The organism is uncultured Cocleimonas sp., assembly GCF_947495625.1.
Taxonomy (GTDB): domain Bacteria; phylum Pseudomonadota; class Gammaproteobacteria; order Thiotrichales; family Thiotrichaceae; genus Cocleimonas.
The window spans coordinates 1-115,343 of record NZ_CANLZW010000005.1 but is presented as its reverse complement, the minus strand read 5'-3'; the positions used below and the strand labels follow the sequence as shown (position 1 = coordinate 115,343).

The 115,343-nt window shown below is 39.2% G+C and carries 110 protein-coding genes and 1 pseudogene (1 of these 111 running past the window's edge); 45 read left to right on the top strand and 66 right to left on the bottom strand.

The window, feature by feature from the left end:
• Positions 1-500, bottom strand: the 5' portion of a protein-coding gene (locus Q1A31_RS04480) for a transposase (protein WP_299872956.1). 34 nt of this gene lie to the left of the window's left edge; the window shows 500 of its 534 coding nt (coding positions 1-500); it begins with the start codon at positions 498-500; the stop codon falls past the left edge of the window.
• Positions 501-792: 292 nt separating this feature from the next.
• Here Q1A31_RS04480 and Q1A31_RS04475 point away from each other — a divergent pair, with 292 nt between their 5' ends.
• The 3 genes from Q1A31_RS04475 to Q1A31_RS04465 all read left to right on the top strand — a co-directional run bounded on the left by Q1A31_RS04475 (position 793) and on the right by Q1A31_RS04465 (position 3,277).
• Complete coding sequence (locus Q1A31_RS04475; protein WP_299872953.1) at positions 793-1,515, top strand: adenylate/guanylate cyclase domain-containing protein; 723 nt, start codon at positions 793-795, stop codon at positions 1,513-1,515.
• 413 nt (positions 1,516-1,928) lie between these two features.
• Complete coding sequence (locus tag Q1A31_RS04470; protein ID WP_299872950.1) at positions 1,929-2,495, top strand: hypothetical protein; 567 nt, start codon at positions 1,929-1,931, stop codon at positions 2,493-2,495.
• Positions 2,438-3,277 (top strand): hypothetical protein, encoded by an 840-nt coding sequence (locus Q1A31_RS04465; protein ID WP_299872948.1) that lies wholly within the window; start codon positions 2,438-2,440, stop codon positions 3,275-3,277. The genes Q1A31_RS04470 and Q1A31_RS04465 overlap by 58 nt, the downstream gene beginning before the upstream one ends.
• Positions 3,278-3,334: 57 nt before the next feature.
• On the opposite strand, the gene Q1A31_RS04460 is transcribed toward Q1A31_RS04465, so the two are convergent.
• Positions 3,335-4,669, bottom strand: coding sequence for an MBL fold metallo-hydrolase (locus tag Q1A31_RS04460; protein ID WP_299872945.1), 1,335 nt, complete (start codon positions 4,667-4,669; stop codon positions 3,335-3,337).
• Positions 4,670-4,973: 304 nt separating this feature from the next.
• On the opposite strand from Q1A31_RS04460, the gene Q1A31_RS04455 reads away from it, so the two are divergent.
• Entirely contained in the window at positions 4,974-5,789 is an 816-nt protein-coding gene (locus Q1A31_RS04455) for an enoyl-CoA hydratase-related protein (RefSeq protein ID WP_299872943.1), read from the top strand.
• On the opposite strand, the gene Q1A31_RS04450 is transcribed toward Q1A31_RS04455, so the two are convergent.
• From Q1A31_RS04450 to Q1A31_RS04430, 5 genes are all read right to left on the bottom strand, one after another.
• A complete protein-coding gene (locus tag Q1A31_RS04450; protein WP_299872941.1) occupies positions 5,786-6,256 on the bottom strand; it encodes a thioesterase family protein in 471 nt (156 codons plus the stop codon). The two genes, Q1A31_RS04455 and Q1A31_RS04450, sit on opposite strands and share 4 nt — an antisense overlap.
• 142 nt (positions 6,257-6,398) lie before the next feature.
• Complete coding sequence (locus Q1A31_RS04445) at positions 6,399-6,986, bottom strand: cob(I)yrinic acid a,c-diamide adenosyltransferase (RefSeq protein WP_299872938.1); 588 nt, start codon at positions 6,984-6,986, stop codon at positions 6,399-6,401.
• A gap of 60 nt (positions 6,987-7,046) precedes the next feature.
• The gene (locus tag Q1A31_RS04440; protein ID WP_299872936.1) at positions 7,047-7,889 is read right to left on the bottom strand and encodes an ABC transporter substrate-binding protein; all 843 of its coding nucleotides are present in this window, start codon (positions 7,887-7,889) and stop codon (positions 7,047-7,049) included.
• Between the two features lie 3 nt (positions 7,890-7,892).
• Complete coding sequence (locus tag Q1A31_RS04435) at positions 7,893-8,096, bottom strand: DUF1289 domain-containing protein (protein ID WP_299872934.1); 204 nt, start codon at positions 8,094-8,096, stop codon at positions 7,893-7,895.
• 15 nt (positions 8,097-8,111) lie between these two features.
• Positions 8,112-9,893 carry an acyl-CoA dehydrogenase gene (locus Q1A31_RS04430; protein ID WP_299872931.1) on the bottom strand — a complete coding sequence of 594 codons (1,782 nt, stop codon included), beginning with the start codon at positions 9,891-9,893 and terminating at the stop codon, positions 8,112-8,114.
• 528 nt (positions 9,894-10,421) lie between these two features.
• Here Q1A31_RS04430 and Q1A31_RS04425 point away from each other — a divergent pair.
• The 3 genes from Q1A31_RS04425 (at position 10,422) to Q1A31_RS04415 (ending at position 14,361) form a co-directional block, all read left to right on the top strand.
• A complete protein-coding gene (locus Q1A31_RS04425; protein ID WP_299872929.1) occupies positions 10,422-11,186 on the top strand; it encodes a hypothetical protein in 765 nt (254 codons plus the stop codon).
• Positions 11,187-11,281: 95 nt separating this feature from the next.
• Positions 11,282-13,633, top strand: coding sequence for a peptidoglycan-binding protein (locus Q1A31_RS04420; RefSeq protein ID WP_299872926.1), 2,352 nt, complete (start codon positions 11,282-11,284; stop codon positions 13,631-13,633).
• 14 nt (positions 13,634-13,647) lie between these two features.
• Positions 13,648-14,361: a DUF3365 domain-containing protein gene (locus Q1A31_RS04415; protein ID WP_299872924.1), complete on the top strand. Its 714-nt coding sequence runs from the start codon at positions 13,648-13,650 to the stop codon at positions 14,359-14,361.
• A 131-nt stretch (positions 14,362-14,492) separates the two neighbouring features.
• On the opposite strand, the gene Q1A31_RS04410 is transcribed toward Q1A31_RS04415, so the two are convergent.
• The 4 genes from Q1A31_RS04410 to Q1A31_RS04395 all read right to left on the bottom strand — a co-directional run bounded on the left by Q1A31_RS04410 (position 14,493) and on the right by Q1A31_RS04395 (position 22,387).
• Positions 14,493-16,313 (bottom strand): serine/threonine-protein kinase, encoded by a 1,821-nt coding sequence (locus tag Q1A31_RS04410; RefSeq protein ID WP_299872922.1) that lies wholly within the window; start codon positions 16,311-16,313, stop codon positions 14,493-14,495.
• Between the two features lie 425 nt (positions 16,314-16,738).
• Entirely contained in the window at positions 16,739-17,761 is a 1,023-nt protein-coding gene (locus tag Q1A31_RS04405) for a lipid A deacylase LpxR family protein (RefSeq protein WP_299872919.1), read from the bottom strand.
• A gap of 255 nt (positions 17,762-18,016) precedes the next feature.
• Entirely contained in the window at positions 18,017-21,181 is a 3,165-nt protein-coding gene (locus Q1A31_RS04400; protein ID WP_299872916.1) for an efflux RND transporter permease subunit, read from the bottom strand.
• A gap of 6 nt (positions 21,182-21,187) precedes the next feature.
• Positions 21,188-22,387, bottom strand: coding sequence for an efflux RND transporter periplasmic adaptor subunit (locus tag Q1A31_RS04395; RefSeq protein ID WP_299872913.1), 1,200 nt, complete (start codon positions 22,385-22,387; stop codon positions 21,188-21,190).
• Positions 22,388-22,866: 479 nt separating this feature from the next.
• Between Q1A31_RS04395 and Q1A31_RS04390 the strand changes: the two genes are divergently transcribed.
• Together Q1A31_RS04390 and fixJ are read left to right on the top strand one after the other, a co-directional pair.
• Positions 22,867-24,411 (top strand): PAS domain S-box protein, encoded by a 1,545-nt coding sequence (locus tag Q1A31_RS04390; RefSeq protein ID WP_299872911.1) that lies wholly within the window; start codon positions 22,867-22,869, stop codon positions 24,409-24,411.
• Between the two features lie 136 nt (positions 24,412-24,547).
• On the top strand, positions 24,548-25,162 hold the full coding sequence (gene fixJ / locus Q1A31_RS04385) for a response regulator FixJ (RefSeq protein ID WP_299872909.1): 615 nt from the start codon (positions 24,548-24,550) through the stop codon (positions 25,160-25,162).
• Positions 25,163-25,241: 79 nt separating this feature from the next.
• On the opposite strand, the gene Q1A31_RS04380 is transcribed toward fixJ, so the two are convergent.
• Positions 25,242-25,616, bottom strand: a complete 375-nt coding sequence (locus Q1A31_RS04380; RefSeq protein ID WP_299872906.1) for a carboxymuconolactone decarboxylase family protein — start codon at positions 25,614-25,616, stop codon at positions 25,242-25,244.
• A 510-nt stretch (positions 25,617-26,126) separates the two neighbouring features.
• On the opposite strand from Q1A31_RS04380, the gene Q1A31_RS04375 reads away from it, so the two are divergent.
• On the top strand, positions 26,127-26,531 hold the full coding sequence (locus tag Q1A31_RS04375; RefSeq protein ID WP_299872904.1) for a hypothetical protein: 405 nt from the start codon (positions 26,127-26,129) through the stop codon (positions 26,529-26,531).
• A gap of 151 nt (positions 26,532-26,682) precedes the next feature.
• On the opposite strand, the gene Q1A31_RS04370 is transcribed toward Q1A31_RS04375, so the two are convergent.
• The 11 genes from Q1A31_RS04370 to Q1A31_RS04320 form a co-directional block, all read right to left on the bottom strand.
• Positions 26,683-27,591, bottom strand: a complete 909-nt coding sequence (locus Q1A31_RS04370; protein ID WP_299872902.1) for a F0F1 ATP synthase subunit gamma — start codon at positions 27,589-27,591, stop codon at positions 26,683-26,685.
• An 8-nt stretch (positions 27,592-27,599) separates the two neighbouring features.
• Positions 27,600-29,171 carry an alternate F1F0 ATPase, F1 subunit alpha gene (locus Q1A31_RS04365; protein ID WP_299872900.1) on the bottom strand — a complete coding sequence of 524 codons (1,572 nt, stop codon included), beginning with the start codon at positions 29,169-29,171 and terminating at the stop codon, positions 27,600-27,602.
• Positions 29,164-29,937: a hypothetical protein gene (locus tag Q1A31_RS04360; protein WP_299872897.1), complete on the bottom strand. Its 774-nt coding sequence runs from the start codon at positions 29,935-29,937 to the stop codon at positions 29,164-29,166. Before Q1A31_RS04360 ends, Q1A31_RS04365 begins: the two co-directional genes overlap by 8 nt.
• 1 nt (position 29,938) lies before the next feature.
• Positions 29,939-30,217, bottom strand: a complete 279-nt coding sequence (locus Q1A31_RS04355; protein WP_299872895.1) for a F0F1 ATP synthase subunit C — start codon at positions 30,215-30,217, stop codon at positions 29,939-29,941.
• Positions 30,218-30,238: 21 nt separating this feature from the next.
• Positions 30,239-30,982: a F0F1 ATP synthase subunit A gene (locus Q1A31_RS04350; protein WP_299872892.1), complete on the bottom strand. Its 744-nt coding sequence runs from the start codon at positions 30,980-30,982 to the stop codon at positions 30,239-30,241.
• A 5-nt stretch (positions 30,983-30,987) separates the two neighbouring features.
• Positions 30,988-31,344: an ATP synthase subunit I gene (locus Q1A31_RS04345; protein WP_299872891.1), complete on the bottom strand. Its 357-nt coding sequence runs from the start codon at positions 31,342-31,344 to the stop codon at positions 30,988-30,990.
• Entirely contained in the window at positions 31,334-31,627 is a 294-nt protein-coding gene (locus tag Q1A31_RS04340; RefSeq protein ID WP_299872888.1) for an AtpZ/AtpI family protein, read from the bottom strand. Before Q1A31_RS04340 ends, Q1A31_RS04345 begins: the two co-directional genes overlap by 11 nt.
• An 8-nt stretch (positions 31,628-31,635) precedes the next feature.
• The gene (locus Q1A31_RS04335; protein ID WP_299872886.1) at positions 31,636-32,061 is read right to left on the bottom strand and encodes a F0F1 ATP synthase subunit epsilon; all 426 of its coding nucleotides are present in this window, start codon (positions 32,059-32,061) and stop codon (positions 31,636-31,638) included.
• Positions 32,058-33,473, bottom strand: a complete 1,416-nt coding sequence (gene atpD / locus Q1A31_RS04330) for a F0F1 ATP synthase subunit beta (RefSeq protein ID WP_299872884.1) — start codon at positions 33,471-33,473, stop codon at positions 32,058-32,060. Before atpD ends, Q1A31_RS04335 begins: the two co-directional genes overlap by 4 nt.
• A 134-nt stretch (positions 33,474-33,607) precedes the next feature.
• Positions 33,608-34,237 (bottom strand): MarC family protein, encoded by a 630-nt coding sequence (locus tag Q1A31_RS04325; RefSeq protein ID WP_299872882.1) that lies wholly within the window; start codon positions 34,235-34,237, stop codon positions 33,608-33,610.
• A 43-nt stretch (positions 34,238-34,280) separates the two neighbouring features.
• Positions 34,281-34,742 (bottom strand): universal stress protein, encoded by a 462-nt coding sequence (locus tag Q1A31_RS04320; RefSeq protein WP_299872879.1) that lies wholly within the window; start codon positions 34,740-34,742, stop codon positions 34,281-34,283.
• 480 nt (positions 34,743-35,222) lie between these two features.
• On the opposite strand from Q1A31_RS04320, the gene Q1A31_RS04315 reads away from it, so the two are divergent.
• Together Q1A31_RS04315 and Q1A31_RS04310 are read left to right on the top strand one after the other, a co-directional pair.
• Entirely contained in the window at positions 35,223-35,462 is a 240-nt protein-coding gene (locus tag Q1A31_RS04315; protein ID WP_299872877.1) for a hypothetical protein, read from the top strand.
• A gap of 187 nt (positions 35,463-35,649) precedes the next feature.
• A complete protein-coding gene (locus tag Q1A31_RS04310; protein ID WP_299872874.1) occupies positions 35,650-36,516 on the top strand; it encodes an alpha/beta hydrolase in 867 nt (288 codons plus the stop codon).
• Between the two features lie 386 nt (positions 36,517-36,902).
• On the opposite strand, the gene Q1A31_RS04305 is transcribed toward Q1A31_RS04310, so the two are convergent.
• Complete coding sequence (locus tag Q1A31_RS04305; RefSeq protein WP_299872872.1) at positions 36,903-37,109, bottom strand: hypothetical protein; 207 nt, start codon at positions 37,107-37,109, stop codon at positions 36,903-36,905.
• Positions 37,110-37,971: 862 nt separating this feature from the next.
• Between Q1A31_RS04305 and Q1A31_RS04300 the strand changes: the two genes are divergently transcribed.
• Positions 37,972-38,157 (top strand): hypothetical protein, encoded by a 186-nt coding sequence (locus Q1A31_RS04300; RefSeq protein WP_299872870.1) that lies wholly within the window; start codon positions 37,972-37,974, stop codon positions 38,155-38,157.
• 121 nt (positions 38,158-38,278) lie between these two features.
• Here Q1A31_RS04300 and Q1A31_RS04295 read toward each other — a convergent pair whose 3' ends face one another.
• The gene (locus Q1A31_RS04295) at positions 38,279-38,818 is read right to left on the bottom strand and encodes a hydrolase (protein ID WP_299872867.1); all 540 of its coding nucleotides are present in this window, start codon (positions 38,816-38,818) and stop codon (positions 38,279-38,281) included.
• A 427-nt stretch (positions 38,819-39,245) separates the two neighbouring features.
• Between Q1A31_RS04295 and Q1A31_RS04290 the strand changes: the two genes are divergently transcribed.
• The gene (locus Q1A31_RS04290; RefSeq protein WP_299872864.1) at positions 39,246-40,034 is read left to right on the top strand and encodes a protein-tyrosine phosphatase family protein; all 789 of its coding nucleotides are present in this window, start codon (positions 39,246-39,248) and stop codon (positions 40,032-40,034) included.
• Positions 40,035-40,369: 335 nt separating this feature from the next.
• On the opposite strand, the gene Q1A31_RS04285 is transcribed toward Q1A31_RS04290, so the two are convergent.
• The 9 genes and pseudogenes from Q1A31_RS04285 to Q1A31_RS04250 form a co-directional block, all read right to left on the bottom strand.
• Positions 40,370-40,840 (bottom strand): hypothetical protein, encoded by a 471-nt coding sequence (locus tag Q1A31_RS04285; RefSeq protein ID WP_299872862.1) that lies wholly within the window; start codon positions 40,838-40,840, stop codon positions 40,370-40,372.
• 122 nt (positions 40,841-40,962) lie between these two features.
• Positions 40,963-41,163, bottom strand: a complete 201-nt coding sequence (locus tag Q1A31_RS04280; protein ID WP_299872860.1) for a hypothetical protein — start codon at positions 41,161-41,163, stop codon at positions 40,963-40,965.
• Between the two features lie 20 nt (positions 41,164-41,183).
• Positions 41,184-42,041 (bottom strand): STAS/SEC14 domain-containing protein, encoded by an 858-nt coding sequence (locus Q1A31_RS04275; protein WP_299872857.1) that lies wholly within the window; start codon positions 42,039-42,041, stop codon positions 41,184-41,186.
• Positions 42,042-42,236: 195 nt separating this feature from the next.
• A complete protein-coding gene (locus Q1A31_RS04270) occupies positions 42,237-43,010 on the bottom strand; it encodes a hypothetical protein (protein WP_299872854.1) in 774 nt (257 codons plus the stop codon).
• A 248-nt stretch (positions 43,011-43,258) separates the two neighbouring features.
• Positions 43,259-44,419 carry a hypothetical protein gene (locus Q1A31_RS04265; RefSeq protein ID WP_299872852.1) on the bottom strand — a complete coding sequence of 387 codons (1,161 nt, stop codon included), beginning with the start codon at positions 44,417-44,419 and terminating at the stop codon, positions 43,259-43,261.
• Between the two features lie 5 nt (positions 44,420-44,424).
• Positions 44,425-45,759, bottom strand: coding sequence for an erythromycin esterase family protein (locus Q1A31_RS04260; RefSeq protein ID WP_366942971.1), 1,335 nt, complete (start codon positions 45,757-45,759; stop codon positions 44,425-44,427).
• A gap of 9 nt (positions 45,760-45,768) precedes the next feature.
• Positions 45,769-46,410: pseudogene (locus Q1A31_RS20970) on the bottom strand (protein-L-isoaspartate(D-aspartate) O-methyltransferase); the annotation flags it as partial.
• 280 nt (positions 46,411-46,690) lie between these two features.
• Complete coding sequence (locus Q1A31_RS04255; RefSeq protein ID WP_299872846.1) at positions 46,691-46,885, bottom strand: DUF2789 family protein; 195 nt, start codon at positions 46,883-46,885, stop codon at positions 46,691-46,693.
• Positions 46,860-47,072, bottom strand: a complete 213-nt coding sequence (locus Q1A31_RS04250; protein ID WP_299872843.1) for a hypothetical protein — start codon at positions 47,070-47,072, stop codon at positions 46,860-46,862. The genes Q1A31_RS04255 and Q1A31_RS04250 overlap by 26 nt, the downstream gene beginning before the upstream one ends.
• Before the next feature lie 293 nt (positions 47,073-47,365).
• Between Q1A31_RS04250 and Q1A31_RS04245 the strand changes: the two genes are divergently transcribed.
• The 4 genes from Q1A31_RS04245 to Q1A31_RS04230 all read left to right on the top strand — a co-directional run bounded on the left by Q1A31_RS04245 (position 47,366) and on the right by Q1A31_RS04230 (position 51,907).
• Positions 47,366-48,397: a rhodanese-like domain-containing protein gene (locus tag Q1A31_RS04245; RefSeq protein WP_299872840.1), complete on the top strand. Its 1,032-nt coding sequence runs from the start codon at positions 47,366-47,368 to the stop codon at positions 48,395-48,397.
• 127 nt (positions 48,398-48,524) lie between these two features.
• Entirely contained in the window at positions 48,525-49,016 is a 492-nt protein-coding gene (locus Q1A31_RS04240) for a hypothetical protein (protein WP_299872837.1), read from the top strand.
• 419 nt (positions 49,017-49,435) lie between these two features.
• Positions 49,436-50,575, top strand: coding sequence for a GGDEF domain-containing protein (locus tag Q1A31_RS04235; RefSeq protein WP_299872834.1), 1,140 nt, complete (start codon positions 49,436-49,438; stop codon positions 50,573-50,575).
• A gap of 159 nt (positions 50,576-50,734) precedes the next feature.
• Positions 50,735-51,907, top strand: coding sequence for a GGDEF domain-containing protein (locus tag Q1A31_RS04230; protein ID WP_299872831.1), 1,173 nt, complete (start codon positions 50,735-50,737; stop codon positions 51,905-51,907).
• Between the two features lie 44 nt (positions 51,908-51,951).
• On the opposite strand, the gene Q1A31_RS04225 is transcribed toward Q1A31_RS04230, so the two are convergent.
• The 12 genes from Q1A31_RS04225 to Q1A31_RS04170 form a co-directional block, all read right to left on the bottom strand.
• A complete protein-coding gene (locus tag Q1A31_RS04225) occupies positions 51,952-52,560 on the bottom strand; it encodes a LysE family translocator (RefSeq protein ID WP_299873054.1) in 609 nt (202 codons plus the stop codon).
• Between the two features lie 464 nt (positions 52,561-53,024).
• Positions 53,025-54,440: a c-type cytochrome gene (locus Q1A31_RS04220; RefSeq protein ID WP_299872828.1), complete on the bottom strand. Its 1,416-nt coding sequence runs from the start codon at positions 54,438-54,440 to the stop codon at positions 53,025-53,027.
• Between the two features lie 141 nt (positions 54,441-54,581).
• Positions 54,582-54,704 carry a hypothetical protein gene (locus tag Q1A31_RS04215; RefSeq protein WP_299872825.1) on the bottom strand — a complete coding sequence of 41 codons (123 nt, stop codon included), beginning with the start codon at positions 54,702-54,704 and terminating at the stop codon, positions 54,582-54,584.
• A gap of 9 nt (positions 54,705-54,713) precedes the next feature.
• The gene (locus Q1A31_RS04210) at positions 54,714-55,922 is read right to left on the bottom strand and encodes a Fic family protein (RefSeq protein ID WP_299872822.1); all 1,209 of its coding nucleotides are present in this window, start codon (positions 55,920-55,922) and stop codon (positions 54,714-54,716) included.
• A 1,168-nt stretch (positions 55,923-57,090) separates the two neighbouring features.
• Entirely contained in the window at positions 57,091-57,237 is a 147-nt protein-coding gene (locus Q1A31_RS04205; RefSeq protein ID WP_299872820.1) for a hypothetical protein, read from the bottom strand.
• Between the two features lie 516 nt (positions 57,238-57,753).
• The gene (locus Q1A31_RS04200) at positions 57,754-58,227 is read right to left on the bottom strand and encodes a hypothetical protein (protein ID WP_299872817.1); all 474 of its coding nucleotides are present in this window, start codon (positions 58,225-58,227) and stop codon (positions 57,754-57,756) included.
• Between the two features lie 556 nt (positions 58,228-58,783).
• Complete coding sequence (locus Q1A31_RS04195; RefSeq protein WP_299872814.1) at positions 58,784-59,575, bottom strand: hypothetical protein; 792 nt, start codon at positions 59,573-59,575, stop codon at positions 58,784-58,786.
• 197 nt (positions 59,576-59,772) lie between these two features.
• Positions 59,773-62,853 carry a type I restriction endonuclease subunit R gene (locus Q1A31_RS04190; protein ID WP_299872811.1) on the bottom strand — a complete coding sequence of 1,027 codons (3,081 nt, stop codon included), beginning with the start codon at positions 62,851-62,853 and terminating at the stop codon, positions 59,773-59,775.
• A 7-nt stretch (positions 62,854-62,860) separates the two neighbouring features.
• Positions 62,861-64,162, bottom strand: a complete 1,302-nt coding sequence (locus Q1A31_RS04185) for a restriction endonuclease subunit S (protein ID WP_299872809.1) — start codon at positions 64,160-64,162, stop codon at positions 62,861-62,863.
• Positions 64,155-66,551, bottom strand: a complete 2,397-nt coding sequence (locus tag Q1A31_RS04180; RefSeq protein WP_299872806.1) for an N-6 DNA methylase — start codon at positions 66,549-66,551, stop codon at positions 64,155-64,157. The genes Q1A31_RS04185 and Q1A31_RS04180 overlap by 8 nt, the downstream gene beginning before the upstream one ends.
• Positions 66,552-66,577: 26 nt before the next feature.
• Entirely contained in the window at positions 66,578-69,178 is a 2,601-nt protein-coding gene (locus Q1A31_RS04175) for an N-6 DNA methylase (RefSeq protein ID WP_299872803.1), read from the bottom strand.
• A gap of 194 nt (positions 69,179-69,372) precedes the next feature.
• Positions 69,373-69,927 (bottom strand): hypothetical protein, encoded by a 555-nt coding sequence (locus Q1A31_RS04170; RefSeq protein ID WP_299872800.1) that lies wholly within the window; start codon positions 69,925-69,927, stop codon positions 69,373-69,375.
• A 555-nt stretch (positions 69,928-70,482) separates the two neighbouring features.
• Here Q1A31_RS04170 and Q1A31_RS04165 point away from each other — a divergent pair.
• Positions 70,483-72,390: a ribonuclease catalytic domain-containing protein gene (locus tag Q1A31_RS04165; RefSeq protein ID WP_299872797.1), complete on the top strand. Its 1,908-nt coding sequence runs from the start codon at positions 70,483-70,485 to the stop codon at positions 72,388-72,390.
• A gap of 183 nt (positions 72,391-72,573) precedes the next feature.
• On the opposite strand, the gene Q1A31_RS04160 is transcribed toward Q1A31_RS04165, so the two are convergent.
• Together Q1A31_RS04160 and Q1A31_RS04155 are read right to left on the bottom strand one after the other, a co-directional pair.
• On the bottom strand, positions 72,574-72,858 hold the full coding sequence (locus Q1A31_RS04160) for a HigA family addiction module antitoxin (RefSeq protein WP_299872794.1): 285 nt from the start codon (positions 72,856-72,858) through the stop codon (positions 72,574-72,576).
• Positions 72,859-72,931: 73 nt separating this feature from the next.
• On the bottom strand, positions 72,932-73,228 hold the full coding sequence (locus tag Q1A31_RS04155) for a type II toxin-antitoxin system RelE/ParE family toxin (RefSeq protein WP_299872791.1): 297 nt from the start codon (positions 73,226-73,228) through the stop codon (positions 72,932-72,934).
• A 259-nt stretch (positions 73,229-73,487) separates the two neighbouring features.
• On the opposite strand from Q1A31_RS04155, the gene Q1A31_RS04150 reads away from it, so the two are divergent.
• Positions 73,488-74,108 carry a LysE family translocator gene (locus Q1A31_RS04150; RefSeq protein WP_299872788.1) on the top strand — a complete coding sequence of 207 codons (621 nt, stop codon included), beginning with the start codon at positions 73,488-73,490 and terminating at the stop codon, positions 74,106-74,108.
• A gap of 234 nt (positions 74,109-74,342) precedes the next feature.
• On the opposite strand, the gene Q1A31_RS04145 is transcribed toward Q1A31_RS04150, so the two are convergent.
• The 4 genes from Q1A31_RS04145 to Q1A31_RS04130 form a co-directional block, all read right to left on the bottom strand.
• Positions 74,343-74,576, bottom strand: a complete 234-nt coding sequence (locus Q1A31_RS04145; RefSeq protein WP_299872785.1) for a thioredoxin family protein — start codon at positions 74,574-74,576, stop codon at positions 74,343-74,345.
• Between the two features lie 10 nt (positions 74,577-74,586).
• Positions 74,587-75,570 carry a permease gene (locus Q1A31_RS04140; protein ID WP_299872782.1) on the bottom strand — a complete coding sequence of 328 codons (984 nt, stop codon included), beginning with the start codon at positions 75,568-75,570 and terminating at the stop codon, positions 74,587-74,589.
• Positions 75,571-75,800: 230 nt separating this feature from the next.
• On the bottom strand, positions 75,801-76,352 hold the full coding sequence (locus Q1A31_RS04135; RefSeq protein WP_299872780.1) for a GNAT family N-acetyltransferase: 552 nt from the start codon (positions 76,350-76,352) through the stop codon (positions 75,801-75,803).
• Positions 76,352-76,618: a DUF1778 domain-containing protein gene (locus Q1A31_RS04130; protein WP_299872777.1), complete on the bottom strand. Its 267-nt coding sequence runs from the start codon at positions 76,616-76,618 to the stop codon at positions 76,352-76,354. The genes Q1A31_RS04135 and Q1A31_RS04130 overlap by 1 nt, the downstream gene beginning before the upstream one ends.
• 260 nt (positions 76,619-76,878) lie before the next feature.
• On the opposite strand from Q1A31_RS04130, the gene Q1A31_RS04125 reads away from it, so the two are divergent.
• Positions 76,879-77,124, top strand: a complete 246-nt coding sequence (locus Q1A31_RS04125; protein ID WP_299872774.1) for a hypothetical protein — start codon at positions 76,879-76,881, stop codon at positions 77,122-77,124.
• Positions 77,125-77,196: 72 nt separating this feature from the next.
• On the opposite strand, the gene Q1A31_RS04120 is transcribed toward Q1A31_RS04125, so the two are convergent.
• Together Q1A31_RS04120 and Q1A31_RS04115 are read right to left on the bottom strand one after the other, a co-directional pair.
• Positions 77,197-77,637, bottom strand: a complete 441-nt coding sequence (locus tag Q1A31_RS04120) for a YqaA family protein (RefSeq protein WP_299872771.1) — start codon at positions 77,635-77,637, stop codon at positions 77,197-77,199.
• A 201-nt stretch (positions 77,638-77,838) separates the two neighbouring features.
• On the bottom strand, positions 77,839-78,420 hold the full coding sequence (locus tag Q1A31_RS04115) for a hypothetical protein (protein WP_299872768.1): 582 nt from the start codon (positions 78,418-78,420) through the stop codon (positions 77,839-77,841).
• Positions 78,421-78,849: 429 nt separating this feature from the next.
• Here Q1A31_RS04115 and Q1A31_RS04110 point away from each other — a divergent pair, with 429 nt between their 5' ends.
• The gene (locus tag Q1A31_RS04110) at positions 78,850-79,209 is read left to right on the top strand and encodes a hypothetical protein (protein WP_299872766.1); all 360 of its coding nucleotides are present in this window, start codon (positions 78,850-78,852) and stop codon (positions 79,207-79,209) included.
• A gap of 117 nt (positions 79,210-79,326) precedes the next feature.
• On the opposite strand, the gene Q1A31_RS04105 is transcribed toward Q1A31_RS04110, so the two are convergent.
• On the bottom strand, positions 79,327-79,461 hold the full coding sequence (locus Q1A31_RS04105; RefSeq protein WP_299872763.1) for a hypothetical protein: 135 nt from the start codon (positions 79,459-79,461) through the stop codon (positions 79,327-79,329).
• Between the two features lie 347 nt (positions 79,462-79,808).
• On the opposite strand from Q1A31_RS04105, the gene Q1A31_RS04100 reads away from it, so the two are divergent.
• The 8 genes from Q1A31_RS04100 (at position 79,809) to Q1A31_RS04065 (ending at position 85,652) form a co-directional block, all read left to right on the top strand.
• Positions 79,809-80,105, top strand: coding sequence for an RNA-binding protein (locus tag Q1A31_RS04100; RefSeq protein ID WP_299872760.1), 297 nt, complete (start codon positions 79,809-79,811; stop codon positions 80,103-80,105).
• 350 nt (positions 80,106-80,455) lie between these two features.
• Positions 80,456-80,779 (top strand): PepSY domain-containing protein, encoded by a 324-nt coding sequence (locus tag Q1A31_RS04095; RefSeq protein ID WP_299872757.1) that lies wholly within the window; start codon positions 80,456-80,458, stop codon positions 80,777-80,779.
• A 123-nt stretch (positions 80,780-80,902) separates the two neighbouring features.
• Positions 80,903-81,184 carry a hypothetical protein gene (locus tag Q1A31_RS04090; protein WP_299872754.1) on the top strand — a complete coding sequence of 94 codons (282 nt, stop codon included), beginning with the start codon at positions 80,903-80,905 and terminating at the stop codon, positions 81,182-81,184.
• 129 nt (positions 81,185-81,313) lie between these two features.
• A complete protein-coding gene (locus Q1A31_RS04085; protein WP_131905519.1) occupies positions 81,314-81,967 on the top strand; it encodes a response regulator transcription factor in 654 nt (217 codons plus the stop codon).
• Positions 81,964-83,340 carry a cell wall metabolism sensor histidine kinase WalK gene (locus tag Q1A31_RS04080; RefSeq protein ID WP_299872747.1) on the top strand — a complete coding sequence of 459 codons (1,377 nt, stop codon included), beginning with the start codon at positions 81,964-81,966 and terminating at the stop codon, positions 83,338-83,340. Before Q1A31_RS04085 ends, Q1A31_RS04080 begins: the two co-directional genes overlap by 4 nt.
• Before the next feature lie 351 nt (positions 83,341-83,691).
• Positions 83,692-84,396 (top strand): DUF2202 domain-containing protein, encoded by a 705-nt coding sequence (locus tag Q1A31_RS04075; RefSeq protein ID WP_299872745.1) that lies wholly within the window; start codon positions 83,692-83,694, stop codon positions 84,394-84,396.
• 191 nt (positions 84,397-84,587) lie between these two features.
• Positions 84,588-85,259 (top strand): hypothetical protein, encoded by a 672-nt coding sequence (locus Q1A31_RS04070; protein ID WP_299872742.1) that lies wholly within the window; start codon positions 84,588-84,590, stop codon positions 85,257-85,259.
• A 144-nt stretch (positions 85,260-85,403) separates the two neighbouring features.
• Positions 85,404-85,652, top strand: a complete 249-nt coding sequence (locus Q1A31_RS04065; RefSeq protein ID WP_299872739.1) for a hypothetical protein — start codon at positions 85,404-85,406, stop codon at positions 85,650-85,652.
• 206 nt (positions 85,653-85,858) lie between these two features.
• Here Q1A31_RS04065 and Q1A31_RS04060 read toward each other — a convergent pair whose 3' ends face one another.
• On the bottom strand, positions 85,859-86,656 hold the full coding sequence (locus Q1A31_RS04060) for a transglutaminase family protein (protein ID WP_299872736.1): 798 nt from the start codon (positions 86,654-86,656) through the stop codon (positions 85,859-85,861).
• A 215-nt stretch (positions 86,657-86,871) separates the two neighbouring features.
• Positions 86,872-88,197: an AarF/ABC1/UbiB kinase family protein gene (locus Q1A31_RS04055; protein WP_299872734.1), complete on the bottom strand. Its 1,326-nt coding sequence runs from the start codon at positions 88,195-88,197 to the stop codon at positions 86,872-86,874.
• 192 nt (positions 88,198-88,389) lie between these two features.
• Here Q1A31_RS04055 and Q1A31_RS04050 point away from each other — a divergent pair, with 192 nt between their 5' ends.
• The 9 genes from Q1A31_RS04050 to Q1A31_RS04010 all read left to right on the top strand — a co-directional run bounded on the left by Q1A31_RS04050 (position 88,390) and on the right by Q1A31_RS04010 (position 97,800).
• Positions 88,390-88,839: a DUF3429 domain-containing protein gene (locus Q1A31_RS04050; RefSeq protein WP_299872732.1), complete on the top strand. Its 450-nt coding sequence runs from the start codon at positions 88,390-88,392 to the stop codon at positions 88,837-88,839.
• A gap of 73 nt (positions 88,840-88,912) precedes the next feature.
• On the top strand, positions 88,913-89,920 hold the full coding sequence (locus tag Q1A31_RS04045; RefSeq protein ID WP_299872729.1) for a tRNA-dihydrouridine synthase: 1,008 nt from the start codon (positions 88,913-88,915) through the stop codon (positions 89,918-89,920).
• A 26-nt stretch (positions 89,921-89,946) separates the two neighbouring features.
• Positions 89,947-90,372, top strand: coding sequence for a septal ring lytic transglycosylase RlpA family protein (locus tag Q1A31_RS04040; RefSeq protein WP_299872726.1), 426 nt, complete (start codon positions 89,947-89,949; stop codon positions 90,370-90,372).
• A 238-nt stretch (positions 90,373-90,610) separates the two neighbouring features.
• Complete coding sequence (gene upp, locus Q1A31_RS04035) at positions 90,611-91,237, top strand: uracil phosphoribosyltransferase (protein ID WP_299872723.1); 627 nt, start codon at positions 90,611-90,613, stop codon at positions 91,235-91,237.
• Positions 91,238-91,299: 62 nt separating this feature from the next.
• Complete coding sequence (locus tag Q1A31_RS04030) at positions 91,300-92,550, top strand: uracil-xanthine permease family protein (RefSeq protein ID WP_299872721.1); 1,251 nt, start codon at positions 91,300-91,302, stop codon at positions 92,548-92,550.
• A 347-nt stretch (positions 92,551-92,897) separates the two neighbouring features.
• Complete coding sequence (locus tag Q1A31_RS04025) at positions 92,898-93,686, top strand: DUF2202 domain-containing protein (protein WP_299872718.1); 789 nt, start codon at positions 92,898-92,900, stop codon at positions 93,684-93,686.
• A 212-nt stretch (positions 93,687-93,898) separates the two neighbouring features.
• Positions 93,899-95,275 carry a tRNA 5-hydroxyuridine modification protein YegQ gene (yegQ, locus tag Q1A31_RS04020; RefSeq protein WP_299872715.1) on the top strand — a complete coding sequence of 459 codons (1,377 nt, stop codon included), beginning with the start codon at positions 93,899-93,901 and terminating at the stop codon, positions 95,273-95,275.
• Positions 95,276-95,422: 147 nt separating this feature from the next.
• Positions 95,423-96,358, top strand: coding sequence for a sulfur oxygenase reductase family protein (locus Q1A31_RS04015; RefSeq protein ID WP_299872713.1), 936 nt, complete (start codon positions 95,423-95,425; stop codon positions 96,356-96,358).
• A gap of 134 nt (positions 96,359-96,492) precedes the next feature.
• The gene (locus tag Q1A31_RS04010; protein ID WP_299872710.1) at positions 96,493-97,800 is read left to right on the top strand and encodes a hypothetical protein; all 1,308 of its coding nucleotides are present in this window, start codon (positions 96,493-96,495) and stop codon (positions 97,798-97,800) included.
• A 98-nt stretch (positions 97,801-97,898) separates the two neighbouring features.
• On the opposite strand, the gene Q1A31_RS04005 is transcribed toward Q1A31_RS04010, so the two are convergent.
• From Q1A31_RS04005 to Q1A31_RS03995, 3 genes are all read right to left on the bottom strand, one after another.
• Complete coding sequence (locus Q1A31_RS04005) at positions 97,899-98,861, bottom strand: SLAC1 anion channel family protein (protein WP_299872707.1); 963 nt, start codon at positions 98,859-98,861, stop codon at positions 97,899-97,901.
• Between the two features lie 307 nt (positions 98,862-99,168).
• Complete coding sequence (locus Q1A31_RS04000; protein WP_299872704.1) at positions 99,169-99,402, bottom strand: KTSC domain-containing protein; 234 nt, start codon at positions 99,400-99,402, stop codon at positions 99,169-99,171.
• 709 nt (positions 99,403-100,111) lie between these two features.
• Positions 100,112-101,164, bottom strand: coding sequence for an aldo/keto reductase (locus Q1A31_RS03995; protein WP_299872701.1), 1,053 nt, complete (start codon positions 101,162-101,164; stop codon positions 100,112-100,114).
• Positions 101,165-101,717: 553 nt separating this feature from the next.
• On the opposite strand from Q1A31_RS03995, the gene purM reads away from it, so the two are divergent.
• Both purM and purN read left to right on the top strand, forming a co-directional pair.
• Positions 101,718-102,758, top strand: coding sequence for a phosphoribosylformylglycinamidine cyclo-ligase (purM, locus tag Q1A31_RS03990; RefSeq protein ID WP_299872698.1), 1,041 nt, complete (start codon positions 101,718-101,720; stop codon positions 102,756-102,758).
• Between the two features lie 17 nt (positions 102,759-102,775).
• Positions 102,776-103,471 carry a phosphoribosylglycinamide formyltransferase gene (purN, locus tag Q1A31_RS03985; RefSeq protein WP_299872696.1) on the top strand — a complete coding sequence of 232 codons (696 nt, stop codon included), beginning with the start codon at positions 102,776-102,778 and terminating at the stop codon, positions 103,469-103,471.
• Between the two features lie 32 nt (positions 103,472-103,503).
• Here the strand turns inward: purN and Q1A31_RS03980 are convergent, their stop codons facing one another.
• The 6 genes from Q1A31_RS03980 to Q1A31_RS03955 form a co-directional block, all read right to left on the bottom strand.
• Complete coding sequence (locus Q1A31_RS03980; protein ID WP_299872694.1) at positions 103,504-103,800, bottom strand: hypothetical protein; 297 nt, start codon at positions 103,798-103,800, stop codon at positions 103,504-103,506.
• The gene (locus tag Q1A31_RS03975) at positions 103,787-105,643 is read right to left on the bottom strand and encodes a Na/Pi cotransporter family protein (RefSeq protein ID WP_299872692.1); all 1,857 of its coding nucleotides are present in this window, start codon (positions 105,641-105,643) and stop codon (positions 103,787-103,789) included. Before Q1A31_RS03975 ends, Q1A31_RS03980 begins: the two co-directional genes overlap by 14 nt.
• 59 nt (positions 105,644-105,702) lie before the next feature.
• Positions 105,703-107,271: an inorganic phosphate transporter gene (locus Q1A31_RS03970; protein ID WP_299872690.1), complete on the bottom strand. Its 1,569-nt coding sequence runs from the start codon at positions 107,269-107,271 to the stop codon at positions 105,703-105,705.
• Between the two features lie 527 nt (positions 107,272-107,798).
• Positions 107,799-108,209, bottom strand: coding sequence for a hypothetical protein (locus tag Q1A31_RS03965; protein WP_299872687.1), 411 nt, complete (start codon positions 108,207-108,209; stop codon positions 107,799-107,801).
• A 67-nt stretch (positions 108,210-108,276) separates the two neighbouring features.
• A complete protein-coding gene (locus tag Q1A31_RS03960; protein WP_299872684.1) occupies positions 108,277-108,579 on the bottom strand; it encodes a cytochrome c in 303 nt (100 codons plus the stop codon).
• Between the two features lie 156 nt (positions 108,580-108,735).
• Positions 108,736-109,644 carry a LysR substrate-binding domain-containing protein gene (locus Q1A31_RS03955; protein ID WP_299872681.1) on the bottom strand — a complete coding sequence of 303 codons (909 nt, stop codon included), beginning with the start codon at positions 109,642-109,644 and terminating at the stop codon, positions 108,736-108,738.
• A 142-nt stretch (positions 109,645-109,786) separates the two neighbouring features.
• On the opposite strand from Q1A31_RS03955, the gene Q1A31_RS03950 reads away from it, so the two are divergent.
• The 4 genes from Q1A31_RS03950 (at position 109,787) to Q1A31_RS03935 (ending at position 115,166) form a co-directional block, all read left to right on the top strand.
• Complete coding sequence (locus tag Q1A31_RS03950; protein ID WP_299872678.1) at positions 109,787-111,619, top strand: assimilatory sulfite reductase (NADPH) flavoprotein subunit; 1,833 nt, start codon at positions 109,787-109,789, stop codon at positions 111,617-111,619.
• Between the two features lie 222 nt (positions 111,620-111,841).
• Positions 111,842-113,620 (top strand): NADPH-dependent assimilatory sulfite reductase hemoprotein subunit, encoded by a 1,779-nt coding sequence (locus tag Q1A31_RS03945; protein WP_299872675.1) that lies wholly within the window; start codon positions 111,842-111,844, stop codon positions 113,618-113,620.
• 521 nt (positions 113,621-114,141) lie between these two features.
• Positions 114,142-114,795 carry a phosphoadenosine phosphosulfate reductase family protein gene (locus Q1A31_RS03940; RefSeq protein ID WP_299872672.1) on the top strand — a complete coding sequence of 218 codons (654 nt, stop codon included), beginning with the start codon at positions 114,142-114,144 and terminating at the stop codon, positions 114,793-114,795.
• Between the two features lie 86 nt (positions 114,796-114,881).
• Positions 114,882-115,166: a hypothetical protein gene (locus tag Q1A31_RS03935; protein WP_299872670.1), complete on the top strand. Its 285-nt coding sequence runs from the start codon at positions 114,882-114,884 to the stop codon at positions 115,164-115,166.
• Positions 115,167-115,343 lie beyond the last annotated feature (177 nt).

Genomic DNA, 115,343 nt, shown 5'->3' with positions numbered 1-115,343 from the left:
TCCTCAGCACAACCCCAATCAGCCGTTAGCAGACCTTTTTTAACATACGAATGTAAGGTCGAAAACTTCCAATCAACAGCACGTTCAACATACCCATGCTTCACTGGATTATAGTGAATGTAATCAACATGTTTCGCAAAGTCTGTTTCATCGTGAATCAAATGCTCCCAGTATCGTCTTTGCCAAATACCGCGTTCACGTTTTGACTCTCTACTAGAATTAATTTTCTCTGTCTTAGGTATTTGACGGGAAAAACCAGATTTGAATAACATAATACGAGTAGCAAAATCATTATCCCCTTCATGCAAAGTCATCATCAAATGTAAATGATCTGGTAACACAACCATCGCATCAAGTACAAATGGGTGACGATGTTTTACCTTATTTATACTTACACGCAGTTTATCGAATTCATCCACCAGGAACGTATTTTTTCGATCTGCCATGTTGACAGTGAAAAAATAAGTTCCTCCTTTAATATTCGCACGCCTGTATTTCATAGTTTCAGCGTAACACATCAATAAAATCTGTTGCTTATTAATCTGATTGTAGGTTGGGGTGAGGTACGAAGCCCAACAGAATTGATGAGCGTTGATATATGTTGGGCTTCCTAGCGTCAGCCCAACCTACCGTGCTTTAGATAATTGTAGAGGAAAGCAATCAGTCACAAGGCAATGAAACAATAGATCACACCCATAATTCTTTTAAGCAATTTATTTCTATATAATAAAGAAGTTCTGTCATAATAAAACTGACTTATTTACATAATACATTCATACACAAAGGAAGCTTATGGAAGCAAACTATAGTTACTACGATTTCAATAAGAGCATAGAGAGAGTTGATGAAGTTTTAGACGGATCTGATGCTTCATATGAGGATAAAAAGTCAATTCCACTAAGAAGCTCATTAACATTCAATAACGGGTATTATGTTGATTGTTCAGCTATTTTTATTGATATTCGCGGCTCCAAGGATCTAAATGAAAAACATACTAGGCCAGTTTTAGCAAAAATATATAAAACTTATATCTCAGAACTAATCGCGGTACTTAAAAGCCACTTAAAGATTAATGAGTTGTATATTGAAGGTGATGCAGTGTGGGGGATTTGTGACACACCTAAAAAAAAGGACGTCGATGAATTATTTTCTGTCGGAGCTAAAGCTTCATCCTTAATCGATATATTAAATATCAAATACAAGAAGAAAGGTTACTCAGAGTTAACGGTAGGAATCGGAATTTCCTATGGTTCATCATTAATGATTAAATCTGGTTATAAAGGTAGTGGAATCAATGAAGTAGTTTGGCTCGGAAAACTTGTTGGCGAAGCAGCCAAGCTGTGTTCTTATGGAAATAAGACCTACAGTGATTCCGAGATGATGGTCTCAAATGTGTTTTATGACAACCTTAACGACACTTACAAAAAACTACTTTCAAAAAATTACGAGCGTGATTGTTATCACGGGTGTGTAATTAATTTGAGTATGAATGAATGGGTCGAAAACAATGGATAAAAAAGTGAGTTTATTATTTCTGCAATACATGATGCCCAATCAACAATCAGATCTGTTGATGTAAAAGTAGCAACATTACTTACCGGATCATTCATTCCTATCTCTACAATTGGAAAAATATGGAATCATTTAACGCGTTAACCCGCATAAGTAGATGAAATAAACTTGCGCCATCTGACGCATGATTATTTCATCTACTTTTTGATAGTCAATCTCTCGAAACCCAGATGAGCTATCGCTTATCTAGGCTACGTCTGCGATACATAGCGTTAAAATGACACCCCCCTACTTTTAGGCACTTTTTCTTAATTATTTAAATCTATAAAAAGCATAAGATTAATTGTATGCTATACAAATAGAACTATTTATAAGAACTATAGTTCACTTTATAAAACTAGACGGAGAGATTAAATTTGGATTTTAATCAAAAAATCGAGTTCCTTTACAAATCAATTGAGGATACACAGTCGATAATTAGGGCAGTAGATATAAAAGCGAGCTTTATGTTTGTTGTAGTTTTTCTACCTATTACTGCATTGAAAAATATAGTAGCAGTAGGAAATAGCCTAGTAACTGTTTCTCATAACTATTGGTGGATTATTACTCCGACGATAGTACTCTGGCTTTTATCCATATATTTATTGTTTAAAACAGTAGTATCTATATCAAACCCCGCCGAACAAATTGAAGGGGGAAAACCTAATGGGGTTTTTTATGGTGCGTCTATTTTTCCTCTCTCTACAATAGATTATTTTTTTAATTTTCCAATAAAATCAAAAAATAATATAAATGATTATGTAAATATAATACCAGCAGATGAAGAAGAATTAGTTCAAGAGCTTACATTTGAAAAGATGAAACTTAACTATATAAGAGATATAAAAATACACCGCTCTAGCTTGTTATTTAAGGCTACTTATTTTTGGCTATTGTTTGGTGGTATTTGCTGGTTACTAGATCTTTTGCTAAAGGTTATTTAGGTATGCTCACTCAAAACCAAGAACAAGAAATAAGAATCATTGTTAATCAATCACTTGATAAAGCTGAAGAACACTGGAAAAAGGGTGGCCATCAATTAGCTGTAGCTCTTGAACATGCAACATTTAGTGAATCAGTATTAGATAAATCAGAATCAGAACCATCAAAAATACCAGGACACCCTAAAGTTCAAGATAATTATACCGTAATAGATGAATTTATAGCTTTGGTTGCTGATATGAGAGATTCGAGTAAACATTTAATAAATGCTATTAGTAAAAAAACCTCAAAAGTAACAGGCTTGGAAAGGGTTTATTATGAAACCTCAGCTTTACTTCCGGCAATAGCTCAAACAATTAAATACAAAGATGGTAATGTAACTGAGTATCTCGGAGATGGTGTTTTGGCACTTTTCAAAGTAGATTCTGACAAAAAAAGTGATGCTATTTACTCTTCCTATAACGCTGCAAGAAACATAATTGGTGATACTCGCGAAATAGTTAATCAAGAGCTCTCTGAAAGATATTCTTTGCCCCCAATAAATTTGGGAGTAGGCTTATCTTTGAGTAAAACCCTAGTCTCTTTGGTTGGTTTGGAAGGTGAAAAGCACCCTAAAGCTTTTGGCGAATGTGTATTTCGGGCAACAAAATTATCTACAGGAAAAAATATTATTATTACAGATAAATATTTAAAAAAAATGTGGCCCAGTTCTGATGGAGGTACAATAAAATTTAAGGAAAAAAGAGTGAAAAAAGTTAAAGGTTTTCTAATTGAAGATAAATAAAATAAAACAAAACAGTTAACTCAATTATGAAGCACCCTTCTTGGCTTTTGTTAAGCCTCAGAAGGCAATCCCAATCTTCCTCAAATGCTGCCTGACATTCTGATGCGCTAATGGCAGCAATCTCTCATCCAAACCACCATACAATTTATCAACAATCCCATCTTCGTCTAAACCACCATTCACCAAATTGATAATTTGCTGTTCGCGTTCTATCCGATGTTGCAAGGTTTGCTCTAGCAAATGAATCCCTCCCATGGGAATTCCGTGTGAGGGAATGATCACTTTGGGATTTAAATCTATCACGCGTTGCAAGGTGTCGAAATACACCTGCATATCCCCTTCTGGTTCAGGGATTACGACTGTGGTGAATGGCTCGACTAGATCACTGACATAAAACCACGACATATCTTCGGTGGCTAAACCGACCATGCCGTCATCGTGTCCGGGTAGTTCCTGGCAAATCACGTCTTTGCCTAACCATGTTGTTATTTTGTCATTTTGTGAAATCGTTTTGATTTCGATGCCGTCTAAATAGTCTGCGCCATTTCTGTTTAATAAGCGTTGATGGGTGATCTTCGTACACAAAATGGGAAGCTTTAGATGACGCGCGAGTTGCGGCGCTCTTTCGTGATGATCGGGGTGATGATGCGTCAGCAGAATCGCTTCTACGTTAAGACCTTGCATAGTATTAATTAGCTTGGTCAAAACCTCATCCGATTCAGGAGAGGGATCAGTAATCACCTTTAAACTGCCTTCTTCACCTAATAATAAACTATTTGTGGTATGCGCCGGAGGCAAGGTATTTGATGGGACCGGTATATAGCCCACGCCTTTTAATAATTCGACATAGGGTAACTCTTGTTCTACATCGTATTCCAGGTTTAGCTTTGGTATTTCCTGAGTGGTGATATCTTCACACAGGTGTTCGATGGTTCTTACTGTGGGCACCACCATCAGGCTTTCACCCGAGTGGTATTTTTCATTCAGTTCGGAATGCGGCAGCCAACCTGCCCAGGCGATTTCGCCGTCATCAGCCGCTAACTCGGGTTTTTCTGTTAACACGACTTTGTAGTAGTGCGCGTTGAAACGAAACTTTTCGAAAGGTGGCGTGACTGCGGTGCCCAGTTTTGAGACTTCAGTGACGTTGTTCTGACTCATCGCTGTTTCGATGGAGTAACCCAGCTCCTCATCTATTTCGCGGAATAATGCGCCCATTTCGTGTGCAGGATATTCCTCAATCAAAGGATGTTGGAAATCGAATTCGTAATCTTCCGGATCGACCTTGCCACCAGGAAAGGCTATGTATCCGGGGAATGCTTTGAGGTAATTTTGACGTCTGATACTGTAAATATCATTCTCGTGGACAAATATCGCTACAACGGCTTCTAGCATATCACCCCCCTACTTAGCATGAGATTATCATTTCGTTTCTCAGAAATGGACAACTCAGCCGAGGCAAAGCCGAGACAACGTTGGAATGCAATGACGACGACCCGAAGGGTGAGGCGCAGCCGAATATCTATGTCAAAGCTTAGACATAGATCGCTTGCTGAAGCGACAGTATGACTTAGCGTGTATACAGTAGGTTTTTTAGTGCCGTTAAAACGCCGTTCCAACTCTTTTATTACGTTAATTATGATAAAATTCAAAATCAAATATTCCTCTTTATTACTCAAGCAAAGCCAAGGTTTTACGTATGTCCGCACTCGCCAAAACAATCGATTCTACTCTCACTTTAAAAGACCGTATTGCCACGCTCACCTTTGAACGTGACGATGTCCGTAATGCGCTAACGGGCACCACGCTGGTAGATGACATTGTGAATACCGTTGCCTGGGCGAATGCGAATAGTGATGTGTCTGTGCTCATTATTACGGGTTCTGGTAAATCCTTTAGTGCCGGTGGAAACATCAAAGAGATGCAGGATAAAACTGGCATGTTTGGTGGTTCTGTTGATGATATCCAAAAGCAATACCGACAAAATATTCAACGCATTCCGCTGGCTATTCATAAAGCTGAAATTCCTATTATTGCTGCGGTTAATGGGGCTGCCATTGGCGCAGGGATGGATCTTAGCTGTATGTGCGATTTCCGTATTGGTTCTACGAATGCGCTATTTGGTGAAACCTTTATCAACCTGGGTATTATTCCCGGCGATGGTGGTGCCTGGTTTTTACAGCGACTCATCGGTTATCAAAAAGCCGCTGAATTAACCTTTACCGGTCGTCTGGTTGAGGCACAAGAAGCTAAAGAGCTTGGCTTATTACTCGACGTTGTTGATGCCGATAATCTGTTAGATAGAGCATTGGAACTGGCTAGCTCTATTGCCTCTAAACCTCCTTTAACGATTCGACATACCAAGCGTTTACTGAAACACGCGCAACAACAAGAGTTACCCGAGTTTCTGGAAAACTGCGCTAACGTTCAGGCAATGTGCCATCACACTAATGACCACCATGAAGCAGTTGATGCTTTTCTGGCGAAACGAAAGCCTAAATTTAGCGGGACTTAAGCGGGTGGAATACGTTCGTAATCGTTAATCATTTTACGTTTATCATCGGGAATGCTTTTATTCTTATCAGCTTTATAGTCAAACCAGACCAGTGTTGCTCTTGAGGTACTAATCAAGTCTTCACTGTCTTTGATAAATACCGCTGCCTCAAAATCAAGGCTACTATTGCCCATACGGCTAATTCTTGAGCCAATTTCTATTTCTGTTGGATAATGAAGTTGTTTTAGATAGGCTATTTTCATGTCTGCGAGTATCACCCCAGACGTTAATTCACGGGTGAAGTGCATACCCATCAATTTTTCAAAATAGTCTAAACGAGACGATTCGTAATAGCGTCCGTATAAGGTGTTGTTGATGTGCCCTAAAGCATCTGCATCACCCCAGCGAACTTGTACATTCATGAAATGAACAAAGTCTGCGCGTTCCATCTGCCGGTAATCTTGCAGATATTTGCTTTCTACTCCCATAATAAAAAAGTCCCTTTTTTTATCTATTATTCTTATCTAGTGCTTTTAAATAGCACTTTTGTTTGTTTATTGACCCAGTTTTTTTACTCAATTTTTTACTCAGCGATTCACTCAATGTTTAACTCAAACATAACGAAAAATACTAAGTAGTACGATGGCTTGCCCACATGATTTCATCGGTATTGCTGCGACTGTTTAGCACTCGACCCATGGTGAATAATAAGTCTGAAAGTCGATTGATATAACGAATAGCACCAATGATCTGGAATTCGCTGGCATTTTCAAAATCGACATCATTCTTTGCATAAAAGTGCATTAAGGTAACCAGACCGCGCTCAACTCTGCGACAAACTGCACGTGCTTTTAAGGCTAGAGCTGCTTCTTTATTTCCACCAGGCAGAATAAACTCTTTAAGTGGTTGTAATTCACCATTGTATTTATCGATAGAGGCTTCCAGATCATCAACACGGGATACCGTAAAACCATCAAATTCAGGATAGGCAAACATTCCACCGATATTGAATAAATCGTGTTGGATGCCCTGTAGTTCAGCGTTGATTTCAGAATCAAAAGAGAAAGCGACAATTACGCCAATTTCAGAATTGAGTTCGTCGACTTCACCAATCGCCTGTATCAGTAAATCATCTTTATCGAGGCGTATATTTCCGGCGATGCCTGTTGTTCCTTTATCACCCGTTCGGGTATAGACTTTCGAAATTCTGTTTCCCATAACTCTTTATTTTCCTGTATCTTTTTAGTTAATCTGCGCAAATATCTGACTTACTATTAATTAGCTCCTGGCTGGCTCTTTGTCAATAATGAGCTTGTTCTTTAGAGAGCGCAAGTAATCTCCAGTTCCCAGTAAACGACTTCCATACCAGGAAAAATACATCGCATCGACTAAAATAACGTTTGAATCGGGCAATATTGCTTGTAGTTCTTTCACGTGTGATTCTTTAAAGGGGTAAGGCTCGGTTGACAGCATTACCACATCTGGTTTTTGTTGTTGCAGTATTTCTATTTCCGTTTCGGGATAACGATCTTGATTGGCGAATATATTTCGCAGCCCACAAAGTTTCATCATTTCATCGATAAAGGTATCACTCCCTGCAACCATATAGGGCTTTTGCCAGATAAAGTAGGCAGCTGTTTTATCGAGTTTTTTACCTAAATTGCTAATGTCTTTCTGTATTGTTTCAGCCATTTCACTGGCTTCAGTTTCTGTACCAACTAGCACCCCGATTTGCCGAATCATTTCCAAGGCATCATCCAGCGTGACGATATCGCTCATCCAAACGGGATAATCCTGTTTTAGCTGATTGATACCTTCTTCGTAGTTTTCTTCTTTATTACCGATGATTAAATGGGGTTTAAGTTCGGCAATGACATCAAAGTTAAACTTTTTAGTACCCCCCACCTTTCGCACACTTTTTACTTTATCTTCGGGATCGGTGCAGAATTTAGTGATTCCAACAACTTCCTCATCAAGACCTAAATCAAATAGTAATTCGGTTTGTGAAGGCACTAAAGAAACAATACGAATCGGCTTGACAGCCAACGTACAAGTCTCTCCCATCTGGTCTATCACCGAAATGGGAAAGTTTTGCTGTTGATTTTCAGTCGAATTTTCCACTGTTTATTCAGCGGCTTCTCTACGTTTATTGGCTAGCTCGATAACTTCTAGTTTTTCAGCATTATCCAGCATGCCCCAACCCGCAATTTCCTCAATAGCGCGATAGCAGCCTAAACAGATGCTATCGTCATCTAAATCACAAATATCGATACAGGGAGACGCCACCGTCGCTTGAAACGGCTTCGCTTGTTGATTCGACTGGCTCATCTATTAGCTCATCACTCAGAAGTTTTCGATGGATAAATCCATAATCGCACCAGCACCTGATTGCACAGTTGTCGCATAAGCCTGACTGCGTGGCATGATGTGTTCTGCATAGAAACGTGCCGTCAGAATTTTCGTTTTGAAGAATTCGTCGGTCGAGCCCGCATCGATTTCACGTTGCGCCGCCAATGCACTCTTTGCCATCAACCATCCACCTAATGTGGTACCCATCTGCATTAAGAAATTAACCGAAGCTGCACCTGCGGTATGCGGTGTCTCCATGCCTTTTTCTAATACCCATTGCGTAGATTCTGTGAGTGATTTCAATGCCGCAGAAAACTGGGTAGACATGATTGCAAACTCATCACCCGATTGCTCTTTAAGCGTCGCTTCAAACTCATTTAGTTCTGCTATCAATTCTGAAATTGCAGCACCTTTGTCTCTAAGCACTTTACGACCGATTAAGTCACCGGCTTGAATACCTGTTGTGCCTTCATAAATAGTAATGATTCGAGCATCACGCATGAATTGCGCTGCACCTGTTTCTTCAATGAAACCCATTCCACCATGAACTTGAACACCTAAGGTTGTCACTTCCTGAGCACATTCGGTACACCAGGCTTTGACTATCGGTGTCAATAAATCCATGCGCTGGCGTTGCGAATTTCTGACGTTCTCATCCGCAGCGTGAAAAGCATGATCGTGTGCAGCTGAGGCCACATAAGCTAAGCCACGCCCTGCTTCTGTTAGTGATTTCATTTGTAATAGCATGCGACGCACATCTGCGTGATGAATGATCGATACGCGACCTTCTGAACCTGGGCTATAACCTTGCGTTCTGTCTTTTGCATACGCTAGTGCATGTTGATAAGCACGCTCGGAAAGACCGACGCCTTCCATACCCACTTCCAGGCGCGCATGATTCATCATCGTGAACATACATGCCAAACCTTTATTTTCTTCGCCAACCAGGTAGCCTACTGCTCCAGCTTCATCACCAAAACTCATGACGCACGTTGGGCTGGCATGAATACCTAGCTTGTGCTCTAAAGAAACGGCTTTGGCATCATTGCGTTCACCAATGCTTCCATCTTCATTGACCAGGTATTTCGGTACGATAAATAACGAAATTCCTTTAACGCCCTCTGGCGCATCAGGCAAACGAGCCAATACCAAATGTATAATATTATCGGTCATCTCATGGTCACCCCATGTGATGAATATTTTAGAGCCTTTAATTAAATAGTGGTCCCCTTCTTTGGTCGCTTGCGTGCGAACTGCCGAAAGATCAGAACCTGCCTGAGGCTCAGTCAGATTCATTGTGCCAGTCCATTCACCACTTACCATTTTTGGTAAATAGGTATTCTTGATTTCATCAGAACCGTGAGCGTTGATGGATTCTATGGCGCCCGCTGTTAACATCGGACACAGAGCGAAAGCCATATTCGCTGAATTCCACATTTCTGATGCCGCAGACTGTAATAGGAAAGGTAAACCCTGACCATCAAACTCAGTTGGCTGATGTAGCCCAGGCCAACCGTTTTCTACAAACTGTTGATAGGCTTCAAGAAAACCATCGGGGTTAACTACTTTGCCATCCACCAAACGAGAGCCTTGTTCATCACCAATTTTATTTAAGGGTTCAATAACCGACGACGCCAGTTTTCCCGCCTCTTTCAAAATTGCTTCCACCATATCTGGCGTAGCATCTTCAAACCCAGGGTGCTGAGTAAGTGAGTTGACATCTGCAAGTTCAGTTAATGCGAACTGCATCTCTTTTAGTGGTGCTTCATAGGACATCTAGTTAATTACTCCTTTGGCAATCTCAGATTATTTATTGATGTTTTATTTTAGTATAGTTTGAAACAGAGCTTAGCAATTATTAAAAAATAATCCAGATATATTTACGTTTACGTAAACGTAAATATATCTATGGGTATGAATAAGAGATAGTAAAGAAATATAGTTCTTTACTCTTATTTAACTAAGGGTCCAAATTAAAGAAACAAATCCATTATTTATTGTGCATATGAAAAATAAAACAAACATTGGTTTTTGAATGGGTTGGAAATTACCTATATTTTTTGTCATTTAAATATTTGCGCTTACCTTTTTAGTAATATGCATTCGATTCAAATGCATATTTGACCGCACCCAATTTTAAACATATAGATTATTAAATTAATCCTTTATTTGTGTTCTATACTTAATGCTAATCTAAACATCATGTTAATCTAAATATGCATTTGCATGATTATTCCAGATAACAATTTGTTGAAACATACTTTTACCCTGTTGAAATAATGTTTTAAATCTAAGGAGCGTTAAATGAAACTAAGTATAAATAAATGCCTTTCCTATAATCTGTTTAAAATCAGCTCAATTCTTTTATTTAGTTCACTATTCGCCACTGGATGTAGCAGTGTTATCACTAAAAAAAGCCCTCCTATTTCACATGTACATGTTGGCCACACATTAACCAGTTGGATTGCCACACCTGGTAAGAAAGGACTTTTAACTACTGCAGAACAGGAGTCCCAAATTGTAGTAAATAATGCATCAAAAGCTAAAATAAGTACCAGCTTGGCTCAAAAAAAGAAATATATGTCAAATGCACTTCATGCCGTAGACCCAAAAATCCAATCCACAGGCTCAGGAAAAGGATACGGTTTGGTACGTGCGGTGACAGAATCTATAGCACATCTCCAATATGCAGCCACTTCCGACGATGCTAGCGTGAACTTAAGAAAAACTGTTCCTACAATAGTTAACAAAGCTAGACAAATAGCGAGCTCATCAAATCAACTAAAAGTCTTTGGTCAAGCAGCTGTAAATGCATCATCCATAAATGAATTCACTGCGTTAAATAATGAGTTTCTAAAAACAGCTAAACAAATCAATGGTGATGGATCATCTAGCACATATAACTTAAAGCAATTTAAGAAAGAGATCCTTGCAATGGTCAGTAAAGAGAAACCAGCCTATACCACAGTTGATTCTTACTATTTATTGAATTTAATCCGACTTCCGAATGGGAAGTGGGCCTTCTCATCAAAACCAAAAGATGATGACTCAACTGATGGCGGGTATTAAGCTTGGTTTTTGCAGAAAAGACCAAAACAGTACTCAAATGATAATTCTTTTCAGGGTTAAAATATCAAAGATCAAGAAAAATTAGAAAAACTGACATGATTAGATCAACTTTAAAGTTAACGCTTTCAACTTCACTTATCTTTTTTCTGAGTTTTGAACCCTGCTTTTCTGAAACTACACAAGAACAAAGATATATAAAGCAAAATCAGGAAGCTGCAAAGTCGAGTACGAATCAGGCGATGTTTGTCGTACATCGAATTAAATGCTTAAATTCCATTGGTCAAGCTGCGTTGAATGCTTGTAACAAAGCAATGTCTATCAACTCTGGGGTTCCTGAGGTAAGAAACCGGAAAATATTTCTCTCAAACAAACTTAATCCCAGACCAAAAAAAATACGCAAAGTAATACCCCCCCCTATTAGGCAAGAAAAACCACAGATAAGAAATAAACCTACACCAAAACCAAGCACTACTAAGTTATATAGAAAACCACCCAAAGCTGTTAAAAACATAACTAGAACTAGTCCTACTCCAAAGCGAGAAAAGTCCTCCCCAAAAAAGGACAATAAAGTTGTCATACAAATACAAAAAATCCTTAATCAATTAGGATTTAACATAGGTAAGGCTGATGGAATTGCTGGAAAAAAAACCAAGCAAGCCATTAAGGACTTTCAAAGTATAACTAAAAGCGAGAGTAGACCTAACTTAGACGATAAGTTATTGATCGAACTTCAAAAAGCACAAAAGCTACATGCGGTAGCCGATCAAAAATACAACTTAGCTAATCAACAACTTGCCGAGGGAAACCTAGAAAAGTCAGCACTAATCATTGAAACACAGCTAAAAACTGCACCTTGGCATATTAACTTAAAATCTTTAAATAAAGAGCTCCAACAACAAGTTGTATTACAAGAAAAAAGTAGAGATAGTAAAAATACTAATGAAAAGTTAACTTCAGCAGCGCCATCTTCAAATACAAATATTGATCCTATAAAAGATGAAACACCAAAAATCTCTTCAGTTAACGATAAAGAATCACAGCTAGCCAATATTATTTCTGAAGCACAAGAGATGTTACAAAATGGTAAGTTAAATTACTCTATGGCATTAGTAGAGAAAGGTTTAGCTTTAAACCCAAACCAACTTAATTTATTAGACCTGAAGGACAAAGTTTTATTAAAACAAAATGAAATACAAACCAAAAAAGTGAAAGATGAAACACTCTCTATCTTATATTCTCGCGCATTCAGTAGTTTTAACAAGAGTGAAATAGATAGTGCTACTGCTTTTATAGATAAAGGATTATCCCTAGACCCAAGTCACATTAAACTTTTAGAGTTGAAGTCTAAAATCTTAGAAAAACGAAATGCAGCACGAGTCCAAAATGATAAAGACGAAAGAATCTCCAATTTATACGCTCGCTCATTAGATACATTGCAAAATAATGATCTTAATCGTGCCATGTCACTGGCCAATGAAGGATTATCTATAGATTCCAACAATCAAAAATTATTCGATTTAAAAGCCAAAATAGAAGCTAAACAAATAGAAGTACAAGTTCAAAAGGAAAATGATGAAACACTAGCTATTCTATACGATCGTTCTTTAGATAGTTTTCGTAATAATGAGATTGATAGTGCCATTGCACTAGTAAACGAGGGACTATCCCTGAATAACAATAACCCCAAATTATTAGAGCTAAAAAGGGATATAATGTTAAAAAAGGACGAACTGACTGCATCAGAAAAAAAGAATCAGAAAATAGCCATGATGCTTAGACTAATAGAAGAAAAACAGAAAAATTTAGATGTAATGGAAAACAAAAGTCTAAATGAACAACAAACTTTATTATTCAAAGCACAACAGACCTTAGAGAGTTATCACTCAAACAATATCACAAGTGAATTTTTATCCAATTCTTCGAAATCTGTAAAGAAAAAGGCAGTTGAGTCTACCCTAAATGCTACAAAAGTTTCGGCACCAATTGATTATAAGGTTGACTTAGAAAACCTTCCTCTGAGTATTGGTAAGAACTGGATTTTAGATCGAGGTAATAAGACTAATACGAAGTGTTCATTATCATATAGAAAAATACGAATGGCTGATGGTCAAGGTGGTACATTAGTTAATCTAAGTATTACAAATGACAGGATTACTTTTAAAACCGAGTCCAATATAGACACTACTTACAAACAGACTGGTATTAAGATAGGTGATAAGCCTCAGATTCCAATTGAGTCATTGCTTAATGAATTGAGCATTGCATATAAACAACAATATCAAAGCCTGATTAAAGACATGTTATCTGCTAAGAAGATGACTTTAACTCTAGGTTTTTGGCCTACCTGGCCAGTAACTCAAGCTTATTCAGTTAATTTTGAACTTGAAAACTTTCCATCAGCACAACAAGCTCTGATATCATGTATTGAACTAGAAAATAAGCTCTAAAAACGGGAATAAAAATGGGATTACGATTAAAATTAAACCTTGTTTTAATATTGCTTACACTATTTTGCTTATTGGGAATAGGTTTATACGCTAATAAAGTACTACAAGACAATGCACGTGAGGAAGCATTAGATAAGGCTCGCATTATGATGGAAAGTGCAAAAGCTGTTCGTCAGTATACGGTTAATGAGATTAGACCTTTATTAGTAGCACAGCAAAAACGAAGATTTTTACCCCAAACAGTACCATCCTATGCAGCACATAGTTATGTAAAAGAATTACAAAGCAATTTCCCGGAGTTTAATTATAAAGAAGCGACTTTAAACCCAACTAACCCAGTTGATAGAGCAACCGAATGGGAGTCCGATATTATTAATCATTTTCGTAATACTAAAAATATTATAGAAGCGATAGGTGAAAGAGAAACAGCAACGGGGCGATATCTTTATTTAGGCCATCCAATCAAAATTACGAATAGTGCGTGCTTATCCTGTCATTCTAAACCGTCAAATGCACCTAAAACGCTCATTGATACCTATGGTGATAGCAATGGTTTTGGCTGGAAGAAAAATGAAATAGTTGGTGCGCAATTAGTATCAGTACCTATGGCTGCTACATTAACAAGAGCTCAAGATACATTTTATTTGTTAATGGCTGCATTAATTAGTCTGTTTGTAGTGCTAATAGCTTTATTAAATCTCTTTTTAACATTTATAATAAAGCAATAAATACCACTCCTACTTAGTCAGTATAGGTTTTATAGATATTACTGGGTTAAAATTAACACTAACTTTAATTAAATCCTCCATATATTAACTTCATCACAGCCTAGTTTTCATAGTAATTATCGAGAAGAAGCTTATGATTTGCTACTTTGATTTAACTTAATTTTATTCTGAAGTTGTATAAGTTTCTCATTAAATGGTGAGATAACTAAGGCTTGGTTTAACAATTCATTGGCTTGGTATGCATCTTCATTTAAATTGATATTTATTTGTTTTTCAAAAACAAATAATAGCGAATTAATTTCTTTGATTGTATTCTCATTATGAGGATCAATGGTTAAAACTTTTTGGTAAACCTCAAGCGCATTTTTTCCTTTTGGTAATAAGTAGCGACCTGCTTGTATGTGCTTTTTAGCCTGATCATTTAACCCAAGGATGGTTTTCAATTGTACATCATTCAACTTTTCGTTTTTTCTCTCGAGTAAAACCTTAAGTTCAATTAATGACTCATGCTTACTAGAAACCTTTAATGCTTTATTTACTAATGTGGCTGCTTTATCTACTTCCATTGATTTAACTAAATTAAGGGCTAAAGAGTAATACCTATCCAGAACATTATTAAGCACTCGTTGCGCTTTTTTATTCTCAGGGGCCACATCTAAAATATTCTTTGAATATTCTGAAAGTTTATCTAGTTCTTTTTCTATCGCATCATGATATTTTTTTGGCTCGTATGATTTTTTTAAAAGATTATTTTTTGATGCCAAATTAAAAGTCTGTTTGCCAGAATCTGAAGCCGAAGTTATATCTACAACCTCTTTCTTGGGATCTTTGATATCTGTGTCTTGAATTCTAACAGCCTGTTCTGAAACTTTTTCTACAGGTTTTGTCTGTTCATCTCTTGCCTGAATAAAAGTAGCAGTAGTATTCGAAGAATTACCATCACCAAAATCTGTAAATTTGATTACACCAAATACTGTTATTCCAATCAAAGCTGCAGCTGCAAGCGAAATAGGTATTAATTTTCCTTTCTTTTTCTCAATATTCGTCTGTTGTTGATCAATAGCTGAAATATCAACAGCATAAGGCTTAGATATAGTCGTCTTATCAAAGTCATCATCAGCTAACTCTGGAATACGGTGAATAACAGTTTTATCCTGAGGATCAGACTCACTCACCGCCTTCACAAAATCATCTGCATTTTGATATCGATTTTCAGGCTCTTTTGCGAGAACCTTATCGATTACGGCTTGTAAATAGGCATACTCACCTTCCATAGTCGGTGGTGGTAAAGTTGTATGCTGATGAATCGCCTGTATAGTTGTATCAGCTTTAAATGCCTTACGCCCAGTCAGCATTTCATAAAAAATCAAACCAAGGCTATAAATATCAGAACGCTTATCTAGATCAGTTGTAACAACCTGCTCGGGACTCATATACTGGACCGTACCCATGGTATAACCCATTCGAGTTAATTCACCAGAAGTATCCTGTAACTTAGCAATACCAAAGTCAGTTAGAACAGCGGTTCCATCTGCTCTAAATAGTATATTTCCAGGTTTAACATCTCGATGAATATAGCCTTTATCATGGGCATACACTAAACCTGATGCTACTTGTTTAAGAATTCTAAAAGAATCCGGAAAGGATAATTTTCCCTTATTAAGTTTTTCTTTAAGCGTGTTACCACTTAAATACTCCATTGCCATGTAGAGAATTGTTTCATCAATGATACCAATATCATGAATTCGAACAATATTGGGGTGATCTAAACTAGCAATGATCGCCCCTTCACTCATAAAACTATTGCGAAAGTTTTTATCCCTTACCATCTCAGGCAACATTACTTTTAAAGCAACATTTCGCTTTAATAAATCCTGAACACCGAGATACACCGTGGCCATACCACCGTGACCAATCTCTTTATCTATTGTAAAACCGGGAATTTCTATCATAGATTTATTCTCTACTTAATCAACTATAGTACCTGAATATACACATGATCTTTATAAGAATAAAACCCTAGGACTAGTACATGTCTACTATTAATTAAGAATTCAATATTTTTTATATTGTTTTTAAAGAAGTAAACCAATGTATTTGGCTACTTAACTTTGATATTTTGCGAGAATTGAATAGCGCCTCATTATTAAATACTACTACTTTAGACGATCCTTATTTCGATAAACCAAATAGCTTGTTTACACAGAAAATGCCAGAAACCTGATCAACTGAACAATATTATATGGATGTGGGAGTTACTTAATTGAACCTTTCTTTGGTTGAGTGATTAGTTGAAATACAACTTTAAGCGATTATTTTTATAAGGTTTTTATACCTTGCAAAATATAAAACCCTACCCTTTCTGGAAGATCTATACTCAGTCAAAATAATACGAAACGTTTAAAGAACCGAAGTTGGCATATTTGTCTTGATCTTCGAATTCTTTAGAGCGCAATACATGGCTGTATGAAAGTCGTACATTATTGCGCTGATACGATACACCTAGTTGGGCGTCTAATATCAAGGGTTCTTTATCGACACTGTGACTATCTTTAAAGGTATTCCCATCGAGGAAAATATTGTGTGCAACAGCACGAGTTTCCAGGCCACCAAAAAAGTACCAGTTTTGTCCTTTTTTAGGACTAAAGTAAGCAGTACCGGGAAAACCCGGGTCGATATTTGGCGCCCCAAAATCAGCTTTTAAATTATCACCAAAACGGAACATCATACCTGCTCCAGCATAGGTATAGACATTTCCCAAGGCAACAACAGTATGAGGGGACCACGAATATTCCAGGCCATTGTTCAGGCTTCTAAAATGCTCATGTTTGCGGACATAAGTAGCCATCAAACCTAGCTCGTCATGTAATTGATTATCCCAGCCTTCAGCCGTTTCCGAGCCTGTCATTCGATGAACTTCTTCTTGAAAACTTCCTGCTTGAGATGAAGGCCCTACGATACCCACGGTGAATTCATAAGCATTTACGGCACGGTAATCAGCTTCATTCTTGAACACAGAAGCGATTGAAGCACTTCCGTATAACCACCCAGCATAAGGGCGATCATCTTCTATCACTTCACTGATTGAAATATCTTCAGGCGTGAATATTTTCTGTCCAATAGAATAGCCACCACCTTTATCTTCGCTTTCAATAAAGAAAGGAAGTTTATGACTAATATTATCAAGCCACTGCGGAGGAGAATTCCGTTTAGTTCGGTTTATCTCAAGACCACTGGTATAAAAACGATCATCACCCCCTGAGAGTAAATCGTTCTCTAATTGAACACTCCAATAAACGGGCTGTTTTGATTTATAATCTGTTGTCTCAGCATACAACTGAGGTGCCGCTAGCAGGCAAATAGCGAGTGATGCAAACTGGGGGGATAATTTGTTTTTCATTTATTTAAATCTTTCATTGTATTCAATATCACAACAGGGACTTTGAGAGGTTTAGTCACCCCCCTACTTTTGAATGATATTACGTTTTTGTTATTTAAAAACGTAAATAGAATTTATGCAGAGCAGGCAGTTTTTATTTATCAGTTACTACCGTCAATAACTGACGTCATTCAATGCCGTTATATAAACATATAACGGCATGATATCGTGAAACGTTTCTATTTTTTAAATAGATACAAAAGTAATAGCGAACTGTTACTTAGCGCTATCTTCTGACAATTCTTTCGCATCGAGAAGTTCTTCAGTTTCACCACCTCGGTGATACCAATCACCCTCACGCATACGCTGGAATACTACGTAAAGCATCGGAATCAGGAAGATACCCACTGTTGAAGCCGCAAGCATTCCCGAAAGAACCGGCAGACCTACCGCGTACATGCTATCGGCGCCCGGGCCCGTAGACGTAACCAGAGGAATAAGACTCACAATAAACGCAAAAGACGTCATCATAACCGCTCGGAAACGTTGATGTGCACCTGTCACCGCAGATTGAAGAATACTTTGACCTTCGGCGCGCCGTTCTAATGAGAATTCAATCATCAGAATGGCGTTCTTCGCCGCCAGTGCTATGAGCACGACGATACCTATCTGTGCATACAGAACAAAGGTTGAGCTCGTTAGCATTAACGCCAACATGGCTCCCAACATCGCCACTAATACCGACAAGAGTACCGGTATTGGAACGCTCCAGCTTTCATACAGTGCAACCAGGAATAAATAGGCAAAAAGTAACGCCAAACCTAAAACGATTAACGTCTGCCCTGATGACTTTTGTTGTTCAAGCGCTTGACCGGTCCATTCAAAACCATATCCATTCGGTAGCGTTTTTGCAGATAAGTCTGCCATCGCCTGCTGTGCTTCACCGTCACCAGCTCCCGCAGCAGCACTACCATTAATACTAATCGCACGATAGTTATTGTAACGAACCACTGTTCTTGGGCCGACGCCCAAAGTAGCGCGTGCAACCGTCGAAAGTGGAATCATTTCACCCGCACTATTTCTAATCTGTATTGCATAGATAGACTCAGGGCTGGTTCTGAATTCCTTTTCAGCCTGCATACGTACCGTCCAGGTGCGACCAAACATATTAAAGTCGTTGATGTAATATCCACCCAGTGTTGCCTGGAGTGCGGTAAATACATCCGCGAGATTCACACCCAGGGTTTGTACCTTGTCACGATCAATCTCTAGATTAATCTGTGGGGTAGACGCTTCATACGTTGAAAATACACGTGATAATTGTGGCGCCTGATTAGCGGCAACAACGATACCACGCATGGTCGCAGCCATTTCCGAAGGTTCCTGCCCCTGTAGACCTTCCAGTATAAATTCGAAACCACCCGCCTGACCGACACCTTGAATAGCAGGTGGATTAAGCGCAATGAAGAAACCATCCGGAATGGTAGACAACGATCCGAAAAAGCGTCTTACCACTGCTGTAGAATGCATGTCAGCTGATTCACGTTCCTCGTAATCTTTAAGACGCACGAATAACACACCGGCATTTGATGCCGCTCCGCCACCAAGCAAATCAATACCAACAACCGCGGTAACACTAGAAACCGCAGATTCCTTTTTGATCACTGCTTCTGCTTTCTGCGCTGCTAGCGTACTTCGATTAAGCGATGCACCCGGAGGCAGATTGAAGATTACCATGATGTAACCTTTATCCTCTGAAGGTAAAAAGCCACTAGGAGTAGACTGGAAAATACTAAAGTTTGCGTAGCCAACACCAAAAATGATAACCACGCCTAAAATAGCAACACGAACCAGACGCTTAACAATTGCCGCATAGCCATTTCCGACTTTATTGATACCATTTGTGATACTACGCATGATTCCGCGCGGCTGACCCGGCTTCAAAAATACTGCACACAATGCAGGCGATAAACTCAATGCATTGATTGCAGAGATTACCATTGCCGCAGAAATCGTAATCGAAAACTGACGGAATAAAACACCACTACTTCCAGAGAGGAATGCGACAGGAATAAACACCGATAACAACACCAGCGTTATCGCGATTATCGGCCCGGCAATTTCTCCCATGGCCTTGCTCGTCGCCTCCGCGGAGGTCAGTTCGGGGTTTTCTTCCATGACCCTTTCGACGTTCTCGACCACCAGTATGGCATCATCAACAACGATACCTATGGCTAACACCAGCGCAAGTAATGAGATGGTATTGACCGAATACCCAAACGCCAACAGAACCGCAAAGGTTCCTATGACAGCAACAGGAACGGCAATTAAAGGAATCAGTGTTGCTTTAAAACGACCAAGGAAAATAAACACAACCAAAGCAACCAAAGCAAACGCTTCAAGCAATGTGCCGATAACTCTTTCCATCATCGCAGATACAAATTCTGCGGTGCTGTAGATAAAGGCGTAACTCACACCATCAGGGAAACGTACCTGAAGTTCTTCCAGACGTTTAGATACAGCCGATGCCACTTCAACCGCATTTGCACCCGGAGAAAGGTAAATACCCACAGGCGCTGCTGGTCGTCCATCGTTGGTAGCGACGGTGTCAAAATTAGCCGCAGAAAGCTCGATCTTTGCTACGTCTTTTAAACGTACTTGAGAACCATCGGTTTGACTACGAAGGATGACATTGCCAAACTCTTCCGTTGATTTCAGACGTCCTTTGGTCGTAATAGTTAACTGCAAACGTTGATCTGAATTCAGCGGTGCTGCACCAATTCTACCAGCCGCAGCCTGCAAGTTTTGCGATTCAATCGCGGCAATCACGTCACTGGATGTCATTGAGAAATCAGCAAGCTTTTGCGGATCAATCCAGATACGCATGGAGTAATCACGCACACCAAATACAGAGGCATCACCTACGCCCGGCACACGCTTCAGCTCATCGAGTACATTCAAAGAGACAAAATTACTTAAGAATAATTGATCATGGCTGTCATCTGTTGATCGGAACATAAAGACTTGCAACATATCTGTTGAAACCTTAGATACCGTAACTCCAGTCGAGCGCACTTCCTGAGGTAAACGAGATTCCGCCTGATTCACCCGGTTTTGCACGTTAACCGTATCGATATCCGGATCAGTATCCAAATCGAAGGTTACGTTCAAGGAATATGAACCATCATTAGCGGATGTAGACTTCATGTAAGTCATACCCGTCACACCATTAATGGCATTTTCCAGCGGTTGAGCGACAGACTCTTCCACCGTAAGGGCATCAGCACCAGAATAGTTCGCCGTCACTCTCACCGTAGGTGGAGCGATATTCGGGTATTGAGATACTGGAATGACCAGAATTGAAATCAAACCCGCTAGCGTAATTATCAGCGAAATAACGATCGCAAGACGAGGCCTGCGTATAAAGAGATCGAAAATCATGACCGCTTATTCCTTTGTGCTTTTAATGTTGTCAGTAGTGGGCACTGCGCCACTTTGGTCTTCGGCCATTTGCGGTGAAACTTTTCCACCTGGCTTGGCCTTTTGATGACCACTGATAATGACTTTGTCACCCTCCTCAAGCCCAGAATCAATGACAATCAGTGATCCTTGCTGCTCACCCGTGGTGATGCGTTTAATCACAACTTTATCTTCAGCGTCTACCGCTAAAACATAAGTGCCTTGCTGGTCGAGTAAAAGCGCTGCCTGTGATACCACAAGTTTTCTTTCTGGTTGTTTTCTAATCACAGAAACCTGCACTAATTGCTGGTCAATCAACAGACGTTCCGGGTTAGGAATACTGGCACGTACTGTCACCGAATCTGTGGTTGAATTACCTTGTACATTTGTAAATTTGATGGTGCCTTTGTGCGCGTAAGTCGAACCATCAGGCAGTTCTAAACTGACATATACGCCGTCTGTTTTTCGTCCCGTTTTACGAATTTCAGTCATTAGCCACTGTGGCACAGGAAAAGAAACATACATCGGATCTTGAGAGACTAGTGTTACTAGAGCATTACTGTCTGGTCCTACCAGATTACCTACCGAGTAGGTGGTACGACCGACCAATCCATTCATTGGAGCGGTAATTCTGGTGTAACCCAGATTAAGTTTAGCGCTACTTAGTTCGGCTTCGCGAACTTGAACGTTTGCCTGCGCTTGCAATAGCGCAGATTGCGCATCATCCAGAGATGCTTGAGCCAACGTTCTTTGTTTTACCAGTTTGTTATTTCGATTAAATGTTTGCTGTGCCAACGTCAATGCGGCTTTGGCACTGGCAAGACTTGCCTCTGCCTGGCGTACTGTAATTTCAAAAGAGTCTCGCTCTATTTCAAACAGTACCTGCCCTTTTTTGACTTCACCACCTTCAACAAATGATTTCTTTTTCAGGTAGCCTTGCACACGTGCCCGTATTTGAACCGTATCTACTGCTTCAACGCGTCCGGTAAATGTTCTCTCTTCCGTGACGTCTTTAAATTTTGCCGCTTCAACAATAACCGTAGCGGGTGGAGGAGCCGCAGCCGGAGCCTTGGTTTCTGCACTGGTACTACTGCCACATCCAGAAAGCAAAAGTGAACCAAAAAGAAATAATAGGAAAAAGTGCAAACGAGTCTTGGCTGAAAAGCCGTGCTTAACTTGAATAGGCATTGTGATCATGGGTAATTTATAAAGACGTATAATGCTACAGCACAATCTAAAATGAAGTACGTACATGTACGTAGTTCTACATTAAATATTGTTAATAAAGTGAGCTATAAGCACTAAAATTGATCAAATCAAGTGATCTGATTAAAATAAAATATAATAATGACACCCCCCTACTTATAAGTGATTTTATGCGGCTGCGCCTTCCCTATGGGTAAGCATTAAATAGCAATGTTTATGTCTCGATAAATCTAGGCTCATTTCGTAGTTTGAAATGGCTTAAGGAACTTATACAGAGCTCAGGCACTTTTTTGATTTTCACCAACACGCTTGAATTATTAAGTAGATCACTACTATTCAGTCATCCTTTGGAAAATAGTGAATTCCGTTGACTTATATCCGTAAACTTCTTCATAGATCGTGTTTATAATTATTTTCATTAATTAATCCTAAAACACTGAGCACGTTTGAGTTATTTAAAGATGCCGAATACAAACCCTAAGTCAATATCGAGTAATCAAACAGAAGATCCAGCTTTTAATAGTATTGCTGAACATCTCCCCGGCATGATTTATAGAATTCAAAATAATGCTGATTGGAATACTTTATATCTTAGTAAAGGAACCTACGAACTTACTGGATATACAGCCGAAGAACTTATGAGTGAAGAAGGACCTACCCTTGCTTCATTAATCGTCGCAGAAGATTACGATCGTGTCTGGTTAGAAGGGCAAACAGCAATCAAACTAGAGCAACCCTACGAAATCACACATCGCATCAATACCAAAAGTGGTGAGCAGAAATGGGTTTTGTCTAAAGGCCAGGCAAAATACACGACTGAATATTACGAAAATTCAGAAGCTACTATCCCCGAACTGGTTGTCGAAGGTATTTTGTTAGATATAAATCTGCAAAAAGAAACTGAAATTGCCCTACTCAATAGTGAGAAGCGATTTCGTAAAATTGTAGATGGCTCTCTAGAAGGTATTTTAATTCATCGCGACTGGCAGCCAGTGTTTATTAATAAATCACTGGTAAAAATGCTTGGATATGATTCTGACGAGCAAATATATAATTTAGATTCGATGTCATCAATTATTGCGGCTCACGAAAGAGAACGTCTCAAAGCTTATGCTCAAGCACGTCTAGAAGGTGAAAAAGCCCCTAATAATTATGAGTTCGAAGCATTACATAATGATGGCAGCATACGCTGTCTGGAAGTTGAATCGAGTTTGATGGACTGGAAAGGAGAAACGGCAATATTAAGCACTTTGATTGATAGAACTGAAAAAAAACGCGCCATTGTCCAAGCCGAAAATCAGCGTCAGCAGTTAGCTCATATCAATCGATTAAATATGTTTGGTGAAATGTCGGCGGGTATTGCACATGAGCTCAATCAACCGCTTACTGCGATCGTTAACCGTTGTGCAGCGGCAAGAAACAGAATTAATAGTGAACAACCAAATCTTGAAAAAGTTAAAGAAGCATTAATTAGCATTCAGGAACAAGCGCAACGCAGTGGCGATATTATTAGCAATATGCGTGAAATGGTAAAAACCAAACAAAGTAAAAAACAGGAAATTGATATTGCCGAAATCATTCATTTTTGTATTACATTTATCAAAACTGAAGGTTTCTTTAAAAACACCTCGATTACAACAAATGTCACTGAAAACCTACCCAAAGTCATCGGTGATCCCATTCAAATTCAACAAGTGATACTAAACCTGATTCATAATTCCAGAGATGCGATGCAAGGCGTGAAGAATAATGATAGACATTTGACTATCTCTGCAATAAACCATGATGACCATGAGATACAGGTATCCGTTAGTGATTCTGGCACAGGCATCAGCCAGAAAGTAGAATCAGAATTATATCAATCATTCTTCACCACTAAAAAAGATGGCATGGGCATGGGCCTCTCTATTTGCCGAACCATTATCACTGCACATAAAGGTCGCCTCTGGTTTAGTCGAAATGCACAGCAAGGTGTTACCTTTCGGTTTACCTTGCCGACTGTTTAGAAGAAACTAGTTTAAACTACTTGGTTAAACAGCATAGAAAGATAACTTTTTATAAGTAACTTTAACCTTAGAAAAAACGCTAGAGTTAAAGCAAATTTGAATTTAGAAACTAGGAATTACAAGAGGAAAACTAATTATGGCTGATAATGAAGCCACAGTATTCATAGTCGATGATGATAATGCAGTAAGAGAATCACTCGCTGACTTAATGGACTCGGTTGGCATCAAAGTCAAAACGTTTGCCAATGCGAATGATTTTCTCGCCAGCTATTCTTCCGACAGTATTGGCTGTTTAGTATTGGATATTCGCATGCCAGGCATGAGTGGATTAGAGTTACAACAAGAACTAAATAGACGTGAAGCCTTTTTACCAGTGATACTCATCACAGGTCATGGTGATATACCTATGGCCGTTCAGGCGATGCGACAAGGTGCGCTCGACTTTCTACAAAAGCCTTTTCGTGATCAGGAATTACTGGATCGAATTAATCATGCTTTAAATAGTTGCAACAAGCAGCATGATGACCAACAACAAACGCATGATGTTAAAAAACATATTCATAATCTCACACCGCGAGAGCATCAGGTAATGGAGATGATCGTTGAAGGCAAAGCGAACAAAGTGATCGCGATTGATCTGGGATTAAGCCAACGCACTATCGAAGTACATCGAAAGAACGTGATGCAAAAACTGGAAGCTCGCTCACTAGCAGAATTGGTAAGGATTGTTACACAAACAGGTCTGGCTTAGTAAAAACCAGACCTGTTGTTAGCATCAAACTTTTTAGATAAAAAATACTAAATGGTGTTAATCGACCAAATTTTCTCGATCACACTTTTTCAATCAAACCTTCGAACTGATCCATCGCTTCAATAACATGCGTTGCATACATCACGCTGGGCCCACCACCCATAAGTACTGCCACACCTAGCGCATCCGTAATTTCTGCTCGGGTTGCGCCCGCTTGCATCGCATCATGGGTATGAAATGCAATACAACCATCGCAACGCGCCGTTACTGCTATGGCTAATGAAATAAGTTCTTTGGTTTTAGTATCTAAGGCACCCTCTGCAGAACCTGCCGCGTGAAGTGCGCCAAAGGCTTTCATTACATCCGGCTGATCGTTAGATAAAACACCCATATTCCCTTTAATTTTTTCTAACTGTTGAGGGTAAGTCAATGTGCTGGGTAGTTCGCTAGTCATTTTAATCTCCTTAACTTCACGTGTTTAAATAGCTAATCATTTAAGTTAAATACTAATACTAACTAACCGTTATTTCGTTGAGATAGGTTATGAAAATTGGAGATACCCGCATTTTTTTGCTGAACCTATTGTTGATTTTGATAGAAGTTTTTTGATCTTTTACTAGATAACAGGAATTGGAAAATCGTATTAAAATAATTGAAAGTACACCCCCCTACTTTGAATGATATTAGGTTTTTGTTTTCTAAAAACCTAAATAGAGCCGAGCTTGCGAGACAAAAGCTTTAGCTGACCCTTTAGGGTGAGGCGTAGCCGAATAATTTATGCAGAGCTAGGGGCTTTTTTGCTATTCAAACAAAGTCATTTACACAGAATCGATCTAAGTCTTTCGCCTTCTTATGTAATCGCCTTCGCTAAATACTTAAGTCGGTACGCACATCTACGGATTAAAAAGATCTTTCCTAAACCATACAATTTAGCTGAGGAATTAAATTTATATGAGGAATTATCATGAAAAAAATGACAATGGTGATGTGTGTTTTATCGGCTATAAGCCTTAATGCATGTACGCAATACAAGAGCATGAAATATGAGAAACAAAAAGAGCAACTAATCGAGGAAACTATTAATGCGACAGATCCGAGCGATCGTGCGGCAATCATCACCAGTAAAATGGTTGAAGCGCTTGGTCTGAATGAAGCACAAAGAATTAAAGTATCTCTACTCAACGAAGACTTTTCGAATCGTTATAGTTTTCTTGCTGCTTCTAACAACCCTAAAATTAACAAACGTAAAGAATTCATAAAACTAACCGATGAGAAAAACCTAGAGCTCAAAAAGGTTTTGAATAATGCTCAGGTAACAAAGTGGAATAAAATTCGAAAAGAATTTTGGGATGAATATCGTATTCTTTAAATAACCATATTTTTAAATAATCGTATGCTTTTAATAATCGTATGCTTTAAATAATAGCAATCACAACACACCAAGGTTTCAGGTGTGTTGTGATTTGTATATTTGAAATCTTCTCTTAATCTATAAAAGAGTAATGAGTAAAAATGCTATTCTATTTTTTCTTATTTTTCTTCTTTTCTTTCTTGTTGTCTGACATCGCTTCAAAGCTTGCAATAATGTCGAGCAATTCATTCGTTATAATATCCTGACGCGCTCGACGATACTCCCCACCTAATTCTTCTATATGCTCATCAAGGTTTTTCTCTGCGGCTTGCATCGCCGTTAGGCGACTACCATGTTCGGCAGATTGACTTTCAGCACAGGCACGAAATAGTGAAATAAAGAAATATTGGTTTAGTAACGATGAGAGTAACTTATCTCGATCCATTGTATAGGTGGGCAAGCTAGTGCCAGGCCATTCCTTTATATCAAACTTACTAAATTTATCTAATTGCAAAGGCAGCAAATGAAATCTGGTTGGATGATATAAGGCTCTATTTTTAGGGCGATTATGATAAAGAAAGAGATTCTTAATCCCCTGGTTTTCTCTCCATTCTTCAATACGAATCAATATTTGCTGAATTGCGGAGCTAATCTGATTAGCACCTCCTGGTAAGGTCAGTACTTCATCAGCGGGCTGTTCTGCTCGTTCCAGTAGATCACCCGCTCGAAGACCCAAACACAGAATTTTTGGCTTAACATCAATTGAAACAGATTTGAAATGCGCCAGCATATATTCCGTAATATCTTCATTAAAACGACCACACATACCATGATCAGAGCCAAATACGACTGCAGCCATGGCTCCACTGGGTGATGAGCTTCTATGTATCGGATTTATTTCATCACGCATCACAACCCGTAAGCCAAGCTCTACGGTATGCCAATAATCCGTCAGCGATTCTATGGATTGTTCATACTGATGAATATTCGACGCAGACAACGCCTTCATGGTTGCAACAATATTGTGCAACCCTTCCATGCTTTTGATTTGTTGCTGTAAGCGTTCAGGCGTTTCCATGACTTGTATTACTTTTTGATAATTTCAGTTAGGAAATCGACCAGGGATTGCCAATCATCATCAGTGAGTTTTTCACCTGACTCGACCTTAGTTGCAAGTGGTTTCATTTGATCTTCTAGTGCATTCGCAATATTTTTCTGTGCTTCTAATAATTGCTTGAGTTCTAACTCATCGAACAAACCTTCATTAACGGCTTTGAGCATGGCAATTTGCTGAATAACCGTCAGTGGTTGATGTTCTGCTTGCTTCAATACTTCGCGCACACGCCGACCTCGATTGATTGCAGCCTGACTCTCAGCATCAAGTCGCGTAGCAAAACGCGCAAAGGTTTCAAGTTCTTCAAACTGTGAATAGGCTAATCGAAGATCACCCGCTACCGCTCTATAGGCGGGTAATTGCGCTTTACCGCCAACACGCGAAACAGATTTCCCGGTATCAACTGCGGGTAATAATCCCTTGCGAAATAACCCGGGTGATAAGTAAATCTGGCCATCGGTAATCGACACTAAATTGGTAGGGATATAGGCTGAAATGTCTTCCGCCTGCGTTTCAATGATAGGCAGTGCCGTCAAAGAACCACCACCTAACGCTTCACTCAATTGTGTAGAGCGTTCAAGTAAACGTGAATGGATATAAAAGATATCACCGGGAAAAGCTTCACGGCCTGGAGCACGTCTCAATAACAATGACAATTCGCGATAAGCACGAGCATGTCGAATTAAATCATCATAAACAATCAGTACATGTTTACCCTGATCACGAAACCATTCAGCCATGGTAGTCGCCGCATACGGCGTCATATATTGTAGTCCAGGCTGGTCTTCACCAGATGTAACTACCACGATTGTTTGTTCCAGCATCTCCGCGTCGCGCAGTGTTTCTACAACTCTGGCAACGGCTGTACCGCGCTGTCCTATGGCGCAATAAATACAGATCATCCCTGTGCCACATTGATTAATAATCGTATCCACTGCCACTGAGGTTTTGCCCGTCTGGCGGTCACCTACGATTAATTCACGTTGACCATGACCAATAGGAATTAACGCATCTATGGATTTAATGCCGGTCTGCAATGGTACTTTTACGGGAGCCCTATCCATAATTTCCGGGGCTTCGCGTTCCATTGGCATGCGTTTGTTAATTTTTAGCGGTGCACCACCGTCCAGTACTTTACCCGTCGCATCTATTACACGACCTAATAAAGCATCACCCACGGGTGTATCTGCGATATGCCCTGTTCGTTTAACGGATGCACCCGCTTTAATTAAAGGATCATCTCCCAGTAATATTACGCCTATATCATCCTCCTCAAGATTAAGCGCAATACCGACTACATTTCCCGGAAATAATAGAATTTCTTCGGCCTGGGTTTTGGGTAAACCCTCTACTCGCGCAATACCACCACCTACGGAAGTGATAATACCCGTTTCTGTCAGAATCAAATCGGGGGACGGCTTAGACAGTGCTTCGTCGTATACCGATCCTACTTGACCAAGCGTTTGCTGTATATTTAGTTTCAGGTCGTCATTTATAGGCTCGCTTGGCGCTAAACTATTAGTTTCTAAATTCGTATCAGACATTAGTCTTTGACCCGTAATCAGAATTAAAATCAAAGCTTTCTAACAGGCGCTGGTCAAATTTTTGAAGGTATTCATCGATATTCCAGCCTACTTGATATCCACCTGTATCCAGAGAAATACCACAGAGTAAATCACTGGATACCTTGTAATTCACCGTAGCTGAATCATTAATAGTTTCGTGAATGGCAAGCGTGATCTTTTGTTTGGTATCAGAGTCAATTTCAAAAGCCGTGACGACATGAATTTCATCAGTTGAACCTTTTAAATTCTTCAGTAATTCATCATCCAAACCACGCAAACGCTTAAGAAAAATAGAAATTATCTGTGCTTCAAAAGTACTGTCAGATAAATCCCCAAATACACGCCGCCCAGTATCCTGAATAGCCTTTACCGTTGTTTTACTTAAGTCATCAAGATAGTTTTTTTGCTCTTGATGCAGCTGTTTTTGCCATAAACTCTTTTGTTGTTGTACGTCTTTACGTGCTTCTTCTTCCAGCGCGACACGCTTTTGCTGTGCGGCAGCTTCCGCTTCTTGTAATAACGTTGCTTTGTCGTGTTCCAGTGCCTTAATTTTACTTTCGTAATCTTGCGTGGTTAATTGAGCATTATGCTCACGTGCTTTGGCTTCATTTATATTATCCGCGATACTTTTCTCTCGTCGATCCATCGCATCAATGATTGGCTTATAAAGAAAATGTTTTAACAGCCACACCAACACCAGAAAGTTGACGATCTGAGCACTAACTGTCAACCAGTCGATTTCCATCTCAGTTGCCTGCTGCCGTTTTTGCGTATTCCCAGAAAGGGTTTGCGAAGATCAGAATCATTGAAACCACAAAACAATAAATAGCCACTGATTCAATCATCGCCAATCCTACAAACAGTGTTCGGGTTATGGTGTTGGATGCGTCTGGCTGCTGGGCAATAGCATTCAGTGCCTGAGCAACGGCACGTGCCTCTCCGAATGCAGGCCCTATAGAACCGATAGCGATTGTTAGGCCTGCCATAATAATTGACGCTACGGCGATGATACTTAAACTGTCCATTGATATTCTCCTTTTCTAAATTTAATTAGGATTCGGTTTTGGTTTAGATTCGGGTTTGTCTTTGCTAGCTGATTCATTTGACTCGTTCGTTTTGGCTTTTTCATGAGCAGCAGTAGCTGACGCAATGTAAACCATCGCCAGCATGGCAAATATATATGCCTGAACAGTGCCTGTAATCAGCCCAAGCAATTGCATAACAAGCGGGAAGAAAAACGGAGTCAGACTCAATAAGATGCCTACAATTACGGTGCCACTCATGATATTTCCATACAGCCTTACTGCCAAAGAAATGGTGCGAGTGAGTTCTCCAATAATATTGAATGGCAACATTAAAAACGTTGGTTGGACATATTGTTTAAGGTAGCCACCTATTCCATCACTGGCTATACCAAATAACGGCACTGCAACAAACACACTGATTGCCAATGCTGTCGTTGTGGATAATGAGCCAGTAGGAGCGACAAATCCTGGTATTAATTCCAGCAGGTTGGAAGTCAAAATATATAAAAATAAAGTACCAATAAAAGGTAGAAACCGGCTGGCATCCTGACCACTGACATCTCTAATTTGATCATTAATGGTAGTTACCACGACTTCTAGCATGTTCTGCCAGCGCGGAATTTCTGCCTCAATCGTCAATTTTCGAGTTATCAACCAGGAACCACCTACCAGTAAAATCATAACTACCCAGGTGAATACAATCGTAGCGTTAATATGTAACCATTCCCATTGCCAATAAACAGTTTGATCAGGAGTAATATTCATAACGGCTATACGTTCTCTATAGGTTCTGACTTAACAGATTCTGACGTAAGCACTTCTGGCTTATAATGTCTGCTAAGAATAAAGCGAACCAATGTAAGCCCCACTAACGCTATCAATAAACCCTGCCAACCAACTTTCAGCATAATCAGATAAAAAATAGACATCACAAATGCCATCCGTAACAGCAAACTGGCTAGCATCAATAATGCCGGGTTATTACTGGTTGGTAGTCGTTTAAGCGTTAGCCACAGACCGAGAAAATAGACAAAGCCCGCAAACCCACCTATAAACAAAGCAACCAGCCAGCCTAATATATTCAAAGATGTACTCATCGATTCCATATTTAAAGACTCAATCATCATTACTTTCCTTTTTTACCCAAATCCAGGCATTAATACAGCCAATTATTAGCCCAATAATGAGCAGATTTAATGTCCATGAAACTGGCCCAGGCCAGCGTTCGTCAATCCATACACCCAATGCAACACCTATCAAGGTAGGAACAACCACAGCCCAACCAACCAGACCAAACATTCCCAAGCCAAACCAGACTGAACGATGTTTTTCCCGTTGCGCACGAAGCTTGAGATCTGCTTTGCGATTGACAGAATCCTCAAAGCTTTCTTCTGGTTTCTGCTTATTCATATCGTTGCTTATCCATACCGTTGTTTTTCAAGCTGAATTAAATTACGCATGACTCCCGCTTCTAAACGCGCTAAAGCACTGCGAGTCATTCGTTGTTGCTCATCCAAATGAATAAAATGCTCTTTAACCAACTCGTGTAATTTATTCAAATCATCGCCGCGCACTGCATTGACAACAGAAACTAAAACATTACGTCCATGTTTGATCAGTGTCCCGATATCAACGGCTACATATTGTTCCTGCCCATCAGCCTGAGTAAACGTAAGAATCCCCGGCACCAGTGCCGCAACAAAATCAATGTGTTTCGGCAATAAACAGAAGCTTCCATTTTGAGCTTCAGCTATCACTTTTGTAACGGGCACGTCCAATAATACTTTTGTTGGCAATAACAGTTTCAACGTCATACCACTTTCTGGATTAATCATCTCAGTCATGATTTTTTCACAACCTCATCGATTGAGCCAATCATGTATAACGCTTGTTCTGGATAACCAGCAAATTCATCCGCAAGAATCCTTTCACAACCATCGATTGTATCTTCAAGTGACACAGTACGCCCTGTGTTACCTGTAAATTGTTCTGTAGTATGAAAAGGCTGTGTAAGAAAACGTTCTAAATGTCGCGCCCTACTCACTACTTTACGATCTTCAGTAGACAACTCCTCAACACCGAGCATCGCAATAATATCTTTTAGGTCTTCGTATTCGGCTAATGAGCTTCGTACTAACTGAGCCACATCAAAATGACGTTGCCCAACTACACCAGGATTTAGCATTTTAGAATTGGACTGTAATGGATCCATCGCCGGATAAAAGCCTTGCGAAGCGCGTTTACGTGACAACACCACAGAGGCTGAAAGATGTGCAAAGGTATGAGTTGCTGATGGATCGGTTAAATCATCGGCAGGCACATAAACCGCCTGCACAGAGGTGATCGCAGCAGAAGCAGTACTACAGATACGCTCTTCAAGCTCTGATAATTCAGAAGCTAATGTAGGCTGATAACCCACACGTGAAGGAATACGACCCATTAAACCAGAAACTTCGGTTCCTGATTGAATGAAACGAAAGATATTATCAATCATCAAAAGTACATCACGTTTCTGCGTATCCCTGAAATACTCAGCAACACTCAACGCAGCGTGTCCGACACGAAAACGGGCACCGGGTGGCTCATTCATCTGTCCAAAGACTAGCGCTGTATTTTTCAACACACCAGCAGCATCCATTTCCCGGTAGAGTTCCTCAGCCTCACGACTACGCTCACCAATACCACAAAACAAACTGATGCCCTGATATTGTCCTGCGGTATTATTGATTAGCTCGGTGATAAGTACCGTCTTACCAACACCTGCACCACCAAATAAACCTGATTTACCACCACGTTCTAACGGTGCCAATAAATCGATGGCTTTAATACCTGTGGTAAAAACTTGTTGTTGAGTGACTCTTTCAGAGAGTGGCAAAGGCGCTTTATGAATAGAGCTATACTGATCTGTTTTAAAAGGCTCGCCATTATCAATTGGCTGACCAAAAACATTGATCATGCGGCCCAATAGTTCTTCTCCGACAGGCACTTGTAATGGTCCGCCAGTATCAATAACTTCTGTGCCTCTGGCTAAGCCTCTGGTAGCCGCTAGTGCTATACACCTGACTACCGTTTCACTCACATGGGTTTGCACCTCAAGCATCAAAGGGAACTTTTCACCTAAATCAATACGCAAAGCCTGACGGCGAGCCGGCAAAGGTTCTTCAAAAGTCACATCCACAACACTTCCATGAACCGCATTGACGTATCCCACATTGAGTGAGCTTTTAGAATTCGGTTTATCGGCTTGTGTATTCATTATCTGAGTTATTAGTCACTGTTAAAAAACATTAAATATACAACTTCATGATCTCATTTGATTTGTATTCTGGTAACTCGTATTAGCCGTAATTGATGTGCGGTTTATACTTAGAGAAAACCATAGAAAGAATATCAAGTGAAAAGAAAACTCTTAATACCGGTCAAAGCCATTTGCGCACCCATTACAACCAGAATAAATCCCATGAATTTCAAAAAAATTCGTTGTCCTCGTTCGCTTACCCTTTTTTCTACCCAAACCGAAGCTGAAAGAATGATAAACATTAGAACAGCCTCGGTAACGACTGCCAATGTCACACTGATATGGCCCATTACCGTGGGATTATGGGCTGCCAAAGTCATCACTGTCGCTATCGAGCCTGGGCCTGCAATCAATGGCATCGCAAGTGGCACTAACAGTTGATCCGTTTCATCATCTTGAAGGCTTTCATGCTGAACATGCGTTGGCCTGCCCTTCATCATTTCCAGCCCCATTAACAGAACGATAAGACCACCACCTGCCTGAAATGCAGACAATGAAATACCAAATAGTTTTAATAAACCACTTCCTGCCAAGGTTGCAACGAACAGGATGATGAAGATATAAAGTGAAACACGTAAAGCGGCATACCTTCGTTTAACTGGGCCGACATCTCCCACAAGCGCAAGAAAAATCGGTGCAGCTCCCAATGGATTAGAGATTGCCACAATGGCAATGGTCGCTTGAATGAAGTGCTCTATATTTGCTGAGAATACGCTGGTCATGGTTATTTTGCTTTTTAGATTAAACTATTAATGAATTGTATTTTCAAGCGGCATCGGCATGCACTACCAGCACGTCACAGGGTGCTTTTTGTTGCAATTTTCTAGTATTTAGCCCCGGTAGAACTGACACGCCATTTTCACCATGCTCTCCCATAATAATGAGATCAGCTTTGATTTCTCTGGCAACCTTGATAATCTCATCCTCGGTCGCTTCAGTTGATACACTAACCATGGGTATCACTTGTAAATTTGGCACTAAATTAGCGAACTCCACAAGCCGCTGACGATTTTCAGCAATGATATTTTTGCCTGAGCCTGAGTCTACATCTTGATGGGATCCAACCACAACGTTATCTTCATCGTTATCCTCTGAAAAATGTTCTACGACATGTAACAGAGTGATTCTTGCATTGAAATGCCCAGCAAGAGTGACGGCTTTTCGTGCGACAACTTCACTGAATTTCGAAAAATCAGTGGTCAGTAAAATGTGTTGATAAGCTTTCATTTTATTATTCCACTATCTCCTATATTGATACCTTGCTATCGATCTTTTTAAATTGACGTTATCTATAATCACTATTTTTATGTGAAACCTTTTTAATTAATTATCAGGTATGTACAGTAAAGACTAAATGCGGAGTTATTCGTAGATGCGGTGTGGAAACTACTTAGTTTTATATTTGAAAGAACAGCACAAGATTTAAAGAGGTTTCATGCAAGAAATAATCATTAATAGATGGATGAATCTAAATAATTATAAATTAAAGTCACCCCCCTACTTTTAAGCCTTTTTTCTCTCATCTCATATTTATGCGTGATTAACATAATCAAAACTACGTAGTTATCACAGCTTTTCTAAGCATATGTCCGAATATTAAGACAAAACAACAATCGGTATTCTAAAAACCATTGATTCATCTTATGTCTCAAACAAAGATATGAATCATGTCAGATTGGTTTTTTACTCTCACAAAGGAATGAACACATGGATGACTTGATGAACCAGGTTTTAAATAATTTACCTGAGATATTAAAACGTGCAGATGAACCTTCAACGACGATTGCAGATAAGGATTATTCCTTTGAAAAATGGCAACCCTTGATGGCTACGATGAAACCTTTTCTAAACGATGAAGTAACGCGTCTTGGCATATCGACAGAAGGCAAATCTGAAATGGATTTAGTGAAAGAAGTATTCACGACTCAAGAAAAACAGAGTATGTAATTTTTGTATTTCTGCCATTAATTCTGCACTTAATAATGTTGTTGAAGCATTTTCTGTTTTGAGAACCGTCAATTACAAGCGGTTAATTTATTGGTAGTTTTGACATTTAGAAAGGGGCTTTCAAAAGCAGAGCAATGTCTTTTCAATAATCCTGACGCTAATACCAAAAGCTAAACCTAGGGTAAGCATGCATTATTTCATCTTTTTAATACTGGCAATCATCATGCTTGCCGGCTTATTTTTTATCGCTATTCATTTAGGTTTCCGCGCGCCCAGAAATAAAGAAACGAGTAATCCCAAAGATCTGCTTGGTATTGATTATCTTCAGTTACACATTCCTATTAATGGAGATAAAAAGTTATTTGGCTGGTTACTTCCTGTATCCGGTTCAACTGAAACGCTAATTATTCTGCATGGCTGGGGTGGCAATGCAGAAGTCATGTTGCCGCTTGCTACACCCTTTTACAAAGCAGGTATGAACGTTCTGCTTTTTGATACCAGAAGTCATGGCAGCAGTGATTCGGATACCTTCTCATCGTTACCCCGGTTCGCAGAAGACCTGGGAAATGTGATCGATTGGTTAAAGCAACACCATCCCGAAAAATCTAAAAGGATTGCCCTGTTAGGACATTCAGTCGGGGCAGGCGCGGTATTGTTTGAAGCCTCGAAACGCAAAGATATTGCCGCAGTAATCAGTATTTCTGCATTCGCACACCCTGAATGGATGATGCAGCGATTTTTAAAAAGTTTCTATTTACCTGCCGTTATCAGAAAGCTCGTGATGCGTTATGTGGAATGGGTCATCGGACACCGCTTTGCGTCATTCGCGCCATTAGCCACAGTGTGTAAAATCAACTGCCCAATACTGATCGTGCATGGCAAAGAAGATACAACCATTCCCGTTGAAGATGCCAGAGCAATTATAGAAAACTGCCCTGAACCGCATTTAAGCTTGCTAGAAATAGAAGATGCAAAGCATGATTCAGTAGAAAAAATTGAACTGCATAGTGAAAAGCTTATTGCTTTTCTCCGTGCATCTGGATTTCAATTTTAATCTTCTATAGTAATACTTGATGCTAATTTATTAGATAGAACCCATGTAGCTTTTATAAAGAGATTTACTGCTACTAAGGTGAAATAAGAAGTATTAGGTCACCCCCCTACTTATAGGCGTTTTTTTTGCAGAGCTGGGTATTGCTTGTTTTAATACTTTGGTTTCTTGGCAAAAAATTTAAATGTAAAAACATCAATTCAAAAGGCCGTAGATTGTCAGATTCTTTATGTCGATCAAATAATCAAATTCTGGAACCCCTAATCAAATTTATGAACAACTTAATCGTATTGTTATTGAAAATGATTCCAGCTAAAAAGCCCTGAGAAAAACTTTGAGTTCTGAAAACGAAAGAGCACTTGTAAAAACAAGTGCTCTGTAAAACTAGACTATTGAGTAGTCGTAGCTTCTGGCGCTTCTGGACAGATTGGCAATGTAAGTTTTGCTTTATCTTCGTCAGACATTGCCTCAACTTCTGCAGCTGTAACGCATATAGGAGCTGGTGCATCCTCTGCTTTTGTCTCCGCAAATCCTGGTAAAGATGTTCCTAACGCTAGTAGGAATGAAGTTGCAACAATTGTATTCTTGATAGTCATAATTGACTCCTTATTAGTTTTAAACAATTATGAAACAATGACTTACAAAGTGTAGTAAAAAATAAAAGGCGAAGACGAATCCCTCGCAACTACCTTTTTTCTCTACATCATCGTCTCGGGAAATACGACTGGGACTATTTTGATAAGTTTCATTTATTTTTTATCGAAAGTAGTAATCGTATTGCATACAAATATTAAAAAACTAACTTAAGTCGATGAATACTAAGATTAAAAACTGCTTAAAAAATAAGCAAAAAAAGTGTGAAAATAAAATGAAATTAATGTGAATTTTTTTCAAAAAAGAACTTCTGAAAAAGTAAAATAATGAAGAAATGAGTCTTTTTAGACCATGAATTTATGTACCAATATGTTCTTTTTTCAACCCAAATATCTAAAATATTTATTCTTTAGAAGATAAATTAGAAAGGTATTTTTAACAAAACTAGCTTCTGTTTAATAATTTTTCATATTGATAAACTCAGTTGAATAAACAAAGAATTCATTTATTTACTGATCATAACTGTTCTGGAACTCTTAAACATTGGATTTTTACTGATGAAATTTAGGATGATATTTAAGATGCAGTTTAGGTGCACTTTTGTATTTATTCACTGCGTTTCGAGGGCTTGTTTTAAGTCACCCCCCTACTTTTAAGCACTTTTTAATTAAATGATATTTTTATTTCAATTCTCCCATCCTATGTAAACAGTTGTTTAAATGGAAGTTTATCGTTTGAAAATAGAATTCAACATCAATGAAATTAGCTGATCTAACCATTAGCTAAAATTATTATTTTGAACTTTATGGTTCTTCCTTTGCCTACAGTAGAACCTGATATAGGGTCAACCAAAGGTAATGAATTATGAAAATTTCAATGATACTTACAAGCTTAATAGTTGCGACGGGTGCAATGAGTTTAACAGCCTGCGATAAAGCGAGTAACACGGAAGTGACGGATCAATCAGCTGCGGTAATTCAAGAATCCGATGCAATGAAAAACGAATCGACAGATGAAATTACGCCTGCACCAGCCCCTCCCGCAGATTAAAAATTGTTACAAAAAAGCCTGAACATAATCAGGCTTTTTTGTTAATCAAATAATGGTTATCAATACTTGTCTCATCTTGTATAGCTTGGTTAAGGTAAATAAACCAATAAGCTTTTAACGATTACTTAATGAGTGGCAAAATCTGTTTAAACTCGGCTTTGCGTGCATCTTTAATCAACTCATACAGACACATTTCAACACTCGTGAGGCTAGCGCCGCTTTTCTCGAGCTTATTTATCGCTAAATCAATATTGGCTTTAGAGCGTGATGAAATACCATCAGTCACCACCTCAACCTGATAATTCCTTGATAACAACCCTAAAGCTGTTTGATATAAACATATATGCGCTTCAATGCCGCAAACAATCCATTGCTGCACACCACTTTCCGCTATCACTTTGTCAAAGCTACTGCTTTCACAGGCATTAAAGGTAAACTTTTCCAGAGGTTGATTCGGCGCTAATAACTCACTTAATTCAGGAACAGTCTGCCCCAATCCCTGTGGATTTTGCTCAACCCAGACAATAGGAAGCTTTAGAATTTGGCATCCTTGAATCAACGCCTGAATATTCCGAATTAAAGCTTCGCTCTCATGCACAATACGCGCAAGCTTGCCTTGAACATCGACTATAACCAAACCTGTATTTTCTTGATTTAACATGTCAGCCTACTCCCAGGTGCATCTCAACTTTTTAATTAGGTCTTTAGAATTATTTATCCCATATTAATATTCAAACTCTCATTTAGATAGTGGTATAGATAATTGATGAACTCAAGATAGTCACCCCTCCACTTTTAGAGGTTTTTTGGTTAGACAAAAAAACGAATTATTTTGAGGTTTAGAACCTTATTTTTAAGAAGTAGAGGCTGATGCATTGCATTTATTTTGATATAAACAAATTATCCTGAACTAGGAAATGAAGCTTTACGCTTAAACAATAAATGAATTACAGACCCAAAACCTATTATACTTATGTGTTTTATTTGCTTCTGTTTTCAATGGTATTTCCTGGCAAAAGCATAAAAAAATAACAACATATTTTCGTAAAAATATCTTAGAGATATACAAGTAAGACATGGATGAATAGATGAATCAATATAGCAATTCTGTAATTAAAAGTACTGTATTACAACTAATGGGAATTAAAGGTGACGCCAAACGGATTCATTTTGACCCTAAACGCGATCGCTTTAATTTAACTCATTCCTTAGATACTAGCGCTCATGATGAGCTTAACGCTAACCGCATTATTGTTGATGGTAAATACATCGCCATAGCTACACAATATCCATTCGATCATCAGTTGGAGGCTCACCTTCAAATGATCATAGATAATCGCACACCAGCTTTGGTAATTCTGGCAAGTAATCGTGATATTCAAAATCATAAATTACCTGAATACTTCTCCAGGTCTGAAACTTTTGGACAGATAAAAACGCGTTCAACACCTGTACGTCGTGTTGAGCTGGGTAATAGAATTGAAGCTTATGTCTTTAAAATGGAAGTTACTGGATATCAGGCAGCTATCGATATCCCAGTTATACATGTTCATAATTGGCCAGATCACCAAACTGTTAGCCCAGAAACGACAACTAGTTTAGTCACTTTAATCGAGTCTACAATTTCTGAAAAAAGGGACTTCTACGAACAAGAAAATGATAGCGCGATTAACCGCCCTGAAAAAATGTTACCCGTTATACATTGTAAAGCAGGAGTAGGTCGAACAGGACAGACTATTGCTGCATTAGTAATGAAAAGATACCCAGAATTGAGCTTGGCATCCATTACTAAAGACCTAAGAATATCTCGCAATAACTCCATGATTCAAACACCCGTTCAAATGGAAACATTGGTTAAACTGGAGATAAATATATAACAAGTGTTTAAAACATAACGCAAAAAAAGGCATCCGTTTAGCAAGGCGTAATATGTCTGGTGAAGCTAAAAATAGTACTAAGTGGATTTAGAATCAATTATTTTGACACCCCCCTACTTATAGGCATTTTTCAAAAAAATGCCTATAAGTAGGGGGGTGACTATTGATGTATAGTTTTCAACTTCAATCAAATGCTATGAAAAACTCAAGAAACAATGGTCCAGGATGAAGGTTGTTTGAGCGAATCGAGTTTCCTTCATCCCCATTGTTTCCCCTCTGAACCTAAATCTATGATGTAGTAAAATTTACAGCTTTTTATTCGACTACATCTCAACCTAACTAACAATTCTCGCACTCAGTGATTTGAATTCCCTCCATCCCATATATATCCCCATAGCCACTATAAATATAACGACAGGAATTAATATCCAGACATAGGTTTCCAGATATGCTGCGATGATTGTTGCGATTGCGATAAAAACACCAAGCACTAAAAAACGCCAGCCTATATAAATACCTGCGAGAAAAGTCGATAAACTCATCACCATCATTAATACAAAAGCGGTTGCGTTATTCGGTAATCGACCTAGCTGTAACAGAATGAAAATCACTTTTACGGCGATAAATACGGCGGTCCAATGTAGGATTTGTTGGCGTATAAAATGAAAACCATCGATATCGCCTTTGATGTACCGCGACCATTCCAGAATGATCGCGGCAACAGCAAATACAGGAATCATCCATAGCCAGAAGTTGATACTTAAGGCTCCCACCACATCGGTATAGGCGATGCCTACAAAACACAATATGAGTTAGATACTCAGAATCGCTTCGCTGATAAAAATCCGGTGAAACCATCCATCGGGATGATGTAAAAGCGTGGGTTCGGGTTTGTTTACGGTTTTATCTGCTTTTTTGTTCATGATTTTTACCTTGTTTTTTCAGCTTTCTCTATCTCTGCCAAACCAGACTGTATCGCTTCGAAAATGAGCCTGTCTGCTTCGACAGGGTCATTTTCTGGTACATCCCATGCCATTATCTCTCGATATTTTTCTATCAGATGACGCAAGTCTTTTACGATTTTGTCGTGATAGCGTTCTATTTCTATATTTTGTATATCGCTCATCATTAGAGACCTCTATATGCTAGTTAGAACGTTAAATCTTGAACAGGGACGATCAACATTTCACAACGGCTATTGCTCTGAACGTATTGTGGGATAGAGCCAATAAGCTTGTTTAAGCCTTTTTTCTTTCTCGCGCCAAAGACAACCAGGTCTGCATCTTGTGCTTCTAGAAAGGTGACGATGCTAGTCTTTGTTTCACCGCAAATGACTTTGCTAGTGATTGGATAATCGGTCTCTAACTCATCCGTAAAAACTTTCATTTGTGCTTCTGCCGCTTCCATCCTGGCTTTATTTTGTTCTTCAATAATCGCTTCATCAATCAGGTAAGCGCCCATTGCATCGCCATACGCTGAATACGGAACGTACTCTAAAGCGACATTGAGCAAGGTGAGTGATGCCTTGTAGTGTTTAGCCAATTCAATCGCACGCTTGCAAGCATGTTTGGCATAGATTGAATAATCTACAGCTACAACGATATTTTTATAGGGCTGGAGTTGTTCTGCCAGCTTTTCGAGGTCTTCCCTTTCGCGTAACCAGTCCCATGCATCTTGTAGATTTTCGCGGTTAAAGTATTTAACTTTACCAGCGATTAAAAACGGCTTGGCAATGAAAGACATCCAACGTTCCCAGGCTTTATCACCGACCATCGCGATGCGTTCAAAGTTTTCGAGGTGCTTCATACCAAATTTAAAATCATCTTTTACCGCATCTAAATCCCACCCTGTGAAGTTATCGAATTCAAACAGTAAGGTGATTTTTTCATGCTCTTCAATATGCTTTTCTAATTCAGGTATGAATTTTTGATAGTCTTCATGGCTTAGTTTTCCTGAAGCTCTCACTGCGATGGTGTTACCTTCGTATACCGGTATTATTTGTAACATGATCTATTCCTCTCATTTACGGATATATGACTATCCTCTGTTCTTGTTAAGAAATAGGTTTTAAAGCTGTTAAATTAACTTTACTAAACAAACTCTAAAACCTGATTCTTTGTCCACCATTAGTTATTACTGATGATGGATACATTCAATCTTATTGTTATAAACTGCTGTTTTAAATGCCTTATTAACTGATGACTAACTGATTTCTTTGTATAGCTTATTCACCAGTGAGATGATGGTAAAATGATGTTTTCTCATCGTATCGTGAAGTTCAGCGTGTTGAGTATGTTCCTGTTTTTCCTGTGCATGCACAGCAGCTTCTTCATCCTCTTTCACTTCAAAAACATGACTGGTAGGATCGTGCTCTGCTTTGGCGAGTACTTCTTCATGCTCATGATCGCGTGCTTCATGCGCCTTAATCACCTGAACATGTTCATCTAACAGGGTAGAATGTTGAGCAATGGCTTTTTCAATCTTTGCTAATTTTCCCAAGGCCTCTGCATGTTCTTTTTTCCAGATTTCTACTTCTGCCAGCCATAAGCCATGATCAGAACTCCATTGCGTATGTTCCTCATGCTCAGTAAGGTGATCAGCACTTTTGATAGATAATACTCGCTCGTTAAGGTTTTTCTGGAATGCCAGTAATTGCGCAGTATTGGTATCCATAATGGTCAGTAACTTACTCCAGATAGAATCAGAGACGTAAGCTGCTTCCTTTTTGAATGCTTCTTTGTAAGCTTCTCTTGATTCACTCAAATTATCTTCCAGTTTTTTAAAATCATGCTTTAATTCTGAGCTAATTACTTCTACTTCTTCTTTGCTTAAATCTTTCCACTCACCCAATTGTTCTTCGGCTATCTGCAATGCCTGCTGTAGGTTTTCACCCTGATTTACAACAAGATCTTCCACAGTATCCACCATAGTTTGATATGCACGTTTTAAATCTTTGTTCATTTCTTCGATTCTCATGACTTTTCTCCATCAAATATGTTGTTAACTTCTACCTTGATAATTACTCTTACCACCTCAACAAACTATTCGTTGTTATACGTAATTAACTGTGGAAACTACCTAGTGCCAGAAGCAAATGACTCCTGAAAACACTAGAATATAGTCTCTGAATGACACCCCCCCACTTTGGGGCACTTTTTAAATCATAAACAGATTAATCACTGTGCTGATAAACCGCTCGATCGATTTATTAACCAACTACAGAACTATAAATAACCATCTGGAGCCAGACTTGTTGCCAGCATGACATTATTGATATCGGCATGGTCCACCCATGCCTCAACATTGCGGTGTGTCGGTTGTAGCCAGAAGTTATTAATAGTGTCACTGATTGGCTTATACGCAGCTAGCTCAATCAAATCATCGCTTAGTTGAGACAAATTACTGAAATCTCCAGCGTGTTGCTTTACGAGCTTTTGCATCCGCTCTATCCCTTGTAAACCAATGGATAATCCCAGCTCGCGAAAGGCCAATCGATACTCGGCGGGTAAATTTAGCTGATTTTGTTGAACAAATGCCTTCAGGCTGATATCGATATCATTTAATAATAACTCTAACCTGAGATGCTCATTCACATGCTGACTGGTGATTAGTTGAGTCAGCCTGCAAGCATCTGAAAGTAATCCACCGAGCCCCAAAGAATCCTGAGTTGCCCAGTTTCGTCCTTGGCATAGTTTAACCATATCCTCAATTTCGTCGATTAAACTGAGTTCAATTGGCGTATCTGAGAACTGTTTTGAAGTGGCTTGAAGGTGCTCGTATGTGATTAAACCATCTAACGGATCATGGTATCCCATAGAATCTACCAGAGGATCCGACAAATCTATTCTCATTTTCCACACCATACGTATGTTTCCATTAGGTGTGGTATAGGTAAAGGCAGCATGAGCCACTTTTGCTAGTTCCAGTGCCCATTGGTTATATTTACTGTCATTCGTGACCTGGCTAACCCGGTTTAGTGCATGCATCCATTTAGTCAAATAATGATAATACTGACCATCTCTGTCCCACTCTAGTTGTTCATCATACGATTCACTCGTCTGGCGTTCATCCAGCTTTTTACCAATTCTGAGACCACCCCGGGTTGGATGCAGTCTCGCCTGTTGATCATCCAGTCCGCTAATCCAACCACTGTGATTACTAAGCTGATGATATTTTCCAAGGACTTGATGTACTTGATCAACAAGGTCTAGAGCAAGCTGTAAGTATTGTTGCTCACCTGTTTGGCCATAGAGTCCTAGAAAATTACACACCGCAAATGCGTCCGTCCATAAATAACGGCGCGGTTTGCGGGATGCATCACTCAAGCCTGATTCATGCGCAAAGTCGAGCATTAAAGCTTTACTATCAATTATTTGCTGTGTCATCGGAATTACAGTCCAAATGGAAATGTATCTGGAATTCCTTTGCTTGTTTCTTTGGTTAATGGAACCACTGCACGGGTTTCATCAAACCAGATATATTCATCAAATTGATTTGGCAGACAGGCATAAAAATAATGACTTTGTAATTCGGTTTCGGGTCTATAGATAACGCCGATTGCACGCTCTAGCCGTTCTGCTAAAAGTTTTTTGCGGGTAATTTGTTGCAATGGATTACGCAGTGGCAATAGGAAGTTATCCGTTTTCACTTCATGACACACTCGTTCGTAACTATCTATATGAGATGGCTGGACTTGCTTGACTTCCATTGGCCCTCCCCATTCTGATGCCGCAGCTACGGTGCCATGATCGGTACCAAAACCAATCAGGTAGGCATCATTGCCATATTCCTCACGCGCTAGCTGACCAATATTTAATTCTCCACGAGCACTCATCTGGGTAGCTCTGGCGTCACCGATATGTGAGTTATGTTCCCAAATCACGACTTTTGCTTTAGGACCCCGATGCGCTATCACAGACTGCAACGTTTCAAACATGTGCTGGTCACGCTGATTCCATGAATTGTTCTCCGCATAGTACATAGTGCGATAGTAACGCTCCGCATTCTTTACCAAACGGGCATTCTGTTCTGCATTAAAGAACTGTTCGCCATCTGCCTGTGAATACTCAATTCTTTTTGCAAGAAGATCCCGTAAGGTGGCAATTACGTCCTCTTCACACTCCCTATATTGCTTGGTGATAGTAACCTGACTATACATGCCTAAATCATCAGACCAAGGCATTAAACAACCATAACGGGTTCGCGCAACTTCCGCAGTTGCAGGATCAACTTTATCCAGATACCCCAACACTGCTTCAATAGAACTAAACAGACTGTATAAATCCAGACCATAGAAACTGACTTTCTCATTTACACTGTCTAAATTATCGTTATGATTTTTTAACCAGTGGCTAAATTCCAGTACTGAATGATTTGCCCACATCCAGGTTGGGAAACGCGAAAATGGTTTACTTTCCAGCAAGGGATCTGACTCGATACCATGAATATATTGATTGATATGCGCTGCATCGGGCCAATCGGCTTCTACTGCAACACTTGTAAAACCTTTCTTCTCAATCAATTCTTTAGTGATGCGAGCTCGCATTTCATAAAACTCGGCGGTCCCATGTGAGGCTTCCCCCAGCAACACAATTCGGCTACCTCCGATGCGTTCCATGAGATTATCCAGATTGACCTGATCAATACGGGCAAAATGCTCACTCGACTTATAAATCAGTTCGGGTAATGTTTCTTCGATTTTTTCTTTAGCAGGAGTTTCTGCTATCTCATCTTCCCAACCTGCTGCACCTATTAGGGGAACAAAACGTACAGCGCCTAAATCTTCTTGTTCAAATTCAGTTTCATTAATGCGTCGTACACGCACCAGTGTTTGAGTTTGTAATGAAGATCCTACCGGGATAACTAAACGCCCACCTATGGCTAGTTGCTGCTTAAGCGCTTCTGGTACAACTGGACCGCCGGCTGCCACTATAATCGCATCAAAAGGGGCATTTTCTGGCCAACCCAAGGTGCCATCGCCATATAAAACATGGACATTCTGATAACCCAAATCCTGAAGTCGGGATCGTGCGGTATCAGCAAGAATTTTATGACGCTCAATGGTATAGACTTCTTTAGCGATCTCAGCGAGAACAGCGGCCGCATAACCAGAGCCGGTACCTACTTCTAATGCTTTCTCCCATGGCTTTAATTCTAGTGCTGCTGTCATAAGTGCAACGATATAAGGCTGTGAAATAGTTTGATTGGCTTCAATGGGGAGAGCTGTGTCCTTATAGGCGAACTCTACCAGATCTGTCGGTACAAATTCTTCACGGGGAACCGCGCTTACAGCTTCTAACACCGACTGACTATGCAATCCACGTGCTTCCAGTTGATAGTCGATCATTTGTTTTCTTAAATCTTCAAACTTACCCATGATAAAGCTCCTTCTTTGTATTCAGAAACAAGCAAACATCTACGATCAATCATTGATTAATCGCTATCTAAGTTACCACTTAGCAATAACTTTAATTTGATAATCATCAATTATGGGAGAGATTTTAGTTATAAAGGTGAGTAGTATTGAGAGAGAGAGAGCTTAGAAAGCAGAGGCAAATAAAAACAGCTAAAGCCAACTTCCGTAGCTTTAGCTGTAATTTTTAATTCATCATTTTTACATCGAAATACTTTTGATTTCCTTAGATTTCAATAGTCAGTTAGTCGCGTAACAAAACGTTCAGATGATCTACAACAACCGCCCAGTCTGAATCCTCAGCAATAGACTCTTTTAAAAAATCTGCCTGAGAATTGCTCCAGACAGAATCCGTTACATAAGCAGCATCTTTTTTGAATGCTTCTTTGTAAGTTTCTCTGGATTCACTCAAATTATCTTCCAGTTTTTTTAAAATCATACTTAAACTCTGAGTTAATTACTTCTACTTCTTCTTTACTTAATTCTTTCCACTCTTTCAATTTTTCTTCGGCGGTATTCATCGCCTGTTGTAAATTTTCGCCCTGATTTACAACAAGATCTTCAACCGTATCCACCATAGTTTGATATGCACGTTTTAAATCTTTGTTCATTTCTTCGATTCTCATGACTTTTCTACATCAAAAAATTATTAATTCCTGTAATGATAATTGCGCATAAGCCTTCACTAATACAATTCGGTCTATTACGAAATAAATTGCGGTAAATACGTATTAGATAAATACAGATCATTTGTTTCAGTAATATGTATAGTCCCCCTCTGATGTTCATCACCTTCTCTATTTCTAATCATTCATTTTTTTTTACAGATTGTGTTTTATCAAAGTGTTTCAGCATTTATTCCACTACGATCGCTCTCACAACTTAATCGTAAAACACAAATTACTGTAGGAAATTAGCAATGAAATATAGATTGATAACACCTTTACTACTTGCAGCGTGTATTTCTGCAAACTCTCTTCAAGCGGCTGAGGCACCAAAAGCGTTGGATAAACAAACCAGCTGGGGATTATATGTAGACTCAACAGAAGCAGCTGCGATGAAGCAAAAGCTTGGCGATAAAATGCTATTGGTTGATGTTCGTGATCCTGTCGAAATCATGTTTACCGGATTTTCGGATGTGGTAGATATCAACATTCCCTTTAAAACAGCTGACCGCAGTGCATGGCATAAAAAGAAACCTGTTTTTAATATGAAGCTTAATACTCACTTTGAGCAAGATCTTGCTGCTGCGCTACAGGCGCGTGGTTTAAGCAAAGATGCTCCTATTGCTATCATGTGTCGTTCTGGTGGAACTCGTGGTGCTCCGGCGACTAAACTACTGGAAAACAAAGGCTATAAAAATGTCTATGTGGTGACTGATGGTTTTGAAGGTGGAAGTCTTAAAGAAGGTGATAAGAAAAACTGGCGTTTAAAAAATGGCTGGAAAAATTCAGGTCTTCCCTGGAGTTACAAACTCAATAAAGAAAAAATGTACATCGAGCCTGCTAGTCAAACTGTAACTAACAATGATATTAAATCAGAAAATATCGACAAAGCTGCCGCTGAAAGAGCAAAATTCCTGAGCATGCTAAATCACGCTAATCCAATGCCTAACTACATGCCAGTATTGATGAAGAATGCCAAAAACCTTGCGCTAAGCGCTGAACAAACAGAAAAATTAAAAAGCTGGGTTGCGGCCAATAATGAGAAAACAGCAAACGTTGTTAAAAAGATTGTTGCGATTGAAAACAGCCTGGCATTGGCATCTATGAATGGAGCAGATAAGCCAACATTGATGAAAAAATATAGCGAAATGGCTGATTTACGCATGAAGATAGCAGCCTCAAAAACTGACTGTCGTGACAATATCCGTAAAATTCTATCTACCGAGCAGTGGAATAAGCTGGTTAAACTGAAGCAATCTGCAGGCACTCAACACGCATCACTTTAGTGATAGAAACGTTGTCAGGTTTTATTATTCATACCTTTTAATGCGATGTATGTTTAACAAAATTTAGATAACTTTGTAATAAAAACCCAGACTAATTGGTCTGGGTTTTTACAATTAGGATTTTAAAATGCTCAAAAATATCTTAATCAGTAGCCTATTGTTACTTAGCTTTGTCTCCTATGCAGATACATCTGAAATGGATGCTTCTATAAAAAAGTTACAAGTGGGAAGCATACTTCCGCCACTCGAACTTAAAACACAACATGGCAAGTCCGTAAAAATTGGCAAAGATGTTAAGACACTCTTATTTGCGGTTGAGAAAGCGCCATCAGCATTAATCAATGATTTTATATTGAAACAAGAAGCAGACTATCTGACAAAAAATAAAGCTTACTTTGTCGCAGATATCAGCGGCATGCCTTCACTGATTACCAAAATGTTCGCCATCCCAAAAATGAAGAAACGTCCTTATGATATTTTACTCGCGAAAAAATCAGCAAAAGTAGCCTTTATCCCGCGTAAAAAAGAATTTGTAACCGTGGTAAAAGTTGCCGCAGGAAAAGTCACGGCGATTATGTTTCTTAACAAAGTAGAACAATTGACAGGGACTTTAAGATAGTTCATGTTGAGATAACATTGTATTTACTTGTTGAATTCAGTCACCCCCCTACTTATGAATGACAACTCGTTTTTGTTCTCTAAAACCGATATTGGAGCCGAGCTTGCGAGACTAAAGCTTTAGCTGACCCATCAGGGTGAGGCGTAGCCGAATAATTTATGCTTTGCGAAGCAGTTTTTTCATTCTTGGATATAGGCTTTTTTAAAAAAGTTTATTAAAACTGAGATCAAGCAAACCCAGTTCCACCCAACCTTCTTGCTTATACCTTTGGGTATTTTTTCGTTTGATAAAAATATCAGATTGATTGATTTGACCATATATCAGAAAAAATAGCGTCAATGGGTATTTACATTTACCATCAGATATTAACAACAATATATTTGTGTGCAAAATAATAATTATAAGCATCATTTTAAAAAATGAAAATAACCCCTAAACCTACAACAGAAGAAGTAACGTCTTTCAACCATAGTGTGTTGGATGAAAAAGTTAATTCCACCCGAGTCATATTAGTACTCGGCGTATTCTTTTTTTTGCTATACACCTATTTTAATTCACAGGGTTTATCCAAAGAAAAACTGGCAATAATATATCCGGTAAGGGCTACTATTTTAATCGTACTGACCATGTTATTTGTGCTTACGTTTAAAAAAGAGCTATTTTCCAAACATTACAACAAGCTGGTGATGTTTGGCTATATAAGTTCTGGTGTGATTTTGACCGTCGGTTTTTATGTAGCGCAACCGGGCGATTACTCTTATGATTTGTATTTCGCGGCACTCATGATATTGGTGATCACTGCATTTTCCTGGAATTATTTGCCGATAAAATACTCGATTTTGATATGCGCAATTTTTACGCTTAATTATGTCCTGATCAAAGTTTTTGTACATAAAGACATCGAAGGCACCAGACTACTTACACTAGTTTTACATGTATTCTATCTGACATCTGTTGCAGTAATAGCATCGCAAGCACAACGCATTAGAGATACGATAATCTATAAAAACCTGAGGTTACATAACAACCTAAAACAATTAGCAGATGAACAAGCACAGGAAGCAAAGAGGCAAGAAATACTTGCCAATCTGGATGATCTAACAGGTATTCCTAATCGACTCTATATTACAGAATGTCTGCAAAAGGCTTTAAAAGAGGCGGAACAAACTAACACCTTACTCATATTAATCTTTATGGATTTAGACGGTTTCAAAGAGATTAATGATACCTACGGTCATGGCATAGGAGATAAAGTCCTGAAAGTCACGGCGCAGCGTTTAAATAGTATAAGAGAAGGAGATTACCTGGCTCGATTAGGCGGAGATGAGTTCCTGATGGGTTTCAAAGCTGATCATTTCTCTAAAAAATACATCAACACACTCTGCGCGAATATCAAAGAAAACATATCAACCCCGATGACCATTAAGAAAAATAAACTGCAAGTTGGCGTGAGTATTGGTTACGCCACCTACCCCGATGACGGTAACAACATTGAAGCATTGATGAAAAATGCAGATAAACATATGTATATAGATAAAAAAGAAGGTAAGAAAATATAAAATTTAGCCTAAAAACGATCATAAATAAAAGATGACTAAAACCAGATCAGACTCAATCACTAAATATAATTCTAAGATTGGCTTATCTGATGAATCTTTCATTTCATTATCTATTGAATCACCTATGAAAAAGTCAAAATTATAAAACACTAAAATATTGTGAAACTCATCTCAGCCATTTCAAAATATAGAGTTATTCCTTTTGGAGATAATCTTAAAGAAGAAAAGACTCATTCAACACGCCTGGTGGTTTTACTAGGCACGTTGCTTTATGGGCTTTATTCAATTATTGACTTTTTCGGGCTATCTGAAGAGATGTTAGACGCACTCTACCCCCCGAGAATGGCTAACTTTTTATTATACGCCGCGATATTTGCATCAACCTTCAAACAAGAATTCTTTCAAAAACATTACAACAAAATCATGATGTCGGGATATACGGTTTCAGGCATCGCAATCAGTTATGCCATCCTAATATCACAAGAAGGAGATTATTCTCATGACATGTATTTTGCCGCTCTCATGGGGTTAATCTTCATGTCCTTCACCTGGAGTTATCTACCGATAAAATATCCATTCATTATGAGTGTCGGTTTAATCGCGACATTTGCAATTATCAAAATCTATTTCCATCAAGACACATCAGGCGGTAAATCCATCGCATTTATAGGGCAGGTTTTTTACATGATTAATGTCCTAATCATTGCCTCAATAGCACAAATTATCAGAGACATTCTGATCAAAAAAAATATACTGCTTAAACAAACCTTTGAAGATAATTTGTTAGTTAAAACGCAAGAAGCAAAAAAGCAAAAATCACGTGCAAATCTGGATATGTTAACGGGCATCCCAAATCGACGTCATATCACTAAACTTTTAAATAAAGCAGTCAAAGTAGCAGAAGAAAATAACACTCATTTAACGCTGGTGTTTATCGACCTGAATGGCTTCAAAAAAATTAACGATACCTATGGGCATAATTCAGGCGATAAAGTACTGGAAGTCACTGCAAAACGATTAAAGACAACGATTAAAAAAGACGACTACGTTGCTCGCTTAGGTGGAGATGAGTTTTTGATAGCCATAAAAACGGATAATTATTCTGATTTATACATCAAAAATCTCTGCAACAGATTAAGAGCCGTTATCACCTCACATATCGCATTTAACGGCTGTAAATTACATGTAGGAACCAGTATCGGTATTGCCAATTATCCAGAAGATGGGAAAGATACCGAAGCATTAATAAAGGTCGCTGACAATCGCATGTATGTCGACAAGCAACACAGTAAAAAAGAGATGCCAGCGGCATTAAGCCAATCTCTAATCTAATCTAAAAAACTCTACGCTAACAATACGTGTATTACCTATATCGTTTAAGTTGTAATCAGCCAGATACCCACGCCAATCATCAGCGTACCCGCAATACGATTCATAATGCGCACATTACTGCGCTCACGTAATAAATGCGCCAGCGATTGACCGCCGATTGCGTATAAGGTTAAAGAGATAAATTCGATGGTTAGAATAATCAATAGCAACACAGACAACTGCGGCAATAACGGTAATGACTGATCAATAAATGGCGGCAATAACGCCACGAAAAACGCCCAGCCCTTAGGGTTAGCGATAGCCGTTACAAAGCCCTGAGTTGCCAGTGACAAGCGCGAAACCTGTACGCCCTCCTCAGACACCTCCTGAATCGCCAAACGTCCACGAGAACGCCACATCTGAATCCCGATATAACCCAGATACAAACCACCCGCCCACTTAAAAACGGTAAAGAAATCCGGGTACTTCAGCATAATCGCAGCCACCCCGATCATGGACAACACCACCACCGAACCAACCCCAATCAACTCGCCCGCCATCATCCAGAATGTCTTACGCACGCCAATCGTCATACCCAATGTCATAGACAAGGTCATACACATGCCCGGCGTCGTAGAAACGAACAAAAAAGTCGGGATAAATACTGCCAACATCGCGGCATTAATAATTAGAAAAGTCATAAAGCGGAGAGTAGGATAGAAATGCAGTGGATTCAATTTATAGTTGTTGGGAACAGTGAAATAAAGTCACCCCCCTACTTATAGGCGGTTTTTTATTTCATTGTTTGAAATGACTTAAAGAATTTATGCGGAACTCAGGCACATTTTTTTAAAGACTTCATCCCCCTTTATCTCATCCATCACAGAAATTAGCTTTTCAACTTGGGGGGTAACTTGGGGGGTCACTTGGGGGGTCGAGTTGTTATTATTAGCGATATACCCTTCTTGATTCGCATACACCAAACTTTCAATAGGTATCTTTTCAAACAAGGGCTTCATTGACTCAAAACAATCGAGCCACCCCTCTTAATTACACATTTCATAAAAAAGAGGTTTGACTCGATGTTCTTAACCAGAAGATTATCCGATCCAGAAAACTGATTGATGAGTTTTAGATGTTACTCACTCTTTGGCGGTGTTGCTTCTGGAGCTGTCGCTTCTGGCTTTTCCATTTCAGGGATAGACAGTGGAGGATTGCCAATAGTTGGCATTTTCATCTCTGGCATTTGGCCTTGGTACATTTCCCATGACGGCATTTCACTAGATGGCATACGCATTGAAGGCATACTCATATTCGGCATTCCGTTTGATGGCATTCCGTTATTCATACCTTGATTCATTCGGTTTTTCATACTGTGATGTATTCTTTGACGCATACGCTGTTTCATTTCGGTTTTTCTGGCTCTCATCTGTGCGAACCTTTGACGTTGCTCTGGGCTTAACAGTGAATCCATTTTAAAGCGCATTTCACCTTTTTCGACTGTCTTGCGGCTTGCCAGTGTTGCTTCCTCTTTTGCCAGAGCAAAGATATCTGCTTTATAACTTGGGCTGCTGGTATCAAGTGCCATGAATTTCTGTTTTAAAGCGTGCTGTTGCTGACTTAACGATTGCATGGTGGCGCTTTTCTCCTGCATCAGGGTTTCCATTTTCGCCATCTGTTCCGCAGAAAGATTAAACTGTTGCATCAATTTGGCTTTCATATCAGCAGGTGAGATTCCAGGTCCACGAGGCTTAGTACCCATTTTAGGCATCATGCCGTGCATTCCATTACCTGCCATATTGCCCATATTTGGCATATTCATTCCATGCATATTATTGCCATGCATTCCTTTACCCATTCCGTGCATAGCCTTTCCGTTCATACCTTTGCCATACATTCCCTGACCCATTCCGTGCATGCCTTTGCAATACATTCCCTGACCATTTCCTTGCATACCCTTTCCGTTCATACCCTTGCCATGCATTCCCTGACCTTTTCCGTACATGCCTTTGCCATGCATGCCTTTACAATTCATTCCCTGACCTTGGCTTTGACCCTGACCTTGTTCTTGATCCTCATCTTGGCCTTTGCCTTGCATTTCATTACAGGTCATTCCCTGCATACCTTTGCCATGCATCTCTTCAACGTGTTTATCAAAGCCCTCAAGCTTTTCAATATCACCTTCATAGATATAGGCTGCAATTTTTTCAGCATCCTCAAGCGCAATCTCAAGGGGTGGCATCAGTTTAAATCGTTGAATCGCCCCAGGCATCAGGCTTTTAGCCTCATCCTGACTCGCCAGCCAGCCGCTAACCGCAGCAACAAACGCATCCTTATCCGGATGAACGCTAACGTAGTGCATCCTAACGCCCGCAATCGGTGGCGCAATACGTTTATCAATATCCATACCGCCCGTAGCTCCATGGCAAGACTCACACTGCGCCTGGTATAATTTCTCCCCCTCCTCATGCGCATTATTTTCATTCTCACTCGCGAAAGCATTATAAGAAAAAAATGTCAAAGCAGTGGCGATTAGTGTTTTAGTCAGTTTCATAGGGTTTCCTCAATTTATTGTTGTGTTATTTACTGATATGTTTTTTCGATGGCCAAACATAAGTATTGGAGAAGACTATACTGGAAAAAGTTGCATTATAAAATTAAGGTAAGTTAATAAAAGCGAGAGAAAATAGAAGATTTATCGCAAAAACCGAATGAAAATAAAGGCTTGAGTTTCACCTTCATAAAAGTAAGGGGTGACTTTACAGGGTGTATTTTTCTTACCGACAGCGGCTCTCTTAACATCAATATCAGTTTTCATTACACCCCATTACATTCCTGGTGAAAGTTGAGGAAAATACCATGGCTCTGCATGTTCAGGTATCTCCCAACGCAAAGGTGATTTACTAGTAGTTTCGCTTAACAACCCTTCGCTTTTTAACTGGCTCAATAAACGTCTCGCGCTGCGCTCTGGCATCGCACATAACTCCAATGCCTCAGCACGTTCAAGCTCTCCATGAATAAAAGCAGTATGTAAAACTAAAATAGCATTTGTTTTTAAACTCTCTGACATCCCGGGTACACGATAATCATTGCGTGCAAGCACATAACTTTTAATACGTTTACGTAAATCTTTAAGGTCGAGTAAGCCACTAATATACGAAACCTGATCAATAGCAGTACTCAGCATATAATCACTAAAGTTAAGCAAGCCTTTTTCAGTTAAGGCACCACGGCCATCAAGGTCACCCTGGCGAGAAGCATCCGCCGCTGCAAGAAAAGCCTTATATTCATTAGAGCTTTTAGCTAAACCTCTGCTTAAACACCATGCTCCATAGCTTTCTAGACCGACAGCTTTTAATGCCACATCAGTAAACAACCTTCCCACACGACCATTACCGTCAATAAATGGATGAATCCATGCAAAACGATGATGCGCAGCCATCACAGCAATCAACTTACGGTCACCCTGATATTTTTTAGGATGGTAGATTTCACAAAAGCGCTTCATTAAGTCGTCCACATTTTCATGATCCGGAGCAATATGCCGCCCCACATCTACCCTGCGTTTTCGCCACTCACCCGGCACCACCTTATCAACCACTTCACCTTTGTTATTTCTGATCAGCCATAAACTTTCAGGTACCTGTTGATAAAATCGTAAATGCAATTCTTTAATAAACTCCGAACTATAAATCGTATCCAGATCATGACTTTGCTCACGCAACCATTGTTGAACGGCAATATGCGCCAAAGACTCCATCTGTAAATCACGTTTTGATGGATCATCACTATATTCTTCTCGTTGTGCCGCCCTAATCTCATGAGGCGGGGTCGGATTGCCCTCAATCAGATTAGAATAATATGAATTAATGACAGACATATATTGCGATAACGTTGCAAGCGTTATTGGGGATAATTGCCCCATTAACCCAGCAGACTGTTTATTTAAATCTACAGCCTTATCGGGTAATAACGACTCCCCCAGAGCTTTATCACTAGGTATAAAGGGAGCCAACGCCGAAATAGATGTACCCATAATTTATATTTCTCTAATCAAAAAAGTCAGACCTTTAACATATATCAAACTATGGCCGCATTTATGGCCGCTTTAAATATGCCATAAGCATCTGTTTTATAATATAAATAAAACATATAAAAATAAACACAGGAAAGGTTTTGGCCGCTTATATGGCCGGATAAAAAATGAAGTAGCTCTCTACAATAAAATGGAGGCAGAAGAAGTTAGTGAAAATATAAATGAAAGTGCTACTGAGAATGTCATTAAAGAAACCATAAAAAATTCACTTAGCCATCAAGACCGAAAAGTCTCAAACCCGTTTATTTATTATAAAAGTACCTCCGCAAAACAAACGAGTATCACTCGTCCTACGAGTCAGCTATAAAAACGAAAATTACATTTATCCTGCGCAAGATTTTTCACCTCTTAACAATTTTATCTCACTAAAAAGTTCATAAAATCCAGAAAAATATTTTCATTTCTGCAATTAAAAAAACTTGACATTATTTTCACCAAAACTTGTCCACAATATCTGTGGATAAGTCTGTGTATATCACTGTGAATTAATCCTAAGAACCGCGTCACAAAAGGGGTTTTTACTAATTGGTCAATTTTTGACCAGTTGCTATTATCCTATATTATTCAATATCTTACAGCGACTTATTAATCAATAAAACCATAAAAAGAGCGGATGTTTCATTTTTATGACAATTTAACACTTGCTTTTTTGCTTGTGTATAAATCGAAAAAAACACCTATTTAAAGCGCCGATTTCGCTAAGTCCTTGTTAAGTTTAGATTAAGGGAGATTAGTGCAGGAAAAATTGGAATAGATACCTAAAATTGATCGACATATAAATCATTTAAATCAGAGTTATTTACACAGCAACCATAATAATTCTCGACAAAAAATATGACTATTGAATGTGGAAAGTGCGAAGTGGAAAGTGAATTTTTTAAATCGATACAATTGGATTCGTTTTTAGTCACCCCCCTAGTTTCAGGCACTTTTTGTATCCTACAGGACTGCTTTAAAAAACTGTTATTTCAATATCAATCGAGTCTAAGCCTATTGATTAATAGACAAACCATAAGTCATTAAACAAAGAAGGTTCGGGCGTGTTTAAAAACCCTTCTGGTCCGCTTATATACAGCGGACACTTTTCGTGGGGTACAACAGGGTGTCTTTAATATGCCGGTGAAAAAAACAGTTTATTAACCGCTTCTTGTGGTGACAAACCTTTCAACCAATATTCAGACATAATTGCAATGTCCCACCAATCTATTGCTCTTATTTCTTGTACTTCAGCAATCCATTCTGCGTATGATTTCATGTCATATTCTCTTATTTTTATTATAAATTGGTCACTGACTCTTTGGCTTATAAGCCGAGACAGTGAAGCTAAACTTTACTCTTTTCACTAAGCCTTTCACTAAGCGACTAAACGGAGTTTATTATTAGTGTGAAAACAAAGTTTGTATGAAACACAGTATAAATGACACCCCCACCTTTAAGGCACTTTTCTGATAATTGGTTAAGGTAATCACGCTTAGTCAGCTGAGGCGCAGCGATGAGCCTCCGCCTCCCGATACCCTAACTATGCCCTAACTATGATCGTAGTTTAAGGTAGAAACAATCATACAAGCAAAGCGAGAGAACGAAGAAGCATCGCGACACCGACCCGAAGGGCGAATGAAATGTGTCAATATAGTCGGGATTTTTATTGATCAATTGATTGGGCTAAACATTTCTTGTGAAGATTGAGTTGCGGTGGGTGAGCTACGAACCCCAAACAAAATTGAATACGCTTGTAGATTGTTGGGCTGACTAACGTCAGCCCAACCGACCGCTAATAGTAAGGAAACGAAATATCAACCGACGTAGGTCGACTAGAGTCGATGTCAGTCTCGCCTATAAACAGCGTATTATCAAAAGTACATGCAATGCCCTTAAAGCCGCGAATATCACTAAAGAATCCGTCAATTTCAAGCGTTAGGTTGTCAACTATGTATTGCTCGCCGATACAAATACTTGTTGCATACTCTCCCAAGTAAGTTATGTCACCTTCAACATATTCGTTATCAGAAGGGCCAGAACAGTCAACCGTATCGAAGTAAAACTGGGTTTCAAAATAGTCATAACCATAATATTCGATCTCTTCCCTGTAAGAGAAATCACCGTCTACATCGTAATAACAATCAGATAGCCAAGGACCTTGAATCCTTTGAGCGCTAATGCTTTCAAAATCATCGAAGTCATTACTGCTACTACCCCCACCACAAGCAGTTAAAAACAAAACGGATAGTAAGATTAATTTTTTCATTCAATGACTCCTTAAATTTAATTTGCAGCTATACAAGTAAAAATACTCGACAAGATCATAACATCCATTTTTAAATTGTTCGTCTCGAATCAATTCAACAAGTTCAAAAAACAAAATTGAATACATTGTTTAGATATACCAAGAAAGGCTGTTACGTGATTAAGGAATAGATTTTTTTGAGAACAGTTATTAGCTCATGCGTCAGATGGCGCAAGCTTATCTAACCTACGTATACGGGTTACCGCGTTGGAAGTTGTTTCGTTAAACCCGCGATTAGTTGAATCCTATACTAAAAATACATTGAAATCTCAAAATTTTGATAAACAGTAAAAACTGAATTAAATTAATTACCTTACGTTTCTATCCGTTTATATATTTATACGTATTAAAAATAAGCTCAATGTCACCCCCCTACTTTTGAATGACAACTCGTTTTTTTTCAAAACGAGATTGGAATTTATGTTTTGCGAGGCTCTTTTTATATTCTGTGAATTTCCCCTTTTACGTCGCAGACATATAACTCTGCGAGTAACCTAATTCATTAGTTCGTAGAGTATTACAACCCTTTATTTTTTCTATCTTTGCTATGAAATTCGTCTAAATCGGCAACACTAAAATCCTCTGAGAAAGTAAAGCTTTGTATATGTTTTGAGTTAATTTTCATGCTATGAACAAGGTCAATGAACCAATTATCTATATTTGTACGATTTTTCTTTGTTGATAAATATGTTGATCTATTGATTGAATAACCAAGAAAATCAGCAATCTGTAAAAGTGGCTCAGTCTCTGATGAGCAATAACTTCCATTATATGGTTCAGTCCAATCATGAAAAATAATTTGTCCAATACTAGTACCTGGTTTACATTTCCCCTCGTCTAAAAAGACATTAATTGGAGTAGGGTTACCCTTATGATCTATCTTAATTTGAAGCAACAAAAAAAATACTGATTGGTCATCACGTTTCGAAAGATTTAGGCGTTCAATTTTCTTTGGTAATTGACTAAAGTTATGATCGTCAATGGTTCTATCATCAATTGTTTGAATATAGACTGGCCATCGATAGCGAATGTATATATCGGCAAAAAACTCAAAAAATATGAGATTCATATGTTCTGGCAATTTATTCCAAGGTTCCTTCCTGTTATAGATATCTACAAAGTGGAACTCTTTAGACAAAACGCCAGTTTGCTTTTCAATATAATCTAAGCAATTAGTTATCTGCTCACGAATATTGTTAACATCCTCGTCTGGAAAAACTACCGCAACGTGAGTACGACGTTTTCCTGTAATGAATTTTGACCCCGTGTCATTCTCTGGTCCATAAGTATCATCTATAGCTATGTGCATTTTATATACTCTAACAATGTATTAATAAGACCACTGCTCTCTTTAACTTCAAAAGTTAATTGTGCCAACAATTAGAAGAACAGTTCGCTTTTTGTGCTTTTTAAGTTGTATCAATTAGAATAAATATAAAAATGACACTCCTTTACTTATAGGCATATTTTTGAAAAAGTGCCTATAAGTAGGGGGGTGTGTTTTTACTACATCTCAACAGATCTTCTTAAGCTTTCCTGCATAGACTTCTTAAATGCAGCATCACCCACATAGAGCTTATAAAGCTCTAATTCTTTACGGCGATTATTCAGCATAACTTCTTCGAAAATCTTGGAAAATGCTATTTCCCGATTGGTTGTATCAGGATTGTTTTTATATTTCTCATCGAAGTCAGGATGCGCTTTGATACTGTCAGCAAGATGGACTAGTTTCACGCGTTGTTCTTCGGGTGTTGCACTCCAGCCCTGAAACCAGCGTTCGTTAAAGGTTCTGATAATTTCATCCAGAGGATCTTCTTCCTCATCACCGCCATGAACTCCGCGTGGACTTGGATTTTGAGGTTGAACTTCTGTTCCCGTTTCATCTAACCCAATACCATGATTGAGTTTAGTTCGCTCTAAACCATAGGTTGAGAGATCAACGGTTTCCAATAACTCATCTATTTTTTCAACATCAGGATTTTTTACTATTAACTTGGGTATTAGAAATTTTAGAAACCAGAACAGCTTTTCCCAAGTCACCATTTCAAAAGGCATGATAGATGCCATCTGGCCGTAAATTTTCACGAACTGCTTGGCCTTAATTTTAAAATCTACCTTATCTTTATCCTCAAGCTCAAGTTCGATATTAAAACGGTTAGCCGCCACATCAATTATTGGGCTTAGTTCCTGTGCATCCACATTTTCAAAATAGAGCTCAACAAATTTCTCTACTTCGTGCCACTCATAAACGCCTACTTCATCAAGCGAGTCTTTTAACTCATGCAGAACATTGACATCGGTTGGCTCGGTAAGACTGGTTGATGTATAAAAAGGATCAAAAGAGTTTTTAATATCATCAACAGAATTAAAGAAATCCAAGACAAATAAATCTTCAGCTCTCTTACCAAGTTTCGGTGAAGAACGATTTAATCGAGACAACGCTTGTACTGCTAGAACTCCTTGTAGCTTTTTATCGACATACATCGAGCAAAGTTTAGGCTGATCGAATCCAGTCAGGTATTTATTAGCAACAATTAATAAACGGTATTTATCCTGGTTAACATCTTTCGGAACTCTCTCGCCTTTATAGTTTTTATCAAAATAATGGCGTGTATCATTTTCTGAAAAACCATTCAAATCGGATTCAGTATATTCAATACCGTCTACTTTCTTTGTTCCAGAAAAAGCCACAAGAGCACGGAATGGATAACCTTTATCTTTCAAGGCGGTTTCAATTGCTTTGTAATAACGTATAGCAGACTCAATGCTTTGGGTAATGATCATCCCCCTCGCTTGTCCTCTAAGTCGTTTTTTATTAACTACGTTAGTAATAAAATGATCCAACATAATCTCAGCTTTAGTTTTTATCGTCGCTGGATTCTGCTCAACAAAAGCGCGTAGCTTTTTTTGTGCCTTACTACTATCAAATAAAGGGTTATCTTCAATTGATTTTTGAATTTCGTAGTAACTCTTATAGGTTGTGTAGTTAGACAACACATCAAGAATAAACCCTTCTTCGATAGCTTGTTTCATCGAATATAAATGGAAAGCCTTAAAACTATTATCTGCTTGGCGTTCACCAAACTTCTCAAGCGTCGTATTTTTGGGTGTTGCTGTAAATGCGAAATAAGATGCATTACCTCTCATTTTCCGCGATGACATAGCATGCAGAATTTTATCCTGTGTATCTATTTCTTCTTCGTTATTCTCACTTCCTCCATTAGCACCACCGCCCATAGCACGATTCATATTGTCATGTGCCGAACCGCTTTGTGAGCTGTGTGCCTCATCAATGATCACTGCAAAACGCTTATCACTTAGATCTGCGATACCATCGATAATGAAAGGAAATTTCTGAATTGTCGTAATGATTATTTTTTTTCCAGACTGCAATGCTGCTTGAAGATCGGATGATTTAAATGCGGGGGCTACTATATTTTTAACTTCAGAAAAGTCTTTTATGTTTTCGCGTAATTGCTTATCCAACAAACGGCGATCGGTAACTACAATCACCGAATCAAATAACGGATGCTCTAAATCTTTAGCACCAGGAATATTCATTGATTGTGGATAGGTTTCAATTAATTGATAAGCCGCCCACGTGATCGAGTTAGATTTACCCGAACCCGCCGAATGTTGGATTAGATAACTATGTCCAACGCCGAATTCACTCGTATGTGCAATCAACTTACGTACCACATCGAGTTGTTGGAAACGCGGGAAAAACAAGGTTCGTTTGTTTAATGGGTCTTTACTCGTGCCATCAAGTCGCACAAAGTGCTGGATGATATTAGCCACACTGAGTTTGCTAAAAACCTCTTCCCACAAATACGATGATTTATGACCATTGGGATTAGGTGGATTACCCGCACCTGAATTATTCCCTTTATTAAATGGCAAAAAGAAAGTACTTTTCCCAGCCAACTTAGTCGTCATATAGACTTCATCAGTATCAACCGCCATATGAACCAAGCAACGGCCAAATTGCAGTAGAGGTTGTTTTACATCACGATCATTACGATATTGCTTTTGTCCGTGATAACGCGCTGTTTGACCTGTCCATGGATTCTTTAATTCTAATGAGGCGAATGGCAAGCCATTAATAAACAAAACCATGTCGATCTCTTCGAGCGTATTAATCGTTGAATATCGAACCTGTCTAGTACTACTAAAAATATTCTGCTCAAAATTCTCTTTAATTTTATCTGAACTACTGGCTAAAGAAGCGGGATACATTAAATCAAAGTAAGCATCGTCAACGGCTAGCCCTTTTTTTAAAATTGAAAGAAGACCATTCTTTTTAACCAAACGATCAAAACGCTCCAGAATTTTACGTTGCCAATCAGCACCCGTTTTCTGTATTTTTTCTAACTCTTCCTTCTGCGTATTTTCTAAAAACTGCCAGAAGAATTTAGTATCAATAGCAAACTGGGCATCAAAGTTCTGTGGCAAACCCAATTGATATCCATTATTCAGGCTGAATGGTAAATCATCACTTTTAACCTGATCTAACTCTTCCAAACAATAGCCTGTTAGGTACTTTTCTATAGATGACTCTAATGCTTGTTCATTGGTTTTACTGACCATAAATTCCCTATGAGACTTTTATTTTTCCGGTGACTGCGCTGTTTATTAGCGTCATTTTGTACTCTTTTAGTTTTTCAATCTGTTGGTTTTGCAAATCAATTGCAATATTGATTCTGTTTGTTTCAGTTTCTAAAAATTTTACAATTAATTTTTGCTCATGTAACGGAGGTAGAGTAATTTTTAAAGTAGATATGTAACCAGCACTAAGATTCATTTGACTAGATTCATTGCCATCGTCTCTTACATGTTGATAAGCTGCTGTGAAAAATGCTAACCCGTATTCTTTTAAAAAATCTTTATTCAATTGAATTGAGCAACATGCTTGATTATATGCAGCCTGAATACCAAGTAATGCTACTCTCCCACGAGTTATACCTTGACCATACATCGCCATCAATAAGGTACCAACTGGCGCTAATCTAACTGAAGCATTACGCATTCCTGCTTCAGTTATATATTCTTCAGACGATTCTATTAATTTGTAATTAATCTCACCAGTCTTCAACCAAGGTATTTTACCTCCCCAATAATCCGGTCTACTTCTATCAGGGGTTGCACCAGAATCTATCTTAGCCACATGAACAAGTTTTTTTATGTTCCAATGTTTCGGTATCTTCCCAATCCAATCCACGGCTGTGTTTTTCATAGGCACTTTTGGATCTAGTCCCTGTGTAACTGTATTTTGAATTAAGATTTGTTTACTTTCTTTAAGTAGTTCTATTTGTTTTTCTTTGATAGCTATAGCCTGATCTATTTGTATGGTTTTGTGATCGAGAAAATTGGCTATGGCGGTTTGTTCTTTGGCAGGTGGTACGAAAGATTTGAATTCAAAGAATCGTTCTTTGGGTATTGTATTACGTAGTCCTTTATATAAGGGCTTCATTAATTTATTAGCATCAAGATTTAGATAGAAATAATAGAAGAATTTTTTATCAAAAATATCTCTTGATTCAAATACTGTATATGCACCTGTAATCATTCCATTAAAAGGTGACAATCCAACAGCTCTAGGCGTTTCTTCTACATCAAACAAACAAAATATAAAATCTCCTGATTTCACTTCTTGATAAGTATCAAATTCAGCAGGAAATTTACCTTGAGGATTTTCCATGTCTCGCTTGATTACACCGTTCAATGTAAGCGATAACAGGACATAATCTTTTGATTTTTTTCCTACTTGGTTCTTCTTTAACTTAAAAATATATTTATTTGCTAGAAGGTCCCAATTAATCGGGATATCCCCAAGCCACTCTGCACCAGAATCCTTATAAGCCTCATATTTAGGCATTACCACAAATCTATCAGTCATTATCAACACCTGATAAGACTTCAACCGATACGCCTAAAATCTCAGCTATCAAACCTTCAGCTTGTATTTCCAGTTTTATAATATCTTTGGAAACATCTTCGATATTTCGTAGTGGTTTATGTTGATAAAAGTATTTATTAAAGCTAATTTCATAACCAATTTTAGTAGATTCTAGATTGACCCATGCTTCTTCCACATGCGGTTTAACTTCGGCTAAAAAGTAGCGATGGATATTATCTTTCATAGGTACGCTTTCGCTATCACGCAGGTCTGAATTAGGTTCATAGGTGATGAATTCACTTTTATTGGCAGTTGAAAAATAACCATAATCAGCCAGTTCAGCTTCTTTAGCATCAAGACGCTGTAATAGTTCACTCAACTTATCTCTATTGAGCTTGACTACTTTTTTAATAACTTTTTCAGCACTTACGTCATACCAACTCACCGAATTTAAAATAGCATTTTTATCACTGGCACTGAGTTTGATTTTTTGGGTTTTTAGAGCTTGATCAACTTCAGTTTTAAAGGCATTAAAATCATTGTATTCCTCCGCACCAATTGCCTTCATCAATGCTTGCGCTGTTTCTAATAGAAGCAGATGTTTATCCCAGAGTTTATGATCTAACAACCTCTTTCGTGCTTTGGTATTGAGTTCAATATCGTCATCTTCTAGTCTTTTGATTATTTCTTTTTGATGTTCTTTTAGGGTTTCTTTATCGTAGACTAATTCGCCATATTGCAGATAAATCCATTCCATCGCTTCGCGTAGATTTTTATCAAAACGCAGTGTTTCTATTGCTTCATCAGTAAATTGCGCTTTGCGACGGTCTGGACGTTCGATATTAACTTTGTAATAGCCGAAATCTGTATTATCAAATAGTTTTGCAGCAATTTTTTCTGCTTGTTCTTCCTCAATATTCCGTTCTATTGCATTAAATTTTAGATAAGTTTGGGCAATTTCCTGAATGTGTTGTGGTGTAAATTCACAGTTTTTATCTCCCAGATTTTTGCGTAGCTTTTTAAACATTTGGCTGGCATCAATCAGTTGTACTTTACCTTGGCGATGTTGTGCTTTGTTATTACTAAGTAGCCATATATAAGTAGTGATACCTGTGTTGTAGAACATATTGTTGGGTAATTGAATTATCGCTTCAAGAAGATCATTTTCAATAACGTAACGTCGAATATTGCTTTCACCGCTGCCTGCATCACCTGTAAACAAGCTAGAGCCATTGTGAACCGAAGCAATACGACTACCTAAAGGTGCAGAGGCTAGTGGTTTTATTTTATTGACCATTTCCATGAGGAACAATAACTGACCATCGCTGGAGCGTGGTGTGGCATCGACGGTATCCTTTTCACCCCAATAATCTGTAAGTTTTACTTGGAAACGTGGGTCAATAACATCTTTGCCATCCTTAATATATTTCAGTTCGCTTGACCAGCTTTTACCATAAGGAGGATTAGAGAGCATAAAATCAAAGCGGATATCAGAAAATTCATCGGTCGAAAGGGTGGAGCCAGAACGGATATTAGCTGGATCATTACCCTTGATCATCATGTCTGATTTACAGATAGCGTAGGTTTCGTCGTTGATTTCTTTACCATAAAGGTAAACATCGCCCATGGCTCTAATTGCACCCTCCTCATCTTTGATAAAATTTTGTGACTCAGTCAACATGCCACCAGAACCACAGGCTGGATCATAAACAGTCATCACTGGTGGTAAATTATCTTTCACTGGATCAAAAACAAGATGAGTCATTAACTCAATAACTTCGCGAGGTGTAAAATGCTCTCCTGCCTCTTCATTGTTATCCTCGTTGAATTTACGAATCAACTCTTCAAACACATAGCCCATACCAAGATTGCTTAGCTCTGGGAGTTTGTTTCCATCAGGGTCTTCTTTGACAAAAGGAGTGAGGTTGATATGAGGCGAAGTGAATTTTTCTAAAATATTCAACAACACATCTTTTTCTGACATGTGGCGAACATGTCTTTTAAGATCAAACTTTTCAATGATTTCTTTTACGTTAGCACTAAAACCATTTAAATAATCTTCGACATTTGCTAATAGTATTTGCTTATTATTTGTTGCCGTATTCTTAATCTGTTTTAACGTCCATTTGCTGGTGTTGTAGAAGACATAACCAGACACCTCAACAAGCGCTGAACCATCTAGCTCTGTCATACCCGCTTCATTCTTTTGGAATTCAACTTCAGCTAACACAGCTTCTTTTGTGGGTTCTAGTAAGCTATCCAATCGGCGTAGAACAACCATAGGAAGAATGACATCGCGATACTTACCGCGAACGTAAACATCGCGAAGACAGTCATCAGCGATGGACCAGATAAAGGAAACGAGTTTGTTGTGAGATGCGTGATTCATTATTAGTTTGATCCGGGAGTAGTGGTTTATTTGTTAAAATGGTTATTCACATAATCAACCAGTTTAGGGCCCTCTAATTTATCGGACGCCGGGTTGGTTCTTACATAAAAATCTTTACCGTCTAAGTAGCACGGTTTTGTTCCAGGGTTACATTCAATTTTTAATACATATTTATCATCAATATCCACTCTCTTAGTCCTAATAAACGGATAAAACTCCTCACCGATACTAGTCTTTAATTTGTTTTTCCAATGTAAGAGAAAGTTATCAAAACTACCCTTATGGAATTTATCCACTTCTGGCAAACCTAAAATCTCCCCATCATCAGCAATTCCAATTAGTAACACTCCACCTCGTGAATTTAAAAAAGCTACTACTGTTTTTAAAGCAGAAACTTCTAAATAAGAAGCCACTTCTTGTTTTTTTAAATCGAGTCTAAAACTAGATTTGAATTCGATTTTTTCAGTCTCACCTTCACGAATTATCCCTCTCACTGCATCTGCATCAGTTAAACTACCAATTGTTTCCAACATACTATCAAGCTGGCTCATTACCGCTTTAGAGCTAGTAGGACTAATTGCTAATTCTTCATCAAATTGATCAATAGCATCACGGAGTGTTAAAAGCTTAGTTAGTGTATTGACAACATTTTTTTGCTCATCAATATCTGGGAGTGCTATCTCAAGGTTTTCAAGCGCTTCAAGGTTCAAATGCGGAATATAATCACCAGTAGTAGATGCTAAAAGAGTCAATTGCCCCAATGTTGATTTAAAAAATGATTCAACATAATCACTTATAGCTTCATGCTTTAAGACAACTTGAACATTATTTTTATGTTTTCCTTTGATATCAGCAAGATTAGATACTACTTTGGGAATACCGTTTTTGTTAATGTAAATAGCGTTTGCAGTGTCCTTAAACATTCCATCAGACGTTAAAATATTTCTTTCTGACGTAAGATGTTTTAACTTAATGGTCTGATAATTCTTATACTGTGTTTCTAACCTATTTATCTGACTAACTTGCTTAATTCGATTGTAGTTTATTTCATAACCTACGATTCCTATACCACCATCATTCTTATCACGAACGCTTTCATCAATTTTTGCATTTGGCGAATAAGGAAGTATTTCCTCATTTAAATACTCATATATATCTTGATTCAAAGGAATCTTTTCAAAGGTACGCGTATTTTCATCCAGCATCACAGTTACTTTACGATAACCAAAATCTGTAGTCTCAAATATATTACTGCTTTCCATATCCTCTATTGAAAAGCTATCAAGACTGCGAATGATAGTATCAATATGAGAGCTTTGAATTTCGTTACGTTTATTGCCTATTGGCTTTCTCATTTTACTGAAAAGATTTTCAGCATCTATAATCTGCACTTTACCCTTACGGTTTTCAGTTTTTTTGTTTGAAAGTATCCATATATATGTAGGAATCCCTGTAGTGAATAACAAATCACTTGGAAGAGCTATTATGCTTTCCAATAAATCTGACTCAAGAATATATCGGCGGATTTCTGACTCGCCACTACCTGCGTCACCTGAAAACATAGGAGAGCCGTTCAATACTATGGCAATCCTTGAGCCATCTTCTGAAATGCCCCGAAGTTTATTTACAAGATGCAATAAAAATAATAATGATGCATCCCCTATGCGGGGCAAGCCTGGGCCGAAACGGCCATTAAAACCTCTTGTTTCATATTCGTCCCTAATAGATTGGCTTATTGTTTTCCAATTTAGACCAAAAGGAGGGTGACAAAACATGTAGTCAAATTTTTCATTCTGGAATTGATCTGTAGACAAACTGTTTCCAAGCCTTATATTTGATACATCCTGTCCTCGTATAAGCAGAGATGCCATAGAAATTGCATAACTTTCAGCATTGATTTCTTGCCCATACAAATTGATATTTAATAAATTCTTTGAATCTTGAAAATAATTTATTCCTTCTGATAACAAGCCACCTTCCCCTACTGTAGGATCATAGATTGTGATTGTTGTATTCGGCCCTATAGGTTCTTCAGTTGTACCTCTAAAGACAAGTGCCACCATTAAGCTCAGAATATCGTTAGGTGAATTGTGTTCTAATGCCATACCGTGAGAGTTTTCAGAAAACCTTCTAGCTATGTGATCAAAAACAGAGCCCATTTCTTGGTCAGAAATAGCTTCAGTGGTTAAATCCATTTTTCTGACAAACTCTAAAACTTTATACAAAAGTTCTGAATCATTGAGTAGGTGTAAATAGTCTACAAACCTTAGACATTCAAAAATCTGCCTCACATCTTTTGAATATCCTTTAATGTAGTTTTCTATATCTTTTGCAAGATTTGGGCCTTCTAAGCTCGGAAAATCTATTTGAGAAATATTGAAATATGAAAGCCCATTGGTTGCCTGCAGAAGAATTCTCTCTTGAACTTCAACTGAAATACTTTCCCAATTAGACTTCTCATACTCTTTTATAACTGAGTTTTTAGAATCTTTGAAAACAGAGTCCAGACGACAAAGTAATAACAAAGGTATAATGATCTTCACATATTGACTGACCTTGAAGTTACCTTTCAGCAAGTCAGTAATTGACCAGATTTGGGACGTGAGTTTATTGGTCGATTGACTCATTTAATATTTCCATTGCGGTTATAAGTTTTTGGGTTTTGATATTACCAATAGAACAAAACTATTATCTTTGATACAAATTAGTATTTATTGTCACCCCCCACCTTTAGGGCACTTTTTAAAAAAACGCCTCAAAGGTGGGGGGTGACTTAACAGGATGATGCATCTATATTTTTGCAATCAGGTTTCGTTTTCGATTATTCATTTTTAATCTCTTCTTTTTTTATCTCTACGTAAGCTTTAATTTTCTCTTCAAGTAATTCTATGGCGATAGCCTTTTCGCGTGATCCGCCACCTCGAATTGCATCTACCAAAACTAATAATTCATATAAGTCTGAATCTTTTTTTGCTGCATTAGGTGCTGACTTGTACAAAGGTGAAAATGATAGCCCTCTGATATTTCCTTCTGGGTCTGGCCAGACAGATGGCAACTCATTATTGTCTATAAATTTCTCTGCGAGTGGTTCTGCGGCAAAACTGGTAGCTAAGCCTCTAACCATGCCGCCTTTTTGGGGTGCAAACGAATACTGAATACCATGATTCAGGAATTCAGATAAATTTATGGTATTTGGTCTTATACCAAAAACCTCGTCTTCTATTGCAAGCTTTGTATACAGTGACCTTTTAGCTGATGCATGCACTTCAGACGTACTCATGCCTAATTCGAGTGCCAACGAATTATATGCCCAGCTTTCTTTCTTAATTGCTAGAAGCTTTAACAAGAACAGAATGTCTTGTGGTTTTAAATACATGTTCCCCTTTTGTGTTTCTCTTTATTAGTATTTTTTCTATTCGCGATTTGCGAATAACGAAATTTATACTATAAAACGGGCATTTAGGCAATAAACTACTGAAAAGTAAACATGTGGGATGTAGCACCTATGGACTTAGATACTTGTTTGAATGAATTTGTCACCCCCCTACTTTTATGAGGTTTTTTTATTCATGCAATGAAAACCTCACCCTTCGGGTCGTTGTCATTGCATTCCAACGTTGTCTCGTAAAAAACACTCGGCTTGGCACTTTTTTTAACCCATTCAATTCAAAACTAATCTCAAGAAGCAATGGGCTAGGATGAAGGTTGTTTGAGCGACTCTTTGCAAAAGAAGGAGCGAGTTCCCTTCAGCCCCATTGTTTCCCCTCATACTTCCCGTAATAGTACGTTGTAAAATTAACGGCCTTTTCTTTGGTTCGGTTTCTTTTGGCCGCGCAAAAGAAATGAACTCGTAGCTCCGCTACGAAAAAGTGGCTAAAACCGGGGGGGTGTGTTTATATCATCCTCACCAAAAAACAGAGCCCCACATCCTATGTCAGAGTTTAAAAAAGGCGCATTGGTTTACTACAAAAGCAAAGCTGCAATCGTAGATACAGTTGGCGAAAAGATTGATATTTCTATCTTAAAAGCTACAAAAAAGGTGCGTGATAAGGACATCAAACTATTACACCCTGGCCCGACAGGCAATTTATCATCTCTTGATTTGGAGTTGCCCGACCCTCCTCAAACCTTAAATGAAACATTGGAATTACTGGAGGACGAAGCGGTCTCACTGAGTGAATTATCTGATCTTCTATACGGTGAATTTTCTCCGCAAAGCGCATGGTCTAGCTGGATGCTGGTGACGGATGGTCTTTATTTTGAACTGGCAGATGATAACGCAAGCGCTGCTGGAGAGGATCTAATAAAGGCTCGTGCGCTGGATGACATCGCAGCAGATAGAGAAAAACGCGAATCGAAGCTTGAGCAGCAGCAAGCCTGGGATTCTTTGATTGAGCGAGTAAGTAAGGGGTGCATTGAAGAGGCTGATTACCCCCAGCTTGTTGAGGTTGAACAACTCGCCTGTGGTGAGCGGGAAAATAGTCGCATATTAAAAGCAGTGGGTATTCAAGAGACCAAAGAAGCCGCGCATGCGCTGTTATTGAAACTTGGTTATTGGCCAGATGAGTACAACCCCTGGCCACGTCGCATGGGGGTTAATATGAGTAACCCTGAGAGTAGAATCCCCGAGGCTGTTGAGACCAGTCGGCGCGATCTGCAACACTTACAGGCCTGGGCGATTGATGATGTCGGCAATCAAGATCCTGATGATGCCATCTCGATAGAGGGCAAGCGTTTATGGGTACATATCGCTGATGTTTCTTCAATCGTAACGCCAGATTCTGAGTTGGATATTGAAGCGCGTGCTCGCGGCACAAACGTGTATTTGCCTGATCAGACCATTCACATGTTGCCGCAAGGCATCACCGAACAGCTTGGACTTGGTTTGCAGGAACAAAGCAATGCCCTCTCGATTGGCTTTGATATTGCAGAAAATGGCGAGTTAGAAGATATCGAGCTGTGTTTTTCATCGCTTAACGTCACTCGAACCACTTACGACGATGCCGACAAGGAGTTGGACAGCACCTTTGCTGAATTAAAATCACTGACAGATCGTTTTCATCAACGCCGCATCAATAATAACGCCGCGATGCTGGATTTACCCGAGGTCAATATTAAGGTCGATAATGGAGACATTTCGATTCGTCCTTATAGTCGAGGTGGAAGTCGTCAGATAGTTACTGAAGCGATGCTGGCAGCGGGTGAAGCCGTTGCATTATTTGCGCATCAAAATAACATCCCGATTCCCTATGCCTATCAACCCGAACCCGAGGAAATTCAGCATCCGCAAAAAATGTCGGAGCATTATGCCTATCGACGTCGTTTTAAGGCATCCCGGCATACCACAGAACCGGCTGCACACTTTGGGCTTGGTCTGCCAATTTACACCCGTGTAACCAGCCCGATCAGACGCTATCTGGATTTAATCGTGCACCAACAGCTCAGGGCATTTTTGACGCAGTCCTCGCAAGATCCACAATCAGCACAACATCCCTTACTTGGACACGAGGAGCTTGTAGAAAGGATCGGTCTGGCGGATGAAGCATCATTTGCGGCGCGTAAAGCTGAGCGACATTCTAATCAGCATTGGACCATGCTGTACCTGAATCAATATAAACAGAAGCAAGACAACAGCAATGATAATAATGAAGGACATTGGCAAGGAGAAGCTGTCGTGGTTATGCAAGATGAGCGTAAGACTACGGTTATTTTGCCAGACCTTGCTTTAGAGCCTAAGTTACAACGTCAGGATAATACTGAATTAGATCAATCGTTAACCGTACAAGTGCAATCTGTGAATATTCCGGAATTACAGGCATTTTTTCGTGTAGTGAATTAAGGGATTGTTGGTGTAGTGAATTAAAGGATTGTTGGTGTAGTATATTAAGAAACCGAGAAAGTACCCACTAGAGAATTTGGTAAAACATTCAGATAAATATCCAGAGCTTTATAGCTACTTAAGATGCAATAAGGCTATGTTTTATATAGATAAACTAATTAACCGATGCTAAACACTTATCACTTAAGCAACAGCATCCAGTTTAATCACATCAGGGTGTGGCCGCTGTGTTGCTTGCCATAGGTCATAGTTGGCTTGTAAATTAACCCAAAAGCGGGCTTTGCTTTGTCCTGCTCGTTCTAACTGAACGGCTAAATCAGGACTGATGCCTGCTTTACCATTAAGCACACGAGATAATGCAGTACGCGACATGCCTAAACGCTGCGCTGTTTCAGTAACACCTAAACCCAAAGGCTTTATGACTGTTTCATTTAAAAATACTCCGGGATGTGGTGGGTTGTGCATCATTCTTAGCTCCTTCCTATTGCTTGTGTTGTTCTAACATTAGTAATTATTAATAAGTAAATAAATTAATAAATGTTTAGTGATAGTCAAGATAATCTAGCAACTCAACATCGTTGCCAGTGAATCTAAAAATAACTCGCCAGTTACCATTTACTTTGATTGACCAGTAACCTTTGAGATCGCCTTTAAGTGCATGAAGAGAAAATGCGGGCAAATCAAGTTCATCTGTGTTTTCAGCAATTTCCAGTGCGGCTAGAATCATTTGCAGCTTTGTTTGATGAGAGGCTTTGTTTGATGTAAAGCAAATTACCTCTTGTTTACTGCCTGTTTCATATAACTGGCGTAAACCTATGTGCTGGAAACTGATTATCATTGCAATAAAATGTACCCCGTAACGGCACGGAGATCAATAAATTAAGACACCCTCCTACTTTTATGAGGTTTTTTTTATTCATGTAATGAAAACCTCACCCTTCAGGCCGTTGTCACTGCATTTCAACGTTATCTTTACTGCGCTTCGGCTGAACCTGTTTTTATTAAAGGGCCAGTATTAATAAACGCTTCTCCTTATACGAAGTCGTAGAAAATAAAATATGCTATATTTTCAAAGAAAAACCTAAAGGTATAAAATTATGACGATAGAAATCTGGTTAGCTTTCATAACATCCATTGTGGTGTTATTTCTGATTCCTGGTCCGATTATGATTTTAGTTGTCAGCGAATCTATTAATAACGGGAAAAAATCTGTTTTACCGTTGGTTTCGGGTGTGCTTCTTGGTGGCTTTATTGCTATGTCGCTTTCTCTGTTAGGCTTAGGCGCAATTTTAGCAACATCTGCCACGCTATTTCTTATGCTTAAATGGTTGGGTGTTTGTTATTTAATCTATCTTGGCATTAAAACCTGGAAACAAAAGCCCCAGATATTCACTGAAGATGGTATTAATCCTGGTAGCTCTAAAAAGATGTTTGGCTCTGCATTTTTGGTGACGGCATTAAACCCAAAAGATATTATTTTCTACGTTGCCTTTCTCCCGCAGTTTGTTAATCCCGCTTCTGAACCTTTGCCTCAAATAGCCATATTAATGGCGACCTTTTTATTCGTTGATATGTTATTTATTATTTCGTTTGCTGTGTTTGCGCATACCATGAGAACTAAAATTAGTAGCGTTGATACTCAGAGAAAAGTAAATAGAGTTGGTGGCGGTGCTTTAGTAGGCGCTGGTTTAATTACGGCTACCATGCAACGCAGCTAGGTATTAGGTATTAGGTATTAGCAAAAGCAATATTGGGGTGTTAATAACTGATTTTGACACCCCCCTACTTTTAAGTGATATTACGTTTTTGTTCTTTAAAAACGTAAATAGAACTTATGCTTTGCGACGTGGTTTTTTATTCATTAAAAATGAAAACCTCGCCCTGCGGGCCGTCGTCATTGCATTCCAACGTTGCCTCTTAAAAAAACACTCGGCTGGGCACTTTTTATTGGCCTACTTCAACCATCCTTCTATTTTTTTTCTATCCGGTATCGACCCGGTGTGCACCACTTGATTGTCTACAACAACTGCGGGTGTGCTCATGACGCCATAATTCATGATGGTTTCTGGATTGGTTTCCTTGGTGACGTTTACGCTAACATCGCTTTCATTGGCTATCAGCTGAATAAGCTCAGCGGTTTTTACGCATTTGGCACAGCCACTGCCGAGTACTTGAATCTGTTTCATTTTGCCCCCCTTAGAGCACGGTTATTAAATTTACTATCCACCCTACAAGGGTGAATGATGTGAGTAAAAGTACAAAAATTATAGCCAGTAACTTCCATGTCATTACCTGCTTTAATAATATGAATTCGGGAAAACTCGCTGCTACGGTACTCATGCAAAATGCCAATGTTGTCCCCAGCGGAAGCCCTTTGACTATTAAGCTTTCCATAACCGGGATGACACCTGTGGCATTTGAATAGAGGGGGATTCCGGCAAGTACTGCCGCCGGTACTGACCACCATTGCCCACTGCCGAGGTTTTCTTCGAACCATGATTCTGGTACAAAACCGTGTAATGCTGCGCCTAATGCGACACCAATAAATACCCATTTCCAGACACGGCCTAAAATATCCAGTAACTCTGTTTTGGCGAATTCATGCCGTTCGATAAGCGTCAGTTTGGTTTTAATGCCTGGTTCGCTATTAGGGCTTTCCGCTGTTTGATATGCTTTGAGGGCGAAAGGTTGCAACAGCTTTTCGGCATGAATAAGGTCGAGGAATATTCCACCCGCTATCCCTACTGCCATTCCTACTGCTACATAAATTGCGGTTACCTTCCATCCCACCAGGCTTAATAAGAGTAATACTGCAACTTCATTGATTAACGGTGATGTTAAGAGAAATGACATGGTTATGCCGACAGGTATACTGGCTGAGGTAAAGCCAAGAAAAACAGGGATGCTTGAGCAGGAACAAAAGGGGGTTATGGCGCCGAACGTTGACCCCATGAAATAGCCGATAAATCTGTTTTTTCCCGCCAAATAGTCACGAATTCTTTCAACATTGAGTGATGCGCGGATAAGCGCTATGACATATATCATCACCACAAGTAGGAAAAATATCTTGGTGGTGTCTTCGATAAAAAACTGAACCGACCCACCCAGCTTGGAACCTTGTTCTAAACCCAATACCGAATAAGCTAGCCAATCCGCAAATGTAGTGAAGATAGATAACATCAAAGCTCTCGCATATTGCCTAACAGTTTATTGATTGGTGTGTATTATGAGTTTGATACTAGCAGTTAAGAAAAACTGGGTTCTTGATACAAATTAAGTAAATGGAGATACAAGTTACTTTTGTTGTTGATGTGATGTTGAATTTATTTTTATTGATGATCGACCATTGTAGGTCGATGATTCCTTGCGGAATCTAAGAGACACTTTTCTAAAAAGCACATAAGAGTGGTTTAACCAAATAGCTGTTCAAGCTGCTTCATCGGTAAATACATCCTAACCATGCCGTTTTGTTCACCGAGAGATGCAAAACCAAACTTCTTATAAAAGCTTTCAGCATTTCCATTTAAGCAATCAACAATAACCGCATAAGCTCGCATATGATCGTTGACACTATGTAAATGTTGCAATGCTTTGATCAAGGTAATTTTACCTAGGCCAGAACCATGGTGTTGTTTATCCACGGCTAACTGCGCCAAAAGAAAAACAGGTATGGGATAATGGGGTAACTTTTTGACTAAAGCATCAGGTAATTGTTTACGTGAAATAGCACTGGGCGTAATGGTATAAAAAGCACAAATAGCGCTTGTACCATTCGTAAGTTGTTTACTTGCTAACACCATTGTCCGGCTGATGTTTGCCTTCATGTGGCGGGCTGCTTGCTGCTTGATAAAATGATTTAGCTGCGGCTCTCCACAATCGAATAATGTGCGGTCATGTTTTGATTTATCTAACTCAACAAACTGTTTTTCACACTGCGTAATATCGAGCTGAAAATCGCTCATTAAAAGCCCTGCTCTTTAGCAAAGCTGGCGGCATCTTTTAAAGCTTTATTGGGTTTATCTGCTTTATCACAGGCATCCATAAATTGATCAAAAATGTCATTGTCGAGGGTGATACTTTCATACTTCTCAATAACCTCAGAGGCATTCTCATCCATCAGTTTAACCACATACTCAGTCAAACTCTTCATACCCAATAAGGCAGATGCCTTTTCAGCTTTGTTTTTAATTTCCATATCCAAACGCAGATCAAGTCTTGACGTTGCCATAATAGTGCTCTCTATAATTGTACGGATCATTTCCGTACCTACAATAATATCAAATAATAACAAACTCTTTGATTAAAGCAAGTTGTACGGAACAATGGCGGATTCAAAATAAGCAAATCATAGACTGACATCAGAAATAAAGTAAAGAATGACACCCCCCTACTTTGGGGCATTTTTTAACTTCATCAAAACTAACCCAGATTTAAGACAGCAGCCATTATCCGCTCTATGATATTCAGCCTAATCATCCGGAGGTTTGTATGTATTTTGTATTTGGAAATCTTCCTGACCGAGTTGATGAGACGCAAATCAGAGCGTTTTTGGGTAAATTTTCTTCGGTTAAAAGCGTGTCGTTTTTCGAGCCTGGCGATAATTCACATTCTGATTATGAATGTATCGTTGACCTGAAGTTGATGAATCGCATTCAGGGTACTAGCTTGCAGAATCGCTTAAACAATTACTGCTGGAAGGGTCGTTGCATTCATTTTCATATGTTACTTTTTTGATGTCTATTTAGCGTGAGGTCGGCTATGGAATGTAAGAAACGTCTATGCGCTTGCGGATCTCTTTATATATTCTTATACATTCTCTAACACTAAATAACTCAGTACGACATAGCGCATTAATTTGCCTGCGGTTACCAGTATTAAAAACCAGAGTAAGCGAATGCGCAGAACACCGGCTATGACGGTAAGTGGATCGCCAATGATGGGGACCCATGCAAAACAGAGTGAGAATAAGCCGTATTTGGCAAAGCGTTGCTCGGCTCGAACAAAGTCTTTTTCTGACATCTTTAACCACTTTTTTACGACGTCCAGACTTAACCAATAGCCCAAAGCGTAATTTGTGAGTGATCCCAGTACATTTCCTATTGTTGCAACCGCAACTAATGCCACAGGGGAGAAACCATTTAGCAGCAAACCGCTTAGCACTATTTCGGAGCTTAAGGGTAATATCGTCGCCGCTAAAAAGGCTGAAACCAAAAGACCGAGATAACCGAGTTCTGTAAAATATTCCATCGTTTTTTATGCGAGTGCTTTAGGTGAAAGCGCTCTGTGTGCCTCGGTCTGATTTTTCTCTACGCAGATGATAGCTAGTTTAAGGTGTTTTAGGAACGAGTTATCTTGAATAATAAATGAAAGGGGTAAACGAAAAATAGCCAGCAGACGCCAGCTATTTTTCAATAGATCTAAACTTATCTATTATCTACAAAGAATGAATTAACGACGATATCTATCACGAAGATGATTATTTCGTTTTCTTTCTATATTTCTTTCCGCGGCATCCAGCATGTAGTTGATTTGACTTCTTTCACGACGATCGAATACACCATCTGATCGATAGGTTTCAATCAGACGAGAGATTTTTCGAAGCTCTGCATTCAATCTCTTGCGTTCTGAATGTACGAGTTCCCCAGACCTTTCGCCTCTTTGAATTTTTCTTTGAAGTTGTGCTTTACGTTCGTAAACATTTCCATGTCGAGTTACTGGTGGTCTATGAACAGGCGCTCTATAAACTGGTGGTCTGTGTACCGGTGCTCTGTAAACCTGTGGTTTGCGAACTGGTGGCCTGTGTGCCGGTGCTCCATGAACCTGAGGTCTACGTTGCGGAGTTATTTGTTTTCTGTGTTTAGTTGGACTGCTATTACTACGGTTTCTCTTATCTTTGCTGCCACGTTCGAGTCTTTCGTAATCTTTTAACAATTGCTGATCTTCACGGCTGAATCGTTTTTCGGCATATGAGGACGTTGAAAAGACGACCGTTAGCATAACTAACATCAACGTAATAACTGGTTTTTTCATAGTGCTCTCCTAAATATATTTCAACTATAAGACATTCATACAAAGGTCGTTATAGACATGATATAAAAAATTCAAAATCTCTCTCTGACAATTATAAAGATCATCCAAATTCAACTATAAAATACCTCTTATCTTTTAAATAGAATGTAACAATTATCAATTACCACTAATAAACTTATTTATAGATTACTAGAAACATATAGCCCTCTCGAATAGATACCACTTAGCTACAATCGTTTTATATTCAGGAGCGGATTCTTGTCTCCTTTTCTACACCTTTTGTAAGCTTTTCATAATTCTAATGAACCAATATAACCCCGCACATCACGTACTTTTAAATCTGAATACTTTAGATAAATATTCAGATTGAGTTAATACGTCAAATGTTAATATAAGAATAAAAAAAGAAGAAAAAACAAGGAGAAGAAAATGACTGATCTTGCAATATCACCTGCAGAACAGAAGGCTCATGGTAAAGAAGTAGGAGAGATTCTGGTTCGAGACTATGGTAAGAAAAAATACTATTCATGCGCGCACATCAAGAAAGCATCTATAGAAGCTAAAAACGGTTTTGATTGGCACAGTTGGGCAATGAGTTTATTTGCATCACCTTCTGGCTTCGCGTCTTACCACGATTCTATTGGTGAAGATTTTAATTATTCTGAGATGAAAGCAGAAATGACTGCTGCGATGACGAATGGCGCTTCTAAAAAGTGGTTTGAATCGAGTATGTCCTGGCTGGATTGGCCTAATGTCGATTTACCTACGGTATTTGATTTCCACGATTGATTGGAAGTAACTAGCAGTCACCCCCCTACTTTTAAGCACTATTTTCTAGTGCTTGTATTCATTAGTGCTTCTGTCTATTAGTGCAGGCTAAATCTGAGTTACTAGCCAATAGCTGTATTACTGGCTAATTGCCGTGAAAGAAGCTGAATCATTGATCGGCTCGCTTTTCGCTGGCGTAAATGTAAAGCAACTAACGATAACGGCAATGTAAAGTATGCCTCTGATTTTTGTGAATTTATTTACGAATTTCATACCCTTCCCCTATTATTATTGAATTATTGGATTGAATATAACTAATGGCTCAATCACATTCTGTGAAATACATCACAAAACTGACATTACCTTAAATTTATCTTGCAACACTCTCTTGGCTATAGGCAGTTCTTGGCTATACGCATTCCTTGGCTATAAGGTAGTTCTTAGCTCAAGGCAGTTCTTGCCGTGTGACACTGTTATTAAAAGAAAAACTAAAACAAACTACATATGTTTTAAATCACAGTGTCTCTACTCATTGCCTCCACTATTAAAATTATAAATACAAATTTAAATAGGTGTCCGTTTTTATTAATACTATACTGATATTTTAAGCGGGAGTTACTATGTATTTTGTATTTGGGAATCTACCCGATCGCGTTGATGAAAAGGATATCAGGGAATTTTTGAGTCGCTTTTCTACAGTTGGCAATGTTTCGTTTTTAAAAAAAAGCGAAGAAAGCAATATAGAAAGTACCTATGTAAAAAGTACCTATGTAAACAACAAAGATTCACATTCACATTATGAGTGCCTGGTAGACCTTAAGCTGGTGGATCGTATACAGGGTATCGCTTTGCAACAACGTCTAAACCAATACTGCTGGAAAGGTCGCTGCATTCATTCTTATATGTTGCTTTTCTGAGTTAGCTTTAACGCTTTTAGGGTCTCACTCCTACTTTCAAGTGATATTAGGTTTTTGTTTTTCAAAAGCGTAAATAGAACTTATGCTTCGCGAAATGACAACTCGTTTAACTATAATAAACAATTAAATACAGTAACTTACCGTCATTCTCAGTCACAACTCTCAAGCTATTTTCAAAATTATTTCAATAATTTTGAGTTCCTAAGTTACAGCTAAGTTTCATTCTCTATTCTTCTCACCATGCTAAACCAAAAGGGTTTGGCTATTAACCTAATCGTTTACTTAATCGTTTACTCAATAATTTACTTAATAGTGAAATATACATAACTAAACACTGATGGATATACACAATGAAACTTTTCAATAAAACAATAATTTCTACGCTTATCGGTACAGGTCTTTTGGGTTCTGCATTTATTGCTCAGGCGAGCAGTAATGATAAAAAAGAAACGGAAGTCATCTCGTTTACTGAGTCATCAATCAGCATTGATAAAGCGTTGGAGATCGCACTAACAACCGTTCCTGGAAAGGCTAAAGCAGTCGAGTTTGATAATGAACACGGCAAATCAGTCTGGGAAGTCGAAGTGGTTGATGCGAACAAACTGATTCACGAATTAGAAATAGATGCGGCTTCGGGCAAGGTGCTGAAGCAGAAACTTGATTACAAAGATTAAGTCGTGAATCTAGATTCTGATTTGAATAGTACTTAATAAAAATTCATAGATAAATCAAAGATAAATCAAAGATAAATAACGGTCACCAGCATTTTGCTGGTGACTATTTACAAGGAGTATACAATGCAAACTCAAACATTTTATCAACAGATGTCACAGCGTAAACCTTCGTTTGCTCAGGTTGCCATGTTGTCTGTTATCGCTAGTGTGGTTCTTTTGAGTGGTTTTATGTTTAGCCTAATCTTAATGGCTGTTTCGGCTATCATCTTTCCTTTTGTGGCATTTAAACTGTGGCGTTTACAGCGACAGCATCAGAAGGATGTAAGCTTAGGTCAGGCGGCTGTGATTAAAAATGGCGAAATCATCGATGCCGAATACACGGTTGTGGATGAGCCTTTAAAATAACGCGATTGATAAAACCGTTTTTGTTAATATGCAATGACTATTCATTAGCGATTTTCCTTAGAGATTGTCGTTAGCATATCTATTAGCGATAACAGTTTTTATAACAATGACAAATACGGCAAATCAAATATGCGCATTCTACTGGTAGAAGATGACGAATCTATCGGCAATGCGATTAAGCAGGCACTTAATGATGCATCCTACGCTGTCAACTGGGTAAAGGATGGCATTACTGCCTTGTCTAGCCTTAACACCGAAGAATATTCGCTGGTATTGCTGGATTTGGGTTTACCCGGTAAAAATGGTTTAGAGGTCTTGCACGAGTTACGCAAAACCAAAAGCCTGCCCGTGATCGTGATAACGGCGAGAGATGCCGTTGAAGACCGTATTCAGGGACTGGATTTAGGCGCAGATGATTATCTGGTCAAACCTTTCTCGATTGATGAATTACACGCCCGTATGCGTGCTGTGGTCCGACGCAATCATGGTGTTGCCACCCCTATTCTTTCTAACTCTCTGTTAGAACTTGATCCTGCCACACGCGAAGTCAGCCGAGATGGCGAATCGTTTCCCTTATCTGCACGCGAGTATGCCTTGCTACAAACGCTGATGCTTAGACCTGGCACTATTTTCTCACGCGATAATCTGGAAGAAAGCATTTACGGCTGGAATGAAGAAGTCGCGAGTAATGCGATCGAGTTTATTATTCACGCATTGCGTAAAAAACTGGGCAAAGATGCAATTAAAAATATCAGGGGCATGGGCTGGATGGTCAGCAAATGATGCAACAAAAATCACTGCAACGTGAGTTGTATCGCTGGATTATTCTCAGCGCGTTGGTTCTGGTGGTTTTCGGTGGTGCAATCGCTGGTGCATTGGCCTTTCAACAAGCCAGAGAACTTCAAGACAATACGCTAATTGAGATTTCATTATTGGTGCGTAACGGTCAGTTAGATTTTTCTGATTTCAATGAAGATGAACAACACGCCAGAAGAAAGAAGAAACTCAGCGAGAAGATTCATGATCGCAATGAAGATTTCCGAGACGAACATAATATCGAAGATGAAACCACCATCATCATCCACGAATTAGGCATCAGCGATAATTTAAAAGGCATCCCGCCAGATATTAGCGACGGTTTAAAAACCATTACCCTCGGCGATGACAAATGGCGCGTCCTGGTGATGAGCCAATTTTACAGCGATCGCCGCTTTATCATCGCGCAACCCACCGAGTTAAGAAACAATATTGCGTGGAGCAGTAGCATCAGCACTTTTTTGCCGATTCTGTTACTGGTAAGTATTCTGTTATTGATGATTCATATCATCATTCGCCGTCAGTTTAAATCGCTGAATCTATTGGTTAAAAACATCGATAGGCAAGATGGTACACAGTTGAAGGAACTCTCTGAAAAGAATATTCCTCTGGAGATTATTCCCTTTGTGAGTTCTATTAATGCGCTGATTTCGAGAGTAAAACAGGTGATGCACAAGCAACACCGATTCATCGCCGATGCAGCGCATGAATTACGCACCCCGATTACGGCATTATCGTTACAGGCAGAAAACGTCACGCATGCCAACGATGATGCCGAGCGAAATGAACGACAAAAACAACTGAAACAAGGCTTCGATCGTTTGGGCAATCTGGTGGCGCAATTACTCGATCTGGCTCGTTTGCAAAGCAGTGACGAGGTTGAGGCACAAACCGTTAGTTTTAACGATGTAGTGAAAAGTGCGATTGCCGATCTCTTCCCGCTCGCTGAATCTGCCGAGATTGATTTGGGTATGTTGCGCCAGGATAAGGCGATCAATGTCAAAGACCAAAACGGTCGTTTAGGCCAATTAGTGCATAATGCGATTGGTAATGCGATTCACTACACACCCGCATCGGGCAAGGTGGATATCAGCCTGTTTAAACAGGGAAATAAAGCGGTATTGTTGGTGGAAGATACCGGCATCGGCATCCCTGAAGATGAACTCCAGCAAGTGATGGAACCATTCTATCGTGTATTAGAAAGTGGTAAACCCGGTAACGGTCTGGGCTTGGCAATAAGTCATGAAATAGCAGAACACTTAAACGGTAAGATTCACTTATCGAATCGAAAAGAAGGTGGCTTATGTTTTCGTTATGAGCAAGTCATTGTTTCTGATTAGTGATTAGTGATTAGTGATTAATCGCAAAATAAGTATTCTATAGGTCACCCCCCTACTTTTAGGCAGTTTTTCAAAGCTTCCCTTCGGGTAGTCGTCGCTTTGCTTCAACATTGTCTCGCCTAGGCCTGACTCATTTTTTTCGCCCTGCAGTTAGGTAATTTTTTAAAAAACATACCGTTCATAAGAAACTTCTAATATTGCGTTTCAAATTTGATAATTGTTAATTATCTCCAGTTGCCAGAGTCTTAAAATGTAGTTGTTCCGCCAAGGATTAGGTAGAAATAATAAAGATAAAAGATCTCCTAATAACAAAACAGAATTCATCTTCTGTAAAATCGGAAAATAAAAAAAATGAAAACCTTAAATCAAACTTTACTTACTGGTCTTGTAGGGCTCGCTATTATTGCTGGCACTAGTAGTGCGATGGCACGCGGCGGAAAAGCCTTTTCTAAAAACAATCAAGCCACTACCAAGACCATGACTCTGGATAAGAATGAGCAGGCACATCTGATGTTTATGCGCGAAGAAGAAAAGCTTGCGCGTGATGTGTATTTGAAACTGGGCGAGATGTACCCTGACTCACGTATTTTTGGCAAGATTGATGACTCCGAGCAGAAACATACGATGGCCGTTAAAGACATGATCGAAAAGTATGGTTTTGAAGACCCGAATACCAATGACAATGTCGGCGCATATACCGGTAAAGATTACGGAGAATATTTCACCGAAAAATATAATCTATTAGTAAAGCGTGCTTCTATTAGTGAGCTTGAAGCTTTGTATGTTGGTGCATTTATTGAAGAGCTGGATATGCAGGATATCAATCAATGTCCAAAAGTCATTGTAGAAGCCGATAACGGCATTAACGATGTCAGTGAGTGTGGCAAAATTTATACCGATAACGCAGATGCGCAGAAACTATATGGGTTCTTGCTAGATGGCTCTGATAGCCACCTTGCAGGTTATGTGAAGAACATCGAAAAATACACGGGTAAAGGCAGTTATCAGGCGCAAGTTTTACCACAGGCAGAAGTGGATAAAATGTTAGGGCGTTAATGTCTTGCGTAAATTTATAGCTTCAAATATAGTTTTCTTTAATCGCTTGATTATGCAAAAGCACTATGATGCTTTTGCATAATTGGCACCCCCATACTTTGAATCAGAAATTAAATATTAAGAGGTTCCTTAATCTGGGGCACTCTCTATAATCGGGTTTCATTCTTCACTTGTAAAATTTCACTCAATCCATGATCCCCTCAACACTCTTAGGCACTGCCACTATTCCGAATAACGGTGGCGAGCTGCGTTTAACTCAACGTGGCGATGATTTTTCTATTCACCTTAAAGGACTGCGAGGCGAATTGATGAACAGTCGTGTGCATTCTTCCGAATTAGCTTTAGCCGAATTAGGTTGTGCACATATCCAAGGCGTTGAGAATACTAAGGTGTTAGTGGGTGGATTGGGCATGGGCTTCACGCTGGCGGCTGCACTAAAAGCAACGACAATGAGTTCGACAGTGGTTGTTGCAGAATTAGTGCCTGAGGTTGTGGAATGGAATAAAGGCCCATTGGGAGAGTGCGCCGGCAGGCCCTTGGATGATAAACGCAAAGTGGTTGAATTAGGCGATGTCGCAGCGCTATTTAAAGCCAAAGAACCTACCTATGACGCAGTTTTATTAGATGTCGATAATGGCCCAGAAGGTTTTACACATGCCGATAACAACAATCTGTATTCGCTAAATAGTTTACTTGCGATCAAACAAACACTTCGCCCTAAAGGTGTGTTAGCTATATGGTCAGCGTGGCATGACCCTAAATTCACCCAGCAATTGAAGAAAGCCCGTTTTAAAGTTGACGTTAAAACTGTTAGGGCACATAAAGGAAAAGGCAGTCGCCATACTATTTATTTGGCCAGTTAATTAGTCAGCAAACAACCACGAAAAAGAAACTCGTAGATTGTTAATCAACAGGGAAATAACTATTTAGAATTTATGTTCGCTTTTTGTATTCTTTTGATTTATAGTAGAACACATAACAAACAAAAAGACGCAAGGAGCTAAAAAATGAATCAACTCATAAACAAAGTAATATCTTTATTATCAAAGAAACCTTCAAATGCATTTCTATTATTTTTAAGCGGCTTTCTTTTCGCGCAGGTAATGATAGTAAATGTGCTTTATAGCCGACACCCGCAAGGTGGCTGGGCAACTGATTTAGGTATGTTTTCAACACCGACTATTCTGGTGACATTCTTAGCGGCTTTATCTTTATGTCTATTTGTTTTATGGCGTTCTGTTTCATCTGAAGACTAAAAACTTACTAAAGACACTAATAGACAACCTATTCAAAAAAATATCAACGTTTTAGAAATGAAGGGGATTTAAATAATCCTCACGTCTTGGGTGATCTGCCATTTTATTGTTAACTAGCCCTTCAATAAAATTTCAGGTCACCCCCCTACTTTTAGGTGCTTTTTAAGATTGTGATTGCTGATTTCTAATACTTAAAGCAGTTATAGTTATAGTTTTTCTTCTTCTATCAGCTGCACTTCAACACGTTGTGTTTCTAGGCTCACCGAAGGTCCAAACTGATTGAAAATTGCTACGTCAGCCGCATCACGACCATAACCAATTGCAACATAGCCTCCTGTGATTTCAGACTGTGTCGCATCGAAAGTGTACCAGCGACCGCCGACATACGCTTCAAACCAGGCATGTAAATCCATCGGTTTTAATTCGTATAAATAGCCCACCACCAATCGTGTCGGGATACTAAGACTTCTGCACAGTGCTATGCCCAGATGAGAAAGATCACGGCAAACACCTGATTGTCTGTCATTCACTTCTACAGCAGATATAGCTATATCACTGGTTCCCGGTAGATAACTAATGTTATTACGTAACCATGTTTCAATGGCTTTTACTTGATCGTAACCCATCGAATAACCTTCAGTGATAGAAGCGGCCATGTCGTTAAATCGATCTGACTCGCAATAGCGACTGGGTAAAAGATAACTAAGTACAGAATCCGGTAGATGTTCTATTTCAACAAAAGGCGCACCGGGTGATTGATCTACCAAATCAGCGGTCAACACATCTGATGAAGAATAAATCTCGAATCGGCCTACCGGTGCAACCAATCGCTGACAAAGATTCCCATAACTATCAGTGAATTCGTAAACAGGTACTTGAGGACTGAGTCGGTATTCTTCTCTGGCTATCCATTGATTTGCACCACTGCGTTGTCTCAGCATTAAAATAAATGTTGTTGGTGTTTCGATGTTAAACGTCATGTCACAAATAGTGCGTAACCACATGTGGATTTCCTTAAGTTAGTAAAATGGAGTATTTAGAGTAAACTTTTTGTAGTTATAACTACCATAGCAGTGTTGCACCTCTAAAATGAATTTCTGTTTTTCAATAATGCTTTGAAATGTTGTTTGTACTTTGGTTGTTTGTACTTTAGTTGTTTGAACTTTGGTTGTTTGCACAATGACTGAAGACTACTCGCTATTTCACTATTTATACTTATTTAATGGATATAAGGTAAAAATAATTGGTGCATATTCACGCGCGCTTTTAACTTAGCCGCAAGTAGATAAAGCCCTGCCAGTTTGCGATGTAAGAATAATGCATCCGCAGGTGGTGTGTGCCAGTAATCCTGTTGCGTACTCAATGCCATGCCTGACTCACGAATACGTTTAGCAAGATTAGATGTACCGAAGTCGTATTCACCTTTAAACGTTAACGGTTCGCAGGCTGTTTCAAATAAATCCAACACTGCTTCTCGTTGTGGTTGTTGAATAAACTCCTGAAAAAAACCAATATCTGTGGCTGCCTGTTCCATAGCATCACGGTTTTTTTCAATCGCTCCCTGCATTAAGGCGCGATAGGCAGAAGAAATCTTATCTGAGTATTCACGTGTTGCACCAAAATCCAGCAGAATGAGTTTTTCACTCTCAATATCGTATTGGTAGTTAGCAAAGTTAGGATCTGTCTGGACCAGTTTGAACTCAAATATTTCTTTGAACAACAAGGACATCAGTAAACTAACAACACGATTGCGTTGTTCCTGACTAATTTTCTGCCCCAGTGTTTCAACCGGATCACCGCCAACAAAAGACATCGCGAGAATATTTTCTGTGCTGTAATCGGGGTGATATTCGGGAAGCTCGTAGTCTGTTTCGTTTTCTAGCAATGTTGTATACGTCTTTATCCACTTACCCTCGAGCGCGTAATCAGCTTCCAGCTGTAACTGAATTTTTGCTTCTTCTAATAACGGTTTGAAATCAACCTCTTTAGGAATCAAACCTGAGACACGCAATAAGGTAGCAACGTTATCTACATCGCTGGAAATACTTTCGCGTACACCGGGATACTGTATTTTTAACGCCAGATGACGGCCATCTTTGGTATAGGCAGAGTGCACCTGTCCAATTGAAGCGGCTGCAACCGGGTCGAAGGAAAATTGTTTAAAAGACTTATTCCAGCCATCACCCCAATTATCATGCAGGATTTTGGTGAGTTGACTAAACGGCATCGGCTTCGCATCTGAACGCAATCGAGATAAAATCTGGGTGAGTTCTTCAGGGAGTAGATCGCCGGTATCCATCGATAGTAACTGTCCCACTTTCATCGCAGCACCACGCAATTGTGCTAATTGATCGGCAACCCGTTTTGCGTTAGCTGGCGTCAATAACATATCTCGCGTATTAGGACGATTTCCCTTGGCAAGTTGTCGGGCACCCTCAGCCAGCATTCCTCCTGCGACTCCAGTTGCTAAAGACCCTAATTTGGCAAAGCGTGACAACCTATGTGTAGGAACACTTGCCGATTTGTTTTTACCTGAATCTGCCATGAGGTTCTTATTTCCTTTTTGATCTTGTTACAGATCTTGCTACAGATATGGACGATAATTCACAAATCGTTATTCATTTGTAATCAAATTATCCTAACGAGAAATATATTATACAATATTTGTACAATATAGATACATAAGTTATATTTTACAATAATCCTTATCTCGAAAAGTCTTTAAGAGGCAATTACAATGTTGAGTTCTCCAAAATTAATGTGGCTCCTGGGTTATGCAGGCGTCATTCCCTTTTTAGTGTTATCAGTATTTGTCGCCCAGGATAAATCCTTGTTTTTCAACCCTGCGATTCCTTTATCTTTATGGCTGGGCATCTATGCCGCAGTTATATTAAGTTTTCTCGGCGCAGTAAGTTGGGGAGTGGCTCTATCTAGACAATCTGAATTATCACAGCAACAAATAAACCTGCTTTTGATATATGGTGTTTTACCGTCGCTATTCGCATGGTTTTCATTGTTGTTGCCGATTAAACTGGCGTTAGCAATAATGGCGGGCTTAATTGTGATGGCGTATGTGGCTGACCTGAAAATGCTTAGCTCTCGCGTATCTTCTCAATATCTGCGTTTGCGCTTCCATTTGAGTATTTCTGTGGCGACATTGTTACTACTATCTTCCTTTTTCGCATGAGAAACACAGACTTATAGCTACGTAAGCTCTATAATCCCTCGACTGTTTTTTCGACTCTCTTAATAATTCAAATATGCGAACATTTTTAGCCCCAATGGAAGGTGTGGTAGACCATGAGATACGCGATGTTTTAACGCGTATCGGTGGCTATGATCGTTGTGTGACTGAGTTTATTCGGGTAACGCGACAAACGCTGAAGGAAAGTCTTTTCCTGCGCAGCGCTCCTGAGTTGAAAAATGGTGGAAAAACACCAGCCGGCACTCCCGTCTATTTACAATTACTCGGTGGTGATCCTGATGCGATGGCGCGCAATGCAGTTCGTGCTCAGAATCTTGATCCACTCGGGATCGATATCAACTTTGGTTGCCCTTCTAAAACCGTGAATAAACGCGACGGCGGTTCAGCACTCTTGCGCGAGCCTGATCGTATCTATCATATTGTGGCCGCGGTGCGTGATGCGGTTGATCCTAAAATACCGGTTACCGCTAAAATCCGTTTAGGTTTTAGTGATCATGATTCACTGCATACCATTTCTGAAAATATCATCAAAGCCGGCGCTAACGAACTGTGCATTCATGCGCGTACCCGTCAGGATCGTTATGTCCCACCGGCTTATTGGTCGGCGGTTAAAGACGTTGCTGCGATGAGCCCAATACCGGTAATCATTAATGGTGAAATTTGGACCATTGATGATGCAAAAAAAGCACGTGAAGAAAGTGGCTGCGAAGATATTATGCTAGGTCGCAGTGCGCTGACTCGCCCCGACCTGGCGTTGAGTATAAAAGCCGAGATTGATGGCTTGTCTCATCAATTAATGACCTGGACTGAAGTATTGGAAATGATGTTAATGTATTTGCAAGCATCGACTAAAAACCAACACCCTAAGTTCATCGCAAACCGAACCAAGCAATGGTTAGTATTTTTAAAAAGACAATACATTGGAGCCGCTGAGTTATTCCATGCGGTTAAGCGTTTGCAAACCGAAGATGAGATTTATGCCGCAATAGCAGCCCATCAAAAACAACTAGCATCACATTCACCTATTGAAGAAAAAACAGAGCAAGCTACTGCATTGGTCTAATTTACCTTACAGAGTACAATTCACGCATGTCATTATCTCTTAAAAGTTTACTCATTCTGTTCGTGGTTATTACTGTTAGCGCATGCTCCCAGCAATCTACGCAATCAGGTAGATACGCCGCAACTAATGCGTCTTCTCCATCACATCCCTCTGTTAGCTATCACGCCAAAGGTAAAGCCTCGTATTATGCGGATAAATATCATGGCAGGAAAACAGCCAACGGCGAACGCTTCAATCAAAGAGCAAAAACCGCCGCACATAAAAAGTTACCCTTTGGTACGTGGGTTAGAGTCACTAACGTAAACAATGGGAAAACAGTCATTGTTAGAGTTAACGACCGTGGTCCATTTGTGAAAGGACGGATTATCGATCTTTCAAAATCAGCTTTTGCAGCTATTGCAAACCCAAGAGTGGGAGTTGTTGATGTGGTAGTGGAAGTTATTCATCACTGAGTTATTTATTACTGAGAGATAGATTTGAGATATTTTTTCAGTCTCAACTAGCTAAAAAGCCCAAATAATAACAATTATTATCGACAGAAATAATAGAAAGTCACCCCCCACCTTTCAGGCACTTTTTCAATTAATTAAAATAAATCTAATTCAACGGTTTATTATTTCAATGAAAACGTCTATAAACATTAAATAAACAAATACCCCCCCCCCTTTTTAAAGTTTACGAGGAACTTCTATGACAGTTCATGTTGCCACCCATCCTTTAATCCAACATAAACTTGGTCTACTTAGAGCTGTAGACATTAGCACCAAATCATTTCGCGAGCTTTCAAGCGAAATCAGTATGTTACTGACCTATGAAGCGACCGCTAATTTAGAACTAGAACCGACCACAATCGAATGTTGGGACGGTGAAGTTGAGATCCAGCAAATCAAAGGTAAGAAAATTACCATCGTACCAATCTTGCGCGCAGGACTCGGCATGTTAGATGGTGTAATCGAATTATTACCCAATGCGCGTATCAGCGTAGTCGGGTTATATCGCGATGAAGAAACTTTGGAGCCTGTGACTTATTTTGAAAAAATGGCACCTAAAATTGAAGACCGCATTTCTCTTATTGTTGATCCAATGCTTGCCACCGGTGGTTCATTTAATGCTGCTGTTGATATGGTTAAAAAATCAGGCTGTACTCACATTATGGGCCTCTTCCTGGTTGCGTCTCCAGAAGGTATCGAATCCGTTCAAGAACAACATCCTGATGTCGATATATTTGTTGCAGCAGTAGATGACCACTTAAACGAAAATGGTTACATCATTCCGGGTCTGGGTGATGCGGGCGACAAATTGTTTGGGACTAAGTAAAACTTACATAAAAAAGTTGGAAGGAAAAGCCGACTGCATAAATCTTCAGGAGAATAATAGATATGCAACAAAGCACAGATTTAGAAAAACAATCGATGCTTCACACCGCCATCCTCGGCGCACAAATGTTATTTGTAGCGTTTGGTGCGTTAGTTTTAGTCCCTATTTTAACTGGTTTAGATCCAAATGTAGCCTTGTTTACAGCGGGTATTGGTACGCTGGTTTTTCAGGTAGTCACCAAACGTCAAGTACCTATCTTTCTAGCATCTTCATTTGCCTTTATCGCACCCATTATTTACGGCGTTCAAACCTGGGGAATACCTGCAACCATGTCAGGCTTATTTGCGGCCGGTATGCTGTATATGGTTTTAAGTGCAATGATTAAGTGGCGAGGTCGTGGCATTGTTGACCGTTACTTACCACCGATTGTAGTAGGCCCTGTGATTATCGTAATTGGTCTAACATTAGCGCCAGTGGGCATTAATATGGCGCTGGGTAAAACAGGCGATGGTTCTGCCGTTTTAGTGGCGCACAATACTGCTTTAATTATCTCCATGGTGACCTTATTAGCGACAATGCTAACCACCGTTTTCGCCAAAGGCCTATTCAAACTGATCCCTATTTTAATGGGAATCGTTGTCGGTTATATCATTTCGATGTTTTATGGTTTGGTTAATTTTGACGGTGTAGCAAATGCAGCGTGGTTTGCACTACCTAAATTTACAACGCCTGAATTCAATCTTGAAGCGATTCTGTTTATCTTACCGATTGCAATTGCTCCTGCGATTGAACATATCGGCGATATTTCTGCAATCAGTGGTGTCACTGGCAAAGACTTTATGAAAAAGCCTGGCTTACATCGTACGTTACTAGGTGATGGTTTAGCGACATCAACCGCAGCATTATTTGGAGGTCCACCAAATACAACCTACTCAGAAGTAACAGGTGCAGTTGCGCTAACAAAATCATTTAACCCAGTGATTATGACGTGGGCAGCGGTATTCGCAATCTTCTTATCGTTCTCTGGTAAAACGGGTGCATTGTTGGCAACCATTCCAACACCTGTAATGGGCGGCATTATGACGCTTATGTTTGGTGCTATCGCTGCAGTTGGCATGAATACCTTAGTACGCGCACGTTTAGATTTATCTCAATCACGCAATATGATTATCATCGCGCTGGTTTTGGTATTCGGACTGGGCGGCATGCAATTTGGTCTAGGTGAATTTACGTTGAAAGGGATTGGACTTTCTGCAGTATTGGCGATTATATTAAATATCGTTTTACCTAGAGAGAAGACTGAGCAAGCTTAAACTTGAAGTGTTTGATCTAAAGTGAGAGGCCAGTTTATGCTGGCCTTTTTCGTATTTGAGGATCAATAAAAGTCACCCCCCTACTTTCAAGCCGTTTTTTATCACTCAAATACATCTGATTCCAGAATTCTTTTTCTATATCTAGACTTAAATCAAATTTACTAAAAATAACCTTACCGTTCATCTACTTGCTCATTATATTTGCGCAATATCAATGGCTAATAGATGCGTCAGGCATAGACTTTAATGGTCAGATTTACAGGGCTACAAAAAAAACAACTGATATTTAGAGAATCCTTTTTCAAACGACTTATCAGTAGAAAATAATGTTAACAATGGTGAATAATATGAAAATCTCAAACAAAATATTACTCAATGGATTTACCGGACTTGTGATGATTACCGGTATGAGTACAGCTTTAATTGGCTGTAATGGGGCATCTTCTAGCAGCACTGAAGACCAGAACAGTAATGTGGTACTTGAACATGAAGTCACTCCTACCGATACAACTACTGCGGTGGTCAGTGATCAAACCGACACTCAGATCATTGATGACAATCAGCTAGATGCTAATGAACAGACACATTTGATGTTTATGCGTGAGGAAGAAAAGCTAGCGCGTGACGTCTATCTAAAATTAGGAGAGATGTACCCTGACTCGCCCATTTTCGGCAATATAGATGATTCCGAACAACAGCATACGACTGCGGTTAAAGAGATGATCGAAAAGTATGGTCTGGAAGACCCTAATACCAATGATAATGTTGGTGCATATACGGGAGCAGAATACGGTTGGTATTTCACTGAAAAGTTTGATCAACTCGTCACAAGAGGCTCTATTAGCGAACTCGAAGCGCTTTATGTAGGTGCCTTTATCGAAGAGCTGGATATGATGGATATTAATCAATGCCCTAAAGTAATTGTCGAAGCGGATAACGGCATCAATGATGTGACTGAATGCGGTAAAATTTATACCGATAATGAAGATATTACACAGTTGTATAACTCACTACTGGATGGTTCTGATAGTCATCTTGCCGGGTATGTTAAAAACATCGAAAAACGAACCGGAGAAGGGAGTTATGTGGCTCAGGTATTGCCTCAGTCACAGGTAGACGCTTATCTCGGTCGTTAATGCTAATGAAGAAACTACAGTAGGGAGGTTAACCACCCCCCTACTTTTAGGCGGTTTTTATGCATAGCACAATTTCTTAGAATCAACATAAATAGAGTTTCAACTTCTTTACTCTTTTTAAACTTGATTTATGTCACCACAGACTCATCATGTGAACTGTCTCGTAGATATTTCATGTTAGACTCCTGCCTTTTATAAGCTGCTCGAACCCCATGAAAAAACCAGAATTACTCGCACCTGCGGGCACCTTGAAAAGCATGCACTATGCCTTTGCGTATGGCGCTGATGCGATCTATGCGGGGCAACCGCGTTACAGTCTTCGCGTTCGCAATAATGAATTCTTAAATGAAAAACTCGCTCAGGGAATCAACGAAGCGCACGCACTGGATAAGAAGTTTTATCTAACGGTAAATTCATCTCCGCATAACAGCAAAATCAAAACCTTTATAAAAGACTTAGACCCAGTTGCCAAGATGAAGCCCGATGCGTTTATTATGGCGGATCCTGGTTTGATTATGATGGCACGTGAAGCGTGGCCAGATATGCCCATTCATTTATCGGTGCAGGCGAATACCGTCAATTACGCCACGGTTAAATTCTGGAAAACCATGGGTGTTGAGCGTGTGATTTTATCGCGTGAATTATCACTGGATGAAATCGCAGAAATCCGTCAGGAATGTCCTGATATGGAATTGGAAGTGTTTGTGCATGGCGCATTGTGTATTGCGTATTCGGGGCGCTGTTTACTATCGGGCTACTTCAACCATCGCGACCCGAATCAGGGAACCTGCACCAACTCCTGTCGCTGGAAATACGATACCAAACCCGCTGTTGAAACGGAGGAAGGTATTTTCAGCCCTGAAGATGTAAATACTGATTTGGCTAAGCCTGTAATCCTCTCAGAAGATATTCTGAATAATCCCGGTATAGGCGATCAACAACGTCACCCACTGGCTGATGATGTTTACTTCCTTGAAGAGAAAGAACGACCCGGTGAACTGTTGCCGATTATGGAAGACGAGCACGGCACCTATATCATGAATTCCAAAGACTTGCGTGCGGTAGAACACGTTCAGCGCTTGTGCGAAATTGGCGTCGATTGTTTGAAAATCGAAGGTCGTACCAAGTCTCATTATTACGCCGCGCGCACTGCACAAACCTATCGTAAAGCAATTGATGATGCGGTCGCAGGACGAGAATTTGACACAGAGTTACTCGGCACTTTAGAAAACTTATCCAACCGTGGCTATACCGATGGTTTCTACCAGCGTCATCATACACATGAGTACCAAAGCTACATGGCTAATGCGTCTCAAAGTAATCGCGCACAATTTGTCGGTGAAGCGATTCAGGTCGATCACGAAAATGGCTTTATGGATGTGGAAGTAAAAAACCGCTTTGGCATTAATGACCGCTTAGAATTTGTGATGCCAAATGGTAAGAATATTGAAGTTACTCTGGATCACATGGAAACACTCAAAGGTGAAACTATTGATATCGCACCAGGCAGTGGACATACAGTTCGAATTCCCATTAAAGAGTTGGGCATCGAAGGTGATCGTGTTTTGATATCTCGATATTTGAAATAGATACTTTTTTTAAGTCACCCCCCTACTTTTAAGTAGTTTTTTAGGTGTAGAAACGAATGAACACCATGCTTTTTTAAGGTTTCTACATTAAATGTATAGATTTTTGTAATATTAAAATCATTAATTCATTTATATAAGGACACTCTAATGGACGTTAAACAACTTTTTGATGCCGAACCAAAATCACCACTTTATGTTGCGATTAATAAAGTACTGGTGAAAAACGATCCCAATCTTATGCGCATGATGAAACAGGCGAGCGCAAAAATGTGCTTGGCTACATCGTTGACACCAGGTTTCAGTGGCTTTGATTTAATGAAACAAGTGGGTAGTTGTCCGATGGGTATGCGCTGGGGAGCTAGTTCAGACATGAGCGATGAGCTTTCTCATATCTGGATTGATCAAATCACTTACTGGGATTCCTGGGAAGCTCATGAAGACTTCCACGAAACGTTTGAAGATGTAGTCGTTGATACCTGCGCACGATGCGGTGATGTATTGCTTGAGGGGCCTGAAGAGCCTGTTTATCGCGTGGTGAAAAGTGATCTACCTTCATTAATTTCAATGACCCAGTGGTTGCGAAAAAGTGCAGAAGGCAAAGCAGATGGTTACGCGGTTGATTCGGGTAACTCAGTTACAGTAATGGCGACGCATAAGATTAAGCCCGGTGCTGAAGCAGAATTTGAAGAAGGTGAAATTGCCACCATGGAAGGGTTGAAAGCAACTAGCGGTATGGTTGGTTATCAAATACTTAAGCGTATTGGCATATCAACATTAGGCAGTGGTCATGCGACTGTAGAATCTATTATGGAAGATATGAAAAACAGTTCTGGGAGCAAACTCAAGCGCACCGCAGAAGTATGGGAAGGCTATACCATTCCGGCTGAATATCTAGTGATGGTTGAATGGGACTCTTTGGGTGCTGCACAAGCTGGGATGCCACATGTAAATGTTAAGCCAGAATTATTATTCCAGCATGGCCCAAAAGTTTTAAACAACTGTTTGCACATGCCTACGGTAAGAATGTCTGATTCGATGTTCAGAGAACAAAGTAATCGAGAAATTTTAAACGGTAATAAATAAAAGTTTATTTCAATAGCAGTCTGTTTAATGGAGATTGCTATTGATACACCCCCCTACTTTAACGCTGTTTTTCATTCTCAGTATTATTGAGAGATATCAGCTTTCAATGCGTCAATTCATGATACTTTCATTTCATGAAATTTAGAAACGCTCAAAGCCTATTTTTGTTAATGCTATTAACACTCCAATCTGGTTGTTCCCTGATTAAAACAGATCAGGAAATCAAGGAAATTGACAGCGCTGTAACCATTTCAGGGAAAATCCAAAACGCTAAAAACCCTGATACGCCAATTGTTATAGGTTTATTTAAAAAAGGGAAAGAAAAAGGGAAAGAAAAAGAGAGAGTAAAAGAGCAAGGCAATAAAAACAAATATACCCTTTTACAATCTACAGTCGTATATGGAAATTCTGCTTTTGAATTTTTGACTGAAGAAGATAGTTATTATATCGCTGCTTTTGCAGATATAAATCAGGACTTCATTTTACAGAAAAATGAATCGGCGGGCTGGTATGGTAAACCGTCTGCCTTGAAAATGATTAGCGGCAAACAGATACCTCCGATACAAATCACATTAAAACCACCTGCAGAAGTTAACATCGATATGCCTTCTATTTATGATGCTAACTATCTACAGCTAATAACGCTAAAAAATGATCAGACACTGGGTAGGGTTCTGAAAATAACTGACCCATCACTTTCTCATTCCGTTGGTCAATTAGGTTTATGGCATCCGCTAGAATTTGTGAAACAACAAAAATACGGGATATTTTTCCTACAGGAATACGATCCTAAAAAAATTCCAATTATATTCTTTCATGGCATTGGTGGTTCTGGTGCTGACCTAAAATCACTAATAGCCAGTATAGACACTAACAAGTTTCAACCGTGGGTGCTGCAATACCCTTCTGGTTTACGTCTGGATTTAATCGCCTCTCACTCTTCAGGAGAGATTAACAAGCTACGTTCAAAATACCATTTTGATCAATACGTGGTTATTGCACATAGTATGGGTGGTTTGCTGTCTCGTAGTATTATCGAACGCCAATTATCCCAAAAAAGAGAGGTTGATATCCCTCTGTTTATTTCTATTTCAACACCCTGGAATGGTCATAAAGCAGCCACATGGGGCATTGAAGGCGCGCCTGTAGTGATCCCGGTATGGTTTGACATTGCCCCCGGAAGCCCTTACTTAAAAGGCTTGCAACAACAGATAGCAAAAACACCTGTCAGACATCATTTACTCTTTAGTTATAAAGGTAACTTGAGCTTAATCAACAGTGAAAATAACGATGGTACGGTGACACTCAGCAGTGAGTTATTGCCCGTTGTGCAAACTCACGCCGAAGAAGTGTATGGGTTTGATGTTGATCATGTTGGCATTCTTCAGCATCAAGAAATGCTGGATAGAGTTAATCAACGACTCTCTGAAATCGTATTTTGAGGCAAACAAAACAGGCTTCAGTATTTCGTCAAATGATACTGAAGCCAATCTATAACTGTAAACTTTGAAAGTTGTTTTGAAAGCCGTGTTACTCGTGATTATTCACCGACACAAATACCTTTTTTACGGATCGCTTTTAGCGTTGCGACAATTATTATTCCAACGATAATAGTCACTAATACCAGTAATCCACTCGCTATCCAAAGATAGCTATCTTTGTCAGTATTCTCATACATAACAAAGCTGCTGATTGTGATTGCTGCTAATGGAAAAGAGTATGCCCACCATGAAAGAAAAAACGGTAAACGGATAAATCGATTAGCTTGCGACAATAACATTAATGTTAGAAACAAGCCTGCAAAATAAAGGAAGTGAGCAAAGTTATCCATACTGCCATTGAGTTTCATATACGCTAGAAAACCCACCGCAGGTGGAGCTATCAATATAAAAAGCGTGGGAAGTAAATGCTTATCCATTGGGTCATGGAACAGAATGCGGTTAAAGAAAATCGTCATCAACACAATCCAGAACAACATTCCAACGCTAAAGAAAAACCATGACACATCAATGTAACCAAGTGTCACGCCAGATATCGGCACTAACACATTACCTACCGCCGGAATAAACCACGCTGGATTTATATGATTCACTTTGAAGTGCTCGTGATGCATCCAGGAGCTAATTATATAAAGGGTAAATCCCAAATGTAATATGACCCCTATAATCCATAAGGAACGTGAGATCGCTTCATTAATACTCAAATACGTTATTGAAAGCAGGATAAAGCTGATCGAAATACTGGGAAAGAAACTTAGTTTAACGGGATGCTTGAGTTCTTTTTTAACATTTGAAGCGTATTTGATTATTTTCGTTACATAAAGAATTAACAGCAAGGCAAATACCGCTGTGGCAATACCCACTAAAACAGGAGTGAGACCCATTTGAAGATTGTATACATGTTGCGCTTTCTCCCATGCAATGGTTAAGCCACAAAGACCCATTACGACAGAGAAAAAAGAAACCGGAAAGTTTTCTAAACGGTTATTTTGTAATTTATCCATGATTTATACCCTACGCGGATTTATTGACATCTAACGTGTGATATTGGGGCAGTTATATGAAGTCGTCATTGATAAAACACAAAACTGACTACGACTAAGAATTAATTATTGAAAATATTTAGAACAAAACTATCTGAAATACAATGTGTAAATAATATATGTAAATTCGGTATGTTTTTTTGATTGTGATTGAAAATAACTAAAGTGAATAAAAATAAATGAAAGCCAATCGAAGAAATAAAAACGAACAAAAATGCTTATTTTTGAATATTTATAAGCATTTTACAGATACAGAAATAACACAGAACTAATCTTTGTAAGAATCGCCAACATGCTCGACTTTGAATTTTCCATCGATGTATTCGTTGAAGTATTTATTGATCGTATCTGACTTAGAAAAAGATTTAAAAACACTTTCAGGTACATTCACGTAGGGTGTATCAATCTCACTTCCCTGAAAATCTATAAACATCGTTTTAACTTCTCTGTTGTAACCAATTCTGTTAATTCTTGAAGTTTTAACGGCAACCCACTCAACCATTTATTTTCCTTTATTCCCCAGCCACACTGATCAAATTGTTATTATTTACAATATTTTAGCGCAACATCAAAATATATTATAGTTTTTTATTAAATTGTTTTTTTGTCTGTGCTTAAAATTTAGTCTTGATATAAGTAACAAGTGCCATACAAAAGGTTCATAGTGAATTTATGAAAAAGTGAGCATTCCTTCGACTTTTATAAGACAATTTTCAATTTAGCATGAAGAATTTTAAAAAAACGTGAATTTGTCACATTTTTTGAATTTATTTTTATAAATATGACATTTACATCTTCAAATAACAGAATAATTAATTTGATGAAGAACTGGGCTCACAAAAATGTAATTAATTCTTTTGATTATAATAATTTATAGAATAAAGATAAGGCGTAAAAAGTGTGATTCACTAATTCTATATTTCCATATTTATCGAATTGTTAGAATAAAGTAATTTATAGTGGTCAACTTTTGTGCTAAATATTATCCAAACAACTACCCATAGTGATGGTAAATAGACTAGAAACATGTAGCGGTGGAATAATCAGAGGTGACATAAATTGATGCTGTACGTAATTACAAATAAAAAGTCTTACCTCATTTATCTATTTGTATTTACAATATTGTTTAAATTAATCCCTACTTATAAACAATTTGAAAAAAGTGCCTATAAGTAGGGGGGTGACTAAAAAAACAGAAATTAACAGGTAATCTAAAAAGGCACTGGGAATTGCTTAATTACACCATCAATCTCCGACAATACGTCTTCAGAAAGCGTCAAGTCATACGCATCAATATCTTCCTTTAGTTGCTCCATTGACGTTGCGCCAATAATAGAAGAAGTCACACCATTAAACTGATACACCCATGCCAACGACATTTGTGTCAATGAAAGATTATGGCTGCTTGCGATGTTGTACAAGGCTTCAATAGCTGCGTGTGACTGACTGGTATCACGGAAAATGCCATTTCGCTGTTCGATGGTCCAGCGACAATTTGGCGGTAATGCACCATTGCGGTATTTACCCGATAATGCACCACCAGCCAACGGTGACCAGGGAAGATAAGCCACATCATTCAACACACAGGTTTCAATTAAATGCGGTGAGTCCATTAAATGCAGTACGTTGAATTCATTCTGGATGGATACCATTTTTGGTAAATCGTGCTTTTCAGCTAGACGCAAATATTCATTCACTCCCCAAGGCGTATCATCAGATAAACCACAATGACGAATTTTTCCTGCTTTTACGCAATCACCTAAAGCCGTTAGAATTTCCAGGTGTTCTTCACGCTCTTGGGCTACATCGATCTCTGCGTAATTAACATCTTGCGGCCAGTGGCGATTAAAATGCGGGAACGGACGATTCGGCCAATGCAATTGATAAAGGTCGATGTAATCGGTTTGTAGACGTTTTAGCGAACCATCTAATGCTTCTTTTAGCCCTTTACCTGTGATCTTTCCGCCATCACGAATCCACGAAATTCCAGGACCACAAACTTTAGAGGCGAGCACAATATCTTCTCGTTTATCTTTGTTATCAGCCAGCCAATTACCGATATAAGTCTCGGTCAACCCTTGTGTTTCGGCTTTTGGTGGCACGGCATAAACCTCTGCCGTGTCGATAAAGTTAATACCTCTATCTAGCGCATAATCAATCTGCTCAAAAGCTTCCGCTTCTGTATTTTGACTTCCCCATGTCATCGACCCGAGACAAACCTCGGAGACCTGTAAATCACTACTGCCTAATTTTACTTTTTTCATAATCTCTTTAGTTCTCTCGCTTTTGTAATTGTTTATTATCAATTAATTGTTTAGAAATGACTGTGAAATCATCTTTGGTGTTCAGGAATTTTACCCACAATTCACCAACACACACAAATTGTGTTTTTATAAAAATGGTCACCCCCCTACTTTATCGATATATTTAATTCCAAAAAATATCATGGCTATGCTCTGTGAAACCAACCGTTTCAAATCAGTACGTCTATCTGTTTTTTCTTTTAAATTTTTAAAAGTATGACTTAAGTCAAAAGCCTGTTTCGTGTATTGGCTATTATATGCCTACCAAACATGTCTCTTTTGGTGATTGTGTTGGCTGGTTACTAGATAAGATTTCCTCCTCCTTAAGACGATCTAGCTAGCCAGCCATTTTTTTTCATTCACATTTACTTATTCACTTCAGATTCTCTGTCATTCTCCAGATAATCACATATTTCTTCACATTACTTTCTAAATACTATTGAATTAATCCAGCAAAACTGGACTAGTTTCGTGTTAGAATTCCCTTTTTTCAAATACCCCCTCCGCACTGATTATGCCTGATTCTAAAACGCCCTTAACCTATCGTGATTCTGGTGTCGATATTGATACTGGTAACGCCCTGATTGACCGCATTAAACCACACACAAAACGCACTACGCGCCCCGAAGTTATGGGTGGTCTTGGTGGTTTTGGTGGACTGATGTCATTACCTACCGGTTATAAAGAACCTATTCTTGTATCTGGCACTGATGGTGTTGGCACTAAGTTAAAGCTGGCTATCGAAGCAGGTATTTATGACACCATAGGCATTGATTTAGTAGCGATGTGTGTGAATGACATTATAGTGACTGGCGCTGAGCCACTCTTTTTCCTCGATTACTATGCCACCGCAAAATTAGATAACGATATCGCTGAAGATGTTATCAAGGGTATCGCAGAGGGTTGCGTTCAATCTGGTGCTGCTCTAATCGGTGGTGAAACGGCTGAAATGCCAGGCATGTATGCCGAAGGTGATTTCGACCTCGCTGGTTTCAGCGTCGGTGTCGTTGAGAAAGAAGAAATTCTTGATCCTGCAAATATCGAGAATGGTAATGTTTTGATTGGACTTGCTTCTACAGGCCCACATTCAAACGGTTACTCGCTAATTCGTAAAGTGTTAGAAGTCAGTGGAGCATCGCTGTCTGATGAGTTTGATGGCGGAACTCTTGGCGAAGCTTTAATAGCACCTACCAAAATATACGTTAAACCATTGCTCGAAGCACTGAAAAAACACAAAATCAATGCATTAGCGCATATTACCGGCGGTGGTCTTACTGAGAACATTCCGCGCGTGATGGCTGAAAACAGCAAAGGCGTTATTGACTTAAACAGTTGGGAAAAACCAGCGGTATTTGATTGGTTACAAGAACAAGGCAATATCGAAGAGCAGGAAATGCTACGTACCTTTAACTGTGGTATTGGCATGGTAGCAGTGGTTGATAAAGACGATGCTGCAAGTATCCAGCAACACTTTACAGATGCTGGCATCAACAATTGGGTGATCGGTTCTATCGAAAGCTCTACTGAAACTGAGCCACATATCGAATATGTCTGACAACAGTAATAAGTAATATGCCCAGTTCTAAGCTCCAGTCTGACAGTTCTCCTGATACCACTTCTGACAACAACTATAAGCTGGTTGTTTTAATTTCAGGAAGTGGCAAAAACCTTCAAGCGATTATCGATAATATTGAAGCTGGAAACATCAAAGCATCAATAGCTGCAGTTATCAGTAATCGTGCTGATGCATACGGTCTTAAACGCGCCGAAAAATCTGATATTGAAGCTAAAGTTCTGGATCATACTAAATATGATTCACGAGAAGCGTTTGATGAAGAATTACAAAGTCTCATCGATAGCTACTCACCAGACTTAATCGTTCTGGCTGGTTTTATGCGTATTCTTAGTGATCATTTTGTAGAGCATTTCACAGGCAAGATGATCAATATTCATCCTTCGCTATTGCCTTTATACAAAGGCTTGCATACACACCAGAGAGCCTTGGCAGACAAGCAAACAGAACATGGTGCGAGTGTGCATTTCGTGATTCCCGAATTAGATGCGGGAAAAGTAATTATTCAGGGAATTGTTGATGTAAAAGAAGATGACGATGAAGAGTCATTAGCAAATCGCGTGCATCAAATCGAACACCAAATTTATCCGCATGCGGTTAAAATATTGGCTGAGGGTCAATTAGAATATAATGCAGGCGAAGTTTTATATGATAATAAGCCTATGCTGAACCCCCTGAAGAAACAGCTAATTTAAAGAAATAAGATCTAGTTATAAAAACCCACAGATTAATCTGCTGATTCATCGGAAGGCTTCTCTTCCTTGTTAATCTTGGCTTCTTTATGTTCCTCTTTCAATTCTTTAAGAAGCTTTAGACCTTTTTTTCGATGCGCATGAATCAACGCTAGCTCATTGGAAATTTTTTCCTTACTGCCTCGTCCTTCTGCAAACTTCAATTCAAGCTTCTTTTCACGTTTACGTAATTTATTCAAGACGTGCTTTAAACAATTAATTTTTGATTTTCGCTTGCGGTTCTCGGCACCAATGTAGTCGTCTGCCTTCGCAATTAACTCACTTATCTTCACAATCTATACTCCCTTTATCTGAATCCAAATTCTCAGATCTTTTTCGCGCAGCAACCGCTTCTGCCATCTCGTCTTCGTCCAGCATCAAGCTTTTTTCGATCTCGTGCATTTCAGTGTCCTGACTCTTAAATAGGATTGAAGCGATCTCTATTAGTTTATTCGCTATGATATTAGTATAGCTGTGATCATTCATGAGTGACGTCGCCATTACGCCACTGATGTGTTTATCGCGAATCAGTTTATTCATATCGACAAAAAACTTTTTATCAGCTTCTATTATGCCAATCTTCATCGATTCAAGTGTCGCCAATGCTGTTCGATGCTCGTCTGGATCTTTTTGCATATCTGACAAGGCTCTTAAAATAGTACCTAGACGAAAACGTATTTGATTGTATTCTGCACGAATATAGGGATTAGAATTGTTAATATAATGTGACAAATTTTTATGAAGGTGCTGAGTACTCTTAATACTTTCCAGCATTGCCCTTCCAGCCGAACGTAACTCAAACACTTCATTGCTTTGATCTTGTGTCATGTTTTCATTGGCTTTACCAATGAAGTTAACGATTTCCGCGTAGAGTCCTTTAATTTTATTGGTATATTCTTCTTTAATATTTACCGGAATCGGTTTTCTCTGTGATTTAATAATATCTTCAACAGGTAGATACGACTTAATATCCCGAACTCTAAAACTTAAACCGTGACAAACGATTCCAAAAAAGTACTGATAAAGATTAAGCGTTTCTTTACGTACAGCTTCGAGCGCCATTTCTGGCAGCTCTAATGAGGCATTGTTCAAATAAAGTGGTTCTGCAATTTCATGCTGCTTTTCTGGTAAAAGCTTGGTAATCATCGCTCCTAATTTATTAATAAAAGGTAGCATCAAAGCAATACCCAACAAATTAAACAGCGTATGAAAAACGGCTAGTTTTAACGTGTAATTATCAGATGCGATACCCAAACGTTCTGATAGCCAATCTACAGAATCGACTAATTGTGCTATCAGTGCGATAGCCACCAATCCGGTAACCACATTAAACACCAGATGTGCTGCAGCGAGTCGTTTTCCATTAATATTGGCACTGATAGAGCCTATTATTGCTGTGACAGTGGTTCCCACATTACTGCCTATAGCGAGCGCCAAAGCATTTTCATAAGTTATCTGCTGACTGGCTAAAGCAGTAATAATCAACACAAGTGTCGCATGACTTGATTGCATAATGACGGTTGCGGCAATACCTATCAACGTATACAGCAATAAGCCTTTGAAGCCAGACATTGCATAGGTGGTTAAATCAATATGCTCACGGAAAGATTCAAACCCTTCTTTCATGTAATGGATACCAAGAAATAAGAATCCCAGACCAGCCAGAATATAGCCGATCCCTTTTAATTCCTTGGGCTTTTGCAGAACAAGAATGACACCAAACACCAACATCGGCATCGCATAGGCTGATATATTAACCTTAAGACCTAAGCCCGCGACTAGCCATGCGCCAGTTGTTGTACCCAAATTTGCGCCAAAGATAATGCCGATACCAGACGCCAGGGTAATTAAGCCAGCTGACAAAAAGGAAATGGTTATGACAGAAACCAGAGAGCTGGACTGCATCAGTGTTGTCGTAACTACACCAAAACTCATGCTTTTCCATAAACCATTAGTGGTTTTCTTGAGGATTTTTTCTAGTAAGCCTCCGGTGAAAGCCTTAAAGCCCTCTTCCAGAGCAAGCATACCAAATAGAAATATAGCTACCCCCGCAGTAATCTGCTTAAGGTTAGGACTAATCCAGAAACCATAAGACAGAATTGCGAAGATGCTTAATAGGACGACTCTCCTAAACATATCAGTGACTATTCATTATTTTATTGATTTTTTTGTTTAGCTTTTACTTAGCCATATCACTATGGAAGCATAGCGCCCCTGATAGTGTAAAAGATTAAGGCCGATAATATTGCAGATGCAGGTACGGTGATAATCCACGCGGCTGCAATTCTTAATAATGCAGATCGCTTAACCAACTCTCTGCGATAAACTTTTTTCAGGCTCTTCTTTTCACGCTTGGTTAATTCCGCTTCAGTGCGCTTTTCTTTGAGTTCTTGCAACATAACACTCTTTTTAGCCACGCTCGCTTTTTGGAATTCTTCGATAAATGCTTCTACAACCTCATGTTCAGAACCTTCGTGGTGGTCAATAATTTCATCAACTTTGCGATCGTATGTTTTCTTAATGTATTCACGCAGAAAGCCCACACCAAAAATACCGCCCACAGCAATATGCGTAGAGCTCACTGGCAAACCTAATTGAGATGCAATAATAACCGTAATTGAAGCGGCCATCGCAACACTAAAAGCCCTCAATTTATTGAGTTCTGTGATTTCACTACCCACAGTACGAATCAGTTTAGGACCAAATAATGCCAAACCAAGAACGATACCTATTGCACCAACCATCATGACCCAGATTGGTATTGAAGCTTTACTATGAATGCCACCCTGTGTAATTGAATCATTAATCGCAGCTAATGGACCTACTGCGTTGGCAACGTCATTGGCACCATGTGCAAAACTCAGCATAGCAGCGGCAAAAATCAGTGGAATGGTAAACAGGCCGTTTATAGAATCCTTATCATTTTCAAGCTTATCTGCTGCCTTAGCGATCAATGGTTTAATGAAAAAATAGATCGCGATAGCTATTAGGAAACCGATACCCAAGGCCATCAAAAAATCCACTTTCCAAAGTTTCTTTAAGCCCTTCATAACCAGATAAGTCGAAAATGACCACGCCATTAATGATAAAAGAATCGGCACCATGCGTTTGGCAGCTAAAATTTTATCATCCTGATAGGTTATTGCGTGCTTTATAAAATACAGAAAACCCGCAGCAATTACCCCTCCCAATACCGGTGATATTACCCAGCTGGATGCTATGGCTGCCATCTGATCCCAATTGACGATTCCCCAGCCACCGGCTGCTATACCAGCACCCATGACTCCACCAACAATGGAGTGTGTTGTCGATACGGGCGCACCTACTGCAGTAGCAAAATTCAACCACACTGCCCCCGCGAGTAATGCCGCCATCATTAACCAGATAAAGACATTACTGTCTTTAATCATTTCGGGATTAATAATGCCTTTTTTGATGGTACTGACAACATCACCACCAGCTATCAGTGCACCTGCAGCCTCAAATACCCCAGCAATAAGAATAGCACCGACAAGTGTTAAAGCCTGTGAGCCCACCGCTGGCCCGACATTATTAGCAACGTCATTAGCACCAATATTTAATGCCATGTAGCCACCAATCATCGCTGCAACTATTAACATGATACGGTTTGGCACATCTGGAATATTGAAATGCGTATACAACATAATTCCTATCATAAATACCAAGACTATGGCCATACGAAACGACTCGCTTTTACTAAAGCCAGTATTTTGTTCTATTTTATTTATGCTCGATAAATCCATACAGTTATTCCTGTTGTTGACATTATTAACGTTGTTGGCGTTATGTCTTAGCTAACTAGAACTGACTAGCTACCACCATTAAGATTAAGGGAAACAAAAAACTCATTGTTAAAAAGAGAGTTTTCTACCAGATACGAGAGTACAGACTTGCATTTACATCACTATAAAGATGTATAGGCTTGTATGCTTTCTGTATATAGATATAGTTCAAAATTGGTCTATTGTACAAACTATTCGGAAGGATATATGACTTACGTCAAAAGACAATTTTTTTGAATAAATTGAGCCTGTTTTTAAGCAAAAAATGTCTACAAAAACTGGACTTGTGGGATTGCTTCGTAAAGGAGAATCAAATTAGCATTTATGAAGAAAACTGCTGTTATTTGTAGGTCTGGTAAAGGCAAATAAAAGAAAAATAAGAAAGAAATTAAATAATAAAAGAAATCAACCTAGCAGAAACAAAAAAGGAGTAGCTTTTAACAGCTACTCCTTGAGTATTTATAAGTTAAAAAACTAAAAATAATTACTTATTCTGGAACACCCTGCCATAGCATTTCATAACCTAATTCATGGGTGTCATCACAGAATTCAGCTAACTCGCTAAATTTCTCTTTGAATAACGCATCAGCATGTGATTTTTCGTGTTGCTCAAAAGATTTCCAGTAGGTAATTATCGCAATTTCGCCCTGCTTCACTTTCGCCGCTTTTTCTTTTTCAGCAGGAGTGGCGCCTACCGAACCTTCTTCAGAAATAAAGCCTGCGTACTTAAATACCTGACCACCGATGAAGCCGCCATTATCATCACCATAATTATTTTTAACAACGTTACACATTTCGCCGAGGGTCAATTCAACATCTTCAATTTTTACGCCATCTTTAAGATCTACAACGTTGAATAACATGACACAGCCAAACGGAATTTCTATTGGGTGAAACATAATTTTCTCCAGTTAATCTAATTAGTTATAACAATATAACTATTTGGGCAAATTCCTAAAATTCAATCTACTTCTTAGGGAATTTGTAATAGCTTTGGTTTAGATAATCAGTAATCTCATCCATATCTTCATCAAACAAAGAAGTACCCAGATTGGCATCACACATTCTTACCATTGAACCAAGTCCTTTAAGATCTTTAACCCGTAGTTGTTCACGTGTATAAAATTTATCATCGTGTTTAACTTTATGGCAGTTAAGACAATTTTCATCATGAATCTCTTTACCCGAATGCTCATCGTCGGCATAAACGGAAACACTAAAGGCTGTAGATAAAAGAAGACTGCTTAATGCTATTGATAAAAATTTCATAAATACTCCTTATGGTAGTTAATTGTTATTAATACTAACAAACAATACCAACAATTTTATATTTTTGTATATCCCACAGTAGTAATAATTTATTCAATTTCCTATGTTCATAAAATTGGGCTTTTTACAATAGTGATTAAAAAATTCGAAAAACTATCAGGAAACTGAAAGCATCGTTTTTTGGCCATGCTCCACCAATAAATCAACGCAATCATGTAAGTAACTTTTCATAAACTTACTTTTAACATACGCGACCGAGGTTGTAGAATTCGGAAAAAACTGCGATAAGTCCCGCAACACTAAATCACTATCATTCTGTTCTGAATACGCCATTCTTGAGATGATTCCTGCACCAAACCCAAGTCGTACATAGCTTTTAATCACATCAGTATCGGTTGCAGAGAATGTTACATCCATTTCAAGACCTTTGTCTTTGAAGGTTTGATGGATTTTAGTACGACCTGTAAAGCCGAATACATAAGTAAGTAAAGGGAATTCAGCTATTCGTTCAAGATTGAGCTTGCCTTTTTCTAACGGATGACCTGAAGGAACGATCAATGCATGATTCCAGTCATAACATTTATTCTTTACCAGATCAGAATGCTCCGCTAATTCTTCGGTACATACCGCAATATCGGCTTCTCGTTTATGCAACATATCGACTAATTGTGTCGGATTACCTTGAAGAATATGTATTTTGACCTTGGGGTATTTTTCGCGAAACTGTTTAATCACTTCAGGTAGAAAATACTTCGCCTGCATATGAGTTGTGGCTAAACGTAGCTCCCCTATTCGTGCATCTCGATGGTCATCCGCTACGGCACGAATATTATCCATTGCCAGCTCCAGATGATCGATTTCTTTACAAATATCAATACATAGAGGCGTCGGCTCTACCAAACGTTTTCCCTTTCGAATAAACAATGGCATCCCTAATTCATCTTCTAACAAACTCAGCTGTCGACTAACGGCAGATTGCACAACATAGGTCTGCTTAGCAGCTTCGCTAATATTTAAACCATTGCTTAATAAAATTTTGAGTAATTGTAATTGTGTAATTTTCATATATCTAATTATGTCATATAGATAACGAATTTAATCACTTTTATTGTTGTTTATTTTAAGGGATATTAGCTTCCACAAAATGCTGACAGCAAATATATCAGTTAAACATTTATGAAAGGCGAATAAAAGCGAGTGAATAATCATGACATTACTAAACCAACAACAAATACAGAAAGTGTCTTCAGCAGTCGAAGGCCTTAATGCGAATCAGCTTGCATGGGTGAGTGGTTATTTCTCTGGCTTATCTGCAAATGCTGACACGGGTTTACAGCATCAGATCACTGACTTATCCAGTACACAAACTGGCGCACAGACTAGCCCACAACTGCATACCGCAGAAAAAGTGACGGTATTGTATGGCAGCCAAACAGGTAACAGCAAAAAAATTGCAGAGTCAGTAAGTGCCGAACTTAAAACCAAAGGCGCTGATGTTACTTTAAAGAATCTACTGGACTACAGACCACAACAACTAAAGAAAGAACAGAAAGTTGTTCTTGTGATCAGTACTCATGGTAATGGCGAAGCACCTGATGAAGCTTTGACGTTTTACAACTTCATCTATAGTGACCGCGCACCTAAATTAGACAATCTGGAATTTGCAGTACTTGGCTTAGGTGATTCTAGCTACGACGACTTCTGCCAGACAGGTGTTGATGTTGATGCTAAATTTGAAGAACTTGGCGCAAAACGCTTTCATGACCGTGTCGATCTAGACCTTGATTTCGAAGTAGGTGCAAAAAGCTGGCAGCAGGAAATCGTTTCTAAATTAGATGCGCTTAACGATCAAAAAACAGAATCGAATGACGCTCAGCATGTCGTTATCGACATCAATAGCAAACAAGCGATTAACACTGCTGAAACACAAAGCTGGAGCGAAGCAAATCCGTATCACGCTGAGATTATAGCAATTACAAACCTGACCACAGATGATTCTGAGCAAGATGCTTACCACATCGAAATCTCAACAGAAGCTGAAGGTCTACGCTACGAACCAGGCGATCTCATTGCGATTCTGCCAGAAAACAATACCGAACTGGTTGATGCAATCATCAAACAATTAGATGCAAGTGAAACCGAGTTGGTGACTGTTTCAGGCGATACAAGCTCATTACGCAATGCCCTAACGCATAAATTAGAAATCGCGAATCTTACGGCTAAAGTTGTAAAATCTTATGCTGAGTTAGTAAGCAACGAACCACTAAACGCGCTTACTGCAGATAAAGAACAATTAAAGCAATATCTTCACGGTTCTGACCTGCTCGACTTATTACAAGATTACCCGGGTGAGATTGCGACGGCAGACTTATTAAATATTTTGCGTCCGCTGTTCTCTCGTCAGTATTCAATTGCCAGCAGTGAGCAAGTGCATACCGAAGAAGCACATATTTTAATCAAGCCTGTCTACTATGATCACAACGATAGAAAACACCTTGGTGTCTCTTCTAACTGGTTAATCGACAAACAAGCGGGAGATACAATCCCGGTTCACATCAAGCCTAATAGCGGATTTTCATTACCTGAAAGCAATGAAGACAAGATCATCATGATCGGTGCAGGCACCGGTGTTGCACCTTACAGAAGCTTTTTGTACGAACGTGAAGCACGTGAAGCGAAAGGCAATAGCTGGTTGTTCTTTGGTGAGCAACGCTTCCAGAGTGACTTCCTATACCAAACGGATTGGCAGCACTTCCTGAAGAATGGCACATTAGAAAAAATGAATGTTGCTTTCTCTCGAGATCAACAAGAGAAAATCTATATTCAGGACAAGCTACTAGAAGAATCAGCACAAGTGTTTGAGTGGATTGAACAAGGCGCGACGCTGTATGTATGTGGTGATATCGACAGACTGGCACAAGGTGTTCACGACACGCTTCACAAAATCATTAGTAAACACTCAGGTTTAGATGACGACGGTGTAAACAACTATATCGATCAGTTAAAGATCAATAAAAAATACCAGCGTGACGTTTACTAACAGACCAAAAATGTATTAGACACCCCCCTACTTACAGGGGTTTTTTATTAAAAGCTAAAAACAACGAACAAACAGGAACAGGAATAATCATATTGAAAAAACTTTAGCGCCATCATAACCGTTAGCACCATTAACCACTCATTGATTGAGTGACCAGCAGACACAAGCTGAAACGTTAATACTGATATCGCTGAAATACTCCGTATGATTTAACACAAAACAATGAAAAATGTATTAGACCCAAGCAAAGAACTCATCAAACACCAGGGTGTGTTAATCAATGACAGCACCCCTGTGGAAGTTGCAAAAGATAAAGGTAACTACCTTCGTGGAACCTTAGTCGATACCTTTGCCGATCAAATAACAGGATCGATTCCCGCAGAAGACACTTACTTACTCAAGTTTCACGGCACCTATCAACAAGATGATAGAGACCAGCGAATCGTGCGTCAGGAAAAGAAATTAGAACCTGCTTATTCATTTATGATTCGCGTCAGAATTCCTGGTGGCGATTTAACTTCAGATGCATGGCTCGCGCTCGATGCGATCAGTGACGAGTACGGCAATAAAGATTTCAAACTAACGACGCGTCAAGCGGTGCAGTTTCATGGAATCATCAAGTTTGATTTAAAGCAGACAATCAAAGCGATGGATAAAGCATTACTCGACAGCATTGCTGGCTGTGGTGATGTCAATCGAAACGTCATGTGTGATCCTGACCCTACGCAATCCAAAATTCATGCGCAGGTCTTCCCATGGGCTAAAAAAATCAGCGAACATCTGTTGCCTAAATCTCGTGCTTACCATGAAATCTGGTTAGATGAAGGCTCTAATGGAAAGAAGGGCGAAGGCAAAAAACTAGTTTCTTCAATCACACCTGAAGAAACCGTTGAACCGCTTTACGGCAAACTCTATCTGCCGAAAAAATTCAAAATTGGTATTGCGATTCCACCAAATAACGACAGTGATATTTACACCAATGATGTGGGCATCGTCGCTATCGTTAAAGATGAAGTGCTTCAAGGTTTTAATATTGCCGTAGGTGGTGGTCTAGCGATGACGTTTGGTCGCACAGAAACATACCCAAGACTTGCGACCGATATTGCCTATGTAAAACCAGAGCAATTACTTGAAGTCGTGACCAAAATCGTAGAAATTCAACGTGATTATGGTGATCGAACAGACCGCAGTCAGGCGCGTTTAAAATACACCATCGACCGCATGGGCCTAGACACATTCCAAACCATGTTAATCGAACGCCTTGGTTACAAGCTTGATGCACCAAAGCCTGTTGAATTCAAAACGTCAGCAGATAACTTTGGCTGGCATAAAGCGACCAATGACAAGTGGCACCTACTATGTTTTGTTGAACATGGTCGCGTACAAAACGTCGAAGGCTCTCAACAAAAACAAGCCTTAAAAGAGATCGCAGAACTCGGTGTGTGTAAGTTCAGACTCACGGGTAATCAACACGTATTGCTCGTCGATATCGAAGAAAACGACAAAGCCAGTATTGAAGCGATCTTCACCAAATATGGTTTATCCGCTGATGCCAGTCACCTGAGTGGACTGCGCCGTAATGCGATTGCCTGTGTTGCACTAAACACCTGTCCGTTAGCAATGGCAGAAGCAGAAAGATACTTACCTAGTTTAATCACTAAAATAGAACCCATTCTAGAAAAGAATGGTTTGATTAATGATGAGATAAAATTCCGCATGACAGGATGCCCGAATGGCTGTGGTCGTTCGGTAATGGGTGAGATCGGATTTATCGGTAAATCATTGGGTCGATACAATGTGTATCTCGGCTCAAGCCATCAGGGTGATCGACTCAGCAAACTCTATAAAGAAAATCTGGATGAGAAACAAATCCTCGAAGAGATGGATCTATTGCTCACCGATTATGCTAACAATAGAAATAAGGGTGAACACTTTGGTGACTACGTCATTAGAGCGGGCTATGTTAAAGCAACCAAACAAGGTCTGGATTTTCACGACTGATTTACCTTATAGCAAGAACCCAGACTGCGTCATATCTGGTATGGCGCAGTTTGAATGCAGTAAACTTTTGATTCCAAAATGCCTCCCTCACTTCTCTTTACTTAATCTACTTTTACTTAATCTACAATTCTGAAATCTCTTTAATCTTTTCAATTTCTTCAACCCCAAAGAGCCTGCTCTTTGTACTCCATCAAATCCATGCAGATTTCGTTTTCTTTATTAAACATCAGCTCGATGTAAAGAGAGCCCTTCTATCGCTTGATAGATCAATTAAGCAAAGCCCCCCCCCCCCTACTTTGAGGCCTTTTTTTATCTTCTTCTTTATTTATTTCCTCATTTATTTCCTTGTTTATTTCTCCGTTAAACATCCTTCACTCAATATCTAAAAGTTAGATACATAAATCTAATTATATCGTTTTAACTGATGATAATTTTAAATGATAATAGCATTCATGCACTGAATACCTTTATTAATAAGCACTTTTCAGTACAAACATAATCATTAATTTTTAGGAGAAATCATGTCAATCAACATAGAACAATTAAATGCCGAAGTGACAGGCAAATCACCACAGGAAATTATCAAAGCAGTGTTAGCAGCGGATTCAAACGCGTTTGTGACTACAAATTTCAGCCCGTATGAAACCGTCATTTTACACATGCTCACACAAGTTAAACCTGACATTCCTGTGGTATGGATTGACTCTGGTTTAAACAAACCAGAAACCTATGAATTTGCAGAAACCGCAATCGAAGAACTAAACCTGAATGTAACTGTATATACACCAACAGTAACGGCGGTGCGTTTAGAATCTGTATTCGGCGGCATTCCAACTATTGATGATGAGCGTCACGCAGCATTCACCAAGCAATTCAAGTTAGAGCCCTTCCAGCGCGCGATGAATTCACAAACAGATAAAGTCTGGTTTACCGCAGTACGCCGAGAACAAACCGCAGTCCGCGCAGACATGGAATACGTTGATAATGGCCCATTTGGTTTAACCAAGATAGCGCCTTTACTGGATTGGACATTAGAGCAGATGGACGCGTACATCGAAAAGTACAACCTACCTAACGAAACAAACTACTTCGATCCGACCAAAGCAGAAGGCGATCGCGAATGTGGTTTACACACTTTAAAGGTAGAAGACCAGCCAATAGAAAACGCGGCGTAGTCTTAAAACATACACCACAATAAAGACAAATCACCCCTTGGCGACCATATTTGCCAAGGGGTATCAGCAAAATCCGGAAGGGCAATATGCAAGAAATCATCTTTGTAAAAAAGAAACTGGCAACCGGCGAATGGTGCGCTAAATGTATCGATGTATCTAATCGTTTAGAAAAAGATGGCACCTTACGATATATAGATCGCATCGTGGTCGCAGACGTAAACGATGCGCAATCAGAAGGCATTCAATTAGCCTTAAAACATAATATGGATCGTGCGCCATTTTTTATCGTGACAGATTCAAACACCACCCAGATATTCGATGTGTATTTCAAATTCAAACGTCATATTCAACGGTTTGCCACAGCGGCTTAATTGATTTTACGCGCTGCTTTGATTGTTGAATAAAACAGCGCAAAAGCAAGATCAGGATATCTGGTTATTTGCATCGAAATGCTGTCTACTAACTGTTACTTTCTATTACACATAAGAACCACGTCCTTAGGACGTGGAAGAGGTTCAAGGCTCTAGCCTCAAGAACCTACTCAGGTG

Excerpts from the sequence above, each read along its gene's own strand:
- Q1A31_RS04475 (WP_299872953.1), top strand. The coding sequence starts at position 793 with ATGGAAGCAAACTATAGTTACTACGATTTCAATAAGAGCATAGAGAGA.
- Q1A31_RS04460 (WP_299872945.1), bottom strand. The coding sequence starts at position 4,669 with ATGCTAGAAGCCGTTGTAGCGATATTTGTCCACGAGAATGATATTTAC.
- Q1A31_RS04455 (WP_299872943.1), top strand. The coding sequence starts at position 4,974 with ATGTCCGCACTCGCCAAAACAATCGATTCTACTCTCACTTTAAAAGAC.
- Q1A31_RS04450 (WP_299872941.1), bottom strand. The coding sequence starts at position 6,256 with ATGGGAGTAGAAAGCAAATATCTGCAAGATTACCGGCAGATGGAACGC.
- Q1A31_RS04445 (WP_299872938.1), bottom strand. The coding sequence starts at position 6,986 with ATGGGAAACAGAATTTCGAAAGTCTATACCCGAACGGGTGATAAAGGA.
- Q1A31_RS04435 (WP_299872934.1), bottom strand. The coding sequence starts at position 8,096 with ATGAGCCAGTCGAATCAACAAGCGAAGCCGTTTCAAGCGACGGTGGCG.
- Q1A31_RS04430 (WP_299872931.1), bottom strand. The coding sequence starts at position 9,893 with ATGTCCTATGAAGCACCACTAAAAGAGATGCAGTTCGCATTAACTGAA.
- Q1A31_RS04425 (WP_299872929.1), top strand. The coding sequence starts at position 10,422 with ATGAAACTAAGTATAAATAAATGCCTTTCCTATAATCTGTTTAAAATC.
- Q1A31_RS04420 (WP_299872926.1), top strand. The coding sequence starts at position 11,282 with ATGATTAGATCAACTTTAAAGTTAACGCTTTCAACTTCACTTATCTTT.
- Q1A31_RS04415 (WP_299872924.1), top strand. The coding sequence starts at position 13,648 with ATGGGATTACGATTAAAATTAAACCTTGTTTTAATATTGCTTACACTA.
- Q1A31_RS04410 (WP_299872922.1), bottom strand. The coding sequence starts at position 16,313 with ATGATAGAAATTCCCGGTTTTACAATAGATAAAGAGATTGGTCACGGT.
- Q1A31_RS04405 (WP_299872919.1), bottom strand. The coding sequence starts at position 17,761 with ATGAAAAACAAATTATCCCCCCAGTTTGCATCACTCGCTATTTGCCTG.
- Q1A31_RS04400 (WP_299872916.1), bottom strand. The coding sequence starts at position 21,181 with ATGATTTTCGATCTCTTTATACGCAGGCCTCGTCTTGCGATCGTTATT.
- Q1A31_RS04395 (WP_299872913.1), bottom strand. The coding sequence starts at position 22,387 with ATGCCTATTCAAGTTAAGCACGGCTTTTCAGCCAAGACTCGTTTGCAC.
- Q1A31_RS04390 (WP_299872911.1), top strand. The coding sequence starts at position 22,867 with ATGCCGAATACAAACCCTAAGTCAATATCGAGTAATCAAACAGAAGAT.
- fixJ (WP_299872909.1), top strand. The coding sequence starts at position 24,548 with ATGGCTGATAATGAAGCCACAGTATTCATAGTCGATGATGATAATGCA.
- Q1A31_RS04380 (WP_299872906.1), bottom strand. The coding sequence starts at position 25,616 with ATGACTAGCGAACTACCCAGCACATTGACTTACCCTCAACAGTTAGAA.
- Q1A31_RS04375 (WP_299872904.1), top strand. The coding sequence starts at position 26,127 with ATGAAAAAAATGACAATGGTGATGTGTGTTTTATCGGCTATAAGCCTT.
- Q1A31_RS04370 (WP_299872902.1), bottom strand. The coding sequence starts at position 27,591 with ATGGAAACGCCTGAACGCTTACAGCAACAAATCAAAAGCATGGAAGGG.
- Q1A31_RS04365 (WP_299872900.1), bottom strand. The coding sequence starts at position 29,171 with ATGTCTGATACGAATTTAGAAACTAATAGTTTAGCGCCAAGCGAGCCT.
- Q1A31_RS04360 (WP_299872897.1), bottom strand. The coding sequence starts at position 29,937 with ATGGAAATCGACTGGTTGACAGTTAGTGCTCAGATCGTCAACTTTCTG.
- Q1A31_RS04355 (WP_299872895.1), bottom strand. The coding sequence starts at position 30,217 with ATGGACAGTTTAAGTATCATCGCCGTAGCGTCAATTATTATGGCAGGC.
- Q1A31_RS04350 (WP_299872892.1), bottom strand. The coding sequence starts at position 30,982 with ATGAATATTACTCCTGATCAAACTGTTTATTGGCAATGGGAATGGTTA.
- Q1A31_RS04345 (WP_299872891.1), bottom strand. The coding sequence starts at position 31,344 with ATGATGATTGAGTCTTTAAATATGGAATCGATGAGTACATCTTTGAAT.
- Q1A31_RS04340 (WP_299872888.1), bottom strand. The coding sequence starts at position 31,627 with ATGAATAAGCAGAAACCAGAAGAAAGCTTTGAGGATTCTGTCAATCGC.
- Q1A31_RS04335 (WP_299872886.1), bottom strand. The coding sequence starts at position 32,061 with ATGACTGAGATGATTAATCCAGAAAGTGGTATGACGTTGAAACTGTTA.
- atpD (WP_299872884.1), bottom strand. The coding sequence starts at position 33,473 with ATGAATACACAAGCCGATAAACCGAATTCTAAAAGCTCACTCAATGTG.
- Q1A31_RS04325 (WP_299872882.1), bottom strand. The coding sequence starts at position 34,237 with ATGACCAGCGTATTCTCAGCAAATATAGAGCACTTCATTCAAGCGACC.
- Q1A31_RS04320 (WP_299872879.1), bottom strand. The coding sequence starts at position 34,742 with ATGAAAGCTTATCAACACATTTTACTGACCACTGATTTTTCGAAATTC.
- Q1A31_RS04315 (WP_299872877.1), top strand. The coding sequence starts at position 35,223 with ATGGATGACTTGATGAACCAGGTTTTAAATAATTTACCTGAGATATTA.
- Q1A31_RS04310 (WP_299872874.1), top strand. The coding sequence starts at position 35,650 with ATGCATTATTTCATCTTTTTAATACTGGCAATCATCATGCTTGCCGGC.
- Q1A31_RS04305 (WP_299872872.1), bottom strand. The coding sequence starts at position 37,109 with ATGACTATCAAGAATACAATTGTTGCAACTTCATTCCTACTAGCGTTA.
- Q1A31_RS04300 (WP_299872870.1), top strand. The coding sequence starts at position 37,972 with ATGAAAATTTCAATGATACTTACAAGCTTAATAGTTGCGACGGGTGCA.
- Q1A31_RS04295 (WP_299872867.1), bottom strand. The coding sequence starts at position 38,818 with ATGTTAAATCAAGAAAATACAGGTTTGGTTATAGTCGATGTTCAAGGC.
- Q1A31_RS04290 (WP_299872864.1), top strand. The coding sequence starts at position 39,246 with ATGAATCAATATAGCAATTCTGTAATTAAAAGTACTGTATTACAACTA.
- Q1A31_RS04280 (WP_299872860.1), bottom strand. The coding sequence starts at position 41,163 with ATGATGAGCGATATACAAAATATAGAAATAGAACGCTATCACGACAAA.
- Q1A31_RS04275 (WP_299872857.1), bottom strand. The coding sequence starts at position 42,041 with ATGTTACAAATAATACCGGTATACGAAGGTAACACCATCGCAGTGAGA.
- Q1A31_RS04270 (WP_299872854.1), bottom strand. The coding sequence starts at position 43,010 with ATGAGAATCGAAGAAATGAACAAAGATTTAAAACGTGCATATCAAACT.
- Q1A31_RS04265 (WP_299872852.1), bottom strand. The coding sequence starts at position 44,419 with ATGACACAGCAAATAATTGATAGTAAAGCTTTAATGCTCGACTTTGCG.
- Q1A31_RS04255 (WP_299872846.1), bottom strand. The coding sequence starts at position 46,885 with ATGATTTTAAAAAAACTGGAAGATAATTTGAGTGAATCCAGAGAAACT.
- Q1A31_RS04250 (WP_299872843.1), bottom strand. The coding sequence starts at position 47,072 with ATGAGAATCGAAGAAATGAACAAAGATTTAAAACGTGCATATCAAACT.
- Q1A31_RS04245 (WP_299872840.1), top strand. The coding sequence starts at position 47,366 with ATGAAATATAGATTGATAACACCTTTACTACTTGCAGCGTGTATTTCT.
- Q1A31_RS04240 (WP_299872837.1), top strand. The coding sequence starts at position 48,525 with ATGCTCAAAAATATCTTAATCAGTAGCCTATTGTTACTTAGCTTTGTC.
- Q1A31_RS04235 (WP_299872834.1), top strand. The coding sequence starts at position 49,436 with ATGAAAATAACCCCTAAACCTACAACAGAAGAAGTAACGTCTTTCAAC.
- Q1A31_RS04225 (WP_299873054.1), bottom strand. The coding sequence starts at position 52,560 with ATGTTGGCAGTATTTATCCCGACTTTTTTGTTCGTTTCTACGACGCCG.
- Q1A31_RS04220 (WP_299872828.1), bottom strand. The coding sequence starts at position 54,440 with ATGAAACTGACTAAAACACTAATCGCCACTGCTTTGACATTTTTTTCT.
- Q1A31_RS04215 (WP_299872825.1), bottom strand. The coding sequence starts at position 54,704 with ATGAAAACTGATATTGATGTTAAGAGAGCCGCTGTCGGTAAGAAAAAT.
- Q1A31_RS04210 (WP_299872822.1), bottom strand. The coding sequence starts at position 55,922 with ATGGGTACATCTATTTCGGCGTTGGCTCCCTTTATACCTAGTGATAAA.
- Q1A31_RS04205 (WP_299872820.1), bottom strand. The coding sequence starts at position 57,237 with ATGAAATCATACGCAGAATGGATTGCTGAAGTACAAGAAATAAGAGCA.
- Q1A31_RS04200 (WP_299872817.1), bottom strand. The coding sequence starts at position 58,227 with ATGAAAAAATTAATCTTACTATCCGTTTTGTTTTTAACTGCTTGTGGT.
- Q1A31_RS04195 (WP_299872814.1), bottom strand. The coding sequence starts at position 59,575 with ATGCACATAGCTATAGATGATACTTATGGACCAGAGAATGACACGGGG.
- Q1A31_RS04190 (WP_299872811.1), bottom strand. The coding sequence starts at position 62,853 with ATGGTCAGTAAAACCAATGAACAAGCATTAGAGTCATCTATAGAAAAG.
- Q1A31_RS04185 (WP_299872809.1), bottom strand. The coding sequence starts at position 64,162 with ATGACTGATAGATTTGTGGTAATGCCTAAATATGAGGCTTATAAGGAT.
- Q1A31_RS04180 (WP_299872806.1), bottom strand. The coding sequence starts at position 66,551 with ATGAATCACGCATCTCACAACAAACTCGTTTCCTTTATCTGGTCCATC.
- Q1A31_RS04175 (WP_299872803.1), bottom strand. The coding sequence starts at position 69,178 with ATGAGTCAATCGACCAATAAACTCACGTCCCAAATCTGGTCAATTACT.
- Q1A31_RS04170 (WP_299872800.1), bottom strand. The coding sequence starts at position 69,927 with ATGTATTTAAAACCACAAGACATTCTGTTCTTGTTAAAGCTTCTAGCA.
- Q1A31_RS04165 (WP_299872797.1), top strand. The coding sequence starts at position 70,483 with ATGTCAGAGTTTAAAAAAGGCGCATTGGTTTACTACAAAAGCAAAGCT.
- Q1A31_RS04160 (WP_299872794.1), bottom strand. The coding sequence starts at position 72,858 with ATGATGCACAACCCACCACATCCCGGAGTATTTTTAAATGAAACAGTC.
- Q1A31_RS04155 (WP_299872791.1), bottom strand. The coding sequence starts at position 73,228 with ATGATAATCAGTTTCCAGCACATAGGTTTACGCCAGTTATATGAAACA.
- Q1A31_RS04150 (WP_299872788.1), top strand. The coding sequence starts at position 73,488 with ATGACGATAGAAATCTGGTTAGCTTTCATAACATCCATTGTGGTGTTA.
- Q1A31_RS04145 (WP_299872785.1), bottom strand. The coding sequence starts at position 74,576 with ATGAAACAGATTCAAGTACTCGGCAGTGGCTGTGCCAAATGCGTAAAA.
- Q1A31_RS04140 (WP_299872782.1), bottom strand. The coding sequence starts at position 75,570 with ATGTTATCTATCTTCACTACATTTGCGGATTGGCTAGCTTATTCGGTA.
- Q1A31_RS04135 (WP_299872780.1), bottom strand. The coding sequence starts at position 76,352 with ATGAGCGATTTTCAGCTCGATATTACGCAGTGTGAAAAACAGTTTGTT.
- Q1A31_RS04130 (WP_299872777.1), bottom strand. The coding sequence starts at position 76,618 with ATGGCAACGTCAAGACTTGATCTGCGTTTGGATATGGAAATTAAAAAC.
- Q1A31_RS04125 (WP_299872774.1), top strand. The coding sequence starts at position 76,879 with ATGTATTTTGTATTTGGAAATCTTCCTGACCGAGTTGATGAGACGCAA.
- Q1A31_RS04120 (WP_299872771.1), bottom strand. The coding sequence starts at position 77,637 with ATGGAATATTTTACAGAACTCGGTTATCTCGGTCTTTTGGTTTCAGCC.
- Q1A31_RS04115 (WP_299872768.1), bottom strand. The coding sequence starts at position 78,420 with ATGAAAAAACCAGTTATTACGTTGATGTTAGTTATGCTAACGGTCGTC.
- Q1A31_RS04110 (WP_299872766.1), top strand. The coding sequence starts at position 78,850 with ATGACTGATCTTGCAATATCACCTGCAGAACAGAAGGCTCATGGTAAA.
- Q1A31_RS04105 (WP_299872763.1), bottom strand. The coding sequence starts at position 79,461 with ATGAAATTCGTAAATAAATTCACAAAAATCAGAGGCATACTTTACATT.
- Q1A31_RS04100 (WP_299872760.1), top strand. The coding sequence starts at position 79,809 with ATGTATTTTGTATTTGGGAATCTACCCGATCGCGTTGATGAAAAGGAT.
- Q1A31_RS04095 (WP_299872757.1), top strand. The coding sequence starts at position 80,456 with ATGAAACTTTTCAATAAAACAATAATTTCTACGCTTATCGGTACAGGT.
- Q1A31_RS04090 (WP_299872754.1), top strand. The coding sequence starts at position 80,903 with ATGCAAACTCAAACATTTTATCAACAGATGTCACAGCGTAAACCTTCG.
- Q1A31_RS04085 (WP_131905519.1), top strand. The coding sequence starts at position 81,314 with ATGCGCATTCTACTGGTAGAAGATGACGAATCTATCGGCAATGCGATT.
- Q1A31_RS04080 (WP_299872747.1), top strand. The coding sequence starts at position 81,964 with ATGATGCAACAAAAATCACTGCAACGTGAGTTGTATCGCTGGATTATT.
- Q1A31_RS04075 (WP_299872745.1), top strand. The coding sequence starts at position 83,692 with ATGAAAACCTTAAATCAAACTTTACTTACTGGTCTTGTAGGGCTCGCT.
- Q1A31_RS04070 (WP_299872742.1), top strand. The coding sequence starts at position 84,588 with ATGATCCCCTCAACACTCTTAGGCACTGCCACTATTCCGAATAACGGT.
- Q1A31_RS04065 (WP_299872739.1), top strand. The coding sequence starts at position 85,404 with ATGAATCAACTCATAAACAAAGTAATATCTTTATTATCAAAGAAACCT.
- Q1A31_RS04060 (WP_299872736.1), bottom strand. The coding sequence starts at position 86,656 with ATGTGGTTACGCACTATTTGTGACATGACGTTTAACATCGAAACACCA.
- Q1A31_RS04055 (WP_299872734.1), bottom strand. The coding sequence starts at position 88,197 with ATGGCAGATTCAGGTAAAAACAAATCGGCAAGTGTTCCTACACATAGG.
- Q1A31_RS04050 (WP_299872732.1), top strand. The coding sequence starts at position 88,390 with ATGTTGAGTTCTCCAAAATTAATGTGGCTCCTGGGTTATGCAGGCGTC.
- Q1A31_RS04045 (WP_299872729.1), top strand. The coding sequence starts at position 88,913 with ATGCGAACATTTTTAGCCCCAATGGAAGGTGTGGTAGACCATGAGATA.
- Q1A31_RS04040 (WP_299872726.1), top strand. The coding sequence starts at position 89,947 with ATGTCATTATCTCTTAAAAGTTTACTCATTCTGTTCGTGGTTATTACT.
- upp (WP_299872723.1), top strand. The coding sequence starts at position 90,611 with ATGACAGTTCATGTTGCCACCCATCCTTTAATCCAACATAAACTTGGT.
- Q1A31_RS04030 (WP_299872721.1), top strand. The coding sequence starts at position 91,300 with ATGCAACAAAGCACAGATTTAGAAAAACAATCGATGCTTCACACCGCC.
- Q1A31_RS04025 (WP_299872718.1), top strand. The coding sequence starts at position 92,898 with ATGAAAATCTCAAACAAAATATTACTCAATGGATTTACCGGACTTGTG.
- yegQ (WP_299872715.1), top strand. The coding sequence starts at position 93,899 with ATGAAAAAACCAGAATTACTCGCACCTGCGGGCACCTTGAAAAGCATG.
- Q1A31_RS04015 (WP_299872713.1), top strand. The coding sequence starts at position 95,423 with ATGGACGTTAAACAACTTTTTGATGCCGAACCAAAATCACCACTTTAT.
- Q1A31_RS04010 (WP_299872710.1), top strand. The coding sequence starts at position 96,493 with ATGAAATTTAGAAACGCTCAAAGCCTATTTTTGTTAATGCTATTAACA.
- Q1A31_RS04005 (WP_299872707.1), bottom strand. The coding sequence starts at position 98,861 with ATGGATAAATTACAAAATAACCGTTTAGAAAACTTTCCGGTTTCTTTT.
- Q1A31_RS04000 (WP_299872704.1), bottom strand. The coding sequence starts at position 99,402 with ATGGTTGAGTGGGTTGCCGTTAAAACTTCAAGAATTAACAGAATTGGT.
- Q1A31_RS03995 (WP_299872701.1), bottom strand. The coding sequence starts at position 101,164 with ATGAAAAAAGTAAAATTAGGCAGTAGTGATTTACAGGTCTCCGAGGTT.
- purM (WP_299872698.1), top strand. The coding sequence starts at position 101,718 with ATGCCTGATTCTAAAACGCCCTTAACCTATCGTGATTCTGGTGTCGAT.
- purN (WP_299872696.1), top strand. The coding sequence starts at position 102,776 with ATGCCCAGTTCTAAGCTCCAGTCTGACAGTTCTCCTGATACCACTTCT.
- Q1A31_RS03975 (WP_299872692.1), bottom strand. The coding sequence starts at position 105,643 with ATGTTTAGGAGAGTCGTCCTATTAAGCATCTTCGCAATTCTGTCTTAT.
- Q1A31_RS03970 (WP_299872690.1), bottom strand. The coding sequence starts at position 107,271 with ATGGATTTATCGAGCATAAATAAAATAGAACAAAATACTGGCTTTAGT.
- Q1A31_RS03965 (WP_299872687.1), bottom strand. The coding sequence starts at position 108,209 with ATGTTTCACCCAATAGAAATTCCGTTTGGCTGTGTCATGTTATTCAAC.
- Q1A31_RS03960 (WP_299872684.1), bottom strand. The coding sequence starts at position 108,579 with ATGAAATTTTTATCAATAGCATTAAGCAGTCTTCTTTTATCTACAGCC.
- Q1A31_RS03955 (WP_299872681.1), bottom strand. The coding sequence starts at position 109,644 with ATGAAAATTACACAATTACAATTACTCAAAATTTTATTAAGCAATGGT.
- Q1A31_RS03950 (WP_299872678.1), top strand. The coding sequence starts at position 109,787 with ATGACATTACTAAACCAACAACAAATACAGAAAGTGTCTTCAGCAGTC.
- Q1A31_RS03945 (WP_299872675.1), top strand. The coding sequence starts at position 111,842 with ATGAAAAATGTATTAGACCCAAGCAAAGAACTCATCAAACACCAGGGT.
- Q1A31_RS03940 (WP_299872672.1), top strand. The coding sequence starts at position 114,142 with ATGTCAATCAACATAGAACAATTAAATGCCGAAGTGACAGGCAAATCA.
- Q1A31_RS03935 (WP_299872670.1), top strand. The coding sequence starts at position 114,882 with ATGCAAGAAATCATCTTTGTAAAAAAGAAACTGGCAACCGGCGAATGG.